This is a genomic window from Mycobacterium paraintracellulare (genome assembly GCF_000276825.1).
GTDB lineage: Bacteria > Actinomycetota > Actinomycetes > Mycobacteriales > Mycobacteriaceae > Mycobacterium > Mycobacterium intracellulare.
Genome location: NC_016948.1, coordinates 619,703 through 733,107, shown reverse-complemented (window position 1 = coordinate 733,107; position 113,405 = coordinate 619,703). Strand labels below are relative to the sequence as shown.

The 113,405-nt window shown below is 66.3% G+C and carries 110 protein-coding genes and 5 tRNA genes (2 of these 115 running past the window's edge); 61 read left to right on the top strand and 54 right to left on the bottom strand.

Going from position 1 to position 113,405, the window contains the following annotated elements; genetic code table 11:
• The 4 genes from OCQ_RS03680 to OCQ_RS03665 form a co-directional block, all read right to left on the bottom strand.
• Window positions 1-337, bottom strand: partial view of a thiamine pyrophosphate-dependent enzyme gene (locus tag OCQ_RS03680; RefSeq protein ID WP_014941291.1) — the start only. 560 nt of this gene lie to the left of the window's left edge; the window shows 337 of its 897 coding nt (coding positions 1-337); it begins with the start codon at window positions 335-337; the stop codon falls past the left edge of the window.
• Between the two features lie 132 nt (window positions 338-469).
• Complete coding sequence (gene meaB / locus OCQ_RS03675; RefSeq protein WP_008253597.1) at window positions 470-1,357, bottom strand: methylmalonyl Co-A mutase-associated GTPase MeaB; 888 nt, start codon at window positions 1,355-1,357, stop codon at window positions 470-472.
• Window positions 1,358-1,364: 7 nt separating this feature from the next.
• Entirely contained in the window at window positions 1,365-2,504 is a 1,140-nt protein-coding gene (locus OCQ_RS03670; RefSeq protein ID WP_008253595.1) for a thiolase family protein, read from the bottom strand.
• Between the two features lie 115 nt (window positions 2,505-2,619).
• Complete coding sequence (locus OCQ_RS03665; protein WP_008253587.1) at window positions 2,620-3,138, bottom strand: phenolic acid decarboxylase; 519 nt, start codon at window positions 3,136-3,138, stop codon at window positions 2,620-2,622.
• A gap of 159 nt (window positions 3,139-3,297) precedes the next feature.
• On the opposite strand from OCQ_RS03665, the gene OCQ_RS03660 reads away from it, so the two are divergent.
• Window positions 3,298-4,164 (top strand): proline iminopeptidase-family hydrolase, encoded by an 867-nt coding sequence (locus tag OCQ_RS03660; RefSeq protein ID WP_009954402.1) that lies wholly within the window; start codon window positions 3,298-3,300, stop codon window positions 4,162-4,164.
• A 21-nt stretch (window positions 4,165-4,185) separates the two neighbouring features.
• On the opposite strand, the gene OCQ_RS03655 is transcribed toward OCQ_RS03660, so the two are convergent.
• From OCQ_RS03655 to OCQ_RS03640, 4 genes are all read right to left on the bottom strand, one after another.
• Window positions 4,186-4,956, bottom strand: coding sequence for an enoyl-CoA hydratase/isomerase family protein (locus tag OCQ_RS03655; RefSeq protein ID WP_008253578.1), 771 nt, complete (start codon window positions 4,954-4,956; stop codon window positions 4,186-4,188).
• Window positions 4,957-5,019: 63 nt separating this feature from the next.
• Complete coding sequence (locus OCQ_RS03650) at window positions 5,020-6,102, bottom strand: acyl-CoA dehydrogenase family protein (protein WP_008253577.1); 1,083 nt, start codon at window positions 6,100-6,102, stop codon at window positions 5,020-5,022.
• Window positions 6,089-6,994 (bottom strand): acyl-CoA dehydrogenase family protein, encoded by a 906-nt coding sequence (locus tag OCQ_RS03645; protein ID WP_008253576.1) that lies wholly within the window; start codon window positions 6,992-6,994, stop codon window positions 6,089-6,091. Before OCQ_RS03645 ends, OCQ_RS03650 begins: the two co-directional genes overlap by 14 nt.
• Window positions 6,972-8,378 carry a class I adenylate-forming enzyme family protein gene (locus OCQ_RS03640; RefSeq protein WP_008253575.1) on the bottom strand — a complete coding sequence of 469 codons (1,407 nt, stop codon included), beginning with the start codon at window positions 8,376-8,378 and terminating at the stop codon, window positions 6,972-6,974. The genes OCQ_RS03645 and OCQ_RS03640 overlap by 23 nt, the downstream gene beginning before the upstream one ends.
• Window positions 8,379-8,503: 125 nt before the next feature.
• On the opposite strand from OCQ_RS03640, the gene OCQ_RS03635 reads away from it, so the two are divergent.
• From OCQ_RS03635 to OCQ_RS03625, 3 genes are read left to right on the top strand one after another with little or no spacing between them, the layout of a single operon-like run.
• Window positions 8,504-8,842: a 2Fe-2S iron-sulfur cluster-binding protein gene (locus tag OCQ_RS03635; protein WP_014379137.1), complete on the top strand. Its 339-nt coding sequence runs from the start codon at window positions 8,504-8,506 to the stop codon at window positions 8,840-8,842.
• A gap of 18 nt (window positions 8,843-8,860) precedes the next feature.
• Entirely contained in the window at window positions 8,861-9,175 is a 315-nt protein-coding gene (locus tag OCQ_RS03630; RefSeq protein ID WP_008253567.1) for a DUF4286 family protein, read from the top strand.
• A gap of 36 nt (window positions 9,176-9,211) precedes the next feature.
• Window positions 9,212-10,474: an amidohydrolase family protein gene (locus tag OCQ_RS03625; protein WP_009954408.1), complete on the top strand. Its 1,263-nt coding sequence runs from the start codon at window positions 9,212-9,214 to the stop codon at window positions 10,472-10,474.
• A 67-nt stretch (window positions 10,475-10,541) separates the two neighbouring features.
• Here OCQ_RS03625 and OCQ_RS03620 read toward each other — a convergent pair whose 3' ends face one another.
• The 6 genes from OCQ_RS03620 to OCQ_RS03595 all read right to left on the bottom strand — a co-directional run bounded on the left by OCQ_RS03620 (window position 10,542) and on the right by OCQ_RS03595 (window position 15,669).
• Window positions 10,542-10,967, bottom strand: a complete 426-nt coding sequence (locus OCQ_RS03620; RefSeq protein ID WP_009954409.1) for a nuclear transport factor 2 family protein — start codon at window positions 10,965-10,967, stop codon at window positions 10,542-10,544.
• A gap of 90 nt (window positions 10,968-11,057) precedes the next feature.
• On the bottom strand, window positions 11,058-11,534 hold the full coding sequence (locus OCQ_RS03615) for a hypothetical protein (protein ID WP_014379135.1): 477 nt from the start codon (window positions 11,532-11,534) through the stop codon (window positions 11,058-11,060).
• Between the two features lie 141 nt (window positions 11,535-11,675).
• The gene (locus OCQ_RS03610) at window positions 11,676-12,719 is read right to left on the bottom strand and encodes a CaiB/BaiF CoA transferase family protein (RefSeq protein ID WP_014383826.1); all 1,044 of its coding nucleotides are present in this window, start codon (window positions 12,717-12,719) and stop codon (window positions 11,676-11,678) included.
• Window positions 12,716-13,672: an LLM class F420-dependent oxidoreductase gene (locus OCQ_RS03605; RefSeq protein WP_020188702.1), complete on the bottom strand. Its 957-nt coding sequence runs from the start codon at window positions 13,670-13,672 to the stop codon at window positions 12,716-12,718. Before OCQ_RS03605 ends, OCQ_RS03610 begins: the two co-directional genes overlap by 4 nt.
• Complete coding sequence (locus OCQ_RS03600) at window positions 13,657-14,091, bottom strand: cobalamin B12-binding domain-containing protein (protein WP_008253559.1); 435 nt, start codon at window positions 14,089-14,091, stop codon at window positions 13,657-13,659. Before OCQ_RS03600 ends, OCQ_RS03605 begins: the two co-directional genes overlap by 16 nt.
• Complete coding sequence (locus OCQ_RS03595; RefSeq protein ID WP_009954414.1) at window positions 14,092-15,669, bottom strand: methylmalonyl-CoA mutase family protein; 1,578 nt, start codon at window positions 15,667-15,669, stop codon at window positions 14,092-14,094.
• A gap of 69 nt (window positions 15,670-15,738) precedes the next feature.
• On the opposite strand from OCQ_RS03595, the gene OCQ_RS03590 reads away from it, so the two are divergent.
• Window positions 15,739-16,563 carry an SDR family oxidoreductase gene (locus tag OCQ_RS03590; RefSeq protein WP_014383825.1) on the top strand — a complete coding sequence of 275 codons (825 nt, stop codon included), beginning with the start codon at window positions 15,739-15,741 and terminating at the stop codon, window positions 16,561-16,563.
• A gap of 4 nt (window positions 16,564-16,567) precedes the next feature.
• Here the strand turns inward: OCQ_RS03590 and OCQ_RS03585 are convergent, their stop codons facing one another.
• From OCQ_RS03585 to OCQ_RS03575, 3 genes are read right to left on the bottom strand one after another with little or no spacing between them, the layout of a single operon-like run.
• Window positions 16,568-17,374, bottom strand: coding sequence for a methyltransferase domain-containing protein (locus tag OCQ_RS03585; RefSeq protein WP_014381807.1), 807 nt, complete (start codon window positions 17,372-17,374; stop codon window positions 16,568-16,570).
• 59 nt (window positions 17,375-17,433) lie between these two features.
• Complete coding sequence (locus OCQ_RS03580) at window positions 17,434-18,141, bottom strand: M15 family metallopeptidase (RefSeq protein ID WP_026071469.1); 708 nt, start codon at window positions 18,139-18,141, stop codon at window positions 17,434-17,436.
• 58 nt (window positions 18,142-18,199) lie between these two features.
• Window positions 18,200-19,087 carry a class I SAM-dependent methyltransferase gene (locus tag OCQ_RS03575; protein ID WP_020188701.1) on the bottom strand — a complete coding sequence of 296 codons (888 nt, stop codon included), beginning with the start codon at window positions 19,085-19,087 and terminating at the stop codon, window positions 18,200-18,202.
• 115 nt (window positions 19,088-19,202) lie between these two features.
• On the opposite strand from OCQ_RS03575, the gene pdxR reads away from it, so the two are divergent.
• Entirely contained in the window at window positions 19,203-20,588 is a 1,386-nt protein-coding gene (pdxR, locus tag OCQ_RS03570; RefSeq protein WP_014383824.1) for a MocR-like pyridoxine biosynthesis transcription factor PdxR, read from the top strand.
• Here the strand turns inward: pdxR and OCQ_RS03565 are convergent.
• Together OCQ_RS03565 and OCQ_RS03560 are read right to left on the bottom strand one after the other, a co-directional pair.
• Complete coding sequence (locus OCQ_RS03565; protein ID WP_008253531.1) at window positions 20,572-21,852, bottom strand: cytochrome P450; 1,281 nt, start codon at window positions 21,850-21,852, stop codon at window positions 20,572-20,574. The genes pdxR and OCQ_RS03565 overlap by 17 nt on opposite strands.
• 40 nt (window positions 21,853-21,892) lie before the next feature.
• Window positions 21,893-22,093: a ferredoxin gene (locus tag OCQ_RS03560; RefSeq protein ID WP_008253529.1), complete on the bottom strand. Its 201-nt coding sequence runs from the start codon at window positions 22,091-22,093 to the stop codon at window positions 21,893-21,895.
• Window positions 22,094-22,279: 186 nt separating this feature from the next.
• Between OCQ_RS03560 and OCQ_RS03555 the strand changes: the two genes are divergently transcribed.
• A complete protein-coding gene (locus OCQ_RS03555; protein WP_085976839.1) occupies window positions 22,280-22,834 on the top strand; it encodes a TetR/AcrR family transcriptional regulator in 555 nt (184 codons plus the stop codon).
• Window positions 22,835-22,993: 159 nt separating this feature from the next.
• Entirely contained in the window at window positions 22,994-23,833 is an 840-nt protein-coding gene (locus OCQ_RS03550; RefSeq protein ID WP_008253525.1) for a mycofactocin-coupled SDR family oxidoreductase, read from the top strand.
• A 135-nt stretch (window positions 23,834-23,968) separates the two neighbouring features.
• Here the strand turns inward: OCQ_RS03550 and OCQ_RS26455 are convergent.
• Window positions 23,969-24,036 (bottom strand) — tRNA-Phe (locus tag OCQ_RS26455).
• A gap of 174 nt (window positions 24,037-24,210) precedes the next feature.
• Here OCQ_RS26455 and OCQ_RS03545 point away from each other — a divergent pair.
• The gene (locus OCQ_RS03545) at window positions 24,211-25,782 is read left to right on the top strand and encodes a rolling circle replication-associated protein (protein WP_014383823.1); all 1,572 of its coding nucleotides are present in this window, start codon (window positions 24,211-24,213) and stop codon (window positions 25,780-25,782) included.
• On the opposite strand, the gene OCQ_RS03540 is transcribed toward OCQ_RS03545, so the two are convergent.
• Window positions 25,730-26,149 (bottom strand): hypothetical protein, encoded by a 420-nt coding sequence (locus OCQ_RS03540; RefSeq protein WP_232065634.1) that lies wholly within the window; start codon window positions 26,147-26,149, stop codon window positions 25,730-25,732. The genes OCQ_RS03545 and OCQ_RS03540 overlap by 53 nt on opposite strands.
• A gap of 193 nt (window positions 26,150-26,342) precedes the next feature.
• Here OCQ_RS03540 and OCQ_RS03535 point away from each other — a divergent pair, with 193 nt between their 5' ends.
• The 3 genes from OCQ_RS03535 (at window position 26,343) to OCQ_RS03525 (ending at window position 31,035) form a co-directional block, all read left to right on the top strand.
• Window positions 26,343-26,846 (top strand): helix-turn-helix domain-containing protein, encoded by a 504-nt coding sequence (locus OCQ_RS03535; protein ID WP_014383822.1) that lies wholly within the window; start codon window positions 26,343-26,345, stop codon window positions 26,844-26,846.
• 30 nt (window positions 26,847-26,876) lie between these two features.
• A complete protein-coding gene (locus tag OCQ_RS03530; protein ID WP_014383821.1) occupies window positions 26,877-27,476 on the top strand; it encodes a PIN domain-containing protein in 600 nt (199 codons plus the stop codon).
• Between the two features lie 148 nt (window positions 27,477-27,624).
• A complete protein-coding gene (locus tag OCQ_RS03525) occupies window positions 27,625-31,035 on the top strand; it encodes a helicase-related protein (RefSeq protein ID WP_014383820.1) in 3,411 nt (1,136 codons plus the stop codon).
• Here the strand turns inward: OCQ_RS03525 and OCQ_RS03520 are convergent.
• On the bottom strand, window positions 31,023-31,982 hold the full coding sequence (locus OCQ_RS03520; protein ID WP_041784795.1) for a hypothetical protein: 960 nt from the start codon (window positions 31,980-31,982) through the stop codon (window positions 31,023-31,025). The two genes, OCQ_RS03525 and OCQ_RS03520, sit on opposite strands and share 13 nt — an antisense overlap.
• A 122-nt stretch (window positions 31,983-32,104) precedes the next feature.
• Here OCQ_RS03520 and OCQ_RS03515 point away from each other — a divergent pair, with 122 nt between their 5' ends.
• The 6 genes from OCQ_RS03515 to OCQ_RS03490 all read left to right on the top strand — a co-directional run bounded on the left by OCQ_RS03515 (window position 32,105) and on the right by OCQ_RS03490 (window position 43,762).
• Window positions 32,105-34,915, top strand: coding sequence for a DUF1156 domain-containing protein (locus OCQ_RS03515; protein ID WP_014383818.1), 2,811 nt, complete (start codon window positions 32,105-32,107; stop codon window positions 34,913-34,915).
• Between the two features lies 1 nt (window position 34,916).
• Window positions 34,917-38,243 (top strand): Swt1 family HEPN domain-containing protein, encoded by a 3,327-nt coding sequence (locus OCQ_RS03510; protein WP_041784793.1) that lies wholly within the window; start codon window positions 34,917-34,919, stop codon window positions 38,241-38,243.
• A complete protein-coding gene (locus OCQ_RS03505; protein WP_041784791.1) occupies window positions 38,240-39,490 on the top strand; it encodes an RNA-binding domain-containing protein in 1,251 nt (416 codons plus the stop codon). The genes OCQ_RS03510 and OCQ_RS03505 overlap by 4 nt, the downstream gene beginning before the upstream one ends.
• A 5-nt stretch (window positions 39,491-39,495) precedes the next feature.
• On the top strand, window positions 39,496-40,170 hold the full coding sequence (locus OCQ_RS26980; protein WP_232065633.1) for a hypothetical protein: 675 nt from the start codon (window positions 39,496-39,498) through the stop codon (window positions 40,168-40,170).
• A 98-nt stretch (window positions 40,171-40,268) separates the two neighbouring features.
• Complete coding sequence (locus OCQ_RS03495) at window positions 40,269-42,770, top strand: hypothetical protein (protein WP_139826524.1); 2,502 nt, start codon at window positions 40,269-40,271, stop codon at window positions 42,768-42,770.
• Window positions 42,771-42,775: 5 nt separating this feature from the next.
• Window positions 42,776-43,762, top strand: coding sequence for a hypothetical protein (locus OCQ_RS03490; protein ID WP_139826523.1), 987 nt, complete (start codon window positions 42,776-42,778; stop codon window positions 43,760-43,762).
• Window positions 43,763-43,805: 43 nt separating this feature from the next.
• On the opposite strand, the gene OCQ_RS03485 is transcribed toward OCQ_RS03490, so the two are convergent.
• Window positions 43,806-44,234 carry an NUDIX hydrolase gene (locus OCQ_RS03485; RefSeq protein ID WP_014383812.1) on the bottom strand — a complete coding sequence of 143 codons (429 nt, stop codon included), beginning with the start codon at window positions 44,232-44,234 and terminating at the stop codon, window positions 43,806-43,808.
• Between the two features lie 87 nt (window positions 44,235-44,321).
• On the opposite strand from OCQ_RS03485, the gene OCQ_RS03480 reads away from it, so the two are divergent.
• From OCQ_RS03480 to OCQ_RS03460, 5 genes are all read left to right on the top strand, one after another.
• Complete coding sequence (locus tag OCQ_RS03480) at window positions 44,322-45,101, top strand: GntR family transcriptional regulator (protein WP_014383811.1); 780 nt, start codon at window positions 44,322-44,324, stop codon at window positions 45,099-45,101.
• 95 nt (window positions 45,102-45,196) lie between these two features.
• Window positions 45,197-45,619 carry a hypothetical protein gene (locus tag OCQ_RS03475; RefSeq protein ID WP_041784788.1) on the top strand — a complete coding sequence of 141 codons (423 nt, stop codon included), beginning with the start codon at window positions 45,197-45,199 and terminating at the stop codon, window positions 45,617-45,619.
• Complete coding sequence (locus tag OCQ_RS03470) at window positions 45,616-46,938, top strand: FtsK/SpoIIIE domain-containing protein (protein ID WP_014383809.1); 1,323 nt, start codon at window positions 45,616-45,618, stop codon at window positions 46,936-46,938. The genes OCQ_RS03475 and OCQ_RS03470 overlap by 4 nt, the downstream gene beginning before the upstream one ends.
• Before the next feature lie 78 nt (window positions 46,939-47,016).
• A complete protein-coding gene (locus OCQ_RS26975) occupies window positions 47,017-47,253 on the top strand; it encodes a helix-turn-helix transcriptional regulator (protein WP_005139256.1) in 237 nt (78 codons plus the stop codon).
• Window positions 47,253-48,407, top strand: a complete 1,155-nt coding sequence (locus OCQ_RS03460) for a tyrosine-type recombinase/integrase (protein WP_014383808.1) — start codon at window positions 47,253-47,255, stop codon at window positions 48,405-48,407. The genes OCQ_RS26975 and OCQ_RS03460 overlap by 1 nt, the downstream gene beginning before the upstream one ends.
• A gap of 38 nt (window positions 48,408-48,445) precedes the next feature.
• Here the strand turns inward: OCQ_RS03460 and OCQ_RS03455 are convergent.
• The 3 genes from OCQ_RS03455 to OCQ_RS03445 form a co-directional block, all read right to left on the bottom strand.
• Window positions 48,446-48,522: transfer RNA gene (locus OCQ_RS03455), tRNA-Phe, on the bottom strand.
• Window positions 48,523-48,549: 27 nt separating this feature from the next.
• Window positions 48,550-48,626 (bottom strand) — tRNA-Asp (locus OCQ_RS03450).
• 29 nt (window positions 48,627-48,655) lie between these two features.
• Window positions 48,656-48,728 (bottom strand) — tRNA-Glu (locus OCQ_RS03445).
• A gap of 124 nt (window positions 48,729-48,852) precedes the next feature.
• Here OCQ_RS03445 and OCQ_RS03440 point away from each other — a divergent pair.
• Window positions 48,853-48,928 (top strand) — tRNA-Lys (locus OCQ_RS03440).
• A gap of 39 nt (window positions 48,929-48,967) precedes the next feature.
• Here the strand turns inward: OCQ_RS03440 and OCQ_RS03435 are convergent.
• A complete protein-coding gene (locus OCQ_RS03435) occupies window positions 48,968-49,867 on the bottom strand; it encodes a class I SAM-dependent methyltransferase (protein ID WP_014379114.1) in 900 nt (299 codons plus the stop codon).
• Between the two features lie 119 nt (window positions 49,868-49,986).
• On the opposite strand from OCQ_RS03435, the gene OCQ_RS03430 reads away from it, so the two are divergent.
• From OCQ_RS03430 to OCQ_RS25770, 3 genes are read left to right on the top strand one after another with little or no spacing between them, the layout of a single operon-like run.
• Complete coding sequence (locus OCQ_RS03430; protein ID WP_014379113.1) at window positions 49,987-50,487, top strand: nucleoside deaminase; 501 nt, start codon at window positions 49,987-49,989, stop codon at window positions 50,485-50,487.
• Between the two features lie 45 nt (window positions 50,488-50,532).
• Window positions 50,533-50,931 (top strand): ArsR/SmtB family transcription factor, encoded by a 399-nt coding sequence (locus OCQ_RS03425; protein WP_014379112.1) that lies wholly within the window; start codon window positions 50,533-50,535, stop codon window positions 50,929-50,931.
• Between the two features lie 44 nt (window positions 50,932-50,975).
• Complete coding sequence (locus OCQ_RS25770) at window positions 50,976-51,179, top strand: hypothetical protein (protein ID WP_014379111.1); 204 nt, start codon at window positions 50,976-50,978, stop codon at window positions 51,177-51,179.
• 79 nt (window positions 51,180-51,258) lie between these two features.
• On the opposite strand, the gene OCQ_RS03415 is transcribed toward OCQ_RS25770, so the two are convergent.
• Entirely contained in the window at window positions 51,259-52,311 is a 1,053-nt protein-coding gene (locus OCQ_RS03415) for an oxygenase MpaB family protein (protein WP_036458188.1), read from the bottom strand.
• 66 nt (window positions 52,312-52,377) lie between these two features.
• Between OCQ_RS03415 and OCQ_RS03410 the strand changes: the two genes are divergently transcribed.
• The 5 genes from OCQ_RS03410 to phoU all read left to right on the top strand — a co-directional run bounded on the left by OCQ_RS03410 (window position 52,378) and on the right by phoU (window position 58,382).
• Window positions 52,378-52,992: a TetR/AcrR family transcriptional regulator gene (locus tag OCQ_RS03410; RefSeq protein ID WP_029384628.1), complete on the top strand. Its 615-nt coding sequence runs from the start codon at window positions 52,378-52,380 to the stop codon at window positions 52,990-52,992.
• Window positions 52,993-53,146: 154 nt separating this feature from the next.
• Window positions 53,147-54,169, top strand: a complete 1,023-nt coding sequence (locus OCQ_RS03405; protein ID WP_009954448.1) for an acyl-ACP desaturase — start codon at window positions 53,147-53,149, stop codon at window positions 54,167-54,169.
• 55 nt (window positions 54,170-54,224) lie between these two features.
• Window positions 54,225-55,310, top strand: a complete 1,086-nt coding sequence (dusB, locus tag OCQ_RS03400) for a tRNA dihydrouridine synthase DusB (protein WP_231119628.1) — start codon at window positions 54,225-54,227, stop codon at window positions 55,308-55,310.
• A gap of 209 nt (window positions 55,311-55,519) precedes the next feature.
• A complete protein-coding gene (locus tag OCQ_RS03395) occupies window positions 55,520-57,655 on the top strand; it encodes an LCP family protein (RefSeq protein ID WP_014379106.1) in 2,136 nt (711 codons plus the stop codon).
• A 58-nt stretch (window positions 57,656-57,713) separates the two neighbouring features.
• Window positions 57,714-58,382 carry a phosphate signaling complex protein PhoU gene (phoU, locus tag OCQ_RS03390; RefSeq protein WP_008263921.1) on the top strand — a complete coding sequence of 223 codons (669 nt, stop codon included), beginning with the start codon at window positions 57,714-57,716 and terminating at the stop codon, window positions 58,380-58,382.
• Here the strand turns inward: phoU and pstB are convergent.
• The 6 genes from pstB to OCQ_RS03360 form a co-directional block, all read right to left on the bottom strand.
• Window positions 58,379-59,155 (bottom strand): phosphate ABC transporter ATP-binding protein PstB, encoded by a 777-nt coding sequence (gene pstB, locus OCQ_RS03385; RefSeq protein ID WP_008263919.1) that lies wholly within the window; start codon window positions 59,153-59,155, stop codon window positions 58,379-58,381. The genes phoU and pstB overlap by 4 nt on opposite strands.
• Window positions 59,156-59,167: 12 nt before the next feature.
• The gene (pstA, locus tag OCQ_RS03380; protein ID WP_014379105.1) at window positions 59,168-60,082 is read right to left on the bottom strand and encodes a phosphate ABC transporter permease PstA; all 915 of its coding nucleotides are present in this window, start codon (window positions 60,080-60,082) and stop codon (window positions 59,168-59,170) included.
• Window positions 60,079-61,122, bottom strand: coding sequence for a phosphate ABC transporter permease subunit PstC (gene pstC, locus OCQ_RS03375; RefSeq protein WP_041784786.1), 1,044 nt, complete (start codon window positions 61,120-61,122; stop codon window positions 60,079-60,081). Before pstC ends, pstA begins: the two co-directional genes overlap by 4 nt.
• Before the next feature lie 15 nt (window positions 61,123-61,137).
• Window positions 61,138-62,262: a phosphate ABC transporter substrate-binding protein PstS gene (gene pstS / locus OCQ_RS03370; RefSeq protein ID WP_014383806.1), complete on the bottom strand. Its 1,125-nt coding sequence runs from the start codon at window positions 62,260-62,262 to the stop codon at window positions 61,138-61,140.
• 164 nt (window positions 62,263-62,426) lie between these two features.
• Window positions 62,427-63,356, bottom strand: coding sequence for a mycothiol synthase (gene mshD, locus OCQ_RS03365; protein WP_009955014.1), 930 nt, complete (start codon window positions 63,354-63,356; stop codon window positions 62,427-62,429).
• Window positions 63,353-64,141: a winged helix-turn-helix transcriptional regulator gene (locus OCQ_RS03360; RefSeq protein ID WP_014379102.1), complete on the bottom strand. Its 789-nt coding sequence runs from the start codon at window positions 64,139-64,141 to the stop codon at window positions 63,353-63,355. Before OCQ_RS03360 ends, mshD begins: the two co-directional genes overlap by 4 nt.
• A gap of 169 nt (window positions 64,142-64,310) precedes the next feature.
• Between OCQ_RS03360 and lmeA the strand changes: the two genes are divergently transcribed.
• The 6 genes from lmeA to OCQ_RS03325 all read left to right on the top strand — a co-directional run bounded on the left by lmeA (window position 64,311) and on the right by OCQ_RS03325 (window position 68,436).
• On the top strand, window positions 64,311-65,123 hold the full coding sequence (lmeA, locus tag OCQ_RS03355) for a mannan chain length control protein LmeA (RefSeq protein WP_009955016.1): 813 nt from the start codon (window positions 64,311-64,313) through the stop codon (window positions 65,121-65,123).
• A gap of 49 nt (window positions 65,124-65,172) precedes the next feature.
• Window positions 65,173-65,607 carry a thioredoxin family protein gene (locus tag OCQ_RS03350; RefSeq protein ID WP_009955017.1) on the top strand — a complete coding sequence of 145 codons (435 nt, stop codon included), beginning with the start codon at window positions 65,173-65,175 and terminating at the stop codon, window positions 65,605-65,607.
• A gap of 224 nt (window positions 65,608-65,831) precedes the next feature.
• Window positions 65,832-66,302 (top strand): DUF4395 domain-containing protein, encoded by a 471-nt coding sequence (locus OCQ_RS03345; protein WP_009955018.1) that lies wholly within the window; start codon window positions 65,832-65,834, stop codon window positions 66,300-66,302.
• 37 nt (window positions 66,303-66,339) lie between these two features.
• Window positions 66,340-67,173 (top strand): sulfurtransferase, encoded by an 834-nt coding sequence (locus tag OCQ_RS03340; protein ID WP_014383805.1) that lies wholly within the window; start codon window positions 66,340-66,342, stop codon window positions 67,171-67,173.
• Window position 67,174: 1 nt separating this feature from the next.
• Window positions 67,175-67,477 carry a DUF1416 domain-containing protein gene (locus OCQ_RS03335; protein WP_008263909.1) on the top strand — a complete coding sequence of 101 codons (303 nt, stop codon included), beginning with the start codon at window positions 67,175-67,177 and terminating at the stop codon, window positions 67,475-67,477.
• A 302-nt stretch (window positions 67,478-67,779) separates the two neighbouring features.
• Window positions 67,780-68,436, top strand: a complete 657-nt coding sequence (locus OCQ_RS03325; protein ID WP_008263908.1) for an FABP family protein — start codon at window positions 67,780-67,782, stop codon at window positions 68,434-68,436.
• 253 nt (window positions 68,437-68,689) lie between these two features.
• On the opposite strand, the gene OCQ_RS03320 is transcribed toward OCQ_RS03325, so the two are convergent.
• Complete coding sequence (locus OCQ_RS03320) at window positions 68,690-69,559, bottom strand: aminodeoxychorismate lyase (RefSeq protein WP_014383803.1); 870 nt, start codon at window positions 69,557-69,559, stop codon at window positions 68,690-68,692.
• 142 nt (window positions 69,560-69,701) lie between these two features.
• On the opposite strand from OCQ_RS03320, the gene ygfZ reads away from it, so the two are divergent.
• Window positions 69,702-70,796 carry a CAF17-like 4Fe-4S cluster assembly/insertion protein YgfZ gene (ygfZ, locus tag OCQ_RS03315; RefSeq protein WP_014381786.1) on the top strand — a complete coding sequence of 365 codons (1,095 nt, stop codon included), beginning with the start codon at window positions 69,702-69,704 and terminating at the stop codon, window positions 70,794-70,796.
• A gap of 146 nt (window positions 70,797-70,942) precedes the next feature.
• Window positions 70,943-71,128 carry a DUF3073 domain-containing protein gene (locus tag OCQ_RS03310; protein ID WP_008263905.1) on the top strand — a complete coding sequence of 62 codons (186 nt, stop codon included), beginning with the start codon at window positions 70,943-70,945 and terminating at the stop codon, window positions 71,126-71,128.
• 67 nt (window positions 71,129-71,195) lie between these two features.
• Here OCQ_RS03310 and purM read toward each other — a convergent pair whose 3' ends face one another.
• From purM to OCQ_RS03295, 3 genes are all read right to left on the bottom strand, one after another.
• Window positions 71,196-72,290, bottom strand: a complete 1,095-nt coding sequence (gene purM / locus OCQ_RS03305) for a phosphoribosylformylglycinamidine cyclo-ligase (protein ID WP_009955025.1) — start codon at window positions 72,288-72,290, stop codon at window positions 71,196-71,198.
• 66 nt (window positions 72,291-72,356) lie between these two features.
• Window positions 72,357-73,883, bottom strand: a complete 1,527-nt coding sequence (gene purF, locus OCQ_RS03300; protein WP_014381785.1) for an amidophosphoribosyltransferase — start codon at window positions 73,881-73,883, stop codon at window positions 72,357-72,359.
• Between the two features lie 137 nt (window positions 73,884-74,020).
• Entirely contained in the window at window positions 74,021-74,410 is a 390-nt protein-coding gene (locus OCQ_RS03295; RefSeq protein WP_009955028.1) for a sterol carrier family protein, read from the bottom strand.
• 19 nt (window positions 74,411-74,429) lie between these two features.
• Here OCQ_RS03295 and OCQ_RS03290 point away from each other — a divergent pair, with 19 nt between their 5' ends.
• A complete protein-coding gene (locus tag OCQ_RS03290; protein ID WP_014381784.1) occupies window positions 74,430-75,644 on the top strand; it encodes an MCE family protein in 1,215 nt (404 codons plus the stop codon).
• Here the strand turns inward: OCQ_RS03290 and OCQ_RS03285 are convergent.
• Both OCQ_RS03285 and purL read right to left on the bottom strand, forming a co-directional pair.
• Entirely contained in the window at window positions 75,634-76,272 is a 639-nt protein-coding gene (locus OCQ_RS03285; RefSeq protein WP_179293391.1) for an Rv0804 family intramembrane glutamic endopeptidase, read from the bottom strand. The two genes, OCQ_RS03290 and OCQ_RS03285, sit on opposite strands and share 11 nt — an antisense overlap.
• Window positions 76,273-76,291: 19 nt before the next feature.
• A complete protein-coding gene (gene purL / locus OCQ_RS03280; RefSeq protein ID WP_085977660.1) occupies window positions 76,292-78,613 on the bottom strand; it encodes a phosphoribosylformylglycinamidine synthase subunit PurL in 2,322 nt (773 codons plus the stop codon).
• 102 nt (window positions 78,614-78,715) lie between these two features.
• On the opposite strand from purL, the gene OCQ_RS03275 reads away from it, so the two are divergent.
• A complete protein-coding gene (locus OCQ_RS03275) occupies window positions 78,716-78,937 on the top strand; it encodes a hypothetical protein (RefSeq protein WP_009951916.1) in 222 nt (73 codons plus the stop codon).
• Here OCQ_RS03275 and OCQ_RS03270 read toward each other — a convergent pair.
• Complete coding sequence (locus tag OCQ_RS03270; protein WP_014383802.1) at window positions 78,934-80,007, bottom strand: phosphotransferase; 1,074 nt, start codon at window positions 80,005-80,007, stop codon at window positions 78,934-78,936. The genes OCQ_RS03275 and OCQ_RS03270 overlap by 4 nt on opposite strands.
• Window positions 80,008-80,157: 150 nt before the next feature.
• On the opposite strand from OCQ_RS03270, the gene OCQ_RS03265 reads away from it, so the two are divergent.
• Complete coding sequence (locus tag OCQ_RS03265) at window positions 80,158-80,772, top strand: TetR/AcrR family transcriptional regulator (RefSeq protein ID WP_014383801.1); 615 nt, start codon at window positions 80,158-80,160, stop codon at window positions 80,770-80,772.
• Window positions 80,773-80,776: 4 nt separating this feature from the next.
• Here OCQ_RS03265 and OCQ_RS03260 read toward each other — a convergent pair whose 3' ends face one another.
• Window positions 80,777-82,087 (bottom strand): M18 family aminopeptidase, encoded by a 1,311-nt coding sequence (locus OCQ_RS03260; RefSeq protein ID WP_029383871.1) that lies wholly within the window; start codon window positions 82,085-82,087, stop codon window positions 80,777-80,779.
• Between the two features lie 165 nt (window positions 82,088-82,252).
• Between OCQ_RS03260 and OCQ_RS03255 the strand changes: the two genes are divergently transcribed.
• Window positions 82,253-83,266, top strand: a complete 1,014-nt coding sequence (locus OCQ_RS03255; protein ID WP_009951920.1) for a Dyp-type peroxidase — start codon at window positions 82,253-82,255, stop codon at window positions 83,264-83,266.
• On the top strand, window positions 83,263-84,060 hold the full coding sequence (locus OCQ_RS03250; protein WP_009951922.1) for a family 1 encapsulin nanocompartment shell protein: 798 nt from the start codon (window positions 83,263-83,265) through the stop codon (window positions 84,058-84,060). Before OCQ_RS03255 ends, OCQ_RS03250 begins: the two co-directional genes overlap by 4 nt.
• A 22-nt stretch (window positions 84,061-84,082) precedes the next feature.
• Here the strand turns inward: OCQ_RS03250 and OCQ_RS03245 are convergent, their stop codons facing one another.
• Window positions 84,083-85,789, bottom strand: coding sequence for an MOSC and FAD-binding oxidoreductase domain-containing protein (locus tag OCQ_RS03245; RefSeq protein WP_009951923.1), 1,707 nt, complete (start codon window positions 85,787-85,789; stop codon window positions 84,083-84,085).
• Between the two features lie 235 nt (window positions 85,790-86,024).
• Here OCQ_RS03245 and OCQ_RS03240 point away from each other — a divergent pair, with 235 nt between their 5' ends.
• From OCQ_RS03240 to OCQ_RS03195, 10 genes are all read left to right on the top strand, one after another.
• On the top strand, window positions 86,025-86,894 hold the full coding sequence (locus OCQ_RS03240) for an alpha/beta fold hydrolase (protein ID WP_009951924.1): 870 nt from the start codon (window positions 86,025-86,027) through the stop codon (window positions 86,892-86,894).
• A gap of 98 nt (window positions 86,895-86,992) precedes the next feature.
• Window positions 86,993-88,378, top strand: a complete 1,386-nt coding sequence (locus OCQ_RS03235) for a TetR/AcrR family transcriptional regulator (RefSeq protein ID WP_014383800.1) — start codon at window positions 86,993-86,995, stop codon at window positions 88,376-88,378.
• A 115-nt stretch (window positions 88,379-88,493) separates the two neighbouring features.
• The gene (locus tag OCQ_RS03230; RefSeq protein ID WP_009951925.1) at window positions 88,494-89,540 is read left to right on the top strand and encodes a zinc-binding dehydrogenase; all 1,047 of its coding nucleotides are present in this window, start codon (window positions 88,494-88,496) and stop codon (window positions 89,538-89,540) included.
• 54 nt (window positions 89,541-89,594) lie between these two features.
• Window positions 89,595-90,476: a DUF427 domain-containing protein gene (locus tag OCQ_RS03225; protein ID WP_014379093.1), complete on the top strand. Its 882-nt coding sequence runs from the start codon at window positions 89,595-89,597 to the stop codon at window positions 90,474-90,476.
• A 2-nt stretch (window positions 90,477-90,478) separates the two neighbouring features.
• Window positions 90,479-90,904, top strand: coding sequence for a VOC family protein (locus OCQ_RS03220; protein ID WP_009951927.1), 426 nt, complete (start codon window positions 90,479-90,481; stop codon window positions 90,902-90,904).
• A gap of 60 nt (window positions 90,905-90,964) precedes the next feature.
• Entirely contained in the window at window positions 90,965-91,507 is a 543-nt protein-coding gene (locus OCQ_RS03215) for a TMEM175 family protein (RefSeq protein ID WP_014383799.1), read from the top strand.
• 1 nt (window position 91,508) lies between these two features.
• Window positions 91,509-92,216: a haloacid dehalogenase type II gene (locus OCQ_RS03210; RefSeq protein ID WP_014383798.1), complete on the top strand. Its 708-nt coding sequence runs from the start codon at window positions 91,509-91,511 to the stop codon at window positions 92,214-92,216.
• Entirely contained in the window at window positions 92,203-93,657 is a 1,455-nt protein-coding gene (locus OCQ_RS03205; protein ID WP_014381777.1) for a dihydrolipoyl dehydrogenase family protein, read from the top strand. Before OCQ_RS03210 ends, OCQ_RS03205 begins: the two co-directional genes overlap by 14 nt.
• 3 nt (window positions 93,658-93,660) lie before the next feature.
• Window positions 93,661-94,128, top strand: a complete 468-nt coding sequence (locus tag OCQ_RS03200) for a cupin domain-containing protein (protein WP_014379090.1) — start codon at window positions 93,661-93,663, stop codon at window positions 94,126-94,128.
• Between the two features lie 98 nt (window positions 94,129-94,226).
• Window positions 94,227-94,694 carry a YbjN domain-containing protein gene (locus OCQ_RS03195; RefSeq protein WP_009951933.1) on the top strand — a complete coding sequence of 156 codons (468 nt, stop codon included), beginning with the start codon at window positions 94,227-94,229 and terminating at the stop codon, window positions 94,692-94,694.
• Between the two features lie 12 nt (window positions 94,695-94,706).
• Here the strand turns inward: OCQ_RS03195 and OCQ_RS03190 are convergent, their stop codons facing one another.
• On the bottom strand, window positions 94,707-95,789 hold the full coding sequence (locus tag OCQ_RS03190; protein ID WP_026071462.1) for an NAD-dependent epimerase/dehydratase family protein: 1,083 nt from the start codon (window positions 95,787-95,789) through the stop codon (window positions 94,707-94,709).
• Between the two features lie 147 nt (window positions 95,790-95,936).
• Here OCQ_RS03190 and OCQ_RS03185 point away from each other — a divergent pair, with 147 nt between their 5' ends.
• On the top strand, window positions 95,937-96,752 hold the full coding sequence (locus tag OCQ_RS03185; RefSeq protein WP_009951935.1) for a lysophospholipid acyltransferase family protein: 816 nt from the start codon (window positions 95,937-95,939) through the stop codon (window positions 96,750-96,752).
• 81 nt (window positions 96,753-96,833) lie between these two features.
• Entirely contained in the window at window positions 96,834-98,249 is a 1,416-nt protein-coding gene (locus tag OCQ_RS03180; RefSeq protein WP_014383797.1) for a wax ester/triacylglycerol synthase family O-acyltransferase, read from the top strand.
• Here the strand turns inward: OCQ_RS03180 and purQ are convergent.
• The 3 genes from purQ to OCQ_RS03165 all read right to left on the bottom strand — a co-directional run bounded on the left by purQ (window position 98,216) and on the right by OCQ_RS03165 (window position 99,922).
• The gene (gene purQ / locus OCQ_RS03175; protein ID WP_009951937.1) at window positions 98,216-98,890 is read right to left on the bottom strand and encodes a phosphoribosylformylglycinamidine synthase subunit PurQ; all 675 of its coding nucleotides are present in this window, start codon (window positions 98,888-98,890) and stop codon (window positions 98,216-98,218) included. The two genes, OCQ_RS03180 and purQ, sit on opposite strands and share 34 nt — an antisense overlap.
• Window positions 98,887-99,126: a phosphoribosylformylglycinamidine synthase subunit PurS gene (purS, locus tag OCQ_RS03170; RefSeq protein WP_008263864.1), complete on the bottom strand. Its 240-nt coding sequence runs from the start codon at window positions 99,124-99,126 to the stop codon at window positions 98,887-98,889. The genes purQ and purS overlap by 4 nt, the downstream gene beginning before the upstream one ends.
• Window positions 99,127-99,187: 61 nt before the next feature.
• Window positions 99,188-99,922: an ATPase gene (locus tag OCQ_RS03165; RefSeq protein ID WP_179960100.1), complete on the bottom strand. Its 735-nt coding sequence runs from the start codon at window positions 99,920-99,922 to the stop codon at window positions 99,188-99,190.
• Here OCQ_RS03165 and OCQ_RS03160 point away from each other — a divergent pair.
• Window positions 99,899-100,537 (top strand): MBL fold metallo-hydrolase, encoded by a 639-nt coding sequence (locus OCQ_RS03160; RefSeq protein ID WP_009951939.1) that lies wholly within the window; start codon window positions 99,899-99,901, stop codon window positions 100,535-100,537. The two genes, OCQ_RS03165 and OCQ_RS03160, sit on opposite strands and share 24 nt — an antisense overlap.
• Window positions 100,538-100,546: 9 nt before the next feature.
• Here the strand turns inward: OCQ_RS03160 and OCQ_RS03155 are convergent, their stop codons facing one another.
• Entirely contained in the window at window positions 100,547-102,214 is a 1,668-nt protein-coding gene (locus OCQ_RS03155) for an FAD-binding dehydrogenase (RefSeq protein WP_014383795.1), read from the bottom strand.
• Window positions 102,215-102,261: 47 nt separating this feature from the next.
• Complete coding sequence (locus tag OCQ_RS03150) at window positions 102,262-102,966, bottom strand: DUF2334 domain-containing protein (protein WP_008263856.1); 705 nt, start codon at window positions 102,964-102,966, stop codon at window positions 102,262-102,264.
• Between the two features lie 159 nt (window positions 102,967-103,125).
• Between OCQ_RS03150 and OCQ_RS03145 the strand changes: the two genes are divergently transcribed.
• Both OCQ_RS03145 and OCQ_RS03140 read left to right on the top strand, forming a co-directional pair.
• Entirely contained in the window at window positions 103,126-104,763 is a 1,638-nt protein-coding gene (locus tag OCQ_RS03145; RefSeq protein ID WP_225330805.1) for a DHA2 family efflux MFS transporter permease subunit, read from the top strand.
• A 126-nt stretch (window positions 104,764-104,889) separates the two neighbouring features.
• Window positions 104,890-106,500, top strand: coding sequence for a DHA2 family efflux MFS transporter permease subunit (locus OCQ_RS03140; RefSeq protein ID WP_009951943.1), 1,611 nt, complete (start codon window positions 104,890-104,892; stop codon window positions 106,498-106,500).
• A 24-nt stretch (window positions 106,501-106,524) separates the two neighbouring features.
• On the opposite strand, the gene OCQ_RS03135 is transcribed toward OCQ_RS03140, so the two are convergent.
• Both OCQ_RS03135 and OCQ_RS03130 read right to left on the bottom strand, forming a co-directional pair.
• Complete coding sequence (locus tag OCQ_RS03135) at window positions 106,525-108,663, bottom strand: S9 family peptidase (RefSeq protein WP_009951944.1); 2,139 nt, start codon at window positions 108,661-108,663, stop codon at window positions 106,525-106,527.
• On the bottom strand, window positions 108,660-109,550 hold the full coding sequence (locus OCQ_RS03130; protein WP_009951945.1) for a phosphoribosylaminoimidazolesuccinocarboxamide synthase: 891 nt from the start codon (window positions 109,548-109,550) through the stop codon (window positions 108,660-108,662). Before OCQ_RS03130 ends, OCQ_RS03135 begins: the two co-directional genes overlap by 4 nt.
• Before the next feature lie 51 nt (window positions 109,551-109,601).
• Here OCQ_RS03130 and OCQ_RS03125 point away from each other — a divergent pair, with 51 nt between their 5' ends.
• The gene (locus OCQ_RS03125; RefSeq protein ID WP_009951947.1) at window positions 109,602-110,222 is read left to right on the top strand and encodes a hypothetical protein; all 621 of its coding nucleotides are present in this window, start codon (window positions 109,602-109,604) and stop codon (window positions 110,220-110,222) included.
• Here the strand turns inward: OCQ_RS03125 and OCQ_RS03120 are convergent.
• The 3 genes in view from OCQ_RS03120 to purB are tightly spaced (each overlapping or abutting the next) and all read right to left on the bottom strand, a layout consistent with a single transcriptional unit that may run on beyond the window.
• The gene (locus OCQ_RS03120) at window positions 110,187-111,209 is read right to left on the bottom strand and encodes a tellurite resistance/C4-dicarboxylate transporter family protein (RefSeq protein WP_014383794.1); all 1,023 of its coding nucleotides are present in this window, start codon (window positions 111,207-111,209) and stop codon (window positions 110,187-110,189) included. The genes OCQ_RS03125 and OCQ_RS03120 overlap by 36 nt on opposite strands.
• On the bottom strand, window positions 111,206-112,453 hold the full coding sequence (locus OCQ_RS03115) for a cytochrome P450 (protein WP_014379082.1): 1,248 nt from the start codon (window positions 112,451-112,453) through the stop codon (window positions 111,206-111,208). Before OCQ_RS03115 ends, OCQ_RS03120 begins: the two co-directional genes overlap by 4 nt.
• Window positions 112,450-113,405, bottom strand: partial view of an adenylosuccinate lyase gene (gene purB / locus OCQ_RS03110; protein ID WP_014383793.1) — the 3' portion only. The gene runs 463 nt beyond the window's last position; 956 of the gene's 1,419 nt are visible here — the last part of the coding sequence; the start codon falls outside the window, past its right edge — the gene reads right to left on this strand; the stop codon is at window positions 112,450-112,452. Before purB ends, OCQ_RS03115 begins: the two co-directional genes overlap by 4 nt.

The following is a 113,405-nucleotide window of genomic DNA, read 5'->3' as shown; positions in this document are numbered from 1 at the left end:
GCTTCCAATCGGCAGGGCCGGGTTTGCGCGACGCGCCGCGGGCTTTGCCGATCGTCTCGGCGATGACCGGACCCAGTGGCAGGGCCAGGCCGACGTGCTGGGCGTGCCGGATATGCGGCGCGGTGGCATTGACGATGTCACCGGGGCGAAGCGCCGCAGCCGTGCCGACGGCCACCGCCTCTTGCCCGAATTCCATCCGCACGGCCTCGTCGACCAGGCCGTCGCCGCGTGCCTCTTCCAGCGCCATGTCGAGCAGCCGCAAGACCCACATCCGGCGATACGGCTCCAGCCGGTCGTCGTGCCCAGACACTGTCGGCAGCGCAGCTGTGTGAGTCATGTGCCGGACCTCCTCCGTCTCAAGCGATCTGCTCGACGCTCAACGTAGGACGGTCGCGCGCGGCATACCTCCGCCGATCGGTCCGCAAAGGTGATGAATGCCCGTTCCCCCGATTGGGGGACAAACGGGTCGTCAGTCCGCCTGAGGTGTGCGCGGCGCGAGCAGCCGGTCGGCCGCCGTGTAGGGGTCCTGATCGCCGTCGACGACGGCCTCGGCGAGCCGGTCGAGGTCAGGTTGGGTCCGCAGCCGGGTCTGGGCCAGCGACAGGATCTGTGCACGGGCGCGGGCCAGCCGGCGGGCGCGGCTGTCGGTGCGGCGGTGGTCCTCGATGACGCCCATGAGCTCGTCGATGCCCTCGCCCTTGGCGGCGATCAACGACACGATCGGGGCGCTGGTCTCGGCCCGAAGGTCTCGGACCGTCTGCTTGGCGCCGTCCCGGTCCGCCTTGTTGACCGCCACGATGTCGGCGACCTCCAGCACCCCGGCCTTGGCGGCCTGGACGGCGTCGCCCGCACCGGGATTGAGAATGACGACGGTCGGGTCGGCGACGGCGGCGATCTCGATCTCGGACTGCCCCACCCCGACGGTCTCGAGCAGGACGACGTCGTAGCCGATCGCCCCCACCAGGCGGATGGCCGCCGGAACCGCGGCCGCCAGCCCGCCGAGATGGCCCCGGGTCGCCACCGAGCGGATGAGGACGTCGGAGTCGTTGATATGCGCGGCCATTCGAATGCGATCCCCCAGGAGCGCGCCGCCGCTGAACGGGGACGACGGGTCCACGGCCAGCACCGCCACCCGGCAACCCCGCGCGCGGTAGGCGCCGACCAGGGCGGCGACCGTCGTCGACTTGCCCGCGCCCGGCGGCCCGGTGATGCCGATGACGGGCCCCACGCGCTCGGGCGCGGGGCCGATCGCCGCCAGGACCTCGTCGCGCTGCTCCCCCTCGACGAGGCTGAGCAGCCGTCCCGCCGCGCGGGGAGATCCGTTGCGCGCGCGGTCGATCAGCTCAGCGATGATCATGTACGCATTATGGAGCCGCGACCTCGATCACCGTCGCCGAGCCCATCCCGCCGCCGGCGCACATCGCCGCGACGCCGATCCCGCCGCCGCGGCGGCGCAATTCGTGCACCAGTGTGACGAGCATCCGGGCTCCGGTCGCCGCGACGGGATGCCCCAGCGAGCAGCCACTGCCGCTGACGTTGACCTTTTCGGGGTCAAGGTCGAGGAGCTTGATGGTGGCCACGCACATCGCCGCGAAGGCCTCGTTGATTTCAAACAGGTTCACGTCTGCGACCGAAAGGCCAGCGCGGCCAAGAGCTTTCGGGATCGCCTCGACCGGCGCCAAACCGGTGATCGCCGGGTCGACGCCGACCGACGCCCAGGACCGGATGGTGGCCAGCGCCGGCAGCCCGAGTCGGTCGCTGGCGATCGTCAACGCCGCGGCTCCGTCGTTGGCGCCGCAGGCGTTGCCCGCGGTGATGGAAAAGCCCTCGATTTCGGGGTGCAGCGGCTTGAGCGCGGCCAGCTTCTCCATGCTGGTGTCGCGTCGCGGGTGTTCGTCGACCGAGAACAACCCGTGTGGGGTGTCGATGGGGACGATCTCCTCTTTGAAGCGGCCTTCGTCGATGGCGGCGATGGCGTTGCGGTGCGAGCGCAGCGCCCAGGCGTCCATCTCCTCGCGGGTCACGCCGGCCTTGACGGCGGCGTTCCAGCCGACGGTGATCGACATGTCCATGTTGGGCGCGTCGGGGCGGTCCGGGTGGGTCGGCGGGAACCAGTCGACCCAGTCGCCGTCCACCTGCATCCGGGACCGCGGCGACGTGGATGCCGAGTTCACGCCGCCGGCGATGACGAGTTGGTCCATTCCCGCGCGCACGCTCGCCGCCGCGCTCTGCACGGCCGCCTGGCCCGCCGCGCAGTGGCGATTGTTGGCCAAGCCGGGCACCTGGGTCAGGCCCGCGGTGAGGGCCGCGTGGCGCGCCAGCACACCGCCGCCGTAGAGGCCTTCGCCCAGGATCACGTCGTCGACCTGCGCCGGGTCGAGATCCGCTGCCGCTTCGGTGACGACGTGGTGCGCCAGATCGAACGCGCTGGTGTCGCGCAGGGTCCCCTTGCGGGCCGTGCCGATGGGGGTGCGCAGGGCGGACACGATGACGGCTTCAGGCACGGGTCTTCTCCAGTTCGGCCGGTGGGTGCGCGGCGGTGAAAGCCACGCGCGCAATCACGAGAATACTATTCTCTCAACACGAGAGTACGCGTTGCAACAAGCGGCCGAAGACCGATCAGTTGGTGCGGTCGGACCATCCCGGCGGGAGGCGGTCGGGGCCGGTGTCGATGACGCTCTCGTCGTCGGTTCCGACGTATTCGAACAGGGTGATGTAGGCGAATTCGGGGACTTCGTAGATCGGGTAGGTCGGGCCTTGATCTCGGTAGGCCCGCATCTCATCAAGGTGTTCATTCTGGTAACAGACAGTGCGCTCGCCGTGCACGCGGATCCACTGGGGGAAGAAGATGACGCCGTGGATGCGCCGCTTGGACGGCAGAACGTTGACCGCCACACAGGTTCCGGTGGGTTCGGTCCAGGAGATCTTGAAACTGTCGTCGTCGAGCTGGACGAGGTTGACCTCCTGGCCCTTGACCCAGCGGCCACCGACATGCCCGGAGTGAATGCGGTAGTCGATTGTGGTGGCGTTCTTGACGTACATCTCGTACTGCCATCCGTTGGCGTAGGTGTAGATAAAGCGGTGCCCGACGATTCCCGAAAAGTCTTGCGGTGGAATCGGGTTTGCGACGCTGGTCATTGCCGTTCCTCCTGTGGGTCTCGGCCGTGCTGGCTGCCACGGTGATGATCCTGCCAGGGACGCCGCGCCGCTCATACAGCACAGCAGGCTTACACCGATGCGCCCGCCGGCGTGAGCGGTGGCCCTGCGGAAAGCGCGCAGGTCTGCGATGGTGGATAAATGGCTGAGGGAAGGATCGCGGTCCCGGGCGGCGAAGTGTGGTTCGAACGGACCGGAGGCGGCACGGGTCTGCCGCTGCTCGTCATACACGGCGGCCCCGGCCTACCGCACGGCTACCTGCGGTCGCTGGGGCGCTTGGCCACGCAGCGCGAAGTCATCTTCTGGGATCAGCTGGGTTGCGGGAAATCCAAATGCCCGCCAAACCACAAGCTTTGGACGATGGATCGCTCGGTGGCCGAGGTGGACGCCGTGGTGCGGGCCCTGGGGCTGGATCGTTTCCATCTTTTCGGCAATTCCTGGGGTGGGATGTTGGCCCAGCAATACATGCTCGACGCGACCCCCTCGGGCGTCGCCAGCCTCACCATCTCGAACAGCATCGCGTCCATTCCGGAGTTCGCGAAGATGGTGGCGCGCTTGAAGTCCGAGCTGGATCCGGCCACCCAGGCGGCCATCGACCGGCATGAAGCCGCCGGCACCACCTATGCGCCCGAATACCAGGCCGCGATACGCACCTGGAACGAAACCTACCTGTGCCGGGTGCGACCCTGGCCACGTGAGCTCGAGGACGCGTTCAGAGGCATGGGTGCGGAAATCTTCGAGACGATGTTCGGCCCCAGCGATTTTCACATCGTCGGGACGATCCGGGATTGGGACGTGTTCGAGCGCCTGCCCGAAATCTCCTCGCCCACAATGCTGCTCGCGGGCCGCTACGACGAATGCGTGCCGGAACACATGTTTGCGATGCACCAGCGCATAGCGGGCTCCCGGTTCGAGCTGTTCGAGTCCAGCGCCCACATGCCGTTCATCGAAGAGCCGGACAAGTTCGACGCGGTGATGCGTGACTTCCTGCACCGCCACGACGCCTGAGGCCACCGCGGGCCGACAGCCTCAGTTTTTCTTGGCCGCGTTGAATTTCGCGACGTTGGCCCGGAAGTCCTCGGTGACAAAGGACTGGCTCTCGGCCGACAGCGCGTAGTCCAGGCTGGCCAGCACGGCGCGCTCCAGGTGGATGTTGAGCACCCGCTTGGTGCTCTCCACCGCCTGCTGGGGCAGTTCCAGAATCTTTTTCGCACAGGCGATCGCCTCCGAGACCGGGTCGGCCACCACGTGGTTGGCCAGTCCGAGTTCGACGGCGCGCGGCGCCTTGATGCGGGTTCCGGTCAGCGCGAACTCCTTGGCCAGCAGCAGGCTGATGTGCAGCGGCCAGGTCAGCGGGCCGCCGTCGGCGGCCACCAGGCCCACCTGCACGTGCGGGTCGGCCAGATAGGCGTCCTCGGCGATGTACACGATGTCGCTGAGCGCGACCAGGCTGCAGCCCAGCCCGACGGCGGGGCCATTGACGGCCGCCACCACGGGAATTCGGCACCGTGCCATGCCCAGCACGATCTCGCGCCCGTCCCGGATGGTTTTCGCGCGCAGCTCGGCGTCGTTCGCCAGCTCTTCCAGGTAGGTGAAATCGCCGCCGGCCGAGAATGCCCTGCCGGCGCCGGTGATGACCGCGGCGCGGGCGGTGGGGTCGTCGGTCAACCGCTGCCACAGCCGCGCGAGCCCGACGTGCAGGTTGTCGTTGACCGAGTTGAGCGACTCCGGCCGGTTGAGGGTGATGATGCGCAGCGCGCCGTCGGCCTGGACATCGATTTCGGTAGGCATGTCGTACACGTCAGACTCCTTCGATGATCGTGACCCGCTTCACCCGGGCTTCGCCCGCGTTCGCGATCACTCCTACAATCCCAAGATTCGTGAGGCGATGATGTTCTTCTGTATTTGTGATGTCCCGCCCATGACGCTCTGCGCCCGGCTGTACAGGTAGGCGCTGAGCAGATCGGGATCACGCGTGCCCGCGACGGCCAGGGCGGCGTGCCCGACGGATTGTTCCACCCAGGTCATCAGCAGCTTGTCCAGCGAGCCTTCCGAGCCGTGCGAAACCCCGTCGAGCTGTTCGGACAACCGCCGCCGCACGTGATGGGTCAGCATGTCCGACTGGACCGCGGCCCACGCCAGCTCCTCGGGCACATCACCGTCGTTCCGCGACAACAACTCTCGGACGAGCTTGCCGTAGCGGGCGGCGTATCCCAGTGTGGAGGGCTCGCGTTCGTGCCCGACGACGGTCATGGCCACCGCCCAGCCGTCCCCGGGAGCACCGACCATCCGGTCCGCCGGGACCGTGGCATCGTCGAAGAACACCTGGCCGAATTCGTTGGTCACGCCGTTGATCATCTGCAGCGGGCGCTGTTGCACGCCAGGCTGTTTCATCTCCAGGACGAACGCCGACAGGCCGCGGTGACGCTTGGCCGCGGGATCGGTGCGCGCGAGCAGCAGGCACCAGTCGGCCACGTCGGAATAGCTGGTCCAGATCTTGTGCCCGTTCACCACGTACTTGTCGCCCTCGAGGCGGGCGGTGGTGGTCAGCGAGGCCAGATCCGAACCGGCGCCCGGCTCGCTGAAGCCCTGGCACCACCGCTCGCTGCCGTTGATGATGCCGGGCAGGAAGCGCTTGCGCACCTCGTCGTTGGCGTGCTCGCCGATGCCGTACACCAGATAGCCGACGCTGGGCCGCGGCGGTGCGCCCGCACGCACCAGCTCCTCGTCGACGATGACGTCGTAGACCGGCGCCAGGTCCTGCCCGCCCCACTCGCGGGGCCAGGACAGGCCGAAAAAGCCGTTGTCGTACAGGGCGCGATGCCAGTCGGCCATGCGCGCCCAATACTCGTCCCCGGTGCCGGAGAACTCCTTGGCGTGCGCGGAAAGCCAGGTGCGCAGCCGCTCTCGGAAGGCGGCCTCGTCGGGTGAGTCACGAAAGTCCAAGATCGATCTCCTTCAACGCGACCGGCCACAGCTCGGTCGAGGTCAGGGCGCGGCGCAGGTAGACGTGCGCCACGCATTCCCAGGTGTTGCCGATGCCGCCGTGCACCTGAATGGCCGTCTCACAGACGGTTCGGGTGGCGCGCGCGCAATAGACCTTGGCGATCTGGGCGGCCCGAATGGCTTCGGCGGGTGCCAACTCGTCGACGGCCCACGCGGCGTGGCGCAACACGCTGACCGAACCTTCAATCAGCGCAAGGCTTTCGGCCAGCAGATGCGCGATGGCTTGGTACGACCCGATCTGCTTGCCGTATTGTTCGCGGATCTTGGCGTAGTCGCAGGCGACGGCGTGCGCGCCGCGCGCGACGCCGACCAGGTCCGCCGTCGTCGTGACCAGAGCCAGTGCCCGCCACTGCTCGGCAACCTCAGGGGACACCTCGCCCAGCGCCACCGGCGAACCCACGATCGTCGCCTCGGCCCGCGTGAGGTCGACGCCATCGGTCAACGCCTGCACATCGACGGCCGAGACCGCGCCGCCCGAGAGCGCTAACGCACGCCGCGCGCCGCGAGCGTCGATCACCCGATCGTCGACCGCGACCGTTGTCCCCGAGGCGTCTTCCCCGATGTGACGGCCGAGATCGTCGGCAAGCACCGGGCCGAGAAACGGCGTGTCAACCAGACGACGCCCCAATTCCTCTGCCACGATGGCCACTTCGACGCCCGAGGCCCCATCGGAGCGCAACGAGCGCCAGCCCGTGGACTCGATCTGCTTGTCCAGGCGCGTGATTCGGTTCTGGTCGTCGAGATCCTGGACCGTTGCCGGTCCCAGATCGTCGGCCAGCTTGGCGGCGGCGTCGCGCAATTGCTGTTGTTCAGTTGTCAGACGTACATCCATGGCGCTCCTTCAGCACTCGGCGCAGCACCTTGCCCGAGGGCAGGCGGGGAATTTCAGGCACAAACACCACTCGGCCCAGATGTTTATAGGACGCCAACTTCTCGTCCACCAGGGCGGTCAGCTGGGACGCGTCGACGGGCGCGGACGTCGCGACCGCGGCGACGATCGCCTCGCCGTTGGTTCCGTCGGGAATCCCGAACACCGCACAGTCTTTCACCGCCGGATGACCGTGCAACACCGCCTCGATCTCGGCGGGGGCGACCTGGAAGCCGCGGACTTTGATCATCTCCTTGAGGCGGTCGGAGATCCGCAGCCAGCCGCCGGTATCCAGCCACCCGACGTCTCCGGTCCGATACCAGCCATCCCGGATCGCCTCGCCGGTCGCTTCGGCCGGCAGGTAGCCGGCCATGAGCGACGCCGACCGGGCCTGAATCTCACCGACCTCACCGGGGCCGACCGGCTCGCCCGTCTCCAGCGAGACGACCCGCAGGTCCACACCGGGTACCGCGCGACCGACGGTGTCGAGTCGCGCGTCCTCGATCGGATTACAGGCGATGACAGGCAATTCCGTGGTCCCGTAGGCCGGAAGCCAGCTCACGCCGGTGCGCCGGGTCACGGTCTGCGCGACGTTGGCGTTGACCGGTGTGGCTCCCCACATGATGTAGCGCAGCGACGACAGGTCATAGGATTCCAGGCCAGGGTGCGAGGCGATGGCGAGCGCGATGGGTGCGACCGCCATTTCCACTGTGATGCGGTCACTTTCGATGTGGTGCAGCACCCGGTCGATGTCGAACCGGCGGTGCAGCCGCACGCAGGCGCCCGTCTCCCACGCGGTCAGCAGGTTCAGCAGCCCGAGGATGTGTGACGGTGGCGTGGCAACTTGGATCCGGTCATGGTGCGTCAGTTGCAGCGCGTGGCGCCAGTGCCGCACGGCCTCGTCCAGCGAGGCGTGGGTGTGGCGGACGGCCTTGGGCAGGCCGGTGGTGCCGGAGCTGAACACCAGCGCCGCGTCGGCCTCAGCCGGCGGCGCAGGACCGGTGGCCAGGTCGGCCGGTGGGACGGGCTCGTCCAGGTGCAGCATCGGCATCAGGCCGGCCAGCACGGGGTGGTCGCCGACGGCGTGCGCGGGACCCGTCAGCGCGAGCGCGTGGTCGACCTCGTCGCGTTTCCAGGCCGGGCTGATGAGGACGGCCGTGGCGGCCAGCCGCCAGATCGCGAGCACCACGGCGAGGAACTCCGGCCGGTTGGACGCCATGACCGCGACCCGCTGACCTGCTGTGACGCCGTCTTTCGCCAGGGCCGCGGCCCATCCGTCGGCCAACGCGTGGAGTTCGGGCGCGCTGAATCGCCGTTCCTCGAACACGAGCGCCGCCGGCTCGGTCACGTCCCGTCCTTCCCTGACAGACCGGGCTGACCCGACATCCATACAAGTCTTGAGAAGATGCTATCGCTTCGTGAGAATAGTATTCTCTATACTGAAGAATGCAAGTACGGAAGGGGGCGGTCTACGTGACGGTCACCCGGATCATCGAGGAGACCCCACGGGTGACAGATCCGGCCACAAACGGCTCCGGCGCCGGAACCGTGACGATTCATCTCGACCGCAAAAAGGTCTCGGTGCCCAGGGTGCCGGGCGAGACGCTCCTGGAGACCGCGCGGCGCGCCGGGCTGGAGCCGCCATTCAGTTGCGAGGCCGGCAACTGCGGGACGTGCATGGCCAAGCTCGAAGAGGGGCACGCCACCATGCGGGTCAACGACGCTCTCGAACCCGACGAGGTCGAAGAGGGCTACATTCTGACGTGCCAGGGCGTTCCGGATACGGACTCGATCACGGTGCGCTACGAGTAGCAGCCAGGAGAGATTGCGATGGCCAAGGGCATCATCCTCGTGGAAAGTCGGCCCAGCTCGCCCGACCGGGAAGACGAGTACAACACCTGGTACGACGAGGTGCACCTGGGTGAGCTGGTGGCGCTGGACGGATTCGTCTCGGCACGTCGACTGCGACCCGTCGACGGCGACGGCCCCTACATGGCCATCTACGAGATCGAAGGCGACGATCTGCAGGCAATCCTGGACAACATGATCGCCAACGGGCCGCAGCTGCACATGTCCGACGCCCTGCAGCTGGACCCGCCGCCGATTCCACGACTGCTCGAAACCACCACCGAGTGCAGCGGCTGACCGAGCTCGCGTCGCGCACACATGAGGAGCCCATTGATGAAGGCCGATGACCTGATCCTGGTGAGCATTGACGACCACGTGGTCGAACCGCCGGACATGTTCCTGCGCCACGTGCCCGCCAAGTACCGGGACGAGGCACCGATCGTCGTGACCGATGACAAGGGCGTCGACCAGTGGATGTACCAGGGCCGGCCACAGGGCGTGAGCGGACTCAACGCCGTGGTGTCGTGGCCTGCCGAGGAGTGGGGCCGCGACCCCGCCGGCTTCGCCGAGATGCGTCCGGGCGTCTACGACGTCCACGAGCGCGTCCGTGACATGAACCGCAACGGCATCCTCGCGTCGATGTGCTTCCCGACGTTCACCGGCTTTTCGGCCCGGCACCTCAACATGACGCGCGAGGACGTCACCTTAGTGATGGTGTCGGCCTACAACGACTGGCACATCGACGAATGGGCCGGCTCCTACCCGGACCGGTTCATCCCCATCGCGATCCTGCCGACCTGGACTCCAGAGGGCATGTGCGCCGAGATCCGTAGGGTCGCCGCGAAGGGCTGCCGAGCGGTCACCATGCCGGAATTGCCGCATCTGGAAGGACTTCCGAGCTACCACGACGAGGACTACTGGGGGCCGGTGTTTCGCACGTTGTCCGAGGAGAACGTGGTGATGTGTCTGCACATCGGCACCGGCTTCGGGGCGATCAGCATGGCGCCCGACGCCCCGATCGACAACATGATCATCCTGGCCACCCAGGTCTCGGCGATGTGCGCCCAGGACCTGCTGTGGGGCCCGGCGATGCGCAACTACCCCGACCTGAAATTCGCCTTCTCCGAAGGCGGTATCGGCTGGATCCCCTTCTACCTCGACCGCAGCGACCGCCACTACACCAACCAGAAGTGGCTACGCCGCGACTTCGGCGACAAGCTGCCCAGCGACGTCTTCCGCGAGCATTCGCTGGCCTGCTATGTCACCGACAAGACGTCGCTGAAGCTGCGCCACGAAATCGGCATCGACATCATCGCCTGGGAGTGCGACTACCCGCACTCGGACTGCTTCTGGCCCGACGCGCCCGAACAGGTGCTGGCCGAACTGAACGCCGCCGGCGCCGACGACTCCGACATCAACAAGATCACCTGGGCCAACGCCTGCCGGTTCTTCGGCTGGGACCCGTTCGCCCGCACGCCCCGAGAGCAGGCGACCGTTAAGGCCCTGCGCGCCAAGGCAACCGACGTGGATGTGTCGATCCGGTCGCGCGCCGAGTGGGCGCGGCGTTATCAGGAAAAGCAGCTGGCCACGTCCTGACGCCGAACGTCGAGTTGTTGGGCGAAATCGGCGATTTTTGCGCCACAACTCGACGCTCGGGGCATCGTCAGCCCGTTGGCGGGTTGACGAACCACACGTTCTCCTCGCGCAGGCTGCGGCTGCGCCAACCGTCGTCGGTGCGCGTCAGCTCGTGGTGGTAGTAGCCGCCGCAGTAACTCAACTCCGCCATGCCCGGCAACTGCATGGGGTTGTAGAACATGGCGCGCACTGTCGCGGAATCGCCGTGCAGCGCCAGGATTTCCACGTTGGTGATGTAGTGCATCGACATCGGGATCGCGCCGAAGCCCTGCTCCAGCCATGCGGCCACCTCGTCGCGAGGGCCCGCCGCCGCGCCCGCCGACGAGTAGTCGATATGCGCGTCGTCGGTGAAGACCGAGCGGTACAGCTGCCAATCCTTGGCATCAACGGCCCGGGCGTATCTGTTGAGTAGCGCGGTGATTTCGAGCTCGTCGGCGACCCGCTGCAGATCCATCGTTGCACCTCATATCCCTTGGCGTCGAACGTCGACGTGTTGCGCGAAATCGGCGATTCTGGCGCCATAACTCGACGTTCGGCGGACGGACTAGCCTTGCGGCAGTTCCACTCCCTCAAAACTTTTGAGCATCTCGGCCGGCGGCGGCGTCATCTGGAGATAAACGTCTATGTGCCGGATCCGGTCATCATCGGTGAACTCATAGACGGTCAGCGAATTGACCACGCTACGGAATTCGCCCACCTCGCTCCGTTCCTCGAGTTCGAGAAACACGCGGCCGCCGGACTCGGTGATGTGCTTGAAAGAACACTCCCACTCCGACGATGTCGCCCAATTGGTGAGGAATTCGACATAGTCCGGCCACTTCATCACCTCTTTGAACGCACCGATTCGCTCGAATTCGCCCACGGCGACCAGCTCGGCCAGCGGTCTCCAACTGTCCGCCGAGAAGCCCGGTTTCTTCGCTTGGTCGACGAGGCGCTTCGTGGTGGCGCCGTATTGCAGCACCACGTGCGATCGGCCGGTGTACGAGTCGATAACATCCTCGACCGTTGGCAAGGCATTCACGCCCACACCCCGGCCTTTCGCAGGTAACGTCGCAGGATCCCGATGCGCCCCATGAGAATTCCCCTTTCACCAGCGAGACGTAGCCAGCGCCTTTGCGTCCAACGTCGACTTGTTGCGCGAAAATCGCCGATCCTGGCGCAACTACTCGACGCTCGGCAGTTCCGGCGGTGGACGGTACTCGGGTTCGTAGCCGGAGACGTGAATCGGGCTGCCCACCAGACGGAAATCACCCGCTGTCACAACCACTTCCGGGGTGGCCTCGAGGGCCTCGGGCAGGGTCCTGACGGCCGCCGCCGGAACCCCGAGCGGGCGCAGCCGGCGTTCCCACCCGGCCGCGCTGTCGGTCGCCAGCATCGCCGTGACGACGGCGAGCACTTCGTCGCGGCGGGCGACCCGCTCGGCCATCGTCTCGAAACCACCGATGCCTGCCTCCGCGGCGAACGACTTCCAGAACCCGTCATGGGTGATGAACAGCGCCAGATAGCCATCCGCGGTCGGAAACAGCTGAGCCGGAACGTAATACGAGTGCGCCCCGTGGGGGCGCCGCTGCGGCTCCACCCCGCTGTTGAGGTAGGCGGAGGCGTGGTAGTTGAGCTGCGACAACATGACGTCGCGCAGCGACACGTCCACCTGCCCGCCGGTGCCGGAGATGATCTTGGCCAACAGCCCCAACGCCGCCGACATTCCGGTGGAGTTGTCGGCCGACGAGTAGCCGGGCAGCGTCGGCGGACCGTCGGGGTCACCGGTCAGCGCCGCGGTGCCGACGCCGGCCTGCACCACGTAGTCGAACGCAGGGTCGTCGCCGCCGTACAGACCGAAGCCGGTGATCGCCACGCAGACGATCCGCTCGTTGTGCCCTCGCAGCTGCTCGTAGGTGAGCCCCAACCGGCGGATGGCCGACGGCTTCAAGTTCACCAGCAGCGCGTGGGATTCGCCGACCAGGTCGCCCAGGCGCTGTTGTCCCGCATCCGAATTCAAATCCAGGCAGATGCTGGACTTGTTCCGATTGAGGCTGGCGAAGTACGTGGCGCCGACGCTGCGGGAGATCTCGCCGCCGGCGGGCTCGATCTTGGTGACCTCGGCCCCGAGGTCGGCGAGCAACATGGTGGCATACGGGCCGGCCAGCATGGTGCCGACCTCAAGGATGCGGATCCCCGCCAGCGGCCCGGTGTTGCTGGGAGTCAACGCAATTCCGCGGCGAGCGAGGCGATCATTTCGCGGGTACGACGCTTGGACGCGACCAGCTCGTCCCGGCTGTCACCGATGGGCAGCAGCCGCACCGAGAGATCGGTCACGCCGGCATCAGCGAATCGGCGCATCCTGGCCAGAATCTGTTCGGAGTCGCCGGCCGCGCACAGGTCGCCGACGTCGCGGGCATCGCCGCGGTCGAGCAGGCGCTGGTAGTTGGGCGACACCTCGGCCTCCCCCAGGATGCGGTTGGCCCGCTCCTTGGCCTCCTCGACTTGCGAAGGCGCACACAGACATACCGGGATGCCCGCGACGATCCGCGGCGGGGGTCGCCCGGCATCGGCGGCGGCCTTGGTGATCTTCGGCGCGATGTGGTCACCGATCGCGCGCTCGTCGGCCATCCACAACACGGTGCCGTCGGCGAGTTCACCGGCGAGCTGCAGCATCACCGGTCCCAGCGCGGCGACCAGCACCGGCATCGGAACATCGGCCCCGATCGCCAGCGGGTTGTGCACGGTGAACGAATCGTTCTCGACGTCGACCGGTCCCGGCCCGGCGACGGCGGCGTTGAGCACCTGCAGGTAATCGCGGGTGTAGGCGGCCGGCTTCTCGTACGGCAGGCCGAGCATGTCCCGGATGATCCAGTGGTGCGACGGCCCGACACCGAGAGCCAGCCGTCCGCCTGCCACCGCGTGCGTCGAAAGCGCTTGGCGGGCAAGCGCGATCGGATGCTGGGCCTGCAGCGGCACCACCGCGGTACCCAGTTCGATGCGCGAGCTGTGCGCGGCCATCAGCGACACCATGGTCAGGCAGTCGAAGTCGTTGGGCACCTGCGGCATCCACGCGGTGTCCAGCCCCGCGGATTCGGCCCATTCGATATCGGAGGCCAGCTTGTGCACCTTGCGGGCCATGTCGCCACGCTCGGCACCGATCATTACTCCGACGCGCACTGTTCCTCTTTTTCTTCCGAAGCGGGCTCGGGGGTCCCGGTCAGCGCGCGGATGTCGCGCACCAGGTTGTCCAGCGGTGTCCCGGTGGGGAATACGGCCGCGGCCCCGGCGGAGAGCAGTTTGGGGACGTCGGCGTGCGGGATGGTCCCGCCGACGACGACCGAGATGTCGGCGGCGTCGGCGGCGCGCAGCGCCTCGACGGTGCGCGCGGTGAGCGCCAGGTGCGCACCGGACAGGATGCTCAGGCCGACCACGGCGACGTCTTCCTGCACCGCGATCGAGGCGATGTCCTCGATACGCTGGCGGATGCCGGTGTAGATGACCTCGAATCCGGCGTCGCGCAGGGTGCGGGCGACGATCTTGGCGCCGCGGTCGTGTCCGTCCAGGCCGGGTTTGGCAACGAGAACGCGAACGGCCACTTAGAACACCACCGGCTGCTGGAACTCGCCCCACACTGCTTTGAGCGCGGAGACCATCTCCCCGACCGTGCAGTAGGCGTTGGCACAGTCGATCAACTTGTGCATCAGGTTGTCGTCTCCTTCGGCGGAACGCGACAGGGCGGCGAGGCTGGATTTCACTGCGGCCGAATCCCTTTCGGATTTTACCTTGGAGAGCCGCTTGAGCTGAAGATCACGCCCTTCAGCGTCGAGCTCATAGGTGACGACATCGTGTTCGGGTTCCTCGGTCACGAAGCGGTTGACGCCGACGACCGGGCGGTCGCCGGACTCGATGTCCTGGTGGATCTTGAATGCCTCGTCGGCGATCAGGCCCTGTAGGTAACCGTCCTCGATGGCATGGACCATTCCTCCGTGCCGCTCGAGGTCGGACATGATCTCGATGATGCGCTCCTCGGTCGCGTCGGTCAGCGCCTCCACGAAGTACGAGCCGCCCAGCGGGTCGGCCACACTGGCCACGCCGGTTTCGTGCGCGAGGATCTGCTGGGTGCGCAACGCCAGCGTGGTGGTCTCCTCGGTGGGCAGCGCGAATGGTTCGTCCCAGGCCGCCGTGAACATCGACTGGACGCCGCCCAATACGGCGGCCATGGCTTCGTAGGCCACCCGGACGATGTTGTTGTGGGCCTGCGGGGCATACAGCGACGCCCCGCCGCAGACGCAGCCGAAGCGGAACATCGCCGCCTTGTCCTTCGTCGCCCCGTAGCGCTCCCGCACGATCGTCGCCCAACGCCGCCGTCCCGCACGGTATTTGGCGATCTCTTCGAAGAAGTCCCCGTGGGTGTAGAAGAAGAACGAGATCTGCGGCGCGAACTGGTCGATCGTCATGCGGCCGCGTTCCACCACAGTGTCGCAGTAGGTGACGCCGTCGGCGAGGGTGAACGCCATCTCCTGCACGGCGTTGGCCCCGGCGTCGCGGAAATGCGCACCGGCGACCGAGATTGCGTTGAACCTGGGCACCTCGGCGGCGCAGAACTCGATGGTGTCCGCGATCAACCGCAAAGACGGCTCCGGCGGCCAGATCCAGGTCCCGCGCGAGGCGTACTCCTTGAGGATGTCGTTCTGGATGGTCCCGGTGAGCTTCGAGCGCGGGATGCCCTTTTTCTCGGCCGCGGCGACGTAGAAGGCCAGCAGGATCGCCGCCGTGCCGTTGATGGTCATGCTGGTGCTGAGCTTGTCCAGCGGGATGCCATCGAAGAGGATCTCGAAGTCGGCCAGGGTATCCACCGCGACGCCGACCCGGCCGACCTCCTCACCGAACTCTGGGTCGTCGGAGTCGTATCCGCACTGCGTCGGCAGGTCGAGCGCCACCGACAACCCGGTCCCGCCCTGATCCAGCAGGTAGCGGTACCGACGATTGGACTCCTCGGCGGTGCCGAACCCCGAATATTGGCGGAAGGTCCACAGCTTGCCGCGGTAGCCCGACGCGAAGTTGCCGCGAGTGAAGGGAAACTCCCCGGGCTGGGGAGGCTCAGCGCCTCTATCCGCCGGCCCATATACGGGCTGCAGCGGGATGCCGGAGGGAGTGTGGGCCGTATTATCCATCGGTGAATAACGTACTTGCAAAAAAAGAGAATGCCAATACCACATGCTTGACCAGGTCAAAGGAGACGAATGGCTGACAACGTGCTCACCGATCGCACGGTGGTGATCTCCGGCGGGAGCCGCGGGATCGGACTCGCGATTGGCATCGCCGCTGCCAGGCACGGCGCCAACGTGGTGCTGCTGGCCAAGACCGACACACCCCATCCGCGCCTGCCCGGGACGGTGCACACCGCGGCGGCCGACGTCGAGTCCGCCGGCGGCAAGGCGCTGGCCGTCGTGGGCGACGTGCGCCGCGAAGAGGACGTGCAGCGCGTGGTCGACGCGGCCGTGCAGCGGTTCGGCGGCATCGACATCTGCGTCAACAACGCCAGCGCCATCGCCACCGACCCGACGGCCGTGCTGTCGGCCAAGAAATACGACCTCATGCAGGAGATCAACCTGCGCGGCACGTTCCTGCTGACCAAGGCGTGCGTGCCCCACCTCCAGAAGTCGGCCAACCCGCACGTGCTGACCATCTCGCCACCGCTCAACATGAACCCCCGCTGGCTGGGCGCCCACCCGGCCTACACGCTGTCCAAGTACGGGATGACGCTGCTGTCGCTGGGCTGGGCGGCCGAGTTCGCGGACGACGGGATCGGCGTGAACTGCCTGTGGCCGGAGACCTACATCGCCACCGCGGCGGTCACCAACATGGCCGATGGCGACCGGCTGGCCGCGTCGTCGCGCAGCCCGGAGATCATGGGCGACGCCGCCGTCGAGATCGTCTCTCGACCCGCCCGGAAAGCCACGGGCCAGTGCCACATCGACGCCGAGGTGCTGCGATCGGCCGGGGTTGCGGCTCTGTCCCGATACGGCGGTGGCGAGCAGCCGATCCCGGACCTATTTCTGGACTGAATACCTAAGCACGGCAGAGGATTTCGCCGTGCGGGATGGCAACCCAACCGTCTTCGGCGGCGGCCCATTCTCGCCAGGCGGCGGAGATCTCCTCGAGCTGCGCCGGGGTGGCCAGCTCGAGGCTCACCAGGTCACTGGCCACGGTCGAATGAAGGATCCGCTCGGCCCACATGCCGCCCCACCATTCGCGCGTCTCGGGTGTGGCGTAGCACCACAGGCTGCCGGTGGGCGTGATGTCGTCGAATCCCGCCTGCTGTGCCCAGGACAGCAGCCGCCGGCCCGCGTCCGGCTCGCCCCGGTTGGCGCGGGCGACGCGTTGGTAGAGCTCGCGCCACAACTCGAGGGCGGGTAGCTGCGGGTACCAGATGAACCCCGCATAGTCGGCGTCGCGGACCGCCACGATGCCGCCCGGCGCGCACACTCGCCGCATCTCACGCAGGGCGCGCACCGGGTCGGCGACGTGCTGTAGCACCTGATGGGCGTGGACGACATCGAATGTGCCGTCGGCAAAGTCGAGGTCGTGCACGTCGGCGGTGCCGAAAGAGACGTTGGACAGGTTGCGTTGTCGGGCTTCGGTGCGGGCCACGCCCAGGACGTCGGCGACTTGGTCGACGGCGGTGACGGGTCCGGGTGCGACGCGCGCGGCGAGGTCAGCGGTGATGGTGCCGGGACCGCAGCCGACGTCCAGCACCGACTGGCCCGGTTTCAGGTGGGGCAGCAGGTAGGCCGCCGAGTCTTCGGCGGTGCGGCGGCGGTGGCTGCGCAGCACCGACTCGTGGTGGCCGTGCGTGTAACTGGCCCGGTCGTTCATCTCGCCAGCCTACGGCGATCAGCCACATGATGAAACAAGTGTCTCGGTATATGAGACCGCTAGTCGACGGGGACGTTGAGAATCGGGAGGTCGAGACCCGCGCCCGGACCGTCGAAATGCCACCATTCGCCCGAATACACCTTCAGGCCGCCATAGTTCATGGCGTTGCGCAGCGCGGCCCGATTCGCCGTCGCGTCGGCGCTGATGCCCTGCGTGTTGAACGCCGTTGCCCGAGAGGTGAAGTCGTCGAAGTCGGTGCCCATGTCGGCCAGGCACAGCCCACCCGCGTGTAGTCCCGACGTGCAGGGCTGTTGCGGCGTCGTGAACGTCACGTCGACCGAGCGTCCCGACTCATGGCTGCGCGCATATTGGCCAGGTCGTGCCACCCAGGCGGGGTTGGGGACCAGGCTGAACATCTTGACCTGGACGTCATGCGGCCGATAGCAGTCCCAGAAGACCAGGAGGTGGCCCTGCGGTCGCAGCGCGCCGGCCGCGGCGGCGAGCCCGGGGGCCATCGATTGGTGCACAAGGCATCTGGCGTCGGACGGATACAGCTGCGTGTGGGTGAAGTTGTTGGTCGTCGCGTAGCGCAGATCGAGCACGGCGTCGGGAACGACGGTGCGGACGTCGACGAAGCCGGCCGCCCGCGCGGCGTCGCTGACCGGCGGCACGTCGGGGCCCGCCGAGGCGCGAGGGGTGCCCCAGGCCTGGCCGCACCCCAGGATGAGTGCGAAAGCGGCCAGCCTGAGCACCCCTGCGCGACGCATTGGGCCATTGTCCCGGTTGATCGGTCCGCGTCGGGTTATCTGGCCCTCGGGGCGCGCCTCATTCGCGTTCTGCCGTCGCGACGGCGAGCCAGTCGTCGTCCGCGAGCCGGCTTGCGCGCGACGGGTCGTAGCGGCGCAACAGCGCGGGCACGGTCGCGTGGTCGCGCAGCTCGAATCCGTGCGCTGCCAATGTGGCGGTCAGGTCGGCCTCGGTGAAGTCGCTGCGATACGGTTCGCCGCGCCGGGCCACCATCCGGGTGATCCGGCCCGCGCTCTTCCACGGGGTGTCGGCGGTGACGACGCCCGCGGCGATGTGGTCCAGGACGAGGCGACTCCCCGGGGTGCAGAGGCCGGCGAGGTCGGCGAGGGTCGCGTCGATGGCGCCGCGGGTCAGGTAGGGAGTGACGCCGAGCCACACCACGAGGGCGGGCTGGTTGGGGTCGAAGCCGGCGGCCAGTAGTGCTTCGCGCAGCGCGTCCCGTTCCAAATCGCAGGCGACCCAATGGATTCGGCAGCTGTGCCGCGGCGCCAACAGCCGCTCGACGACCGGGCGCTTGTGCGCTTGAGTGGTTGGCGCGTCGACCTCGAAGATCGTCACCGGGGTCCCCGCGCGGCGAAGGCTGGTGGTGTCGAAGCCCGCGCCCAGCAGCACGAGTTGGCCGATCCCCGCGGCGATCGCAGCCTCACATGCGTCGTCGACGTAGCGCACCCGAAGCGCGATGTGGGCGTGCAGGCCTCCCCACAGGTGGTCAAATATCCGAAGAGCGGCGTCGGCGGCGCACCGATGAACCAACATGGCGCGCAATGCGGGGTGTTTGACGAAATGTCGGGAGTACGTGTCCTCCACGAGCCGCCGCCCCGGTGGCCGCAGCGTTTCCGCAGCGCGTTGAAACGCATTGACTTCGGCGGTCCAACTCGCCGCGCGATCGAGGCGCCGAGCGCCCACATCAACCATCGTCTCCCCTTTGCACCAAACACCCGGTGTTGACGCTATCCACCCCACCGGCCCATCGGTAAGGTCCAATTCGATGCCGAATTCGTGGACCAGTCGCGATACCGGAGTGGACCTGCACCTCGAACTTCCCCCGGGTCGGGGCCGGCGTGCGGCGCTCGAAGCCGCTCTGCGACAAGCCATCCGGGGTGGACGCCTCGCCGCGGGCGAGGCGCTGCCGTCCTCGCGTGCCCTCGCCACACAGCTCGGGCTTGCCCGCGGCACCGTCGTCGAGGTCTACACGCAACTGGCGGCCGAGGGATACCTCCGGACCCGTCCAGGCGCGGCCACCCAGGTGGCGGGCGGACCGCACGTTCAGGCACCGATCGAATCGATGCGGGTTACCCAGCGCTACGCGGCCGATTTTCGCCTCGGCCGCCCGGACCTCAGCATGTTCCCGCGCGCCGAATGGTTACGCGCGTTGCGCCGAGTCCTCGAGGCCACCCCCCACGCCGAACTGGGGCCGGCGGACCCGCGCGGGTCACCACGCTTGCGCGCGGCGCTGGCCAACTACCTGGGTCGAGTGCGGGGGGTGCTCACCACCGGCGAGCACATCGTCGTCTGCAGCGGGTTCACCCAGGGGCTCCGCCTGGTGTGCGAGGCGCTGGCCAACGGCGGAGCCCGGTCGATCGCGCTCGAGAATCCCTGCCTGCCCGACCATCGCGCGACGGTGGCGGCGAGCGGGCTCACCGTCGAGCCCCTCGACGTCGACCACGGGGGTGCGCGGCCCGAGGGATTCAATACGGCCGTCGCCGCGGCGGTGCTCACCCCGGCACACCAGGCTCCGCTCGGGGCGACGCTCGACGCCAACCGGCGCACCGAGTTCGCGCACATCGCCGCGACCCGGGGCGCGTATCTGATCGAGGACGACTACGACGGGGAATTTCGTTACGACCGGCACCCCGTGGGCGCGCTGCAGGGCCTGGCGCCCGAACACGTCGTCTACGCCGGCAGCGCCAGCAAGAGCCTGGCGCCCGGCCTCCGCCTCGGCTGGCTCGCGTTACCCGCCGCGTTGGTCGACGGGGTGGTCGAAGCCAAGCGCCGCGCCGATCGCGGAACCGACGTGCTCGCGCAGCTGACATTCGCGGAGTTGATCGAATCCGGAGCGCTCGACCGGCACATCCGGCGGATGCGGCGGCGTTACCGCAACCGCCGCGACGCCCTCGTCGTTACCCTCGGCCGCTGCGCCCCCGGGATGCCGGTGTTGGGCATCTCGGCCGGCCTGCACGCCGTTGTCGCGCTGCCCGAGGGCATTTCGGAGGCCGAGGTGTTGAGCGCGGCGCGCGGACGCGACATCGCCCTCACCGGGCTGACCCGGTTCTGGCACGGCACGGGCCGCCGCAGAGACGGAATCATCATCGGGTACGGGTCACCGCCCGAACACGAATACACCACCGCCCTGGCCCGTTTGGGAGAGTTGATGTCCGCCGTCTCGGGCGTCAGTCGGCCGGGATGAAGTCGATGTGCAACTCCGTCAGGCCGCGCAGCAGGAACGTCGGCTCGTAGTGGTACTGACGGCCACTGGGCGATCCGTGCTTGGCCTCGCTGATCCTGAATTTGCGCGTGCGGTCCAGGAGGCGGTTGATGGTGATCTGTCCCTCCACCCGCGCCAGCGGCGCGCCCGCGCACGTGTGAATGCCGCGACCGAATGCGATGTGCTCGCGCACGTTCTTCCGATCGGGCCGGAACTCGTTGGGATTGTCGAACTTTCGCGGATCGCGGTTGGCCGCACCCAGACAGAGCATGAGGACGGTGCCAGCCGGGATGTGCACCCCGCCCAGGGTGGTGGTCTTCCGTGCCAGCCGGAAGTCCACCTTGGTGGGGCTCTGCATGCGCAGTGCCTCCTCGATGAACGTGCCGATCAAGCTTCGATCTGAACGCAGCCGCTCTTGCAGCTCGGGGTCGTCGCCGAGGACCTGCACCGCCGAGCTGAGCAGTTTGGTCACGGTCTCCTGCCCGGCCGCGAACAGGAACGTCGCCGGCCGGACGACCTCCAACAGCGGCGGGACCGAGCCGTCGGGGTACGTGGCGGTGGCCAGGCCGGTCAGCACGTCTTCGCGGGGTTGCCGTCGCCGGTCGGTGATGTAGGCGCTGAACAGGTCGTCGAGGTACTGCAATGGGTTGCTGCCCACCGGTTCGTGATCCAGCGCGCCCACTCGGGCGCCCGGCGCGTTGCCGGCCCCGAGATTGCGGCGGATCTCCGGGCGGTCCTCGTCGGGAACCCCGAGCAGATCGGCGATCGCCAGGGTGGCGAACGGCTTCGCGTACTCGCTGAGGAACTCGCAGTGGCCGTTGGCGATGAACTCGTCGAATTGCCGGTCGGCCAATTGCCAGATGTAGTCCTTGTTTTCCTGCAGACGGCGCGGGGTCAGCAGCCGGCCGAGTAGTGAGCGCGCCTTGTCGTGCTCGGGCGGGTCCATGACGACCATGTGCTCGAAGATCGGGAACTCGTGGCGATGCGCCTCGATCTGCTCACTGATGTCGTCGCCTTCCGGGGTGAACGGCAACGGCGGGAACGGACCACCGATCGCGTTGACCGCGGAAAACGAATCGACGTCTTTGAAGGCCGCCTGCACCTCCTGGTAGCCGGTGACGGCCACGACCCCGTAGTGCGGTTCGCGGAACACCGGTCCCTGGTTGCGCAGGTAATCCCAGTAGTCATAGGGGTCTTGCGCGACGTCGGCGTCGGTGAAGTAGTCGACGTTGGCGAGATCGGTCATGAGTCCAATTCCTTTTCCTGGCACCGGAAAGCGCAGTGCATCACGCTGATGTGTCGCCGGCGACGGCGCTGATGGCCTGGCGCGGACAGGCGGCCACGGCCGCCTCCACGCTGTGGCGCAACGCTTCAGCCGGTTGCTCGTCGCAGGTCGCGACGTCGTCACCCAGCTCGAAAACCTCGGGGGCAATCTCCACGCAGAGGGCATGCGCCTCACACAGGCGCGGATCCACCCGCACATGCATGCGAGCCGTCGTCACCGGCCCTCCAATCCCTTGTTTGCCGCTCCACAAACTGATCGATCGACCAAATTGTTAGGATGCGGTATGCCTACCACGGATCGCGCGGGCCGGTCAAGCAAAGCCGGCGCACCCAACCGCGCGGCGGCGCGCCAACCCAAGCGGAACCCCGACGCCGGCGCGCGCAGCAAGCTGATCGAGGCCACCGCCCGCATCATGCGCGAGGAAGGCTATGCCGCGGCCACCTCCCGGCGGGTCGCCGCCGAGGCCGGCGTCAAGCAGGCACTGGTCTATTACTACTTCCCCACGATGGACGACCTGTTCGTCGAGGTGCTGCGCGCCGGTGCCGAGACCGCGCTGACGCGCATGCGCGCCCTGCTATCCGAGGACGACCCGCTGCGAGCGCTGTGGGCGATGAACAGCGACACGGCGGTGACCGCACTCAACGCCGAGTTCATGGCATTGGCCAACCACCGCAAGGCAATTGGCGCCGAACTCAAGGCCTACGCCGAGCGCGTTCGTGACATCGAGACCGCGGCCGTCACCATGGTGCTACGCGCCAACGGAGTCGATCTCGAGGAATATCCCCCGGTCGCGATCTCGATGCTGATCGCGCAGGTGGCCCGCAGCCTGTGCAACGAGAGCGCCGTCGGCGTCACCCAGGGACACGACGAGCTGCGCGCGTTCGCCGAACGCCAGATGAGCCTGCTGACGGCGCCCGCGGCCGCGTCCACGCCCGGCCGCTAGCACCGGCCGGCGCCACCGCAGCGGCGACAGGACCGTTTCCGCATCCCGGCCACCGAGCGGGCGGTCGGGCACACGTCTGTTGACACTGCGCACGAATGATGCCAACCTTCCTGATCGATCGACAAAGAATTGTCGGCCACGTCTAGGTGAGGTGCAGTCATGGGTGGAAGAGTTGAGGGCAAGGTCGCGTTCATCACCGGGGCGGCTCGCGGCCAGGGCCGCAGCCACGCGGTGCGCCTGGCGCAGGAAGGTGCCGACATCATCGCGGTCGACATCTGCACGCCGATCAGTAGCAGCAGCGAGATCCCGCCGTCGACGCCCGATGACCTGGCCGAGACGGCCGACCTCATCAAGGGCCTGAACCGCCGCATCGTGACCGCCGAGGTCGACGTTCGCGATTACGACGCGCTGAAAGCGGCGGTGGACAGCGGCGTCGAGCAGCTGGGCCGGTTGGACATCATCTGCGCCAACGCCGGAATCGGCAACGGCGGCCAGACTTTGGACAAAACCAGCGAAGATGACTGGCGCGACATGATCGACGTCAACCTTTCCGGCGTCTGGAAAACCGTCAAAGCCGGTGTGCCGCACCTGATTTCCCAGGGCCAGGGCGGCTCAATCATTCTGACCAGCTCGGTCGGCGGCCTCAAGGCCTACCCGCACACCGGTCACTACATCGCCGCCAAGCACGGCGTAGTCGGCCTGATGCGCACCTTCGCCGTCGAACTCGGCGAGCACTTCATTCGGGTGAACTCGGTGCACCCCACCAACGTGAACACGCCCATGTTCATGAACGAGGGGACGATGAAGCTGTTCCGGCCCGACCTGAAGAATCCCGGCCCGGATGACCTCAAGGTGGCCGCGCAGTTCATGCACGTGCTGCCGGTCGGCTGGGTCGAGCCGGTGGACATCAGCAACGCGGTGCTGTTCCTGGCTTCCGACGAATCGCGTTACATCACAGGTCTTCCGGTCACCGTCGATGCCGGGAGCATGCTCAAGTAAGGGCTTCGCCCATCAATGGCGGCCCAGCCCGCCGTGGTCGTCGACCGCCCGCCAGCAGCGCCCACGGGGCCTGCTGGCACTTGGCGACCGTCCATGCAGCCGACGGGTCAAACGATCGATTGGTGATCACCATCGTGGTGGCCAGGGGCGGGATCGAACCGCCGACCTTCCGCTTTTCAGGCGGACGAGATAGCCACTGACCTGCGGTTTATCTGAGTCTATGCGTCTTATGCGTCGCGTTGAGCTGCGCTGACGCATTCAGTCTGTCCGGCGAACGGACATAAACCGGACACGGTGCTTGCACTCCCGACCGGGAGCTTCGGCGTTGCCGCTTGCGTTGCGGGCGGCTTCGGGGGCTCCGGGGAGCAGGCATCCCGATGCCCAGCATCGCATCATCAACTACCGGCTCGACACTATCGGCGGGCGGCTCGACATCGGCACCCGATGGGCCGCCATTAGGGCCTGGTTCTCCGGGCGCCTCGGTTGACGGGAGGTCGCGAGCGACCGAGGCCGCCAGGCCGCAGGGCGCGAGAGCGACAGCGGTCGGCCGGACATCGACCGAGGCACCCGGCCTCAACCCGGCCCCGGCCGGCGGGCTTGTTATATGTGCCGAAAATGTCCGCGAGTCGGTTGGCGACAGCATCGCGACCGGCGAGCTGCGGGCGATCGACGCGTTGGCCCTTCGGTTCCCGACGCCCGAGATGGTCACCGAAGCTGCGGCCCTGTTCGAACCGGCGGCACCGTGGGCGTGTGGCGCGGAGCGTCGCGGAGTCGAACCGGAATCCGGGCGGTTTCGCATCTCCATCGGGCCCGGTGTCGTGCGGCTGGGGTGGACCAATCCGGTCCGGGCCGAAATGACCTCCGAACGGGCAGTTAGCCATCACCAACGGGATGTTGACGACACGAAGTTCCATGTCCGGAATGACCTCTACTGCGAGGCCGGGCACCGTGATCGGGCCGTCGTGTCTTCGACACGACGGAGCCATACGGAAGATGAACAGCGCATTTCCGGGGGTGTCATCACTGAGTGGTCCCGAAAGTCACGGTCGTCGATGTGCCGCACCTTCGCCGAACTTGACTACCGCCCACTGGTGGAATCCGGTCGCGTGCCGTCGATGGTCACACTCACCTATCCCGGCGACTGGGAAGCCGTTGCCCCGGATGGAACCAGCGTGAAGCGGCATATGGTGTTGTGGCGCAAGCGCTTTCAGCGCGAGTATGGCGAGCCGGCCCGATACATCTGGAAGCTAGAGTTTCAGCGACGCGGCGCTCCGCACATCCATCTATGGATGGCGCCACCGATCTCGCCGGGTCGCTCTGGTTGGGGCTTCGCCAAATGGCTGTCCGAGACGTGGGCTCAGGTTGTCGACCATCCCAACGCCGAGCAGAAGGCCCGGCACCGGCTCGCCGGGACCGCGATCGACGTGCGCAATGGCTTGCGGGCGTGCGATCCGAAGCGGCTGGCCATCTACTTCACCAAGCATTCATCACCAAACATGCACGGCGACAAGGAGTATCAGCACATCGTGCCAGAGCTATGGCGGGAGCCCGGCCGCGGGCCGGGCCGGTTCTGGGGTGTTTACGGACTCAAGAAAGCCATTGTCGCCGTCGAGGTGACCCAGGACGCGTACATCGCTGCCCGCCGGATCGTGCGGCGGTGGTCGCGGAACCAGGCGGTGTACGGCCATTCGGGTAGTCACTTCCCCACTGCCGTGGTCCCGCGCACGGCCACGCGCCTGGTCCCGCGCATCATTCGCAACACCGGTGTTGTGACGCACCGTCGGGTTCGACGGCGTCGAACGCTCTGCAATCAAGGCGGGCTGGCCGGCGGCTACGCGCTGGCGAACAACGGGCCGGCGTTCGCCTCCCAGCTCGCGATCGCCTTATTCGGTGCGGCTACGACGACTCACTTGTCGCCTCAGGCCGGACATGCGTGTGATTGCGCATGACCTCGATGGCGTCTTGCGCTGCACCACAGGCATTGCGAAACGCACGCTGAGCGTCGTCGAACGCCTCCAACACTTCTTGCCAGTGATTGAGGTCGATCAGTGATCGGTCCAGCTTCCCGGAGACAGAGTGGACTATCTCGGCGATGCTCAAACCCGTGCCAGCCAGCCGGATGACAAGGTGATTGATCACCACAGGGTCGCTTACGTGGGTTCCGAAGTCATCGATATCACTCGCCAGCGTGCACATCTTGGAGTGCAGGCGTTCGGACAATGCGACAAAGGGCGCCGCGTCGCCCCATCGTGCGAAGTCAGGCACACCCGGTTCAAGGTGTCCGCTCGGAGCTGTGGGCCAAAGTTGTTGATCCATGGTCCAACCGTATGGGTGCAAGTACGCATCTCGCGACGTCCAGCGGTTTCAATTTCCCGAAAAGTGGATCCCCTGGTAACCCGGGCGCTGCTGCACTGCTCGGCATAGTTCAAACCCAATCGCTTTTCGTAACTTTCGTAACTATGCTACGATTGGTTGAGTTCCAGCGATGAGACGAACGGAAGTGAGACCCATGAGCAGCGCCTCCGCGGAGATTGTCAACCCGGCTCCGGCCGATGCCAATGGGCTTGCCGATGTCCTCAGCTTCATCGAGGCGCACGAGGCCCGTCACGGGACCTCTCCTGAGCCCGCCTTCTTCCTATCCGGTGCAGGCGAACACGATCGTGTCGAGCTGACCGAACAGCTATACGACGTTCTCAAGCGTGTCGCCCACGCCCTTAGTCACGGCCAGTCGATCAGCATCCTGACCCGCGATCAGGAAATCTCCACCCAGCAGGCCGCTGAGATCCTCGGTCTCAGCCGCCCCACGGTGGTTCGCCTTATCCAGGACGGCGAGTTAGACGCACACGTGCCCGGCGCGGTCCGACGCAAGTTGCGGCTTGCCGATGTCCTCGCCTACCGCGAGGAGCTTCACGCCCGGCGCAACCGGTTCATCACCAAGAGCTCGGAGGAGTTCGCGGACGCCGACGCCGACGAGGTCGCCGAGTTGCTCGGCGAAGCGAAACGTAAGCGTTGACCGTCCGCGGCGTCTGAAAGACTCGCCCATGTGTATCGCGCTGTCCTCGACACCTGTGCCCTGGTGCCGAGCCTTCAGCGTGACTTCCTGCTGCAGTTGGCCACCGAGGAGGCGTACGCGCCCATCTGGGGATCTGGCATTCTCTTCGAGCTGGACTACGTACTGGCCGGCCTGCACGACAAGCGCGGGATCAGCGATAGCGCCAGCCGCCGACGGCACCTTTTCGATCAGCTGAAGCAGGCGTTTCCGGGCTCGGAGGTCCAAGCCCCCAAAGACCGGGAGTACCGCTACGGGCTCAACGATCCCGATGACGGCCACGTCGCCCACGCCGCGATCATCGGTAAAGCCGACGCTATCGTCACCGACGATCGCCGGGCTGGGTTCAGCACAGCGCACGTGCTCGTGGAGGCTGATATCGAGGTCGTGCTGCCACAAGAGTTCGCGGCCAACACGGTGTCGGCCCACCCGCACGCTGGACTCCGTGCGTTGAGAGAGATGTCGAATCGCCGAAGCAACCCGCCGCAGACCCCGGAACAGATCCTTGAGCTGCTAGTGACACGGCACAGCATGACCGAGGTCGCCGAAATCCTGCTGCCGCTGCTGGCGGAAGAGACCAAGCAACCAGGCTGACCGATTCGGGGCAAGCCCAACAGTGCCGTTCTGGTCGGTGACTGACCAGCCGCGGTTGCCGCCACCGGGGGCAAGCAATCCAACAAGGTCATCGCACTTGTCGGCCACCTCGACTAACGTAGTTTGGCTGTCGAGAGGGGAGGCAAAAGTGCTGCTTGAGGAGCTCAAGCCCGGGCTGCGCGTCGACGGGTTGATCCCCGCCGCGGTGATCACCGTCGTCGCCACCCAATGGCACGGCACCGATGCACTTGAGCTGACGTACAAGACCTCGGCAGGCCATCTCGGACAGCAGGTCTTGTTCCGCAATGACCAGGATGCACTGACGATCGCCCAGTCCGGCACCCGCGCCTTCGACGCCCCGGCAACCGACTTCAAACTCGTCGCGGAGGCCCAGCGCATCCAGCTGGCGGGCCTATTCGACCCGATGCTTGCAGTGGCCACCAGCGACGTGCGTCCGCTGCCCCACCAAATCCGCGCGGTCTACGGCGAGTTGCTCCCCCGCACCCCACTGAGGTTCCTGCTCGCTGATGATCCGGGCGCCGGCAAGACCATCATGGCCGGCCTCTACATCAAGGAGCTGATTCTCCGCGACGACGTCAAGCAGTGCCTCATCGTCGCCCCGGGCGGACTGGTCGAGCAGTGGCAGGACGAGCTGTTCTTCAAATTCGGGCTGCGCTTCGACCTGCTGACCAATCAGCTGATCGACGCCAACGTGAACCTCAACGTCTTCGAGACCAACCCGCTGCTGATCGCCCGCATGGATCAGCTCTCTCGCAACGAGGAGTTACAGCAGCAGCTCAAAGACACCGAGTGGGACCTGGTGATCGTGGACGAGGCGCACCGCATGGGCGCGCACTACTTCGGCGCCAAATTGGAAAAGACGAAACGCTTCCTGCTCGGCGAGCTGCTCGGTTCCATCACCCGCCATCTGCTGTTGATGACGGCCACGCCGCACTCCGGCAAGGAGGAAGATTTCCAACTATTCCTGACCCTGCTCGATCGCGACCGATTCGAGGGCAAGCAGAAGACGACGGCCTACACCAAAGACATCATGCGCCGCATGGTCAAGGAAGACTTGCTCACCTTCGAGGGCAAAAAACTGTTCCCGGAGCGGATCGCCGAGACCGTGCCCTACGAGCTGACCGCGCTGGAGTACGACCTCTACGAGCAGGTAACCGCTTACGTGCGTGAGGGCATGAACCGCGCCGACAAGATCGGCGGCAAACGCAAGAACACCGTCGGGTTCGCCCTGACCGTGCTGCAACGACGCTTGGCGTCGAGCCCAGAAGCCATCTACCGGAGCCTCGTCCGCCGCAGCGAGCGGCTGGAACGCAAGAAGCAAGCGATCCTTAACGGCACCTACGTCGAGAAGGAGCCCAGCATCGACGTCAGCGGACTGGATGCTGACGATTACAACGCCGAGGAAATCGAGACCATAGAGGAAGAGCTGCTCGACGCCGCCACCGCCGCCCAGACCGTCGAAGAACTCAACGCCGAGCTACTCGAACTTGCCGACCTGACCGAGGTCGCCAAGCAAGTCCGCGACGCGGGTACAGACCGCAAATGGACCGAGCTGAGCACGATTCTTCAGGACAACGCGCTGACCACCGACGCGAACGGCGTACCGCGCAAGTTCATCATCTTCACGGAGCACCGCGACACCCTGGACTACCTGGCCACCAGGATTCGATCGCTGCTAGGTAAACCCGCTGCCGTACAGGCCATTCACGGCGGCGTGCGTCGATTGGAACGGCGGGTAATCACTGAGGAGTTCACCAAGAACCGCGACTGCCAAATCCTGCTCGCCACAGATGCTGCCGGCGAGGGCCTGAACCTGCAGGCCGCGCACCTGATGGTGAACTACGACCTGCCATGGAATCCGAATCGCATTGAGCAGCGATTCGGCCGCATCCACCGCATCGGCCAAGAAGAAGTGTGCCGACTGTGGAACCTGGTCGCGAGCAACACCCGCGAAGGTGACGTATTCGTGCGGCTGCTGGTCAAGATCGAAGAACAGCGAAAAGCCTACGGCGGCAAGGTGTTCGACGTACTAGGTGAGGCGTTCGCCGAAACGTCGCTACGGGATCTGCTACTGCAAGCGATCCGCTACGGCGATCAGCCCGAGGTGAAGGCCAAGATGCACGAGGTGATCGACGGCCAGGTGTCGGAAGGGTTAAAAGAACTACTCGAAGAACGTTCCCTGGCTTCAGAGCATCTGGCCGAGGCCGACCTGGAGAAGCTGCGCGCGGCGATGGACGAAGCCCGGGCACGCAGGCTGCAGCCGCACTACATCGAGTTAGCATTCAAGGCGGCGTTTACTCGGCTGGGCGGGCGCATCGCCAAACGTGAGCAGGGTCGCTACGAAATCGCGAACGTCCCTGCACAGATCCGGTCCGGCAAGTTCGGGCCGATCGCCACCAGGTACGAGCGAGTCACCTTCGACCTCGGGCAAGTCCAACCCGATGGTTTGGTCCGTGCTGACCTGCTCTCGCCCGGCCATCCGCTGCACGACGCGGTAATGGATGAGGCGATCCGCCGCCACGGCGCTGTCTTGAACAGCGGCACCGTCTTGGTGTCCTCAACCCTCGAGGAACCGCACATGCTGGTTGGTGTGATCGAGGAGGTCGCCGACGCGACTGGGGCGACAGTGTCGCGACGGTTCGGGTACGCCTATGTCGACAGCATGGGCACTGTGAGTCCCGCCGGCCCAGCGCCCTATCTTGACTGTGTCGCCGCCCCCGAGGTGTCGGTAGTGACGGCCGCGCGACAGCTCCCGTGGCTAGCCGAAGCGGAGGACCGGGCGATCAGTTGGATCATCGCCAACCAGCTCCCGGAATACCTGGCCGAGGTGCAGCCCCGACGTGCCGCCGAATTGGCGAAGACTCGTGAACTAGTTACGAAACGCCTTGAACACGAACGAGATCGACTGCTCCTTGAGGCGACGGTTGCTGCCGAGAGGGAGCAAGCCGGCGAGAAGGCCAAGGAGTCCGCCGAGAGCCTGAACCGCAAAGCTGTCGAGCTGGACGCCCGGCTGCGCAGGCGGCTGGCAACCGTCGATCAGCAGGCGCTGATGTCGACGAAGCCGCCACGCATCCTCACGGCGGCGCTCGTTCTGCCGGTCGGGATGCTCGACGCAGATCTGCCAGCGACAGCGCCCATCCATGCGAAGGAAACTAAAGAAGTCGAGCGCCGCGGAGTAGAACTGGTGCTTGTCCGCGAACGCCAACTCGGCCGCACTCCGGTAGAACAGGCCTTCAACAACAAAGGATTTGACGTCCTATCGTATGCGCCAAACGGCGACACCTACCGTATCGAAGTCAAGGCGCGTATCGACGGCGCAAAACACTTCTTCGTCACCCACAACGAGGTGATGGTCGGCAAGAACTCAGTGCCGCGCTACCGACTCGCCCTCGTGGCGGTCGATCCACGTGGGCAGCAGCACGACGAGGTACGATATCTCGACAATCCCTTCGCGACAACCGAACTCGGCGACTTTGACTCGACCGGTATCCGCGGCGATTGGGCGAAAATGTGGGCGAAGGGGACTCAACCATTCTGAGGCAGCCGCACAACGACGACCCCTGCCACATCGTCGGGCATGTTCGACGCCAATTCATTGGCGTCGAGTTCCCGCGACTCGATTTCGAGCACGTAGTCGGGTGGGACGTGGCGCAGAGGATCGAGTACGTGCTTGAAGTAGGGAACACCCCAGTGGCCGGTGTCGGAGGGCACGTCGGGGAAGACCGGTCCGAGCTGGTCATGGCCGCCTTCGTCCATCATGCTCGAAGCGGAAGACGAAACTGCGCTGAACTGTCCCGCACGTACTCTGAGGACTCGGTCGATCACCGACTTTGCCACTGCCCGAGCACCTTTCTGTGGGCTCAGGAGAAAACTGACGAGGTCCGGGTCCATCTGCTCCAGCAGCGTCGGTATGGGCAACGCCCGCCCCGGACTTGGGGTCCACAAATCTTCAAGCGCAACCGAGCGTTCGTAAGTGATCGCGGAATCGTGGACGATCGCCGGGTCAGCCAACAGCGCCGGCATCAGGGATATGGACCGTTTCACACACGATGGACATCGCCTGCCCCGATGATCGTCAGGACACGGCTCCCAATTCCGGTACTCGCCAGTGCCCAGGTAGAGCGCGTAGACGGGTATCAAGTCAAGGCTCGCCGCCGTCGACCTCAGATTCGCCCTCTGACGGCCCGCCCCGCCGGGGTATCCGAAATCAAAGCGCCACCGGCCATGGTGCATGGTCAGGCGCTTCGCTTGCACCAGCATCCCGTAGGCCGACGTGGAATCCACCCACCACCAAACCCAGTCAGCGCCACTGACGGCCTCGGCGTTCTGGGTAAACGGCACAACGCTTACCGCTGCCGCGGCTCGAGACATCACGATCTCGCTGACGGCCGTTTCGCCCCACCGCAGCTGTGCTCGCTCGCACGCCGCCATGTGTTGCACGGAATGCGCACGAGCCCTCTTGAACGCACCCGCGACGCTCGCCACAACCAAATACTCGCATGCTCAACGGGGCGAACCTCGGCGATAAGCCAGGTTTCGTTGAGCGGCGCCGATAAGTTTGCTCAGCAGGAAGTGGCGCTGCGGCGCCGCATGGTCATGCCCGCGACATGGGCAGAGGGGTCGATGTGGTTCAAAAGCGCAAGTTGATTGAAGTGGCCCTACCGTTGGAGGCGATCAACCGGGAGTCTGCCCGCGAGAAGTCGATACGTCATGGTCACCCGTCCACATTGCACCTGTGGTGGGCAAGACGGCCCCTCGCTGCCGCTCGCGCAGTTCTTTTCGCGCAACTCGTCGACGATCCGTCGTCACATCCTGACGAGTTCCCCACCGAGGAACTTCAGCGGAAAGAACGCGAGCGCCTGCACAAGCTCATCGAACGCCTCGTCGTCTGGGAAAACATTCAGGACGAGAAGCTGCTCGCCGAGGCACACGCCGAGATCCTCAACTCCACCGACCGCAATCCCCCACCGATCCTCGACCCATTCGCCGGCGGCGGCACCATCCCGCTTGAAGCCCAGCGCCTTGGACTCGAAGCACACGCATCAGACCTGAATCCTGTTGCTGTGCTTATCAATAAGGCACTTATCGAGATCCCTCCGAAGTTCTCCGACCGACCCCCCGTGTCTCCAGAGGTCGCAAGGGATCAGCTCGCCCATCCGTGGCCGCGCGCTACCGGACTGGCCGAAGATGTCCGCCGCTACGGCCTGTGGATGCGCGACGAAGCAGAGAAGCGCATTGGGCACCTCTACCCAAAGGCCACCCTGCCCGACGGGTCGCGGGCTACCGTCATTGCTTGGATCTGGGCGCGCACCGTGACCTGCCCCAACCCCGCGTGCGGCATCTCGATGCCGCTGGTGCGCTCATGGTGGCTCGGTAGAAAGAAGGGGAAAGAGGCCTACGTTGTCCCATCCGTGGTAGACGGCAAGGTGCGATTCAGCATTGGCCACAACCCCGCGCGCACTCCCGCCATGGACGCCGACGGGACCATGAGCCGGGCCGGGGCTACTTGCATCGGCTGCGGAACCACCGCCGACCTGAAATACATCCGATCTGAGGGGCAAGGCAGACGAATCGGCGCACAGCTCATGGCCACTGTCGCCGAAGGTAACCGCACCCGCGTCTACGTACCCCCTACACCCGAACACGAAGCCGCGGCGCATGTGTTACGCCCCGCAGATGTACCCGATCAGGAGATCCCGACACCAAACCACGACGTCGACAGGCTTCCCATGTACGGGATGCCACGCTGGTGCGATGCATTCACTGCAAGGCAACTCACGGCACTGACCACTTTCAGTGACCTCGTCACCGAAGCCCGAGAGCAGGTAGTGGCCGACGCCCTCGCAGCGGGCATGCGGGAGGACGGACGCCTCGAAGCAGGCGGAATCGGCGCCGACGCCTACGCCGACGCGGTAGCTACCTACCTCGGAATGGGCGTAAGCCGTACTACCGATCTCGGCAACTCCCTTGTGACGTGGTCGAACAGCAGAGACCAGGCGCGCAATCTTTTCGCGCGGCAAGCAATCCCCATGGCTTGGGATTTCGTTGAGGTATCGCCATTCGCGGGCGCAGCCGGTGACATCGTTATAGCCACGAGATCAATGGGCGAGGCACTGGATCGCCTGTGTCCAGGACTTCAAGGCGAAGCGTTGCAGGCCAGCGCAAGCGACCGTCCACTCGGTGGCATGTTGATCTCGACAGACCCGCCCTACTACGACAACATCGGCTACTCCGATCTCTCGGACTTCTTTTACGTGTGGCTGCGCCGCTCACTGCGAACGATCCATCCGAAACTGCTGAGCACCATGTTGGTGCCCAAAGCAGAGGAGCTTGTAGCGAACCCATACCGGCACGGCGGCAAGGACGGTGCCCAAGCATTCTTCGAGAAAGGGTTTCAGGAAGTTTTCCGCCGGGCACGCGAATCTGTTCTAACAGACTTCCCCATCACGGTGTACTACGCGTTCAAGCAATCCGAAACCACTGATGCCGGTGAGGCTTCGACCGGCTGGGAAACGTTGCTAGAGGGCATGATCCGCTCGGGATGGGAAGTCACTGCAACCTGGCCTCTACGAAGTGAGCGTGGGGGAAGGATGATCAGCGTAGGCACCAACGCTCTGGCGTCATCAATCGTATTGGCACTGCGTCCCCGACCTGAAGACGCACCGCAAACTGACCGACGCCAGTTCGTCGCGACCCTTAAGGCAGAGCTTCCCGCAGCACTTAAGGACCTGCAGCAGGGGGCGATTGCACCGGTTGACCTGCCGCAGGCCGCGATTGGTCCGGGTATGGCGGTGTTTTCGCGGTACTCAGGTGTGCTGGAACCGGACGGATCGAAGATGTCGGTTCGATCCGCCTTGGCGCGGATCAACGAGGTCCTTGACCAAGTACTCAACGAACAGGAAGGCGACTTCGACGCCACGAGCCGGTTCGCGATTGCCTGGTATCGCCAACATGGATTTGGCACTGGAGCTTTTGGCGATGCCAATAATCTTGCCAATGCGCGCAACACTACGGTCGACGCGATGGATCGCGGCGGGATCCTCTCCAGCCGAGCCGGCAAGGTTCACTTGATCAAGCCGTCGGATCTGGAAGCGGATTATGACGTCCTCGCCGATCCTCACACCAGCAACTGGGAAGCACTTCACCACCTCATCAAGCTTCTTGAAGGTGACGGCATCACTCCGGCCGGCGACTTCTTGCGTACCGCGCTCTCCCGCCCAGACGGTGCGATCGATCCCGACCTGGTCAAGGAACTCGCACACTTGCTGTTCCGAGTCGCCGAGGCCAACGGCTGGACCAAGGATGCACTGAGCTTCAACAGCCTCGTCACCAGCTGGCCGGAAATCGTTGACGCCGCGCAGTCGGAAACGACGACAACTTCCCAGGGCTCATTCAAATTCGAGGAAGACGCAGACTGACATGGCACTGAGCAACCGTGACCGCATCAACAAAATGTTCGAGATCATTGCCCCTCCTCTGGATGACTTTATCTCCTTGGTTATTGGTCAGGGCGACCCTGCGACTGGTGCGGCCTGGCCGAAGCTCGTGCAGGCCAAAGACGGTGCATCCAGCACGAAGACTTATAGCGCTCACGACCCACAGGTGCAGTTCCGCATGTTGACAGAGTCGAACATCACCGCGGGTTTCAAAAAGGGCTGGTACCCCTTCAGCAAGACGCTGGGCAAGGCGGGTGAATCGTTCGCTATTGAACTGCGTGAAGTCCGAAACAATTGGGCGCACAACGGAACCTTCACCGACGACGATGCTTACCGAGCCCTCGACACCGGCGAGCGACTACTCAAACTGATCAACGCCACCGACGAGGCCGCCGAGTTGCAGACCATCCGGCTCAACCTACGCCGGGTCACCGCCGATAAGGACGACAAGAAGGTCCTTAAAGCGGCTGTCGACAATCCCGAATCCACTGGCCTCAAACCATGGCGCGACGTCCTGCCGCCGCACGACGACGTCGCCACCGGGAACTTCGCTGCATCCGAATTCGCTGCCGACCTCTACAAGGTGGCCTTCGGTGGCGAGCAGGATGTCGACTATGCCGATGCTGTCGAGTTTTTTCGCCGCACCTACCTAACAGAGGGATTGACCGATCTGGTCGGACGGGCAGTACGCCGCCTCTCCGGCGACGATAATGCTCCCCCAGTCATCAACTTGCAAACCAATTTTGGTGGAGGCAAGACGCACTCGATGCTCGCGCTGTGGCACGTCGCAGCTGGGCTGCCGGTCGGAGAGTTCCCACAGGAAACCCAGGAACTACTTACCAAGAACGGCTACACCGGCAGCAAGGTCAATCGCGTCGCCATCGTCGGCAACCACTTCAGCCCTGCCGGGGTGACCAAGGACGACGGCACCCAGATCAACACCATCTGGGGCGAACTAGCCTGGCAGCTCGGCGGTCCCGAAGCATTCGCGCTCGTGGCCAAGGCCGACGCCGACCGCACCACACCGGGTGAGGCATTGCACGATCTGCTCGCGAAGTACGCGCCGGCCGTCATCCTCGTTGACGAATGGGTGGCGTATGCCCGGTCGTTGCTCGGCCGTGACGACCTGGCCGGAGGCACATTCGACGATCAGTTCACCTTCGCTCAGTCGCTGACCGAGGCCACAAAAGGCACGTCTGGGGTCTTGTTGGTGATCTCCATTCCGGCATCCGAGTCAGGCGAAGATTCCGACGTCGCGGCAGGCAACGCCGAAGAGGTCGGTGGCACCAACGGTTTGGAAGCGCTGAAACGGCTACAGAATGTGGTGCGCCGTGTTGCCGAGCAGTGGCGCCCCGCCTCGTCTGCGGAGGCGTATCAGATTGTGCGACAACGATTATTCAAACAACCCGATGCGGCAGCACTTGCCTCCATCGGCGCCACCGCGCGGGCGTACGTCGACATGTACCGTAAGTACGCCGATGATTTCCCCCGGGACTCGCGAGACACTGCATATGAGGACCGGATAAAACTCACCTACCCGATTCACCCTGAATTGTTCGACCGGCTTTACGAGGAATGGTCGTCGCTAGAGCGGTTCCAGCGCACTCGTGGCGTCCTGCGGCTGATGAGCACAGTCATCCACGCACTGTGGACCGGCGAAGATGCCTCGCCGTTGATCATGCCGGGATCAATTCCCCTGGCAACAGCCAATGTGAACGCAGAACTTACGCAGTATCTACAAGATTCGTGGAAGGCAATCATCGACGCCGACGTCGACGGACCAAGCTCCGAACCGGCGCGCATCGACAAGGATAAGCCACTGTTCGGCCAGCGGTCGCTGACCAAACGCCTGGCCCGCACAGTGTTCTTTGGCGCCGCACCCACAATCGGCTCAGCCCACAAAGGCCTGGAGACACAGCGGGTCTTTCTTGGCACCGCGGTGCCCGGCGATGTGCCAGGCAATTTCCACTCAGCTCTCACGCAGCTCGGCGACCGTGCAACATACTTCTACTCCGGTTCCGGCAAGTACTGGTATGACCTTCACGCCAACATCACCCGCACTGCCAAAGACCAGGCCGAGCGACTCCACAAAGAGGACGTGTGGGCAGAGATCGTACGGCGCTTGCAAAGCCAGGCCAAGGCCCGAGGCGATTTCGCCGGGGTGCATGTATGCCCGGAATCCAACGCCGATATCCCCGACACTGACGAGGCGCGCCTGGTCATCCTGCATCCCAAGGTCGCACACAAGCGAGGATCTGATTCGCCCGCTAAAGAATTCGCGAAGCAAGCTACCGAGCATCGCGGAACGTCCCATCGCGCCGACCGCAACATGCTCGTCTATCTCGCCGCCGACGAGGCGCGCCTCGATGAGCTCGACTCCGCCGTGCGCGAATACCTGGGGTGGGCACATGTACTCGATAACGAAGTCGATCTTGACCTGACCCAGAATCAGAGGAACCAGGCGACCCAGCGGCAGGCCCAGGCCGATGGCACGGTGAATTCCCGCTTACTACAGACATTTACGTGGGCATTGGTGCCATCTCAACCCGACGCCGGGGCTCCGTTCATCGTGCGTGAGACCAAGGTCGAAGGGCAGTCGGGGTCGTTGGCAGAGCGGGTATCGCGTCGGCTCGGCAACGACGGAGACCTATCAATTCGCCAGGCTGCGGCCACCATCCGACTGGCGATTGGCGAGGTCCCCCAGATCTGGAAGGACGGCCACGTCTCCCTGGGAGCGTTGTGGCAGCTGTACAGTCAGTACCCATACATGCCGCGGTTACGCGACCGACGAGTGCTGGATGAAGGCATAGTAGACATGCCAATGATCTGGCAGACAGATGCGTTCGCGCTGGCCACGGGCTTCGATGAGGCAGCTAAGCGCTACATCGGGCTATGGACACCCGACGACAGTGGCGCAGCCCCTGCGGCAACAGACTCATTGCTTCTTGTCCGCCCCGACGTCGCGGTCAAACAACGTGACACCGAAGTGAAGCCGCCGTCAGATCCGGACGAGGAGGTGACACCGTCTGATGTTGACAAGACAGCGAAGCCACCAGTCGACATTGCTTTTCCTCCCCCGAAAACTCGCTTTTACGGAGTCAAGACCCTCAGCGCCGACAAGATCGCCCTCGACTTCAAGAACGTCGCCGAAGAAGTCCTTGCCCATCTTCGTGACTCCGGGGCGACGCTAGTCGTGAAGGTCGAGATCGAAGCCATTGACGCGGACGGTTTCGACGAGGGCAAGATTCGGACAGTGTCAGAGAATGCGCAGACGCTGAAGTTCGATCAGTCGGGGTTTGAAGAGACATGAGCTTCACGGAACTCCACCGTGCTCTCGGAGTCGCACCCGGTCCGCTTACTGACGAGTTACTAAGCGAGGCAGTCGCTGCTGGGGTAGCGGAAACCCATGGGTTGGACTGGAAGTCCGAGTTGCCCCCCGCAAAGGGGATTCCGCAGACTGAGTTCCCAAAGGACGTAGCGGCGATGGCCAACGGCGGCGGCGGTGTGATCGTCTACGGCGTTCGCGAGGAGCAGAAAGCGGCAATCGAGAGGGTGGATGTCGGCGAGTTCGATGAGGCCCATGAACGTTCGCTTCGTAACGCCGTAATCACCGCCATCTCACCGCCCGTGTTCGGCCTGAACGTACACCGTGTGGGGGCCGTAGGAAGTCGGGCCGTCATCGTCGAGGTTCCCGCAAGCCTCGACGGGCCCCACCTGATTTACAAGAACGACTACTTCGCCGCGCCTGTCCGCAACGACTCCGACACCGTGTGGATGAAAGAACGTCAGATCGAAGCCATGTATCGGACACGCTTCGAGGAACGGCGTCACGCCGCCGAGGTGCTGAATACTCTGTTCAGTGAAGCGGCCGCGGGAAGAGACACCGACACCCGTTCATGGATGATCGCAGTGGCCCATCCACGTATTTCACGCTTCCGTGATCGGCTAACCCGTGAGGCGGCTCGCGATGCGTTCTCCACGGCCGAAGGTCTGGCGTTGGTGTACGCGGGACGGGGCGGCATTCACCCGCTCCAGAGCGTCGAGCGTCTCAACCCTCGCCCCGGTCTGCGCCGCTGGGTTGCCGTAAACACGGCAACGAGCGAACGCGCAAGATGGAAAGAGGCCTGGGCGAGCATCCACGACGATGGCTCTGTCACTTTGGCAGCCGCCGTAGGCGCGCACCGGATCCAGGATGACTATTTCGAGGGCTGGCAAGTCGAATCATCAGCCATCGAATGCGCGATCGCCGACTTCATGGCGCTCATCAGGACGGCCGCGGAAGTGACCGGAAATGAAGCGTACGACGTGCGAGTGGGGATCGTTTGGACTGGCGTGAGCCCACTCACGATCCTGACGAAGGACACTCATGGTTATACCTACGATGGTGTCTCTACTGCGCTGCACCACTACACCCCCGTCGAAGTGACCATCGATGCAAGCGAATCCGACCTGGACTACTTCTGGCATGTCCACGATCTCGCCCAGGACTGTGTAAATCAGGGCGGGATCTCGAACGTACTGATGATCTGCCCACCAGATCGGGACGACAAGGGATAACTCGTATGGCGAACCTGAAAAACCCTGTGAAGCAGAAACTTGAACACCTGCTTAACATGCGGTCTGGTTACGTACTCGAGTTCATCAACGCCACTTTTCAGGGCTTCTTCTTTACCAGCGTTGCCATCGATGTCGATGGGAAGTACCCAGACGGTTCGAAAGCCGCTCGCCTCAGGTCATTTTGGAAGTCTGAGGCAGATTCAATCGTTGCAACGCTCATGCTCGAAAAGCTTGAGCGTTGGCGGACGAATCAACTCATGAACGGTGGCACTTCACCCGCCGGCCAGGAGATCTACGACGACGCCTTAGCAGAGCTGCACGCACTCGTTCTTGACGATTCGACACCAACCGCAGATGAAATAGGCGCCCTGGAAATAGATCTCGGTACCATCGACCAAGCCCACGGCGAAATCGGGCAGCAGCGGGGCGTTATTAAAGAGCTAACGAGTCGGAACCGTGACATCGATGAAAGCAACCATCGAGCCGAGGTATTCCAGCGAATTCATTCCGAGAGCACTACGCTCGAACAGCGCTGGATAAAGCTGGACGCTGACAAGCGTGCATTAGCCCAGAAACTTACGGCAGCCCGTGAGAGCGCACGGTTCCTCGACCGCCAACTCGGCGACCTGGAAGTGCATCGCGTCGACCGGACCCTGTGCGACCCCGCGGAAGCGCCGTGATTCGGCTGTTCTGGCCGGCTGTGGCGGCTCGCTTCCGGCTTCGCTTGCTCGCTGCGCCGCGATGGTGGCGCTGGCGCGAGCGGTGGCACCGGTGGGACGTGCAGCGGTCCCGCTGGTTGCAGGCGCGGTCGAGCCAGGCTGACGGGCAACGCAAGAATCTCGCTGTTGCGGTGGAGCTTGCCACCAAATCAGCGGGGATTGCAATTGCTGCCGCCGTGTTGTTGTTGGCCAACGAGGCTCTCGGCACGGTGCTGTCCCATATCGGTTGGGGTCCAGCTCAGCACCTCGCTGCGACCCGGGAGTCGACACAGTACGAATCGCTGGCCCAGGGTCTCATCGGTGCCGAAGCGACCCTGCTCGCGTTGTACTACGCCACTGTCGGCGTCGTCGCGTCGACGGCCTACGTTTCGGTTCCCGGTGACATCCGGAAACTGTTCGTGCAACAGCGGATCAGCACCGTTTACACCCGCGGTATCGTCCGAGCTCTGGTGTTCACCACAGTCCTGTTCGGGCTCGGTTCGTTGGGTTACCACGTGCGGGTACTCAGCGTCATCGTCGCTGTTCTTTTGGCTCTGCTAGCGGTTCTGCGGCTGGCAGTCGTCGGTATCGCCCCATTCGGCTTCTTCGACCCAGCTTCGCTGACCCGAGATCTACCCCAGCAGTTCGGACGTGCACTGTCTCGCGCCACCACGCTGCCCACCGCTCTCGATGAAGGCAGTCAACAGCATGCGCACACCGACGGCCGGGAAACCCTTGAGCACTACCGGCAGATCACCGATCTCGTTGCCAGCCGCCCAGTTCGAAACTCCACAGCTCCACTCACCGTTGCCCGCCAACTGCTTGTCCTAATTGCCATATACGCATCCCAAAAGAACCGCATCCCCTCAGATAGTGCCTGGTGGACGTCAATTGCCCGATACCCCAACTGGTTTACCCTCAGCGCCGACCAGACCAACCTGGCATTGGCGATATCCACGGGGGTGCACACCCCAACGGGGCCAGATTTATTGTGGGTAGAGCGGCAGTGCGTGGCCGACATCGCCAAGCTCATCGTCATCGTCGGCCGTGGCCAGCTGGACTCCTTCACCAGTTTCCTGGACCGGACTGCAGCGCATATCCGAGCGCTGAGTGGTCGGCTGCTTTTCGACGAGGCACTGCTGCTTGACGATCACATCGTTGCTGCCATCTGGGAAGCCGTGGAACCCGTCGCCGACGAGCCCGCTCCGACGGCACACCTGGCTGACGAGCGCGAACGCGATCGGGTGATTGCGGCCCAGCGCTCAGTCGTATTGCTGATGAATGCGTGGCTGGGTCTGGTAGACGCTGCTGAGCAGCTCACGAATTGGCGACTCAGTGCCGATGTCGATCGTGTCATTGCCGACCGGAACGCTCTCTACGAAGTGGGTTTCCCGCGCTCGGCGGTTGAGATGCTCGAACAGCTTTGCGAGCGAATCACATTCGAGAAAAAGGTCGAAGGCCGACAAGTGACTCCGACGTGGTTCGTTCACCATCATGTCGCCCGGGTCCTAGCTCAACGCTTGGATGCGGCTCAGCATGCAATAACACAGCGATTCGCCAAGCGCACCATCGGCGAAGTGAGGTCGGCAATAGCTGCTCGGGACTGGAAACTGGCTGCCATGGTCGCCTTTTCAGCACTGGAAATGATCGACAAGATCGACACCCACCAGGAGCTCATCGCGGGTGCCCACCAAGCCCTGCACCGATGGAAGAGCGCGGCACTGGACGATCCCAACTGGCCCACCCATCCTCAGCCGTCACCGCTCGACGGTGGCCTGCGTCGGCAGGTGCTCGGCTACATCGCCGACTGCTTACCAAATCTGCCCGCCGGCCCACACGATCGGCGACAACCAGATCTCTACGGACAAGCCTATGTCTTCGTCTTCAACGCAACATTCGACGCAATCCTCGACGGGGATCACGAACGGGCCGCCGCCTGGTTCACGACCCTGTTCGAACAGGGCCAGGCCGCGGGCCGACGAATGGTCGCGGATGTAGCGGGACAGTTGCCCCTCCTCCAATTCATTTACACCGTAGAGCCACTGGTCGCGCTAATGGAACTAAGCGGCTACGCCATCCTGCTCCAGGAACTCGACGGCGAAGGGATCTGGGAAGCTATCCGGCCGATGTGGGATTCTCGGCGTGACCAGCTCGGCGAGGGCTTCCTACCAAACCTGCTCGACATCATGGCGAATGTCGACTCTGCGTTCTCCCTCAACGACCTCTACGTCCTGCGCAGTACCCGCGAACAGAAGCTGGTCCGGTTCCTTGAGGAGCGTGGCATCACCGATCCTTTCGACTCCCTCGACTTTGACAAACCCCATGTCCGGCCGGCTACCCCGCTTTCGCCGATCGTTGCCGCCTTCGCTCCTGGATCTTTCGGAATCACCTGGAAGCCAACCGACTTGTTCCTCGTTCACTACGTCCTGCCCCAACTCGGCGACGACACCAAAGTTCCTCCTAACCTCAGCGCGCTGATCCAAACTCTCGCGCAATTCGAGGAGGACCGAGCGGCTGCTGCTGAACGAGCAGCACGACCGGACACGACCGTCCCCTCGGCCGACGATGCCGATAGCGACTGATGCAAATGCGTGATCCCCATCAAGGTCTCCGCAGCCACCGCCGCACGCAGTTCTACATCCGTGAGGCGGCCGGAAACGACGCCGACCTCGTCGACCGTCTCAATCGTCTCCAGCGTGATCAGCTCCAATGGGGCAACTTCTACGGCCACATGTTCACTGAAGACGCCGAGCAGATCCTGCCCTGGGGGGACCACCCTGATAGCGGCTTCTCCGTTTCCATAGAGCCCTACAACAGCGACGTCGAGGAGCTGATCACAGATGGACTGATTTCACCCACCGGTCCATCGTCAAGGCTTGAGACCGCGGTTCGTTACCACCTCAGCTGGATCGCGGACATGATGTTGCGTGGTCAAGCAGTCTACGAAATCGACCTACTCTCCGATGCCGACCGCAAAAAAGTAGCCTTCCGGACTGGCTGGATCCCCCAAGGCACCATCGACAAACGCAACAGACGATATATCCAATACGTGCCCGAGGAGCTTGGGGAAGGGCGAAAGCACAAGGGCTGCTACTACGTTGAGCTAGACGAAGATATGCTCATCTGGACGCAGCTGCCGCGCTCGATGCGCAGTACATTGCGCCGAGCGGCTTCAACGCTCGCGGAGGCAAGCGTCCAACAATCCACACCCTCCGCCATGCTTCACGCAAGAGTGCAAGAGTTCAATCTGAAGCAGTTCAAGGACAAACAAGCGCGTGAAGTTCTATCCGCCACAAGAGATTTAGGGTGGCACGCACGTTGGCTTTTCGACGAGCAAATGACCTCGCCCTACATCGTGTGGCGGCACCTCGAATTCCAGCGTTTTAAGCTTTCGATTCGAGATGCGGGCATTGCCAGCCTAAACCGAGCCCTTGCCCTCGCCGGTGGGGAAATCGGATTCAAAGCGCGGCTGGTGCTCCACGGCGCGATCACCGCGCACGACGTTGATCGAGCGCAGAACGAACTGCGGGCGGGAAGTCGACCACTTACAGAGTTGCTCAGCATGCACGCGTAGGCCTAAACAACGCTCGCCACGAACGTCGTCCCGGTGATGGCGGTTAATCGAGCACGAGGTTGACGCCGTCATGCGTCCGCGACTGAGGCGCACCCTCGAAAGCATCCAACACACGCACACTGAACGCCGGTACCATCGCAGACTGCACTTCTTCCTTTGTCATCCAACGGATCTCACGCGCCTCCTCGGTGGCGTTCGGCTCGCCCCCCGCTGGCCGACAGCGGTACACCAATGCAACGATTCCGTGGGTCAGGTTCTTGTAGACGCCGGTCAGCCTCTCGACAGTAACCTCAAGGCCGGTCTCTTCCAGCACCTCGCGCCGAACGCCGGCCTCGAAGGATTCATCGAGTTCCAGGACTCCCCCGGGCGCCTCCCAGTGCCCGTTGTCATCGCGCTTGATCATCAAGACCCGGCCATCATCGCGGACCACGATGCCGGCGACGCTGACCGAATGTTTCGGTGTCGCTGTCATACGAGACTCCGATCTCCGGCTGGTGAGTGACATCAGCGTGATGGTTTCTTAGGCTAGTCGTCTAGACGTGTAACGGAAGGTACCTCAGTGTTGCAACTGGGCCACATCGACCGGGCGGACGACAAGCCGCCGTACCGGCAGATATCCGGCATGCTGCGCGAAGCCATTGACTCGGGCCAATTGGGCGCTGGGGAGCGTTTGCCGTCTGAGGCAGCTTTGATCGAACATTTCGGCGTCGCGCGCATGACCGTCCGCCAGGCCGTGCAAGAGCTGCGGTCAGAGGGGTTAGTGATATCCGAGCACGGCCGCGGGGTATTCGTGCGCCCCACACCTCCGATTCGGCGACTCGCATCCGACCGGTTCGCCCAGAGACATCGCGCTCAAGGCAAAGCGGCGTTCACCGTCGAGGCCGAGCAAGCTGGTTACACACCTCAAGTCGATAACATCACAGTGACCCGCGAGAGAGTGAATTCTGCTGTCGCCAAGCGTCTTGGGCTGGCACCAAAAGACTACGTTATTGTACGATCGCGCCGCTACCTCGCCGATGGGCGGCCAGTTGAGATCGCAACTTCCTACATTCCCGCCGCATTCGCGAAGGGCACGAAGATCGAACAACCCCACAGCGGACCAGGGGGCATCTACGCCCGCCTTGAAGAGGCCGGCCACACGCTCGCCCGGTTCGCCGAAGAAGTCGCCGCGCGGATGCCCACCCCAGAGGAACGCCGCACTCTCCTGCTTCCAGCAGGCACTCCGGTCCTGACCGTAGTTCGCACGGCATATGACAAGGAAGACGTGGCCGTCGAGGTGTGCGACACCGTAAAGGTGGCGTCTGCCTACCTGCTCGAATACGACTTTCCCGCCCGCTGAAGTCTCCCCAAAGAAGTTTGCGTGGCCGTTGCCGACTACTCCTCTAGACGACTAGGTTACTTACATATCCAGTCCATCCCGTGAAAGGTTTCGCAATGTCCATCCCGAAATGGCTCCAAGTCGGCCACGACCAGGTGTTCTCGTGCGGCGCATTCCTCGTTTCAGAGGTGACTCCGATGATCGACTTCGACAAGTCCTCCGGCGAGAACCGCGTGCAGGCGAGAGACCGTGATACCGGCTTGCCGATGTGGCAGGTCGAAGTGCTCGACGGTGATCCGGCCGCACCGAAGCGCAGCCGAACGGTGACGGTCAAGTTCGCCTCACCGACGCAGCCGTCCGCACCCGCCAATTCCAGCGGGACACCCTTTACCCCAGTGGTTTTCGACGGGCTCATGGCGCTGCCGTACGTCGAGAAGTCGGGCGACTTTTCGCGGATCGCCTGGTCGTTTCGAGCCTCCGACATGAGGGCACCGGGCAAGCCATCCGCGAGCGCAACAACAAGCCGGGAATCAGCATGAATCCCGATCCGTACGCACCGCTCGATCCCGACACCCTGTTCCGATTCGATCACGTCCTGAATTTCCTCACCACTTTCGTCCTGTGCGTGGCGATCATCGTGGGAGTCATCGGCGTCGCCCTCTTCTCCTGGCGACTGCGCTCTCCCGAGACATACGAGGAACGGTTCGCAACACCGGTCCGACTTCTACGCTGGCGACTCTGGGCCCACCTCTCCTGGCCCAAGCTCTGCGAGCGCTGCGGATTGTCCGTCTCCGAGCAGGCCACTCGCCGCAACAAAGAAGGCCAGCAGGTCACCTCCATCCGCTGGTTTCATCCAAAGCTGTTGGGAACAGACGTGTCTCACACCTCCCTACGTCTGACGGTGCGAGCACGGATGGGACAGACCGTGGAAGACCTGGAGCGGGCCGTTCCTGCCATCCGTGACGCTGCTGGTGCACATTCGGCGCGGGCGGTCGTCATCTCACCCGGGACGGTGCGTATCGAGCTGGTCATGCGGGAGCGGTTGTCGGCGGTAGGTCACGCCGCACCACCAACCGCGGTCGCAACAACACGAGTTGCGCTCGGACGCCGCGAGGACGGTTCCGCTTGGACCGTCCCATTGAGCGGACGACACACCCTCACCGTGGGCTGCTCGGGCGCAGGCAAAGGTTCCGTCTTCTGGGGCATCGCCTGCGGACTCGGCCCTGCTGTGGCCGCCGGGTTTGTTCATCTGATCGGAATTGACCTGAAGTACGGCATCGAGTTGTCAGTCGGCGCAGGGTTATTCACCAAGATCGCCACCACAGAGGCCGACGCCGTGGAAACCCTTGCTGGGCTGGAGGAGCTGATGAACAAGCGCGGCCACGAGATGGCGGGCCGCACGCGCCAGCACCGCCCGACCAGGGCCTCACCCCTCGTCGTGCTGCTGATCGACGAGCTGGCCGGAGTGACCGCGTACATGAGCGACCCAACCCTGCGTAAGGAAGCCGCCGCCTCGCTGTCGCGGATCCTCACTAAAGGTCGAGCGCTGGGCATCGTGGTGGCCGCGTTCCTACAGGACCCTCGCAAGGAAGTCCTGCCGATGCGAGGACTGTTTACCCAGACGATCGCGCTTCGACTGCGGTCTCGCGACGAAGTCACGATGGTTCTCGGCGACGGCATGGCCGACAGGGCGTCAGCGCACCGAATCAACCCCGACAGACCGGGCACTGGCTACGTCATCGCCGAGGACGGTCATGCGACCAAGGTCCGAGCCGACTTCTGGTCCGACGATCAAATCCGCTCCACTGCAAAGCAATACGGAAGGTCGAGGACCGCAGGAGGGCAGAGCAGTGAATGACTGGCCCGTCGCCGAATTGTCTGAAGGGTTGCCGCGTCGAGGGCCGGTTCGATTCGATCCAAGCAGTGAGGTGAAGCCATGGTGATTCACGGCCTCCGGGAAGCGCTTGTGTCCACCGGCAGCTTTCCTGAGCTGCTTACCGCGGATCAGGTGTCAGCGCTCCTCGGCGTCTCAGCTGCGACGCTCAATCGCTGGGCTGCACTCCGCGAAACGACGGGAGAGCAGATCGGGCCGCCCTGCTACACGTTGTCAGAGCGAGTGCGTCGCTGGGATGCGGCGGAGGTCCGGTCCTGGCTCAAGCAGGTGCGTCGTTAATGGCCGGCAACACGCCACGGGGCATCCGTAAACGGCTCAACGCCGCCGGGGAGCCCCGCTACCAAGTCCGCTACCTGATCCGGGACCCCGACGCCCCATCAGGTTGGGTCGAAACATCGGGCACGTTCCCAACTCTGCGCGAAGCCAAGGCGTTCAAATCCGAACGCGACAACGAGGCCGCGCTCGGTGCACGTCGGTTCGATCCACGCCTCGGACGCACACCGCTGCAGCGGATCTGGATGCAGTTCTCCGAATCCAAGAAGCCGGCGGTGTCGCCGAAGACCTGGAGCGGCTACACCCAGCACTGGGAACTGCGCATCAAACCGCGGTTCGGCCACGTGCCCGTCGACGAAATCACCCGCGCCGAAGTTCAAGCGTTCGTCGATGGCCTGACGGTCGGGCCGTGGGCGAAGGTGTCGACGCTACGGCTCCTCCGGTCGATTCTCGACGTCGCACACCAGGACGGCCGGATCCACCGGAACCCTGCTTCCGGCGTCTCGGCAGGCCGAATCCCCGAGCGAGAACGTCACCGCTACCTCACCGCTCAGGAAGTCCAAACACTCGCCATCGCGTGCGGCGATCAAGGCGACGTGGTGACGGTCCTCGCCTACACCGGCCTGCGCTGGTCCGAACTCGTCGGCCTGCGCGTCAAAGACATCGACCTCGTGGCTCGTCGGCTCTATGTCCGACGCGCCGCACCAGAGGTGGAGGGGCGCATCGTTATCGGGCCGCCAAAGACCCGCGCCGGAATCCGTACCGTCCCGCTCCCCCAAGTTGTCGTCGACATCCTCAAAACGAGAATCGGCGGGCAGGCACCTGATGAGCCCGCCATCACGTCGCCGAACGGCGCGATGCTGCGATCCAACAACTGGCGCCGCCACACGCATTGGAACAAAGCCCTGACGAAAACCAACCTGGCTCCGTTGACCATCCACGATCTGCGCCATACCTATGCCAGCTTGGCCCGCAAATCTGGCGCTGACCTTCGCTATGTACAGAAGACGATGGGCCACTCAACGCCGACCGTGACCGCGAACATCTACAGCGACCTCTACTCCGACGAGCTGGACCAGGTTGCAACCAACCTCGATCAGCTCCACGCGAACGAGATTCACACTCCGAAGACCGGACAAGAACCGGACAGAGAAAACTGACAACCGAGTGCAAGACCCGTGTCGATGCAGGTAAAGAATGGTGGCCAGGGCCGGGATCGAACCGGCGACCTTCCGCTTTTCAGGCGGACGCTCGTACCGACTGAGCTACCTGGCCGGAAGGCAGCGAGTGCCTCGCCGCGCTTGGCGACCCTGACGGGACTCGAACCCGCGACCTCCGCCGTGACAGGGCGGCGCGCTAACCAACTGCGCCACAGGGCCTTGCTGCTGCTCCGCGTCACCGCGTCGCGTACCCCCAACGGGATTCGAACCCGTGCTACCGCCGTGAAAGGGCGGCGTCCTAGGCCACTAGACGATGGGGGCCAGAACCGAATCACTCCGGGGTACTCGCAACGTGGTTTCGTTGGGAGCCACGTCAGCTTAGGTCACGGTGTGCCCAATCCTCAAACGAGCCGGGTTTTCGGTCCAAGTATCCTGAATCTTCGCGGCCCCTATAGCTCAGTTGGTAGAGCTACGGACTTTTAATCCGCAGGTCCTAGGTTCGAGTCCTAGTGGGGGCACCACATCGCGCATCGCGTGGGCCGTGCGCGACCGATGACCGCTCATCGCCCGAGCACAGCGCTGCAGTACGTCACGTCGGCGAAGGCCGCGGCGACGTCGTCGTCGGCGTAGACGAAACCGTTCGCCGCGTGCAGATCCGCGACCGTCGTCGACGACGTCTGCCAGCCGCGCTGGTTCAGGTGGTCGACGATGTGGCTGCGCTGGCCGTGATACACGAGGTCGTTGAAGTCGATCTCGAAGCCGAGTTCGCTCATCCGGTCGTGGTGAGCACGCCACCGCGGGTCGGCGAAAACCGCGGTGTCGGGCACGAATTCGAAAGCGAGACGACTGCCGGGGGCGCTCAGCGAGGTGACGTTGTCGAACAGCGCATCCTGAGCGTCGTCCGGCAGATAGACCACCAGGCCTTCGGCGCTCCACGCGGAGGGGGCCTGGGGATCGAATCCCGCGGCCCGCAGGGCCGAGGCCCAGTCGTCGCGCAGATCGATCGCGACGGTGCGCCGCTGCGCGGTCGGCTCGGCGCCCAGATCGCCCAGGGTCAGGGTCTTGAACTCGATGACCTCCGGCATGTCGACCTCATAGACGACGGTGCCGGCCGGCCAGGGCAGCCGGTAGGCGCGGGAATCCAGGCCCGACGCGAGGATCACCACCTGGCCGATGCCGCCGCGGGTGGCATCCAGAAAGAATTGGTCATAGAACCGGGTTCGGCAGGCCATTCCCTGCGCCATTCGCCGGGGATCGAACTCCGTGTTCCCGCCGGCCTCGATTTCGCCGTTCACCAGGCGGACGTAGACGTCGATGCCGACCGCCCGCACCAGCGGCGCGGCATAGGGGTCGTCGATCAACTTCGCCTCGGAGGACAGCGCCCGCTGGGCGGCCACCATGGTCGCCGTCGCCCCCACGCTTGTCGCCAGGTCCCAACGATCACGATCGGTGCGCGCCATGATGCCCCTTCAGTCGGCTCGGAAAAAGATAGATAATCTAGTTAACATCACGGACTCGGTGTGGCGGCCGACGGGGCTACTCTCCGACCTATCTGCTGCCGTCCCACTCCGGAGGACCCGTGACCGATTTCGCTCAACGAACGATCGAACTGGCTCGCCGCAACGTGGCCGAAGGCGGTCGGCCGTTCGCCACGGTGATCGTCCGGGGCGGCGAGGTGCTCGCCGAGAGCGCCAACCGGGTGGCCCAGACGAACGACCCCACCGCCCACGCCGAGATCCTCGCCATCCGCGAGGCCTGCGTGAAGCTGGGCACCGAGCACCTCGTCGATACCACTATCTACGTGCTGGCCCACCCGTGCCCGATGTGCCTGGGCTCGCTGTATTACTGCTCGCCCCGGCAGGTCGTGTTCCTGACCACGCGCGAAAGCTACGAGCAGTACTACGCCGATGACCGCAAGTACTTCGAGTTGTCCACGTTCTATGACGAATTCGCCAAGGACTGGGACCGGCGGCGCCTGCCGATGCGCTACGAGCCGCACGAGGGGGCGATAGAGGTCTACCGGCTGTGGAACGAGCACAACGGCGGCCGACGCCAGACGACGGTCGTCCCGCCGTCCTGAGCCGCCCCCTTGGCAAGTCCCGCCGACCTTCGCTAGTATTTGCGTATGCATGCAGGTAATAGCAAAGGGCGTCTTCCCGACGACCAGGCCGGCCTGGTGGTCGAGGTCTTCCGGATGCTGGCCGATGCCACCCGCGTGCAGGTGCTCTGGTCGTTGACCGACCAAGAGATGTCGGTCAACGAACTCGCCGAGCACGTGGGCAAGCCGGCGCCGTCGGTTTCCCAGCACCTCGCGAAGTTGCGGATGGCACGTCTGGTCCGCACCCGCCGGGAGGGCACGACGATCTTCTACAGCCTGGAGAACGACCACGTCCGCCAGCTCGTCATCGACGCCGTTTTCAACGCCGAGCACGCCGGACCCGGGGTCCCCGGCCACCACCGCGGCGACGACGGGCTAAAGGCGGTAGCCGAATCGTCGAACCGACACCGCAGCAGCGGCCGCTGAGTCGGCCGGAAGCACAAGGCATTTCACGCAAGGAGGCATCACCGATGAGCGAAGAGCACACCCACGACGCACCGCACGACCACGAGCATCGGCACGGCGACGTGACGCACGCACATGCACACACGTCCCACGAGCACGACCACGTGGAGCACGAACACTCCCACGCGCACGACGACGGGACCGAACACACCCATCGGCACGTGCACCAGGCCGGGCTGGAGGACGTTCACAGCCACGCCCACGCCTAGCGCGGACGACGACCGTACGGCTAGACCGAATTGCCGCACTCCTCCTCACCCCGCTTCGCGGGCTGCATCGTCGTACGGCTCAAGACACCATCGGACAGTAGTGCTTGGGGTCCCCGCGTTCGTCGATCGGCGGCAGATTGCGCGCCGGCGTTTGCACCAGCGGGGTATCGAGCGGAATTCGCCCGCTGGCGCGGTCCAACCCGGCACGCGCCCGCGGGTGCTTGCGGAATCTGCTTGGCACCAGGGCGAATACGAAACGAACCAGGTCGCCAAAACGCCGGTGCAACCACTCGTCGCGGCGCGACCACCGGTAGCCCATCAGCTCCCGCACCGGGGGGTCGTAGAGGCCGACGGTCAGCCAGACGAAGAACGGTGCCAGCAGTTTGCGCTGCAAGGCCCACAAGGGTTCCGGAATCCATTGCGCGAAAGGCGGTTTGGGCAACTCGCTGAGATCGAGCACGGCCCGTGCCGCCTCGTTGCTTTCCAGCACGTTGCGGCACATGTGGTCCCAGTAGGCCTGGAACTCCTCCCACGACTTCGGCACGGGACGCATGCTCATGCCGTACATGCGGTACCACTCGACATGTTCGTCGAACAGTTGACGCTTTTGCGCCTCGGTGATCCCACCGCAAAACCGTTCGGCCACGTGAATGGTGCCCATAAAGAAGGTGGAATGCGCCCAGTAGAAGACGTCGGGGTTCAGGGCGTGGTAGCGGCGGCCCTGGTCGTCGACGCCCTTGATGTCGGTGTGGTAGTCGCGGACTTCGGCGCCGGTCACCGGGGCGCGCTCACCGTCGAAGACGACCCCGCCGATGGGGTACAGCGAACGCAGCAGACGCGGCCACCGCTCGCGGAAGAAGGTGGAGTGGTCGAGCACCGCCGCGCCCAGTTGGGGGTGCATGTTCTGCATCGATCCGGCCCATGGGCCCTGCAGCATGCCCCGCCAGTCCCCGAAATAACGCCAGGTCAGGGAATCGGGTCCCAGCGGTGTTGGCGGCGCGTCGTAGCCCAGTGGCGATACGGGACAGCCGCCCGCGACACCGTTGGAGCCGTCGGCCGGCCCGCCAGACTGATCAGGGGCGCCGGTCGCGTCGCTGGTCAGGGGGTGCGATGCGGACGTATCTTGAGTCACTATTGGATTCCTGTAGGTATCTGAATTTTTGACTACAGCCGTTGTCATTTTCAGCTTAGGAGCGATGTGCAGACGGGTCAACGACGGGGCCGCTGGACCGGCGTCCCCTTGGAGAGTCGCCTCGCGCTTCGCCGTGACAATCTGATCAGCGCCGGGGTGCAGCTGCTCGGCGGTTCCGGGGGGCCGGCGCTGACCGTGCGCGCGGTGTGCCGCAAGGCCGCGCTGACCGAACGCTACTTCTACGAAAGCTTCGCCGACCGTGACGAATTCGTGCGCGCGGTCTATGACGACGTCTGCACGCGGGCAATGAACACCCTGACGTCGGCGACGACCCCGCGAGAGGCCGTCGAGCGGTTCGTCGAGCTGATGGTGGACGACCCGGTCCGCGGGCGCGTGCTGTTGCTGGCGCCGGCGGTGGAGCCGGTGCTGGTGCGGTCGGGCGCGGAGTGGATGCCCAATTTCATCGACCTGCTGCAGCGCAAGCTGTCCCGGATCGGCGATGCCGTGCTGCAGAAAATGATCGCCACCAGCCTGGTCGGTGGCCTGTCGAGCCTGTTCACCGCCTACCTGCACGGGCAACTCGGGGCGACCCGCAGGCAGTTCATCGACTACTGCATCAACATGCTCTACATCACCGCGGCGCCGTACGTCCCCGCCGGAGAGCTCGGCAAGTCGCAGTAGCGGGTTTTCATTCGGGCCGGATCGGCAAGCCGTAAAACTGGGGGTTGATCGCGATGTCAAACCGTTATCGACCACGCCCGACGAGGAACTTGCTGCTACCGAAGTACACAGATATATTGACTGCTACCCATCGACACAGATAACTGGAGGCACTATGTCAGCCGAGCTGACAAACCTACAGCTGCTGCACGAACTCCAGCCGGTCGTCGAGAAGTACCTGAACCGGCACGAGAGCATGCACAAGAACTGGAACCCGCACGACTACATCCCGTGGTCGGACGGAAAGAACTTCTATGCGCTCGGTGGGCAGGACTGGGAGCCGGGACAATCCAAGCTCTCGGACGTCGCCCAGGTGGCGATGGTGCAGAACCTAATGACCGAGGACAACCTGCCGTCCTATCACCGCGAGATCGCGATGAACTTCAGCATGGACGGCCCCTGGGGCCAATGGGTCAACCGGTGGACCGCGGAGGAGAACCGGCACGGGATCGCGCTGCGCGACTACTTGGTGGTCACGCGCGCGGTCGACCCGTACGAATTGGAGAAGCTGCGCATCGAGGTGGTCAACCGCGGCTTCAGCCCCGGCCAGAACCACCAGGTTCGCGAAGACCTGTTCGCCGAGAGCCTGTTCGATTCGGTCACCTACGTGACCTTCCAGGAGTTGGCGACGCGGATCTCGCACCGCAACACCGGTAAGGCGTGCAACGACACGATCGCCGATCAGTTGTTGGCCAAGATCTCAGCCGACGAGAACCTGCACATGATCTTCTACCGCGACGTCACCGAGGCCGGGTTCGAGATCGCGCCCAATCAGGCGATGAAGTCGCTGCACAAGGTGTTGCGCAACTTCCAGATGCCCGGCTACCAGGTGCCCGAGTTCCGGCGCAAGGCCGTGATGATCGCCGTGGGCGGCGTGTACGACCCGCGCATCCACCTCGACGAGGTCGTCATGCCGGTGTTGAGGAAATGGCGCATCTTCGAGCGTGAGGACTTCTCGGGTGAGGCCGCCGCCTTGCGCGACGACCTGGGGGTGCTGATCAAGGAGCTGGAGCAGACCTGCGACAAGTTCGAGGTCTCCAAGCAGCGCCAGCTCGACCGGGAAGCCCGCACCGGCAAGAGGACCACAGCCGTCGAGCTGCATCGGACGGCGGGCACGCTGACCATGAGCCGGCGGTAACCAAGCGGTGCGCATCGGTTCCATCGCGCTCGCGAGCCCGGTGGTTCTGGCACCGATGGCTGGCGTCACCAACGTCGCCTTCCGGACGCTGTGCCGTGAGTTGGAGCGATCCAAGGTCGGCACCGTCAGCGGCCTCTACGTCTGCGAGATGGTGACGGCCCGCGCGCTCGTCGAGCGTCACCCGGTCACCATGCACATGACCACGTTCGCCCCCGACGAGTCGCCCCGGTCGCTGCAGCTCTACACCGTCGACCCCGCGACCACCTACGCGGCCGCCAAGATGATCGCCGACGAAGGCCTGGCCGATCACATCGACATGAATTTCGGCTGCCCGGTGCCCAAGGTGACCAAGCGCGGCGGCGGGTCGGCGCTGCCCTACAAGCGGCGGCTGTTCGGCCAGATCGTCGCCGCGGCCGTGCGCGCCACCGAGGGCACCCAGATACCGGTGACCGTCAAGTTCCGCATCGGCATAGACGACGAGCACCACACGCACCTCGACGCCGGACGTATCGCCGAAGCCGAGGGCGCCGCCGCGGTCGCGCTGCACGCCCGCACGGCGGCGCAACGCTACTCCGGCACCGCCGATTGGGACGAGATCGCCCGGCTGAAGCAGCATGTGCGCACGATCCCGGTGCTCGGCAACGGCGACATCTACGACGCCAGCGACGCCCTGACGATGATGGCCGCCACCGGATGCGACGGCGTGGTCATCGGCCGCGGCTGCCTGGGCCGCCCGTGGCTCTTCGCCGAGCTGTCGGCGGCTTTCACCGGCAGCCCTCCGCCCACACCACCGACGCTGGGCGAGGTCGCCGACATCGTCCGCCGGCACGGCCAGCTGCTGGCCGCGCACTTCGGCGAGGACAAGGGCATGCGCGACATCCGCAAGCACATCGCGTGGTACCTGCACGGCTTTCCCGCCGGCTCCGAGCTGCGCCGAGCGCTGGCAATGGTCAAGACGCTCGACGAGCTGGACCGCCTTCTCGACCGATTGGACGCCAACGTGCCCTTCCCGGACGAGGCGAGCGGGCCCCGGGGCCGGCAGGGTTCACCCGCCCGGGTCGTGCTCCCGGAAGGCTGGCTGGACGACCCCGACGACTGCACGGTGCCGGCCGGCGCCGACGTCATGCACTCCGGCGGCTGAGTCCACCGGCTCGAAATCGCTTCCGGACCGATAACTCAGTACGATGTGGGCTTTGTTGCATGCGCTTGGACGGCGGATGATTTTGTGCCGCCGCACGGGCGCGACGAAAACGGATGGCACGAGCCGTCGCGCCGACACGAGCGGCGCCGCGCTGCCACCACGCACGGACACGCTGACGTCTGCATCAGAGCTTCGGAGGCCGGTAGGACATGAGTGACGGCGAGCGCGACGCCACTCGTAACGGTCGGCATGCACCGGGCGAGGTTCACGCCCAACCGATCCCGACGGGCCCGTCGCCGAGCCTGGGCGCCGCTCCCTGGGAGCGATTCTTCGAACCGCCGCCCGACGACAACATCCATCGCTGGCAGCCCGAAACGGCCGTCGAGCCCGCCGCGCCGCAGGAAGTCGACGACACCGAGCACACCGGAAGCCACGCCGGGGGCGGGGTCAGCGTCGCCGATCTGATCGCCAAAATCGGTGCCCCCGACCGGCCCATCCACAGACGCGCGGCCCCGGAGGTCGAGCCTTCCGAGCCCGAATTCCCCGAGCCCGAATTCCCCGAACCCGAATTCTTCGAGCCCCGCCCCCAAGCCTTCCGGCCCGAGCCCGAACCGCCGCTCGAGCTGCAGAAAACACAGGTCATCGACGACCTCGCCTACTCGTTCGACGCGGTCTCCGAGCTTCGCGAGCTCATGGACGCCGACTACCCGAACGAGGACGAGCCCGACGAGCCGGCATCCGGCGCCGTCGACACCGCCGCCGAGGAGCCCAAACGCCGGCGCCCGATGCTGCTGGCCGGCCGCTCGGTGGCGGCGCTGGCCGCCGTGCTGGCGCTGGTGATGACCGGCGGGGCCTGGCAGTGGAGCACGTCGAAGAACGCCCGGCTCAACACGATCAACGCACTCGACCCGCACTCGGACGACATCCGCGACGCGAACGGGCAATACGGCGACGAAGACTTCTTGATCGTCGGCCTCGACTCGCGCGCCGGGGACAACGCCAACATGGGCGCCGGCGACACCGACGACGCCGACGGCGCCCGCTCGGACACCGTCATGCTGGTGAACATCCCGGCCAATCGCAAACGCGTGGTGGCGGTGTCGTTCCCGCGCGACCTGGCGATCACCCCGATGCAGTGCGAGGCCTGGGACCCCACCACCGGCAAGTACGGCCCGCTCTACGACGCGAAGACGCAGACGTGGGGACCGAAGATGGTCTACACCGAGACCAAACTGAACTCCGCGTTCGCCTTCGGCGGCCCGAAGTGTCTGGTGAAGGAAATCCAGAAGCTGTCCGGATTGAGCATCAACCGCTTCATCGCCGTCGACTTCTCCGGCTTCGCGAAAATGGTGGATGCCCTCGGCGGCGTCGAGGTGTGCTCGAGCACCCCGCTGCACGACTACGAGCTGGGCACCGTGCTCGAACACGGCGGGCGCCAGGTTCTCGACGGTTCCACCGCGCTGAATTACGTGCGGGCCCGCCAGGTCACCACGGAGATCAACGGGGACTACGGCCGCATCAAGCGCCAGCAGCTGTTCTTGTCGTCGCTGCTGAGGTCGTTGATCTCGGCGGACACGCTGCTTGACCTCAACAAGCTCAACAACGTCGTCAACATGTTCATCAGCGACACCGTCGTCGACAACGTGAAGTCCAAGGACCTGGTGCAGCTAGGTCAGTCGTTGCAGGGGATGGCGGCCGGCCACGTCACGTTCGTGACGGTGCCCACCGGCGTCACCGACCAGAACGGCGACGAGCCGCCGCGGATGTCCGACATGCGGGCGCTGTTCGACGCCATCATCAATGACGATCCGCTGCCGGAGGAAAACGACCAGAACGCAAAGAATTTGAGCGCCTCGTCCGGCTCGGGCACGACGGGCGCGTCGAAGGCCCCGACCACCAGGAAACCGTCCCCGACGCCGGAGGCCCAACACGAGCAGGTCACCACGACCTCGCCGAGCGGTGTGACCGTGCGGGTTTCCAACGCCACCACGCAGACCGGGCTGGCGGCGACCGCGACCACCCAGCTCAAGCGGGACGGCTTCAACGTGATGGCCCCCGACGATTATCCGAGTTCGGTGACCGCGACGACGGTGCTGTTCTCGCCCGGCAACGAAGAGGCCGCGGCCACCGTGGCGTCCTCGTTCGCCAACGCCAAGGTCCAGCGGGTGTCCGGCTACGGGCAGGTCGTGCAGGTGGTTCTCGGCCCGGACTTCAAGTCGGTCACCGCCCCCTCGCCGAGCGGCTCGCCGATGAGTTTGCAGATCGAACGCGGCTCGAGCAACGCGCCGGCCAAGCTCCCCGAGGACCTGACCGTCACCAACGCGGCCGACACCACCTGCGAATAAGCCGTTTTGACGGCGCTCCGCGACCTGTCTGGGACGCGGGGAACGTATCCTTGACGACATGCGAACCGCCTACCACGAGCAACTCTCGGAGTTATCCGAGCGGCTCGGCGAGATGTGCGGCTTGGCAGGAATCGCCATGGAGCGGGCCACCCAAGCCCTGCTGCAGGCCGACTTGGTGCTGGCCGAACAAGTGATCTCCGACCACGAAGCGATCGCCGCGATGAGCGCGCGCGCCGAGGAAAGCGCGTTTGTGCTGCTGGCATTGCAGGCGCCGGTGGCCGGTGATCTGCGGTCGATCGTGAGCGCCATTCAGATGGTGGCGGACATCGACCGCATGGGTGCGCTGGCGTTGCACGTCGCCAAGATCGCCCGACGGCGGCATCCCCAGCACGCCCTGCCCGAAGAGGTCAACGGCTACTTCGCCGAAATGGGCAGCATCGCAGTCGAATTGGGTAACAGCGCCCAAGAGGTGGTGTTGTCGCGCGACCCGGAGAAGGCGGCCCGGATCCGCGAAGAAGACGACGCGATGGACGATCTGCACCGGCACCTGTTCTCGGTGCTGATGGACCGGGAATGGAAGCACGGCGTGGCGGCGGCCGTCGACGTGACGTTGCTGGGCCGCTTCTACGAGCGTTTCGCCGACCACGCCGTCGAGGTGGCCAGGCGCGTCATTTTCCAGGCGACCGGCAGACTGCCCGAGGAAGAGGCGAAACCGCCGTCCAGCTAGCCGAAGCGGCCCGAGATGTAGTCCTCGGTCGCCTTTTGATTCGGGTTGGAAAAGATCTTCTCGGTGTCGTCGACCTCGATCAGCCGCCCCGGTTTCCCGACGGCTTCCAGGTTGAAAAACGCGGTGTAGTCGCTGACCCGGGCCGCCTGCTGCATGTTGTGGGTGACGATGACGATCGTGTAGTCCTGCTTCAGCTCGCTGATCAGCTCCTCGATGGCCATCGTCGAGATCGGGTCCAGCGCCGAGCACGGCTCGTCCATGAGCAGCACGTCGGGCTGCACGGCGATGGCCCTGGCGATGCACAGCCGCTGCTGCTGCCCGCCGGACAGACCACCACCGGGCCGGTCCAACCGATCCTTGACCTCGTCCCACAGGTTCGCGCCGCGCAGTGAGTATTCGGCCGTCTCATCGAGCACCTTGCGATTGCGCACCCCTTGCAGCTTCAGGCCGGCCACCACGTTGTCGCGAATTGACATGGCGGGGAACGGGTTCGGACGCTGGAACACCATCCCGATGGCCCGGCGCACACCGACCGGGTCGACACCGGCGCCGTAGATGTCCTCGTCGTCGAGCAGCACGCTGCCCTCGACGCGCCCGCCGGGCACCACCTCATGCATGCGGTTGAGGGTGCGCAGCACCGTCGTCTTGCCGCACCCCGACGGGCCGATGAACGCGGTGACACTGCGCGGCAACACCGTCAGCGTCACCTCCGCGACGGCGTGAAACGACCCGTAGTAGATGTTGACGCCCTTGAGGTCCAACCGTTTGGCCACTACTGCTCCTGCCTATGACTTTCTGGCGCCAAGGAATTTCGCTATCACTCGAGCCACGATATTGATCGCGGCGATCACCAGGATGAGGGTTAACGCGGCACCCCACAACCGATCCGTGGGGATGGGGTTGAGGCCCGCGCCGACCGACGTCTGGTTGTACATCATGCCTGGCAGCGTCCCCATGAAGTCGCTGAAGATGTTGAAGTTCATCGATTGCGCATAGCCGACGAGGATCAACAGCGGCGCCGTCTCCCCCATCACCCGTGCCATCGCCAGCAAGATCCCGGTGACGATGCCGGACAGCCCGGTGGGAATGACCACCCGGACGATGGTCTTCCACTTGGTGATGCCCAGGGCGTAGCTGGCCTCGCGCAGATCCACCGGAACCACCCGCAGCATTTCCTCGGTCGCCCGCACGATCACCGGCAGCATCAGCAACACCAGCGCCAGCGATACCGCGAACTCCGAGCGGGGCAGGCCCAGCGTGGCCACACACAACGCGTAGACGAACAACGCCGCCACGATCGAGGGCACCCCGCTCAGGATGTCCACCATGAACGAGGCCAACCGGCCCAGCGCAGTGCCGCCGCCGTATTCGACCAGATAGATCGCGACCATCAGACCGATCGGAATGGAGATGGCGGCGCACACCAATCCCTGCAGCACGGTGCCGACCAGCGCATGGTAGGCGCCGCCGCCGGTCACGAAGGCCGTCATCCCGGCTTGCGAGTGCGACCACCAGACGGTGGAGGTGATCGCCCTGACTCCCTTGACGGTCACCGACCACAGCACCATCACCAGCGGCGCCACGGCCACCAGCAATGCCAGCGAAACCAGTACGGTCGCAACACGATTCGCGGTACGGCGGCGCCGGGACAGCGGTGAGAACGTCCGCGACTTGAGCGGGCGGTCCAGCATCGACGTCATCGCGCGGCCTTTCGGCCGGCCCCGGCGACGGCGCCCCGGGCCAGGGCGTCGACGAGGAAGGTGAGCGCGAAGAGTGTCAGGCCCGCGGCGATGTAGGCGCCCGACTTGAACCGGTCGTCGAACTCGGCCGCGGCGCCCGCGATCTTGGTGGCGAAGGTGGAGCCGCCGTCGAACAGCGACCAGCCGAACGCCGACTGGGTGCCCCGCAAGATGATCAGCAGCGCGACCGTTTCGCCCAGCGCGCGACCCAGCCCCAGCATCCCGCCGCTGATGTAGCCGGACCGCCCGAACGGCAGGGTGACGGTCTTGACCACTTCCCATCGGGTGGCGCCCAGCGCCAGCGCGGCTTCGATCTGGTCCTGCGGTGTCTGGACGAAGACCTCGCGGGTGACGGCGGTGACGATCGGCAGGATCATCACCGCCAAGACGATGCCGCCGGTGAAGATGGTGCCGCCGCCGGCGGCCGACGCGTTGCCGTCGGCGAACAGAAAGCACCAGCCCATGGAACGGTTGAGCCAGGTGGCGATGGGCCGCAGTTGCGGCGCCAACACATAAAGGCCCCAGGCGCCGTAGATGATCGAGGGAACCGCGGCCAGCAGATCGACCGCGTAGGCCAGCGGCGTCGCCACGCGCCGCGGCGCGTACTGGGTGATGAAGAGGGCGACGCCCAGCGCGACGGGCATGGCCAAGGTCAACGCGAACAGCGACACGAACACGGTCACCGGCAACAGGCTGGCGATCCCGAAGTGCATCGCCGACGTGTCGGTGGTGACCCAGTTACCGCCGTAGCTGAAGAAGTTCTCGCGGTCGCGCTGCAACGCCGGTGCCGCGCGCCCGAGCAGGAAGACGGCGATCGCGGCGATCACGACGATGATCAGCACGCCCGAGGTCTGCGCGAGCCGCCGGAATATCCGGTCTCCCACATGTGGTCGGGCCTCGCCCCACGGGCTGGTGGGTGTCGTCGGCGACTCGGGAATGGACGTGGCGAGGACCGCGCCCGCGCCCGAGTCGATTGGGTTTGGCCCCGAAAACTCCGTCACTGCGATCTCACCTGGTCACTGCAGCGCATCGATGGCGGCGACCAGTCGTTCCTTGACCTTATCGGGCAGCGGAATGTAACCGGCCGAGGAAAGTTCGGCCTGCCCGCTGGTGGCGGCGATGGAGAGGAACGATTTGATTGCCCCGGCGGTCTCGGCGTCGTAGCCCTTGGAGCAGACGATCTCGTAGGTCACGAGCACCAGCGGATAGACGCCCGGCTCCTGCGAGCCGTACATGGCGTTGAGGTCGAGCAACAGGTCGTTTCCCTCGCCGAGGAATTTGGCCGCCTTGATGGCGTTTCCGGCCGTGTCGTTGGTAAGCGGGACCACCCCGCCGCGGGTGGCGATTTTGGCGTAGGACATGCGCGCCTGGTCGGCGAAGCCCTTCTGGACGTATCCGATGGCGCCCGGAATGGCCTGGACCGCCTGGATGACCCCGGACGACTTCGCCGCGCCCTCGCCGACGCCGCCCTGGAATTCCGTACCGACCCCTTTGGCCCAGCTCTGCGGGGCGGCGGCGGTCAGATACTTCTGCACGTTGTCGGTGGTTCCCGACGAGTCGGACCGGTAGATCGGCGTGATCCTGGTGTCGGGCAGGGCCACTCCCGGGTTGAGCCCGACCAGGATGGGGTCGTTCCACGTGGTGATCTTGCCGGTGAAAATTTTGGCCACCGCGTCACTGCTGACCACCAGGGCCGGATTCCCCGGCAGGTTGTAGGCGAGCGCGATCGGGCCGAACACCAGGGGCAGGTCCCACGCCGGGTTCCCGCCGCACCGGCTAGCGGCCGGACCGATCTGTTCGGCGACCAACGGAGAGTCGGCCCCCGCAAAGTCCACGTGCCCGGCGATGAACTGCTCGCGACCGGCGCCCGACCCGGTCGGGTTATAGGCCAGACCCTTGCCCGGGCAGTACTGGCCCCACACCTGGTTGAAGACGGTGATGGCGTTCGCTTGCGCGGTCGAGCCTTCCGCCGTCAGGTTGTTCTTGCCGCCACACCCCGCGGTGCCCGCGGGGGCGGTGACGCTGGGCGCCGCGGCTCCGGGACGGTTCTCGTCGCTGCCGCAGGCGGCCAGCGCCGCGACGCCGAGTGCCGTCGCCAGCGCCACCGCGGCCGCCGCCCTGCCCTGCCTGTCGAGCTTCACCGATCTCGCTTTCATGACACCGTTCAAGACGCATGTGGGCGCCGCTGGTAATCCCCTGCCAGGTTGCCCGTCGCGGCGAAAGTATGCGCCGCCCCGGCGCGCAGCAACGCCTCGGTAGCAAGGACCAGGTTAACGATCCGGCTCGATGCCCCGCGTACCCGCGGTCAGTTGGCCGCGGGTGTGACCGCGTATGCGGTGTCGACGCTGTAGGTGGTGAACCCCAAGCGCTGGTAGGTGCGCACGGCGGCGACGTTGTCCGACTCGACGTAGAGCATCACGGTGGGATCGGCGGTGTCGGCCAGGCGGCGGGCCAACCATTCGATGCCGACGGCGGTCAACGCCTGGCCCAGTCCGCGGCCCTGGGCCGACGGATCGACGCCCACGACGTACACCTCCCCCAAACCGGGCCGATCGAGGTGCACCTTCGTCCAGTGAAAACCCAGCAGCCTGCCGCCCTGATCGCCGGCGGAGTCATCGAACGCCAGAAACAAGCCGGCCGGGTCGAACCACGGTTCGTCGCGCCGCTCCGCCAGTTCGACCTCGGTCCAGCCGCCCTGCTCGGGGTGGTAGGCAAACGCGGCGTTGTTGACGCGCAGTAGCTCGGCGTCGTCGGCCGTGCCCGAATAGGTGCGGATCTGCACCCCCGGCACCGACGGCGCGGTGTCGGGGAGATCGCGCAGTGAGCGTCGCATCTGCATCAGTTCCCGCACGGGCGCCAGGCCCAACGCGGACGCGGTCGCGCGGGCGGGCTCGAGCGTGCCGTGCGCCCAAAACCGGTTGCTCGCACCCGTTTTGGCCAACGCCGCGCGAATCAGCGCGGCCCCGATACCGCGCCGACGCGCCCGTGGGTGCACGACGAGTTCGGCCATGGCCGTCTCACCCTCGCGGGCCGGGCTGAGATTGAGATAACCGATGATTGCGCCGGCGTCGTCCGAGGTGATCCGCAGGTGCTCGGTGCGGTCATGTCCGAGTTCGCGCAGTACCTGCTCGCCGACGGGCGCCACCCCATCGAATTCCGTTGCAGCACCGACAAGTTCGCGCACGCCCCGCTGTTCGTCGTCGGTCAGCGTCCGGCGCCAGTCGGGCGGGATCACTGAGTGTGCAAGGGATCGACCAACGGATCTTTGACGTCCTCGGAGTCGGATTCCGCACCGGATTCGCCGCCATCCGTGCCGTCGGGGTCGGACGAGTCGGTCGCCGGAGCGCGGCCGCGGGCCGGGCGGACCGCCTTGTAACCCACGTTGCGGACCGTGCCGATCAACGCCTCGTGCTCGGAACCGAGTTTGGCCCGCAGCCGACGCACGTGCACATCGACGGTGCGGGTGCCGCCGAAGAAGTCGTACCCCCACACCTCATGCAGCAGCTGCGCCCGCGTGAATACCCGCCCGGCGTGCTGAGCCAGGTACTTGAGCAACTCGAATTCCTTGTAGGTGAGATCGAGCGGGCGGCCACGCAGCCGGGCGGTGTAGGTGCCTTCGTCGATCACCAACTCGCCCAGGCTCACCTTGCCGGCGCTTTCCTGGTCCGCGAGCCCGCCGCGGCGGCCGACCACCAGCCGCAGCCTCGCGTCGATCTCGGCCGGCCCGGTGGTGGGCAGCAGGATCTCGTCGAGACCCCAGTCCGCGCTGATGGCCACCAGCCCGCCTTCGCTCACCACCGCCAACACGGGAACCGACCGGCCGGCGGTGCTCAGCAGGCGGCACAGCCCACGCGCGGACGACAAATCGGTGCGCGCATCCACGATCACGGCGTCCGCCGTCCCGGCCTCGAGCAGCGAAGCTGGTTCCGGCGGCGCCGTCCGCACGGGATGCGGAAGCAGCGACAACGAGGGCAGGACCGGATCGGGATGCAGCTCCGAGGTCAGCAGTAAAAGCTCCAACTAGTCCCTCCAGCTCGGGGGAACGGCATCTCCCAAATTCACAACGCCATCACGCGTTAGTTACCAGGTCATCTAACGATAACGTGTTACCTGGTTTTTTCGCGTGGCGGACGAGCCACTGTGAGCCCCGCCACGGGCGATCCGGCCCCGCCGGGGGTTACGCCACAATATGCGGGTGCGCAAGGTGCTGATTGCCGTGACCGCGACCGCGATCCTGCTGGCCGTGGTCGCCCTCGGCGCGATCGGAGTCGACTACGGCACCAGCATCTATGCCGAATACCGGCTGTCGGCCAGCGTGCGCAAGGCGGCCAACCTGGGCAGCGACCCGTTCGTGGCCATCGTGGCGTTTCCCTTCATTCCGCAGGCCATGCGCGGCAACTACGACCAGGTGGAGATCAAGGCCAACGCCGTCGAACACGCGATGACCGGCAAAGCCACCCTCGAGGCCACGATGTACTCGGTGGATCTCGCGCGTGCGTCGTGGCTGATCACGCGCGACGCGAAGCTCGCGGTGCACAAGCTGGAAAGCCGCATCATCATCGACTCGACCCACCTGGGCCGCTACCTGGGCATCAGCGACCTGATGGTCGAGGCCCCGCCCAAGGAAACCAACACCTCGACCGGCGGCGTCACCGCGTCGGGCATCTCCGACAGCCACGGGCTGGTGTTCACCGGCACGCCCAAATCCTCCGGCTTCGATCACCGCGTCAGCGTCTCGGTCGACCTGTCCATCGCCCCCGACGACCCGGCGACGTTGGTCTTCACCCCCACCGGCGTGCTGACCGGGCCGGACACCGCCGACCAGACCGTCCCGGCCGACAAGCACTACGCGGTGCTGCACGCCTTCGCGGGCAGGCTTCCCGATCAGCGGCTTCCCTTCGGCGTCGCGCCCACCACCGAGGGCGCGCGCGGCTCCGACGTCATCATCGAGGGCATCACCTATGGAGTAACGGTGTCCCTCGATGGGTTTAAACGGTCATGACGCACGCTGACGATGCCGCCGAACGCGGCGATGGCCAGGGGTGGCGCGCATGATGACGGTGATCGTGGTGACCGTCGCCGCGCTCGCCGTCGCGACGCTGCTCGGCTGGCTGTTGACCCGCCGCTCCGGCAGCATCCGGGAAATCGATCCCGGGCCGGATCGCGACCCCGCCGCCGACGTCGCAGCCCTGGGACTTTCCCGCGGCGGCCCGACCGTCGTGCATTTCAGCGCCCCGTGGTGCGGGCCGTGCGACCGGGTGCGCCGGGTCGTCACCCAGGTCTGCGACGACCTGGGCGACCCGGGATCTCCGATAGCCCACGTCGAGGTCGACCTGGACGCCAATCCCGAGACCGCGCGCCGTTATTCGGTGCTGTCCCTGCCCACCACGTTGATCTTCGACATCGACGGGCGGCAGCGCTACCGGACCTCGGGAGTGCCCAGCGCCGCCGACCTGCGGTCCGCCCTGAAACCGCTGTTGGCTTGACCACGGTGTCATTGGGTAAGCTGACCGACGTGTTAGCCCGCCTCGAGCCCATGCTCACCAAGCGCCGCGCAGTTGCGCTGTGCCGCACCGCGGGCTGTTGTTGTTGCTGTTGCTGCTGAGTAGCCGCGCCTTCGCGTAGCACTCGGAGCGGGCCCGGATCCCGACCGTGGCACCTCTCCCATCGTCATTTCCGTCAGCAACAGGGGTATTCGAGGAGTAACACCTTGCCGAGCAGCAACACCGCCACGCAGCCCGACCTCGTCGACGTGCGTGGACCACGATTTGCCGCGTGGGTGACCACCGGGGTCTTGATCCTGACGCTGGTCGTGTCGGCGGTCAGCCCGGCCGCCGCGGCGGCGATCCTTGCCATCCAGGCCGTCATCTTCGCCATCGGCGCCGTCGCCGGGCCCCGCCAGCACCCCTACGGCCGGATATTCGCCGCCGTCGTCGCGCCCCGGCTGGACCCGGTGCAGGACCGCGAACCCGCCGCGCCGCTGAAGTTCGCCCAACTGGTCGGCCTGATCTTCGCCGTACTGGGTACGGCCGGTTTCGCCGCCGGTGCCGTCCTGGTCGGCGTCATCGCCACCGCGGCCGCCCTGGCGGCCGCGTTCCTCAACGCGGCCTTCGGAATCTGCCTGGGCTGCCAGCTCTACCCACTGGTGGCCCGCTTGCGAGGCGGCGCGCGCCCCACCTGACCTGCTGTAACCAAAAGTGATCGAAAGGACCCACTCCATGGCACGCTCCGACGTCCTGGTCTCGACCGACTGGGCTGAGAGCAATCTCGACGCGTCCGGCGTCGTCTTTGTCGAAGTCGACGAGGACACCAGCGCTTACGACGCCGGCCACATCCCCGGCGCGATCAAGCTGGACTGGCGCTCCGATTTGCAGGACACGGTCAAGCGCGACTTCGTCGACGCCCAGCAGTTCTCGAAACTGCTCAGCGAGCGCGGCATCTCCAATGACGACACCGTGATCCTCTACGGCGGCAACAACAACTGGTTCGCCGCCTACGCGTACTGGTACTTCAAGCTGTACGGCCACGAGAAGGTCAAGCTGCTCGACGGCGGCCGCAAGAAGTGGGAGCTCGACGGCCGCGCACTGTCCAGCGATGCCGTCAGCAGGCCCGCGACGTCGTACACGGCGGCCGCACCGGACAACAGCATCCGGGCGTTCCGCGACGACGTCATCGCGGCCATCAACGTCAAGAACCTTGTCGACGTGCGCTCCCCCGACGAGTTTTCCGGCAAGATCCTGGCGCCCGCGCATTTGCCGCAGGAACAAAGCCAGCGGCCCGGCCACATCCCGGGCGCCATCAACGTGCCCTGGAGCAAGGCCGCCAACGAGGACGGCACCTTCAAGTCCGACGAGGAGCTGGCCGAGCTGTACGCCGCGGCCGGCCTGGACGGCGACAAAGAAACGATCGCCTACTGCCGCATCGGCGAGCGGTCGTCGCACACCTGGTTCGTTCTCTACGAATTGCTCGGGCACAGGAATGTCAAGAACTACGACGGCAGTTGGACGGAATACGGCTCCCTGGTGGGGGCCCCGATCGAGTTGGGAAGCTGATATGTGCTCTGCACCGAAGCAAGGACTGACGTTGCCCGCCAGCGTCGACCTGGAAAAGGAAACGGTGATCACCGGCCGCGTCGTGGACGGCGATGGCCAGGCAGTGGGTGGCGCGTTCGTCCGATTGCTGGACTCGTCGGACGAGTTCACCGCCGAGGTGGTGGCCTCGGCCACCGGTGACTTCCGGTTCTTCGCCGCTCCCGGATCCTGGACGCTGCGCGCGCTGTCGGCGGCCGGCAACGGGAACGCCGTCGTGACGCCGTCGGGCGCCGGCATCCACGAGGTCGACGTCAAGATCGCCTGATCGGCCAGCTGCCCGCGACTGTGCCGCGACGGGACGAATAGACTTGTCCCCGTGGTGCTGTTCTTCGAGATCATGCTGGTTGTGGCGGTCGTGGTGATTTCATGGTTCGCCCTCTACACCCTCTACCGGCTCATCACTGACGAGTCGTGACGCGCGCCGGCGACGATCCAGAGCGCAGCGATGGGGAGGAGCGGCGCACATGACCCCCGTCGGCGACGATCCAGAGCGCAGCGATGGGGAGGAGCGGCGCACATGACCCCCGCCGGCGACGATCCAGAGCGCAGCGATGGGGAGGAGCGACCATGACCTCCGACGAACCGTTGAGTGCGGCTAGTTCCGGCGACCGGGCGGTGGCCGCCGCCGCTGAGCGCGCCAAGGTGACCGCCGGCCGCAACATCCCGTCCTTCGATGACCTGCCCCTGCCCGCCGACACCGCCAACCTGCGCGAGGGCGCGAATCTCAATGACGCGCTGCTGGCGTTGCTGCCGCTGGTCGGCGTGTGGCGCGGCGAAGGCGAGGGCCGCGGCCACGACGGCGACTACCGGTTCGGCCAGCAGATCGTGGTCTCTCACGACGGCGGCGACTATCTCAACTGGGAATCGCGCTCCTGGCGGCTGAGCGCGACGGGCGATTACCAGGAGCGCGATCTGCGTGAGACCGGTTTCTGGCGCTTCGTCAACGATCCCGACGACCCCAGCGAATCCCAGGCGATCGAGCTGCTGTTGGCCCATTCGGCGGGCTATGTCGAATTGTTCTACGGGCGCCCGCGCACCCAGTCGTCGTGGGAGCTGGTGACCGATGCGCTGGCCCGCAGCAGATCCGGCGTGCTGGTCGGCGGCGCCAAACGGCTCTACGGCATCGTCGAGGGCGGCGATCTGGCCTATGTCGAGGAGCGGGTCGACGCCGACGGCGGCCTGGTGCCGCATCTTTCGGCGCGGTTGTCCCGGTTCGCCGGCTAGCAGCTCAGTAGCGGCCGCCGACATGGAGCAGCCCCCGAGCCGTATTCCAGGTCGGACAAAACCGGAAGCTCGGGGGCCGGGTGACTGCGGGGAATTCGCCAGCGCATCTGTATCGCCAGCTCTTCCGAGCCGATGCAGCTAGCGCGCAGCCACCTCACATGTCCATGAAGCTATCAATTTCTCGGACCACCTCCTTCCTTGTGTACGGCCGACCGTACCCGCGAATCCCAGAGGCGACAACAGGATTCAGCGCTCAGCGATCGCTGACGATGGCGGCGTCGACCAATTCGGCGAAGTCCGCCGCCATCGGCGACCGCGGCAGCGGCAATCCGTTGAGGGTATGCACCCGGGCGGCCAACGTCATGCTCGAGATCAGCCAAACACCTTGCGCAGCAACCAGATCCGCGACGCGCAGCGCCCGGTAGTCGCAGTCGTACCCCTTTGCCCGGGCCACCTCGAACAGGGCCTGCTGGGTGGTACCGCGCAGAATCGGATACCACGGCGGGGGCGTCAGCAGGCACGGCGTGCCCTCGGGTGCATCGGAGTCGGTGGCGATCACGACGGTCGAGCGTGGGCCCTCCAGGATGTAGCCGTCCGTGCTGACGAAGATGACGTCACCGGCATCCTGGCGGGCGGCGTGGCGCAGGGCGGCCATGTTCACCGCGTAGGACAGCGTCTTGGCGCCGGCCAGCAGCCACGGCATCGCGTCGACGCCCGTGGCGGGCAGGCCGCGATCGAGGGTGATGGCCGCCAGTCCGTCGCGTCGGACCGCGGTGACGCGTTCGGGAACGCCGTTGACCATGACGTAGGCCGTCGGCGTCGAACCGCCCTCCCGGCCACGGCTGTAGATCAGCCGCATCGCGCCTTCGTCCGCGGTGCCCGCGCACCACCGCCGGGTGGCCGCCTCGATCGCACTACGCCAGCGCGGCAGATCCGGGGCGGGCAGATCGGTCAGCACGGCCGACTGGGTCAGCCGCTGCAGATGCGATTCGATCAGACAGGCCCGGCCGTCGCGCACCAACAGCGTCTCGAAGACGCCGTCGCCGCGCACCGCCGCCAGGTCGTCGGCGTGCAACAGCGGCGCGTCCGGCGAATGGATTTCGCCGTCCAGCGTGACGATCACACCGTTACGGCCAGCCATGGTGGAGAAGCCTATCGGCTCACCGCTCCCAGGCCGAATGTGAAGCCGGCCGCACAGTCGTCAACGAACGTGCGGCGAGCTGCACACTCGTTGGGCGCACACTCGACGGCCGTAGAGTTGACGTGTGAGCCACCCCGTCCCCGCACCCGATTCCGGACCCGACGCCGGCGCCGTCTGGCATTACGGTGACCCGCTGGGCGAGCAACGCGCGGCCGAAACCGACGCGATCGTGGTCGACCGCTCCCACCGCGGTGTGCTCACCTTGACCGGTAACGATCGCCAGACGTGGTTGCACAGCATTTCGACGCAGCACGTCAGCAACCTGCCCGAGGGCGCCAGCACGCAGAATCTGAGCCTGGACGGTCAGGGCCGCGTCGAGGACCACTGGATCCAGACCGAGCTCGGGGGCACCACCTACCTCGACACCGAACCGTGGCGCGCCGAGCCGCTTTTGGAATACCTGCGCAAGATGGTGTTCTGGTCCGAGGTCACCCCGAGCGACGCCGATCTGGCCGTGCTCTCGTTGCTGGGCCCGCGGTTGGCCGACCAAACGATCCTCGACGCGCTCGGAGTGGATGCGCTGCCCGCCGAGCTGTCCGCGGTTCCCCTCGACGGCGGGTTCGTGCGACGGATGCCCGGCACGCCTGCCGGGTCGGTCGAACTGGACCTGGTGGTTCCGCGCGGCGACGCCGGTGACTGGCGAAACCGGTTGTCGCAGGCCGGGGTGCGGCCCGGCGGCGTGTGGGCCTACGAAGCCCACCGGGTCGCGGCAGTGCGGCCACGGCTCGGCGTCGACACCGATGAACGCACGATCCCGCACGAGGTTGGTTGGATCGGCGGCCCCGGCGAGGGCGCCGTTCATCTGGACAAAGGCTGTTACCGCGGGCAAGAGACCGTCGCGCGGGTGCACAACCTGGGCAGGCCACCCCGGATGCTGGTGTTGCTGCACCTGGACGGCTCGGTGGAACGGCCGTCAACGGGCGACCCGGTGCTGGCCGGTGGACGTGCCGTCGGCCGCCTCGGCACCGTGGTCGATCACGTCGACCTCGGACCGATCGCGCTGGCGCTGCTCAAGCGCGGATTGCCCGCCGAGACGGAATTGGCGACCGGTCCGGAGGCCGCGGTCGCCGCCGTGATCGACGTCGATTCCCTGCCTCCCACCGAACAGATCGGCGCCGGGCGACTGGCCGTTGAACGGTTGCGGGGCGGTGCGGGATAATGAACGGTAACGTCCGCCACAGCGAGCAGGGGGCACCGACGCCCACTGGCGGGGCACGGTAAACTGTTGGCAGGACAATACGACACCAGGAGATCGGAGCCGCCTACTCGTTAGGCCGCTCCGTTATTGCGCGAGGGGGTTCCCCCATGGGCCGCGGCCGGGCTAAGGCAAAGCAGACCAAGGTTGCTCGAGAACTCAAATACAGTTCTCCGCAGACCGACTTCCAGCGGCTTCAGCAAGAGCTGTCCGGGACTGGCTCCGACGAGCCCACGGAACTGGACACCGACGGCGCCGACGGATCCTGGGACGACCAGGACAGCTGGCGGCGCTAGAACCAACGCCTCGGCGCCGATGCCTCGAGCACCGGCGCCGCATCAGTTCAGCTGAAGTCCGGGGCCCTCAGAATCTCGGGTGCTGACCGACGAGCTTGGCCCGCGGGCCCGCCTTTCCACCTTTGCCGACCGTGCCCAACACCCAGCAATCCAGGTGCCGTGCGGTCAGGATGGCCAACGCGCGGTCGGTGTCTTCCGGGGCCACGACGGCGATCATGCCGACGCCCATGTTGAACGTCTTCTCCATCTCTTCGCGTGTCACCCGGCCGCGCTGAGCGATCATGGCGAACACCGGCGCGGGTGTCCAGGTGCCGCGGTCCATTTCGGCGACCAGCCCGTGCGGGATGACGCGCGCCAGGTTTCCGGCCAGTCCACCGCCGGTGACGTGGCAGAAGGTGCGGACGTGGGTTTCGGCACACAGCGCGAGACAGTCCTTGGCGTAGATGCGCGTGGGCTCGAGCAGCTCTTCCCCCAGGGTGCGGCCGAACTCTTCGACGTAGCCTTCCAGGTTCATCCGGTCGATCTCGAGGAGCACCGTGCGGGCCAGCGAATACCCGTTGGAGTGCAGGCCCGACGATCCCATCGCGATGATGACGTCGCCGGGTTTGACCCGATCGGGCCCCAGCACGTCGTCGGCCTCGACGACCCCGATGCCGGTGGCCGAGATGTCGTAGTGGTCCGGTTCCATCAGGCCGGGGTGTTCGGCCGTCTCACCGCCGAGCAACGCGCAGCCGGCCCGCACGCACCCTTCGGCGATGCCACTGACGATGGCGCTCAACCGTTCCGGCACGGTGCGGCCGACGGCGATGTAGTCCTGCAGGAACAGCGGCTCCGCGCCGCACACCACGAGGTCGTCGACCACCATCGCCACCAGGTCCAGCCCGACGGTGTCGTGCTTGTCCATCGCCTGCGCGACCGCCAGCTTGGTTCCGACGCCATCGGTGGAGGCCGCGAGCAACGGCTCGCGGTAGTCGCCGCGTAACGCGAACAAGCCGGCGAATCCGCCCAAGCCGCCCCGCACCTCGGGTCGCGTGGCCTTCGTCGCCAGCGGCTTGAACAGTTCGACGGCGCGATCGCCGGCTTCGATATCCACCCCGGCCGACGCGTAGGTGATGCCCTGACTGCCTGCGTGGCGCGCGGGGCTCTTTCCGGGATCCGTCATCGCGATAAAGGCTACCGGGCGGCGCTGACCGCCGGTATCAAACGTCGGCGAAGGAGCGCAACCGAGTCAGTGCACCACCGGCACTTCGTCGGCCGCGAGATCGTCGAGCCCGGCACCGCGCGCGGCGTTGGCGAGCATGTGCTCGATGACGTTCTTGCCCAGCGCGGTCTCCTCGGGCAGCTCGATCGGATACTGGCCGTCGAAGCAGGCGGTGCACAACCGCGAGGCCGGCTGTTCGGAGGCCGCGACCAGGCCGCGCAGCGAGATATAGCCCAGCGAGTCGGCACCGATGGCGTGTCGCACCGCCTCGAGCATCTCCTTTTTGTCTTCGACCGCGTTCGCGATCAATTCGGCCGGCGACGGGAAGTCGATGCCGTAGAAGCAGGGCCACTTGACCGGGGGCGACGCGATGCGCACGTGCACCTCGACGGCGCCGGCCTCGCGCAGCATCCGCAACAGCGCGCGCTGGGTGTTGCCGCGCACAATGGAGTCGTCGACGACGATGAGCCGCTTGCCGCGGATCACCTCGCGAAGCGGGTTGAGCTTCAGCCGGATACCGAGTTGGCGGATGGTCTGGGACGGCTGGATGAAGGTGCGCCCGACGTAGGCGTTCTTCATCAGGCCCTGGCCGTAGGGGATGCCCGACTCCTGCGCGTAGCCGACGGCCGCCGGGGTGCCGGACTCGGGCACGCCGATCACCAGGTCGGCCTCCACGGGGCGTTCACGGGCCAACCGGCGGCCGATTTCCACCCGGGTCGCGTGCACGGACCGGCCGGCGATCGTGCTGTCGGGCCGGGCCAGGTACACGTACTCGAAGACGCAGCCCTTGGGGGTGGGGTTGGCGAAACGCGTGGAGCGGACGCCGTCGGCGTCGATCGCCAGCAATTCACCCGGCTCGATGTCGCGCACGAACGAGGCGCCGACGATGTCGAGCGCGGCCGTTTCGGAGGCCACCACCCAGCCGCGGTCCAGCCGTCCGAGCGAAAGGGGCCGCACCCCATGCGGATCGCGGCACGCGTACAGGGTGTTCTCGTCCATGAAGGTCAAACAGAACGCGCCGCGCACGGTCGGCAGCAGGTCCAGCGCCGCCTGCTCCAACGTGGAGTCGGCGGCGCCGTGGGCCAGCAGCGCGCCCAGGATGTCGGAGTCCGTCGTCGCCGGGGCCGGGGCGCGTTTGGCGATCAGGCCCTCATCGCGGGCGCGGGCGGCGAGTTCGGCGGTGTTGACCAGATTCCCGTTGTGCCCCAACGCAACCCCGGTGCCGGCCGCGGTGTTGCGGAACACCGGCTGCGCGTTCTCCCAGGTGGTGTCGCCGGTGGTGGAGTACCGGCAGTGCCCGATGGCGACGTGGCCCGGCATGGCGCCCAGCGTCTGCTCGTCGAACACCTGGCTGACCAAACCCAAGTCCTTGAAGACCAGCACCTGCGACCCGTCGGCGACGGCGATACCGGCGGCTTCCTGCCCGCGATGCTGCAGCGCGTACAAGCCGTAATAGGTGAGTTTGGCGACGTCCTCGCCCGGGGCCCAGACCCCGAATACGCCGCATTCCTCACGGGGTGCGTTGAAGTCCTCGTCGGGCTCTTGGGCGGTCACGATTCGGCGGCTCCCCGGGGAACGGTTGGTGACGCTAGGGAGTCTACGGGCACCGGGGCCGAGCCGCCGAATCCACCAGGCGTGTTGAGCGACGAAATACCCGCACCAAACCCTAAAGATGCAGTTCAGGGTTGCATTCAGCCCACATCGAACAACGGCAGGCAGTGGTCAATCTCACCGGCTCGGGAGCCGGAAAGACGCAGCGTACCGGTGCCCTTCGCCTCGGCGAACGACAACTTGCCGGTGGCCAGCAGCAGCCAGGTCCGCGGATCGGTCTCCACCACATTCGGCGGAGTGCCGCGGGTGTGCGTGGGGCCGGCGACGCATTGCACCGCCGCGAACGGCGGGATCCGCAGCTCCACGCTTCGTCCCGGCGCCACCGCGGCCAGGGTGCGGGCGGTGAGCCGCACGGCCGCCGCCAATTCGTCACGGCTCGGTGCCGGAGTGGTTTCGTCAGCCAACCATTGCGCCACGGCCAACACGGCCTGCCGGGTCTTGGCCGGATCGGCCTTGTCGCGCGGCGCCATACCCTAGGGTCTCAAAACCATGGAGCCCCGTCGCTTGCGGGAGCGGCCACCGTACAAGACCGTCGGCCTGGTGACGATCGTGGTCATGGCGCTGATCGTGTTGCTGCTGTATGGGCAGTTCCGGGGCGACCTCACGCCCATTACGCAATTGACGATGGTGGCCCCGCGGGCGGGGCTGGTGATGGACCCCGGGTCCAAGGTCACCTACAACGGGGTCCAGATCGGCCGCGTGTCGAGCCTTTCGGAGGTCACCCATCGCGGCAAGCCGGCCGCGAAAGTGGTGCTGGACATCACCCCGAAGTACGTCAAGCGGATTCCGGCCAACGTCGCCGCCGACATCAAAGCGACCACGGTGTTCGGCAACAAGTACGTTGCGCTCAGCGCGCCGAATCACCCTGCGGCGCATTCGATCACGCCATCCATCGTGATCGACGCGACTTCGGTGACAACCGAGTTCAACACCTTGTTCGAAACGGTCACCTCGATCGCCGAGAAGGTCGATCCGGTCAAAGTGAACCTGACGCTCAGCGCGGCCGCGCAGGCGTTGACCGGACTGGGTGAAAAGCTCGGCCGGTCGCTGATCGACGGCAACGCCATCCTCGACGACGTGAACCCCCGGATGCCGGCGCTGCGCACCGACATAGCGCAGCTGGCGGCCCTCGGCGACACTTATGCGCACGCCTCCCCCGACCTATGGGACGCGCTGGACCACGCGGTGACCGCAGCGCGCACGCTCAACCGCCAGCAACGCGATCTGGATCAAGCGCTGCTGGCGGCCGCGGGATTGGGCAACGCCGGCGCGGATGTTCTCGGTCACGCGGGGCCGTACTTCGCGCGCGGTGCCGCGGATTTGGTGGGAAGCAGCCAGCTGCTCGACGAGTACAGCCCCGAAATCTATTGCACCATCCACAATTTCGACGAAGTCGCGCCCAGGGTCCACAACGCGCTCGGCGACAACGGGTACTCGCTGGGCGCCCACGCCTCGGGCGCTATCGCCGGCGCACCCAATCCGTACATCTGGCCGGAGAACCTGCCCCGAACCAACGCCCGCGGCGGACCGGGTGGGACACCGGGGTGCTGGCAGAAGATCACGCGAGAACTGTGGCCCGCCCCGTTCCTGGTCATGGACACCGGCGCGAGCATGGCTCCCTACAACCACTTCGAGGTCGGTTCACCGCTCGCGGTCGACTTCGTGTGGGGCCGCCAACTGGGTGACTACACCATCAACCCCTGACGGCGCCCCGAGACCTCGCGGCCAACACCGCGAGGGCGCCGGCCTCGTTGATGGCAAGGTGGGCCAGCATCGGTGCGGCGAGGCTGCCGGTGCGATCGGCCAGCCAACCGAACAGCCAACCGCCGATGCCGGTGACCAGCACGGTGGCCGCCACGGGCTCACCGGTCGCGCGGGCATCGGGGATGTGCGAGAGGCCGAAAGCGATGGCTTGCAGCACCCTTCCGCCGCGTCTGCCGAACGCCGCGGAGCCGGCGGTGGCCAGCGCCGCGCGGAAGGCGGACTCCTCGGACCACACCGTGCCCACGGGTATCCGCACCAGCAGCCAGTCCGGCGCGGAGGCGGGCGTTTCCCGGACGGCCATCGATTGGCGCACCGGTGGCAGGCGGGTGGTCGCGGCCACCGTGCTCGCCGCCGAGAACGCGACCGCCGACCCCAGCCGCAGCCCGGCCCACAACCGTGGCGGCCCCAGGCCCAGCGGGGCCCGCGTCACCAGCACCAGCGCGCCCCCCAGGCCGGCCTGCAGCGCCACCCGCCACCGGGCCGGCAGCCGCGGGCCGGCGAAGCTCCAACCGACCAGGGCGGCGGCCAAAGACAGGGCGTAAGCTTGACGAGAACGCCTGGCAGGCATCAGGATTCGATGCTGGCGCTCATCCGAAGAGCCGCGGCAGCACCGACTCGGAGGTCTCGCGCAGTTCGGCGAGGGAAACCGTGAACAGTCCCTGGACCTCCACCTCGTCGGAGGCCTGGTCGACGACGCCGATGCGCACCGCCGGCAGACCGCGCGCCTCGCACATCGAACGGAACCGGCTCTCCTCGGTGCGCGGCACCGCCACCAGCACGCGGCCGGCCGACTCGGAGAACAACTGCACGAACGGATCGGCACCCTCGGGAAGCACGATGCGACAACCGGTTTCACCGGCCAGGGCGGCCTCGACGACGGCTTGGGCGAGGCCGCCTTCGGACAGGTCGTGCGCCGCGGACACCAGGCCGTCGCGCGACGCCGAGCGCAACACCTCGGCCAGCAGCCTTTCGCGGTCCAGGTCGACCTTGGGCGGTAACCCGCCCAGGTGATCGGCGGTCACCTGCGCCCACACCGATCCGTCGAACTCGTCGCGCGTATCGCCCAGCAGCATCAGCGTTTCGCCCGGCTCGGTGCCCAGGCCGGTGGGGATGCGGCGACCGACGTCGTCGATGACGCCGAGGACCCCGACCACCGGGGTGGGCAGGATCGCCGTCGACCCGGTCTGGTTGTAGAAGCTGACGTTGCCGCCGGTGACCGGAATCCCCAGGGCCGCACAGCCTTCGGCCAGGCCCCGCACCGCCTGGGAGAACTGCCACATCACGCCGGGGTCTTCGGGCGACCCGAAGTTGAGGCAGTTGGTCACCGCGACCGGGGTGGCGCCGGTGACGGAGACGTTGCGGTAGGCCTCGGCCAGGGCGAGTTGGGCGCCGGCGTAGGGATCCAGCTTGGTGTAGCGGCCGGACGCGTCGGTCGACAGCGCGATACCGCGGCCGGTGACCTCGTCGACGCGGAGCATGCCGCCATCGGCGTGCTCGGCCAGCACGGTGTTGCCCCGCACGTACCGGTCGTACTGCTCGGTGATGAACGCGCGGCTGCACAGATGCGGGCTGCCCAGCAGGGCAAGCAAAGTCGCGCGCAGCTCGTCGCCGGTGGCGGGCCGCGGCAGCCGCGTCGAGGCGTCGGCGTTCAGGGCGTCCTGGGTGTCGGGGCGAGCGACCGGACGCTGGTAGACGGGGCCCTCGTGGGCGACCGTGCGCGGCGGCACGTCGACCACGGTCTGACCGTGCCAGGTGATCCGCAGCCGGTCGCCGTCGGTCACCTCGCCGATCACGGTGGCCAGCACGTCCCACTTGCGGCATACCGCCAGGAAGGCGTCGACGTTCTCCGGGGTGACCACCGCACACATCCGCTCCTGGGACTCGCTGCACAGGATCTCCGCGGGCGTCATGCCGGTGGTGCGCAGCGGCACGTTCTCGAGCTGGATCGCCATGCCACCGTCGCCAGCCGACGCTAATTCCGAAGTGGCACAGGATAATCCGGCACCACCCAGGTCCTGTATGCCGACCACCAGGTGCCCGGCGTACAGCTCGAGGCAGCACTCGATGAGCACCTTCTCCATGAACGGGTCGCCCACTTGGACCGACGGCAGTTTCTTGCGCGAGTTCTCGGCGTCGAAGGTGTCCGACGCCAGCACCGACACGCCGCCGATGCCGTCCAGCCCCGTGCGCGCCCCGAACAGGATGATCTTGTTGCCGGCGCCCGAGGCGAACGCCAGATGCAGGTCCTCCTGGCGCAACACCCCGACGCACATGGCGTTCACCAACGGGTTGCCGGCGTAGCACGCGTCGAAGACGGTCTCACCGCCGATGTTGGGCAGACCCAACGAGTTGCCGTAGCCGCCGATGCCGCGGACCACGCCGTCGACCACGCGGCGGGTGTCCGGCGCGTCGGCCGCGCCGAACCGAAGCTGGTCCATCACCGCGACCGGCCGCGCGCCCATCGCCATGATGTCGCGGACGATGCCGCCGACACCGGTGGCCGCGCCCTGGTACGGCTCGACGTAGGAGGGATGGTTGTGCGATTCCACCTTGAAGGTGACTGCCCAGCCGTCGCCGATGTCGACGACGCCCGCGTTCTCGCCGATTCCGGCCAGCATGCCGGCGCGCATCTCGTCGGTGGTGGTCTCGCCGAAGTAGCGCAGGTGCACCTTGGACGACTTGTACGAGCAGTGCTCGCTCCACATCACCGAGTACATCGCCAGTTCGGTGTCGGTGGGGCGACGCCCCAGGATCTCGCGAATGCGCTGGTATTCGTCGTCTTTGAGGCCCAGCTCACCGAACGGCTGCGGCTCGTCGGGGGTGGAGGCGGCGTGCTCGACGGTGTCGATCGCGTGGGTGCGCGCACTCGTCCCGGAGACAGTCACGGGACACAGTCTAGGGCTGGACATCGGCAAGGCGCTCTCGCCGCCCTACCGGGCGCGACGAACGTTTGCACCTGTAGTCGGCGGGTAGCCGCACAGTGTCCGAAGATCAATCAACCGGAGTACGAAATGACAGTTGAAACCGGACACATCACCGGCACCAAAGACAAGAACTACAACCTGATTTGGTACACCGAGAAGTGCCTCGACAACGCGTTGCGGTTAGAGACCTACATCCAGGACGCCGAGCGCGCCAGGGACAAGGACGTGGCCGAGTTGTTCCGCAAGGCGCAATCAGACAGCCGCAAGGGCGCCGAGATGGCGGAACAGCTGCTGGCCAAGCGCCTCTAGCCGGCGATCTCGGCCAGCGCCGCGGCCGTATCCAGGTCGGCGTAGGCGAACGAATACCGTTGGGCCAGCGCGAGCGCGATGTCGGGGCGCTGCCAGAGCTCCCCGGCGCTGGCGGTGCACAGCCACAGGGTCAGCCCGTGCGCCACCGAGGCCCGGTACCGCAGCCAGACCTCATCGGGGCTCGGCATCTCCGCTTTCGGCAGGCCGAGCGCACCGCGGTACTCCTCGAGGAGATCGCGCTCGCTGCGGCGGCGATCCTCGACGGTCAGGGCGCCCTGCAGGAAGTAGCCCAGGTCGAGTGACCAGTTGCCGCGCCGGGCCACCTGCCAGTCGAGGAACCCCACCTCGTCGCTGGGCAGCAGATAGGTGTTGCCGATGTGCGGATCGCCGTGCAGCAGGGTCTGCGGCGACGCGGTCAGCGTTCTGATGTAGGGCTTCCAGATCGATTCGATCAGCGCGTCGATGGTCAGCGAGGTCACCTGCTCGGGGGCGTCCGGGCCGAGGCGTTCCAGCGCGGCCGGCAGCGGCGCCATTTCCATGCCGTCCCAGGGCAGGAACGGCTCGAGCCAATCGAGCGCCGGCTCGGTCAGAACCCGTTGGCCCCAGTACCGTCCGTGCATGCGGGCCAGGCCGCGCACGCCGGTGGCGACCTGCTCGACGGTCATCGGCCTGGTGGCGTCGCGGGGACCGGCGCCGCGCGCGGTGAGGTCTTCCATGACCATCACGAAGTCGTAGGCGTCCTCGTCGATCAACGCGGTGTAGACGCGGGGGTGCTCGAGGGGCAGATCGACCCCGCAGGTGAACAGCCGCGGCTCGTGAAACATGCCGCTGGTCATGCGGATCAGTTCCTTGTGGTCGGGGTCGGCGGCCTTGACGAACACCGACGCCGGTCCGCTGCCGTTGCGGTAGGTCACCCCCAGGCGGGCGCGCCGGTTGGTGCCGTCGTCGCGAACCTCCACGGTGACCGTGTCCACCTCGACGCCGGGATGCGCGGCGGCCAGCGCCGCAGACATCCACTGCGGCGAGATGTCATCCCAGGTCGTGGGCACCGACAACGCGGGGGCATTCATGGGTGGACTCCTTCGTCACGGATCACCGGCATAGAAACGACACGTATCGTTTCCTACACTTGTCCCGGTGAAGGTAACCCGAGCGCACGCCCGCCCGCCAGTCCCGAATCGGTTCGCCGCCGCAACCGGCCGCACCTAGGCTCGGCCCACATGTCAGACGAGCGGGCCGGCCGGCCCCGCGACACCCGGCTGCATCACGCGATCCTCGATGCCACCCGCGAACTCCTGACCACCGGCGGCTACGCCGAGTTGTCGATGGAAAGCATCGCGGCGCGCGCCGGCGTGGGGAAGAAGACCCTCTACCGGCGCTGGCCATCGAAAGCCCCGCTCGTCGCCGAGGCCGTCCTGGAGACGTACGGCGGAACCGGATCATTTCCCGTCGCCGAGACCGGGGACCTGCGCGCCGACCTACAGGCGTGGCTGCGCGAGCACGCCGACTTCCTGGCGCGGCCGTCGAACGCCGCGTTGGTGCGGGCGCTCATCGCCGCGGCGGCCGCCCGCCCGGCCGATGGCGACGATCTCTACCAGCAGCTCAGCGCGCCCCAGCTGGACGGGTTGACGACGCGACTTCGCCGGGCCGTCCGGGACGAGGAACTGAGCGCCGCCGCCGACCTCGACGCGATCGCCGAGGCGCTGATCGGCACCATGCTGTTTCGCGCGTTAACCCACGGGGGCGCAACCGATTTCGCTGCGGAGGGACCGCGAACTTTCGATGGGCTGCTCGACGCGATCCTGCACGGCGCGGCCACGACCAAGCCCGATTAGGCCGTCAGGCCGGCGACAAGAACGCGTGCATCGCCGCCGAATAGGCGGCCACGTCGTGCGCGCCCATCAGCTCGCGGGCGGAGTGCATCGCCAACTGCGCGGCGCCGACGTCGACGGTCGGGATGCCGGTGCGCGCAGAGGTCAACGGCCCGATCGTCGATCCGCACGGCAGGTCGGCCCGGTGCTCGTAGCGCTGCAACGGCACCCCGGCCTGCCGACAGGCCAGCGCGAAGGCCGCGGCGGTGCGGCCGTCGGTGGCGTAGCGCAGGTTCGGGTGCACCTTGAGCACCGGCCCCGCGTTGACGGCGATCGGGTGGCCGGGCTCGTGCCGCTCCGGGTAATTGGGGTGGGTGGCATGCGCCATGTCCGCGGAGGCCAGCAGCGACGCGGGCAGCCGGCGCAGGTAGTCCTCCCGGGTGCCGCCCGCCGCCAGCACAATTCGTTCCAGGACGGTGCCCAACAAGTCCGATTGCGCGCCGTGGTCCGAGGACGAGCCGACCTCCTCGTGATCAAAGAGCACCAACACCGGCAGGTAGCCCGCGCCCTGCTCCCATGCCAGCAGCGCTTCCAGTCCCGCGTAGCAGCTGGCCTGGTTGTCCAGCCGGGGCGCGCTCAGCAGGTCCGCGATCCCGTTGTCCGAGGCGCCGATCACCGTCGAGGGAGTCAGGTCGTGCGTCATCAGGTCTGCGGCCAGCACGTCGGTGGGCGCCACTTCGGCGCGCTCGGCGACATAATCGACGAAGGACCGCGCCGTCTCGCCGACGCCCCACACCGCGTTGAGGTGTCGCTGTGGGTCCAGCGTCAGCGACTTGCGATCCTCGGCCAGGTGGATGGCCAGCTGCGGCACGCGAAGGATCGGCTCGTCGATCCGGATCAGGCGGTGCGCGATCCCGGTGCTTTGATCCTTCGCCCGCACCGACAGGCGCCCGCTGATTCCCAGATCGCGGTCCAGCCAGGAGTTGAGCCACGCGCCCCCGTACGGCTCGAGCGCCACCACCCGCCAGCCGGCGACCACCCGATCGGGGTGCTGCTTGACCCTGAGGTTGGGGCTGTCGGTGTGCGCTCCGACGATCCGGAACGGCCCATCGGCTCCCGCCGAATTCCAGGCGACCAGCGAACCCGCCCGCACCGTGAAGTAGCGCCCGGGCACCGACGGCCAGCGTTGAGCCTCGCTCAGTTCGGTGTACCCGGCGGCGTTCAGCCGGGCGGCCACCGTGGCGCAGACGTGAAACGGCGACGGCGACGCGTCGATGAACTCGCAGAGTCCTTGTGCGCTCGCCGAGGACTTCGTCTGGTTTCGAGGCCCGCCGGACATGTTGACATCATGGCTGTCCGAGCCCGCGGCGTTCACGCTAGGGTCGATTGCGCGCTCCTTGCTCGCGCCGCTTCCGGCGCTCACCGTCGCCACGCTAGGGTCGATTGCGCGCTCCTTGCTCGCGCCGCTTCCGGCGCTCACCGTCGCCACGCTAGGGTCACCAGAGTGCCCCCCGTCCAGCCGCAACCCGTCCTCGCGCCGCTGACGCCCGCGGCGATCTTCCTCGTGGTGACCATCGACGACGGTGGAGAGGCAACCGTCCACGACGCGCTGCAGGACGTATCCGGACTGGTGCGCGCGATCGGTTTCCGCGAGCCGCAGAAGCGGTTGTCGGCGATCGCCTCGATCGGCTCGGACGCCTGGGACCGCTTGTTTTCCGGGCCGCGTCCCGCCGAACTGCACCGGTTCATCGAACTGAACGGCCCGCGTCACAACGCTCCCGCCACGCCCGGGGACCTGTTGTTCCACATCCGGGCCGAGAGTCTGGACGTCTGTTTCGAACTGGCCGACCGGATCTTGAAATCGATGGCCGGCGGGGTCACCGTCGTCGACGAGGTGCACGGCTTCCGGTATTTCGACAACCGCGACTTGCTCGGGTTCGTCGACGGCACCGAGAACCCGGACGGCCCACTTGCCGTCAGCGCCACCGCGATCGGCGACGAGGACCCCGACTTCGCCGGCTCCTGCTATGTGCACGTCCAGAAATACGTGCACGACATGTCCGCGTGGAACGCGATCTCGGTCACCGAACAGGAGCGAGTGATCGGCCGCACCAAGCTCGAGGACATCGAACTCGACGACGACGTCAAGCCGGATGACTCCCACATCGCCCTCAACGTCATCACCGACGACGACGGCACCGAACTGAAAATCGTCCGGCACAACATGCCATTCGGCGAGCTCGGCAAGGGCGAGTACGGCACGTACTTCATCGGCTATTCGCGCACACCGCGAGTCACCGAACAGATGCTGCGCAACATGTTCCTCGGCGACCCGCCCGGCAACACCGACCGCATCCTCGACTTCTCCACCGCCATCACCGGCGGGTTGTTCTTCTCCCCCACCGTCGACTTTCTCGATGATCCCCCGCCCCTGCCCGCAACGCCGGCGGCGGCGGAAACGTCTGTTGCACAGGACGGCTCACTTTCGATCGGAAGCCTGAAAGGAACCACTTCATGAACAACCTCTACCGCGACCTGGCACCGGTCACCGAAGCCGCCTGGAAAGAAATCGAATTGGAGGCGACCCGGACATTCAAGCGCCACATCGCCGGGCGCCGGGTCGTCGACGTCAGCGAGCCCGGCGGTCCCGTCGCCGCCGCCGTCAGCACCGGACGGCTGGCCAACGTGGCGTCACCCACCGAGGGCGTGGAGGCGCACCTGCGTGAGAGCAAACCGCTTGTGCGGCTTCGCGTTCCGTTCACCCTGTCGCGCTACGAGATCGACAACGTCGAGCGCGGCGCCAACGACTCCGACTGGGACCCGGTCAAGGCGGCGGCGAAGAAGCTCGCGTTCGTGGAAGACCGGGCGATCTTCGAGGGCTACGCCGCGGCGTCGATCGAAGGCATCCGTTCCGCCAGCTCCAACAAGACGCTGACGCTGCCGGCGGACCCCAGCGAGATTCCCGACGTCATCACCCAGGCGATTTCCGAGCTCCGCCTGGCCGGCGTCGACGGCCCGTACTCGGTGCTGCTGTCCGCCGACGTCTACACGAAGGTCAGCGAGACGACCCAACATGGATATCCGATCCTCGAACACATCGACCGGCTGGTTCCCGGAGACATCATCTGGGCCCCGGCCATCGACGGCGCCTTCGTGCTGACCACCCGCGGCGGCGATTTCGACCTGCAGCTCGGGACCGACGTCACGATCGGCTACACCAGCCACGACGCGGACACCGTGCAGCTGTATCTGCAGGAGACGCTCACCTTCCTGTGCTACACGGCGGAGGCATCCGTCCCGCTGACCGCATAGCAACACACCCCTCGCTCTGTCGCTAAAGGTCCAGCACCACATCGGTTTCGGGAGCCGCCGAGCAGATCAACACCGACCCGTCGGCCGGTGGCTCCAGCGGCCGCTGGACGTAGGTGGTCGTCCCGGCGACGACCCCGGTGACGCACACATGACAGACGCCGCTCCGACAGGAGAAGCGGGTGGGCACATCGCAGGCTTCGGCGAGCCCGAGGATGCTGCGGTAGTCCGGCGACCAGTGGGCCGTCAACCCGCTGCGCGCGAACGTGATCGACGGCCCCGTGCCCGGCGGCCCGGCGGGCTGATGGGGCGGCCTGTGCGGTCCCGTTTCGACGACGCCGGGGTTGATCGCGGGCAGCGCACCAAATAGTTCGCTGTGGATCAACGCGGGGTCGAATCCGATGCCGACCAGGTATTCGCGGATGTCCGCCATGAATTGCGTTGGCCCGCAGAGGTAAACGACGCCATCGGTCGGCAATCCCAATCCCTCGATGGCATCACGGTTCAGCCGTCCCTGCGTTTCGGAGTAAAAAACATGCTGACGGGCGTGGGGCAACGACTCGATCAGCGTTGCGACTTCCGCGGCAAAGGGCTGGGTTTGGCGATTGCGAGCGGCGTGCACCCACCAGATGTCTCGCTCGCTGCCCGCCCCCGCGAGTGCATGCAACATCGCCAGCACCGGCGTCGCCCCGATTCCGGCGGAAAAGAGCACGACGGGGCGCCGGTCCTCGGTGAGGCAGAAGTCGCCGCGCGGGGCGGCCGCCGTTATCACCATCCCCGGCCGGATGTGGGTGTGCAGCCAGCCGCTGACCAATCCGTGATCTTCCCGCTTGACGCTGATGCGGTAGTACCCGGCCGACGGATCGCCCGACAGGGAATAGCTGCGCAACGGCGCCGGCTCACCGGCCCCGGGAATCTTCACCGTGAGGTACTGACCCGGTAGCGCGGGCGGCAGCGGGTCGGAGTCGTCGGCCTGCAGCCGAATCGAGAGCACTTGCGGGCTCTCCCGACGCGTCTCGACAACCCGTAGGTTACGGAATCCCTTCCATCCGGGTTCGACCGGGATGGGCGAGGCCGCGGCCGCACCATCGGGTGCGGCCAGCATGTCGCGAAAAGACTGCTGCCATCCCGGGCTCAGCCCCGGAACATCGACGGCCTCGCGCAGCCGCTCGACGTTGCGGTCCGGTAGGTAGAGCAACGCGTCGACCTCGGCAACGCTGAGCCGGTGGCGGCCGCGGCGGGTCCGCACGATGTCGTCCCCGGCCCGCACCCGGCCTTCGGTGATGACCCGGAAGTAGAAGCCCGGACGGTGCTGGGAGACAAGTAGATTGGGCATGTCGGGCTCGTCGAGGCGAAGACCGACCCGAAAGCACGTGACTCGCGGTTGAGTGACCTCGAATTCGGCGTCGCCGATGCGATAACGGTCACCGATGCACACCTCGTTGTCGGCGAGCCCGGTGACGGTGAAGTTTTCGCCGAAATGCCCGGGCCGCAGGTCGGTGCGGCCCAGGTACGTCTTCCAGAAGTCGTAGGACTCGCTCTGGTACACCATCACGGCCCGTTGTTCCCCGCCATGGCCGGCGAGGTCACCCTGCCCGTCGCCGTCGACGTTGAGTCGACGCACCATGACCGGCCCGTGCACCGGGGTCTTCCAGATGCCGGTGTAGACCGTTTTGTCTCGCCATCGGACGTTCTTGGGCATACCCACGTTCACCGAAACAAGCTTGCCCACCGTGTCACCTCGAACCAGCTCGCCATGGCACCAGTCACCCAACTGGGATGGTTGGCCCAGAATATGGCAGCGCGATCCGCACGGCAACACTTCGGCCGCACGGGGCTGTTGCCCGGGTCCGGTTTGGTGCATACTGGGTCATACAACCCAAAAATGCGACGAGCTGGTCTGTCGATGTCTACCGAACGCGGTCGCGGCGCTCGCGTGCGAAAAGCGTTGGCTGAGGAGGAATGTCATGCCGGCTGTTCATCATCGATACGCCACGGTCGACGGCCACCGACTCTTCTACCGGGAAGCCGGCGACCCGAGGGCTCCCGCGGCGCTGTTGCTGCACGGGTTTCCCACCAGCTCCTACATGTTTCGCGGTCTGATACCGGCCCTGGCGGACCGCTACCACGTCATCGCGCCGGACCATCTCGGATTCGGGCTGTCCGACGCGCCGCCCGTCGAGGAGTTCGATTACACCTTCGACGCGCTGACCGACCTCACGGCGGGCCTGTTGCGAACCCTCGGCGTCGACAGGTACGCCATGTACGTCCAGGACTACGGCGCGCCGATCGGCTGGCGGCTGGCGCTGCGCGACCCGTCGGCGATCACCGCGATCATCACCCAGAACGGCAACGGGTATGACGCGGGATTCGTCGAGAGCTTCTGGAAGGTCGTACACGCCTACCAGCGTGAGCCCACCGCGGACACCGAGGCCGCGGTGCGCCAGTTCCTCACGCTGGACGCCACCCGGTGGCAGTACGTGACCGGCGTGGCCGACGAGACCCTGGTCGATCCCGAGTCGTGGCATCACGACTACGCGCTGCTCTCCCGGCCCGGCAATGACTTGATGCAGCTCAAGCTGTTTCGCGACTATGCCACCAACGCGCCCCTGTATCCGCGCTTACACGAGTACTTCCGGGCCAGCGGGGTGCCGTTGCTGGCGGTCTGGGGTCGCGGCGACGAAATTTTCGGACCGGCCGGGGCCGAGGCCTTCGCCGACGACCTGCCCGACGCCGAGATCCACCTGCTCGACGGCGGGCATTTTCTGTTGGAGTCCGCGCTCGATGACGTCATTCCCCTGATCCGGAACTTCCTCGCCAAGCAGCTCGGGGCGTGATGCCCGGCCGCCGGGCGCGCCGCAACCGACCCGTGACGATCCGGCCGTCTGGGTTGGAGATCCCATAAACGGGGGCACCCACGGGTTAGCCTGACGCGATGGCCCATCCCGACGTTCGTGACGAACAACGGTTGACCGCCAAGGGGCGTGCCACCCGCGACCGAATCGTGCAAGCGGCGGCGCAGTTGATCGTCACCGACGGCCTGTCCGCGGCCAACATGGAGAACGTGCGGCGCGCCGCCTCGGTCAGCGGCTCGCAGCTCGCCCACTACTTCGCCGACAAGGGCGCGCTGATTCGCGCGGTGATCCGACGCCAAATCGGCGTCGTCTTGGACTTTCACCGCCAACCCACGCTTCGAGGCCTGAGTACGTTCGACGACTTCGAAAAATGGATCGAGATGAACATGCGCTACCTGCGGCGCATCGGATACGTCGGCACCCCCACCTATCACGCGCTGGCCGGCCAGCTCGCCAAGTCGGACGATGCCACGCGCGACGCGTTGGCGGCCGGCTACAGCCGGTGGATCGATTTGGTGGAGAAGGCAATCCAGCGGATGAAAGACGACGGGCTGCTGGTTGCGGATGCCGACCCGCGGCAGCTGGCGTTGGTGATCATCACCGCGCATCAAGGAGGCGGAATCTTGGCCTTCACCTACCAAGAGGAATGGCCGCACGCCGATGCGATTCGTTTCGCGGTGAACTACTTGCGGATGTTCGCCACCGACAGTGCCGAACGGATTCCGCGGCGGCCCCCGCGCCGGGCGCGGAGCCGCCGCCCGCGCAAAGCCGGCGGATCCGTGCGCGCCCAAGGCCACCAGGTGACTGAACATCCCTCGCCGCGGTACACCCACAAGGGTCTGGCGACCCGTGCGCGCATCATCGAGGCCGCGGCCCGGCTGATGTTCGAGCGCGGCGTCGCCAACACCAGCATCGACCAGGTGCGGCGCGCCGCCGAAGTCGGCGGATCCCAGATCTCCCACTACTTCCACGACAAGCGCGACCTGACCCGGCACGTCGTCGACGTACGCCGAAACAATGTGCGGGACTTCCACACTCAAGCGAAGTTCGCCGCGCTCGACAGCCTCGATGCGCTGCAGGCGTGGGCCGATGCCTGCGTCTCCGACATCGATCCGGTGTACCGGGTCGGAGGCTGCGTATATGGGTCCTTGGCGGGCGAGCTGATCGAGGCCGACGACGAAATCCACGACGACCTGGCCGCCGGATACGACCAATGGATCGAACTGTTCCGCACGGGCCTGCAGGCGATGTGTGACCGTGGCGACCTGCGCCCCGACGCCGATCCGCGCCACCTGGCGGTGCCACTGGTTGCCGCGCACCAGGGTGGCGCACTGCTCACGCACGCCACCGGCGATCCGCAGCCGCTGCGGGCCGCCGTCACCGCCGCCGTCGACTATGTGCGTTCGTTCGCGGTTTCGCCGCGCAAGGGCGGACCCCGCGCGCCTCGCGGTCAGCGCAACTCCTGACCGCCCGCCCTGGACATGGCGGAAACGTTCGAACATAATACTGGGTCAGTTGGCCCATTATTGTGCGGCAGGCACCGGCGTATCGCGCTGCCAACGATGTCGAAAGAGGCAGTCCATGTCCGTCACGGATTCACCAGAGCTGCCCACCGCACCGGCCGTCGTGCGCGAGCGCCCCGGCGGGGAAACCATGCGGGCGATCATCCTGAAGGGATTCGGCGGGCTGGACAACCTGGTTTACGACGACCTCCCCAAGCCGCTGCCGAAAGACGGCGAAGTCGTCATCGCGGTGAAGGGCTTCGGGATCAACCACGCCGAGATGCACATGCGTCGGGGCGAGTGGGCCGAGGCCGCGGAGGTGAGCGGCATCGAATGCGTCGGCATCGTGGACTCGTGCCCGGGCGGTGAGTTCCCGGTCGGCGCCAAGGTGGCCGCGCTGATGGGTGGCCTCGGCCGAACCATCAACGGCAGCTATGCGCAATACACGCGCGTGCGCGCGGCCAACGTCGCCCTCATCGACTCCGAGCTGTCGTGGGCGGCGTTGGCGGCATTGCCCGAAACGTTCGCGGTGGCCTGGACATGCCTCTTCCGCAATCTGGATCTGAAGGCCGGGCAGACACTGGTATTACGCGGGGCCACGTCGTCCCTGGGGCAGGCCGCACTCAAGATGGCGGTGGCCGCCGGCGCACGAGTCATCGCGACCGCGCGCAGCAGGGGACGCTTCGCGATGCTCGAGCAATTGGGCGCGTCGCGAATCGAGCTGGAGCGGCGCGACCTGGCAGGCCACCTTCCCGAGAGCGGCCGGATCGACGCCGTCCTCGATCTCGTCGGCAACAGCACCATCCTCGACTCCCTGGACATGCTGCGCCGCGGCGGCACGGCCTGCCTGGCCGGTTGGCTGGGCGGGCTGGAGCCCATCGGGGATTTCAACCCGCTGTTGCGCATGGCATCCGGTGTGAACTGGAACTTCTTCGGCAGCTTCGTCTTTGGCACGCCTGGCTTCCCGCTGTCCGACGTCCCGCTGGGGGACATCGCCGGACAGGTCGCCGACGGCACGCTGGAGGCGAAACCGTCTCGGGTCTTCTCCTTCGACCAGATTCATGAGGCGCACCGGCTGATGGAGGCCGGAGAGGCCGGCGGCAAGATGGTCGTCGTGCTGGAGTGACGTGTTGTCGAAACACCGTGGCACGCGGGGGATTCAGGAAAGGTAGGTGTCCACATGGGACTGGCATGGCAGCAGGGCCCGCTGGCAACCGGGTCGATCGGGCACTTCCTCACCGAGCAGCCGATGCCGTCGCGGCTGCTCTTTGCCGAGCCGTTGCGCCGTCGGATGCGGGTGCGCTTCGCGGAACGGTGGATCGCCGACAGCGAGGACGTGCTCCTGTTACACGAGCCCGGCCGTTACCCGGTGGCCTACTTTCCGTCAGGGGATATCGAAGTGGGGACGTTGACCGCCGAGGATCGGGTGACGCAGCACCGCGACCTCGGCGACACGCAGTGGTTCACCGTCAAGGCACCGGGGCGGGAGGCCGCCCACAGCGCCTGGGAACATACCGGTCTGCCCGCGCATGCGACGGTCCTGCAGGGCCGGGTGGCTTTTGCCTGGCGCGCCATGGATGCCTTCTATGAAGAAGAGGAACGGATCGTCGGGCACGCCGCGGACGCTTACCACCGCATCGACATCCGTTCCACGGCACGGCATCTCGTCGTCCGCGATGGAGAGCGCGTGATCGCCGAGACTCACCGACCCGTGGCCCTGTATGAATCCGGCTTCGCGCCCAGATGGTACGTCGAGCGCGACGATATCGACGAGTCCGCCCTCAAACCCGTTGCTATCCAGACCTTTTGCCCATACAAAGGAATCTGCTCGTACTATGACATCGGCGGCCACCAGCACGCAGCGTGGTCTTACGTCGATGCGTGGACCGAAGTGTCGCGCGTCCGCAACCTGGTGTCCTTCGAACCGGACAAAATCAATGTGTACCTCGACGGCAAGCAACTTCGGCTGGAACCAGGCCAAACCGTCATCCCGCACGGTGTCGACCGCGGGTTGGACACCGACGAGGTCTTAGGAAGGAATCCGGTAAGGGGCACGTCATGAGGATGTCCATCGAAGTCGTCATCCTGCCCGTCGCCGATCCCGACCGGTCACTACGGTTTTACCGCGACCAGGTCGGCTTCGCCCTCGATGTCGATTACGCGCCCGCGCCCGGGTTCCGGGTCATCCAATTGACGCCCGAGGGATCGCACGCCTCAATCCAATTCGGCGTGGGATTGACCGACGCGCCGGCCGGCTCGGTGCGGGGCCTATACCTCGTGGTCCCGGACATCGAAGCCTGCCGCGCCGAGTTGATCGGTCGCGGCGTAACCGTCGGCGAGATCCGCCACAAGGACACCGACGGCGGCTGGAGAGGCGGGTTCCTCCCGGGTACCGACCCCGATCGCGGTGACTACGCGAGCTTCGCCGACTTTCGCGATCCCGACGGGAACGCCTGGGTCTTGCAGGAACGAAACCACCAGCGGGGTTGAGGAGGCGTCGTGGCCGCGCGGAAAACGAGTCCAGACCGGGTGGGCGCATTCTCAGACGGAGTGTTTGCGGTCCTCATCACGATCCTCGTCCTCGAGCTCAAGCCGCCGAAGTCCTACACCTTCAACGCGTTATTACCGGAATGGCCCACCGGACTGAGCTATGTGGTCAGCTACGTGTTCATCGCCATCGTCTGGGTGAATCACCACCACCTGTTCGGCTACGCGCAAGTGGCGACGCCACGATTGGTGTGGTCGAACTTTGCGCACTTGTTCTCGGTGTCGCTGATTCCGATCACCACCGAGTGGATCGCCGACAGCAGGCTGGCCGCCGCACCGGTGGTTCTGTATGCCTCGGTGTTCGTGCTCGTCAACATCACCTACTTGGCGCTGTGCCAGGAAGTGGTCGATCGGCCCGCCCACGAGGACCTCACCCAGCGAGTGCGCCGACTGCTATGCATGCGGTCGTTCATCACGATCGGCGTCTTCGCGGCGGCGCCAGTCGTCGCATTGTGGTGGCCGGCCGTCGGAATGGTATTGATTTGCATGTGTCTGGCGGGGTATCTGCGGCCGGATGTGCCCAACGTTAAAAAGGTCGAGCCCTAGCATGATGACACCCTCCGTCCTCGTTTTCGATGTCAACGAGACGCTGATCGACATCGAGTCCCTCGCACCGCTTTTCGCGGACTTGTTCGGCGACGAACGCGTGCTGCGCGAGTGCTTCGGTCAGCTCATTCAGTACTCGATGACCATCACACTGGCCGGCAAGTACGTGCCGTTCCCCGTTCTCGCTCAGGCGGTGCTGCGCATGCTGGGTGACGTCCACCGGGTGGACGTCACCGATGACCACCTCGATCGCCTGACGACCGGGTTGCTCACCATGCCGGCACACCCCGATGCCGCCGAGGGCCTCGCCACATTGCGCGACAACGGTTTTCGGTTGGTAACCCTGACGAACTCCCCACCCAACCCGGACGGCCCGACGGCGCTACAGAATTCGGGGCTGGCCGGCTTTTTCGAGCGCCAACTGAGCGTCGATGCCCGCCGCGCCTTCAAACCGTCGCCCGCCGTCTATCGGTACGTGTGCGACGAGCTCCGTGTGACACCCGGTGATTGCATGATGGTGGCCGCACACGTGTGGGACACCCTCGGCGCGCAGAGCGTCGGGTTCAGTGGGGCTCTGATCACCCGGCGCGGCAACGCGCCGTTACCGGTCCGCAGCCTGCCGCAGCCGAACATCGTCGCCGGCAACCTTCGCGAGCTGGCCGAGCGCCTAACCCAAACCGAAGGGATCGCCAAGAGTGGCAATAGCTAGCGAACGAGACTTCGACGTCATCGTGCTCGGCGCCGGACCGATCGGGCAGAACGCCGCCGAACGCGCCCGCGCCGCGGGCCTGCGCGTCGCCATTATCGAACGCGAACTCGTCGGGGGCGAGTGCTCCTACTGGGCGTGCGTGCCCAGTAAAGCGTTGCTGCGTCCCGTCATTGCCCTCGCCGACGCGCGACGCGTCGACGGTGCTCGGGAAGCGATCACCGGATCCATCAGCGCCGACGGTGTCTTCGGCCGCCGCAACCGGTATGTGACCGACTGGGATGACAGCGGCCAGGCCGATTGGGTGAGCGGAATCGGCGCGACGTTGGTACGCGGTCATGGAAGGTTGGACGGCCCCCGGCGAGTCGTCGTCACCACCGGCGACGAGCGTGTCGGGCTCACCGCGCGGCATGCGGTGGTCGTGTGCACCGGAAGCCGTCCCGCCCTGCCCGATTTGCCCGGAATGGCAGAGGCCAAGCCGTGGACCAACCGGCGCGCCACCGACAGCAGCGCGGTCCCGGAGCGGCTGGCCGTCGTGGGCGCCGGCGGCGTGGGTGTCGAAATGGCTACGGCCTGGCAGGGATTGGGCTCCCAAGTGACGCTCCTGTCGCGGGGGTCGAGGTTGTTACCCCGCATGGAACCGTTCGTGGGCGAGCTGATCGCCCGCGGGCTCAGCGACGCCGGCGTCGATGTGCGGGTAGGTGTCACGGTGCGCGCGCTGCGGCGCCAGGACGACACGAGCGTTGTCCTCGAATTGGACGATGGCAGCGAGCTGACCGTGACTGAGGTGCTGTTCGCCACCGGTCGGGCACCGCTGACCGACGATATCGGCTTGGAGACAGTGGGATTGGAGCCGGGCAGCTGGCTCGAGGTGGACGACACCTGCCTCGTGCGCGGCGCGGTCGAGGACGGCTGGCTCTACGCCGCCGGCGACGTCAACCACCGCGCCCTGCTCACGCATCAAGGCAAGTATCAGGGCCGCATCGCCGGCGCGGCCATCGGAGCACGCGCAACCGGAAGACCGTTGGACACCAGCCCGTGGGGTGCACACGCGACCACCGCCGACCACTACGCGGTGCCACAAGCCTTCTTCACCGATCCCGAATCGGCCGCGGTCGGACTGACAAGCCAACAAGCCCGGGACGCCGGCTACCGGGTCCGAGCCGTCGATATCGAGATCGGGGACGTGGTGATGGGGGCGAAACTCTACGCCGACGGTTATACCGGCCGCGCACGAATGGTGGTCGACCAGGAGAGCGGGCGGCTGCTGGGCGTCACCATGGTCGGCCCCGGCGTGACCGAGCTGTTGCACTCGGCGACCATCGCCGTCGCCGGCCACGTGACCGTCGACCGCTTGTGGCACGCCGTGCCGTGCTTCCCGACGATCAGCGAGCTGTGGCTGAGATTGCTCGAAGCGTATCGGGATGGCCGGGACGATAATTGACCCATGGCCACCTCCGACGGATTCCATCCCGACTTCGACGACACGGCCGCACCGGTCGCCCGCAACCGAGTGCGCCACATCAAGGCGTCCGAGATCAGCTCGGACACGACACAGTCGGAGGGGCTGCGGCGCTTCGCCGCCCTATCGGGCGCGTCGGTCGGAGCGGAAAAGCTCTGGATGGGTGAGACGCACGCGTCGCCGAAATCCGCCTCGGACAACCATCACCACGGTGACTCGGAGACCGCGATCTATGTGCGAAGCGGCCACCCGGAGTTCGTGTTTCACGACGGCACCCAAGAGGTACGTATTGCCACCGAACCCGGTGACTACGTCTTCATTCCGCCGTATCTTCCGCACCGGGAAGAAAACCCCGATCCCGACACCGCGGCCGAGGTCGTGATCGCCCGCAGCACCCAGGAAGCGATCGTGATCAATCTTCCCGCCCTGTATCCGCTCGACGGGCCTCGATAAACGGGCAGCGGGCCACTCAGCGAATTCTCAACAGATTCTTCGGCGCCACATCGCTTGGCTCCCAGCGTCCGCAAAGTCGCCGGCGACACCATACGTCTATGACGAACGAGCAGATGTGCGCGAACCTTGTCGAACGCTATTTGCGCACCCGCGGACGGCAATACTTTCGCGGGCACCGCGACGGCGAACACTTCTTCGTCACCGGCGCTCCGCGACGGCTGCACGTTCATTTCGAGATCTCGCCCGCGCACGACGACGTGTTGATCATCCGGGTCACTCCGGGGTGCTACTTTCCGGCCGCCGACCGCCCCTGGCTGACGCACTTCGCCGACACGTGGAACCGCCAGGACCGCCACGTCACCGCGATCGTGCACGGCTCGTGCGATCCGCAGCGCATCGGCGTGGTGGCCCGCAAGTCGCAATGGATCCGAAGCAAAGTCTCCTTCGCCGAATTCGCGTCCCTCGTCGACCTGACGATCGCGGACGCCACCGAGCTCTTCGAGGAGCTGGACCCCGCCGCCGGCCTGCCGCCCGCCGAGCGGTCCTTGCTGCGTCACGCCGGCTGACGCCCGCCCGGTCTAGGCGCCGCTCGCGGCACCCGGGGCATCGGGGCGCGGCTCACCCAGCTTCGCCCGGATGGCGCCCCACGGATCGGCGTAGCGCCCGGGCGTATCCCGGTAGGCCGCACGGCTTTTGAGAAACCGCCGCGCCAGCGGCGAGATCAACCGCATCGGGTAGCGCCGCCACCCCGCCGTCGCGCGCATCTCGTCGAGCATGTCCGGCCACGAGTGGTGCTGGAATTGCAGGACTTGTTGGGAGCGAGCGGTATCCATCCAGTCGGTGACGAACCAGTCGTCGTCGCTGTCGGGATCACCCGGACGTCCCCCGGGCAGGACGTCGACGAGACCCCGGGCGGCGGCCAGCGCCTTGCCGACCTCGCCCTGCCGAATCCGGTGCGACTCGTCGCCTGCGATCAGCAGGGTCTCACCGACGACGTCGGCCGTGGTCGCCGCGGCGAACGCACGGGCGACGTCGCGCACATCGACGGTGTGGATGCGCCCGTCCGTCGGCAGGGCGCTTTCGAAGAACAGTGCGTCAACGCTGAACGGCATGGCCTCCGGGTCGACGCTTATCACCCCGCCCAGGCGCAAGATCACCCATTCGAGGTTCGAGGACCGGATGTGCTGTTCCGCTTCGGCTTTGTGCGCGCCGTAGAGATCAGCCGGGTTCATCGGGGAATCGGCGCGCAACAGCTCGGCGTTGCGGTGCGGGTTACGCGCCCCGTACACGGCGTTGCTCGACGCCTGGATGAACCGCACCGGGTGCGGCCGGGCCTGCGCGGCGCGCAGCAGCGTGAGGGTCGCGTCGACGTTGACGCGGCGCCCGAGGGCGGGACTGCGGTAGATCCCGGGCGGGATCACCGCGGCCAGGTGGACGATGGCGGTGGGTGAGGTCGCGGCGAGCAGGCGGTCGACATGGCCCGGGTCGGTCAGATCGGCCCAGTGCGCCTCGACGCCGTCGGGCAGCGTCCTCGCCGCCTTGCGCTGGGTGGGGGTGCCCAGATCCGTCGCGACCACGCGGTGGCCGTCGGCGACCAGCCGACGCACCGTTTGTGAGCCGACGAGCCCGAAACCCCCGGTGACAAGAACCTTCTCGGACATGATCCCCCAGCGCCGGGTCGCCCCCAGCAAACGAATATGACATTCTCCAAATTCGAAAGTATCATATGTCATCCATGGCCTGAGGTTTGAGACCGGCGTCACACCGGCAACCAATAGCAAATGGCACGATCACGACAGCGGGGAGCCATGAAGGGCAGCGGTGCGGGCGCGGCGGACAATCACGAGACCGCCAAATGGGATCCGGCCTTCACCGAACGGGTCGCCAACGCGCTCGGGCCGGCCATCAAACGGTATTACCGGGCCGAGGTGCGAAACATCGACAACGTCCCGCCGTCCGGTGGGGCGCTGGTGGTCTCCAACCACTCCGGCGGCATGCTGACACCGGACGTGTTGATCTTTTCCCCGGCCTTCTACGAAAGGTTCGGCTACGACCGCCCCGTCTACACGCTCGGCCACTACGGGATCTTCATGGGGCCCTTGGACGGCTGGCTGCGCCGCCTCGGGGTGATCGAGGCCAGCCGCGAAAACGCCGCCGCCGCCCTGCATTCGGGCGCGGTGGTGCTGGTGTTTCCCGGCGGCGACTACGACTCGTACCGCCCGACGTTCAGCGCCAACACCATCGACTTCAACGGGCGCACCGGCTACGTGCGAACGGCGATCGAAGCCGGCGTGCCGATCGTGCCGACAGTGTCGATCGGCGCCCAGGAGACCCAGCTGTTTTTGACCCGGGGCAACTGGCTGGCCCGCAAGCTGGGGCTAACGAAGGCCCGCATGGACATCCTGCCGGTCAGCGTCGGGTTCCCGTTCGGGCTCAGCGTGATCTTCCCGCCCAACCTGCCGCTGCCGGCAAAGGTCGTCACCGAGGTGCTCGAGCCGATCGACGTCACCGCGCGCTTCGGTGAGGACCCCGACATCGACGAGGTCGACGCCCATGTCCGCGCCGTCATGGAGGACGCGCTGAAGCGGTTGGCCGAGCAGCGCCGGTTTCCGATCCTCGGCTGAGGATGCCGCCAATCCGCGCCGGCGGCCGGCGCCCTGCGGCATAGTTGTTGGCCTGGTCGCGTCGGCAGGGCGAGGTGACGTGTGAAAAGACTCAACGGCATGGACGCCATGCTGCTCTACAGCGAGACGCCCAACCTGCACACGCACACGCTGAAGGTGGCGATCATCGACCCGGCCGACTGCGACGGCGAGTTCGGGTTCGACGCGTTCCGCCGCCACGTGCGCCGGCGGCTTCACCTGCTGGAACCGTTGCGCTACAAGCTCGTTGACATCCCGTGGCACCTGCATCACCCGATGTGGCAGGAAAACTGTGAGGTCGACCTGGACTATCACCTCCGTCGCGTCCGGGTGCCCGCGCCGGGCGGGCGGCGAGAGCTCGATCGGGTCATCGGCGAGGTGGCGTCGACCCCCTTGGACCGCACCCGGCCGCTGTGGGAATTTCACTTCGCCGAGGGACTGGCCGACGGCCGGTTCGCCTTGATCGGCAAGGTGCACCACGCGTTGGCCGACGGTGTCGCGTCGGTCAACCTCCTGGCGCGCGCGATGGATCTGCGGGACGGGCTCACCGACGAGCGCGACAACGACGAAGCCGGTGTCACGGTTTCCGATGCCGACCTGCTGCGCGCCGCCGCGCGCGACCACGTCCGGCAACTCGCGCAACTGCCACGGCTGCTCAAAGACGCGGCCGTGGGGCTGATGCGGGTGCGGCGTCGCTCCCGCGAGCGCGGAGACCACCCCGATCTCGCCGATGCTTTTGACGCGCCCCCGACGTTTCTCAACCATGTGGTCTCACCCCGGCGCTGGTTCGCCAGCACGTCGTTACCGCTGCCGCAGGCCAAGGCGACGGCAAAAGCGTTGGGCATCACCATGACCGATCTGGTGCTGGCGACGGCGGCCGGCGGGTTGCGAACGCTCTTGCTGGCCTACGACGGCGCGGCCGACCGCCCGATCATCGCGTCGGTGCCGACCGCCACCGACAAGTCGGACCGGATCACCGGCAACGAGATCAGCGGGCTGATGATTTCGCTGCCGGTGCATGTCGACGACCCGATCGAACGGGCCCGGCTGATCTCGGTGGCCACCCGGATCGCCAAGGAAGACCACGAGATCCTCGGCCCGCAGCTGTACGGGAAGATGATGGCCTACCTGCCGACCGCCTTCGCCCCGGCGGCATTTCGCTGGCTGGGTCTGCGCGACATGCCCAACAAGCTGATGAACGTCGCCGTATCCAGCGTGGTCGGACCGCGCGAACGCGGCCACTTCGGCGGCGCGGCCGTCAGCGAGATCTATTCCACGGGTGTGCTCTCGCCCGGCGCCCCGGTCAACATCACCGTGTGGAGCTACGTCGACCGGCTCGGCGTCGCGGTGCTGACCGACGATCAGACGTTCGACGACCCGCATGAGGCGACGGACGCCATCAGCGCGGCCTTCGACGAATTATGCTGTGCCGCAGGCATTTCCGATCAGCCGGCGAGGACCCCGTCCAGCACCGAGTAGAACAGGCCCAAGCCGTCGTCGGAGGGCCCGGTCAGCGCCTCGATGGCATGCTCGGGATGCGGCATCAGGCCCACCACGCGGCCGTCGGCGGAGCTGACGCCGGCGATGTCATGTTGCGAACCGTTGGCGTTCTCGTGGTACCGGAACACCACCCGCCCGTCGCCCTCGAGCTCCTCGAGCACCTCGGCGGGCGCCACGTAGCGGCCCTCGCCGGACTTCAGCGGCACCAGCAGATCGGCGTCCGGTTCGAAACGCGACGTCCACGCCGTCGACGTCGACGCCACCCGCAGCCACACGTCACGGCAGATGAAATGCAAACCCACGTTGCGGGTCAGGGCACCGGGCAGCAGGCCGGCCTCGCAGAGCACTTGAAAACCGTTGCAGATACCCAAGACCGGCATCCCGCGCCGCGCGGCGTCCACCACTTCGGTCATAACCGGGGCAAACCTGGCGATCGCCCCCGCCCGCAGGTAGTCACCGTAGGAGAAGCCGCCCGGAACCACCACGGCGTCGACGCTTTTCAAATCGGCGTCGGCGTGCCACAGGTTGACCGGCTCCGCGCCGACGCGGCGGGCCGCCCGGGCGGCGTCCACGTCGTCGAGCGTGCCGGGAAACGTGATGATCCCGATGCGTGCGGTCACGTCGTCTCCCGGCTGATCGTCCAGTCCTCGATCACGGTGTTCGCCAACAGCGATTCGGCGATCTCGGCGAGCGCCGAGTCGTCCACGCTGTCGTCCACTTCGAGCTCAAACCTCTTGCCCTGCCGGACATCTGATATCCCCGGGTGACCGAGGCGGCCCAGCGCGCCGACGATCGCCTGACCCTGCGGGTCCAGAATCTCCGCTTTGGGCATCACGCTCACGATCACCCGGGCCACCGGCGCTCCTCCTCAGTTGGCGTTTCGCCGCCAACTCTACCGGCGAAACCGCAGCTCGCCCTCACGGGCACGAGGCAATGTAGGCCTCACACAGCGGCGCGCCCATGGCGCCCAGCACCGGGTCGTCGGCCATCGCCGGCCAGGGCGCCTGCGGCGGGGACGTCGACCAGAGCGTGACCTCGCTGACCGTGCTGCTGGCCGGGTGGGCGAAAAGGTAGGTGTGCATCACCACCGGGCCGCTGATCACGGCGGCCATGCGGTTGGTGTCGTCGCTGGTCAACGACGGCGATTGCTGCGGCGCACGCTGCTGGCAACTCCGCAACGCGGCGACGGCGCGACGGAACGCCTCGGCCGCGATCTCGCCACCGCGGGCCGTATCACCGCGCCAATGCAGGATTTGGGCCTGCAACTGCCACTGACCGTCCGGATGCTGCACCGTCGAACGGGCGGAGACCGCCGAGTCGCGGGGGTCCCGAGCGGTGGCCGGCGTGGCGCACAGCTCCTCGAACCGAAACCGGGGGCCGGGCGCCGAGCCCGTCGTCTGGACCGCCTGACCGGCGAGCGCGGGCCAGTGGTACACCGCGTCCAGCGGCACGGCGCGCTGATCGATCCACGCGGTGTTGGGGATCCGGTCGCACATGGCGGGGCAGGTCTCGGGCTCGCCGTGCGCAGGGATGACGACGACCAGCGCGACCGCGAGGCCGCCGGCGACCAGCATCGTGGCCAGGATCACGCGCAGCGGCAGCTTGTCCATCAAGGCACAATCGTAGATATGCAACTGACGCATTTCGGTCATTCGTGCCTACTCGCCGAGTTCGACCAGACACGCGTGCTGTTTGATCCCGGTACCTTCGCCCACGGTTTCGAGGGAATCACCGGCTTAACCGCCATCTTGATCACTCATCAGCACCCCGACCACGTCGACGGGAAACGGTTGCCGGCACTGCTCGAGGGTAACCCGGATGTCGCGCTGTATGCCGACCCACAGACCGCCGCGCAACTCGGCGCGCCCTGCCGCGAGGTACACGTCGGCGACGAACTGCAGATCGGTGAGCTGACCGTGCGGGCCTTGGGGGGAAAGCACGCCGTCATCCACCCGGAAATCCCTGTGATCGAGAACATTTCGTTTCTCATCGGCGACGGCGAGCATCCCGCCCGGTTGATGCATCCCGGCGACGCTCTGTTCGTGCCCGACGAGCCGGTGGACGTTTTGGCCACCCCGGCGGCGGCCCCGTGGATGAAGGTTTCGGAAGCGGTCGATTACCTTCGCGCGGTGGCACCAGCGCGCGCCGTCCCCATCCACCAGGGGATCATCGCCCCCGATGCGCGTGGCATCTACTACGGCCGGCTCACCGAGATGACCAGCACCGACTTCCAGGTGCTGCCCGAAGAGGACGCCGTCACCTTCTAGCGCGAGCAGCTAGGTGATGTCGTCGGCGGCGCCGCGGCCGGCGGCGCGGCCCGAGAAGATGCATCCACCCAGGAATGTGCCCTCCAGCGCGCGGTAGCCGTGCACGCCCCCGCCGCCGAAGCCGGCCGCCTCGCCGGCGGCATATAGCCCGCTCAGCGGAGTGCCGTCGGAGGTCAACACCCGTGCGGCAAGATCGGTTTCGATGCCGCCCAGCGTCTTTCGCGTCAAGATGTGCAGCTTGACCGCGATCATCGGCCCGGCCTTCGGATCGGTCAACCGGTGCGGCGCCACGACCCGGCCCAGCCGGTCGCCCAGATAGCCGCGGGCCGCACGGATCGCGGTGATCTGGCCGTCCTTGCTGAACCTGTTGGCGACCTCCCGGTCCCGCGCGGTGACCTCGGCCTCCACCGTGGCGTAGTCCAGCGGTTGCACGTCGGGCAGCTTGTTCATCGCGGACACCAGGTCCCGCAACGAATCCGCGCTGACGAAGTCCACGCCACGATCGACGAACGCCTGCACGGGCCCCGGCGGTCCGGAGCGTGCCCGGTTCCGCAGCAGCTCGCGCACGCTCTGCCCGGTCAGATCGGGATTCTGTTCCTGCCCGGAAAGCGCGAATTCCTTCTCAATGATCTTGGCGTTCAACACAAACCACGTGTAGTCGAACCCGGATCGGGTGATGTACTCGAGCGTGCCAAGTGTGTCGAAACCGGGATACAGGGGAACCGGCAACCGCTTGCCGTTCGCATCCAGCCACAGCGACGACGGGCCCGGGATGATGCGAATTCCGTGCAGCGGCCAGATCGGGTCGTAGTTGGTGATGCCCTCGGTGTAGTGCCACATCCGGTCCGGGTTGATCACCCGCGCGCCGGCCTTCTGCGTGATGCCGATCATCCGGCCGTCGACGTGTGCCGGCACGCCGCTGAGCAATTGCTCGGGCACGCGGCCCATCCGCTTCGGCCAATTCTTGCGCACCAGCTCGTGGTTCCCCCCGATGCCACCACTCGTCACGATCACCGCAGCGGCTCGGAACTCGAACTCCCCGATGGCCTTTCGTGAGGAGGCGACGCCGCGCGGCGCGGTTGAGGACTCCAGCACCGTCCCCCGGACGCCCGTCACCGCGTCATTCTCGACGATCAACTCGTCGACCTGATGGCGGTGCGCGAAGCGCACCGTGGAGCGGTCGCGCAGTTGACGGGCGAAGATCTCGACCAGCGCGGGCCCGGTGCCCCAGGTGATGTGGAAGCGCGGAACCGAATTGCCGTGCCCCTGCGCGTCATACCCGCCGCGCTCGGCCCACCCCACCAAAGGGAAAAGCTTGAGCCCGCGGGTGCGCAGCCAGCTGCGCTTCTCCCCCGCGGCGAAATCGACGTAGGCATGGGCCCATTGGCGCGGCCAGTAGTCCTCGGGCCGGTCGAACGCCGCCGTACCCAGCCAGTCCTGCAGCGCGAGCTCGTGGCTGTCGCGGATGCCCAACCGGCGCTGCTCGGGGCTGTCGACGAAGAACAGACCGCCGAAGGACCAGAACGCCTGCCCGCCCAGGTTGGCGCTGTTCTCCTGGTCGAGGATCAGCACCCGCAGGCCGCGATCCACCAGTTCGCAGGCGGCGACCAGGCCGGACAGCCCCGCCCCGACGACGATGGCATCAGCGCCGAACCCGGCAACCGAAGAAACGCTCATGTCGGTCCAGGGTAGTGCCCCGGACAGCAGGTCAGGCAGTCGATTCGTCAGGCGGCGTCGAGCAAGGCCTTGTCACGACGCCAGCGATACACCGTCGGTGTGCAGTCGTGCATCAACGCCAGGTCGACCGCGTCCAGCATCGCCTGCAGCGGTCCGGGTTTGCGGAGATGCCGCGCGGCGACCGCCACCCGCACGATGCCGCCGCGCCGGGCGATCCGCTCGGCGGACAGCACGACCGTGCGACACCACCACGGCTCGGCGAGAACACCCTCGCCGATGCCGAGAACCCGCGCCCGCACGGTGGTGTGCCGCACCAGGTCGGTGATCCCATGCAAATCGGCCAGCATCCGAAAACCGTTGCCCGGCAATGCTTTGACGACACCGGGCGAAACCACGCAGCCGGGAGCCGCGAACAGCCGCGTGCGTAAACCGAGGTGCTCGAGGACCCGGTCGGCGGCCATCAAGCGCAGATTGGCCTCATGCGCCCGCAAAATCGCGAACTCACCGCGGCGCTTCCTGGTGAGGGCATCGTCGTAGCCGTGCAACACGATCGCGTCGCCACCGGCGCGGCGGGCGGTCAGCCAGTCAACGGTTTTCGGGTCGCTGTCGAGTCGGTAGCCGCCGGACAGGCGGGGAGCCACCAGCAGCGAAACCGGTACCTCACGGGCATCCATTTGCGCGCAGAACGCCTCGACGTCGGGCAGGGTGCGTTCCCCGATCCCCGAGACCGAAACGATCAATTTTCCAGACACACCAGCAGTTTGCCGACCGCAAGTGTCGGAACGGTGAAGGACACGCAGACAGCAGGCGTATATGCGCTCACCCAAAAGCGATAACTGGGTTCGGCGACCGGAATTTCAGGGGCGGTCCAGCAAACGGCCACCGGCGCCGGCGGACACGATCTGTTCGATATGCTAAGCAACGCCATGGACGAGGCCTCCTACGCAGCGGCCGGAGCGCCGCTGCCCCATGCCCCCGCGGGGCAGCCGGGCGCCGACACACGGGAGTATCCCGACAAGTTGGACGCCGAGCTGTTGCGGATCTCCGGCGTGTGCATCTTGGCCACGGTCATGGCGATCCTGGATGTCACGGTGGTCAGCGTCGCGCAACGCACCTTCATCGACCAGTTCGCGTCCTCGCAGGCGGTCGTGGCCTGGACGATGACGGGCTACACGCTCGCCCTGGCGACAGTGATCCCGATAACCGGGTGGGCCGCCGACCGGTTCGGCACCAAGCGGCTGTTCATAGGCTCCGTGCTGGCATTCATGCTCGGATCACTGCTGTGCGCGATTGCCGCAAACATCTTGCAGCTCATCATCTTTCGGGTGGTTCAGGGTGTCGGCGGCGGCATGCTGCTGCCGTTGGGGTTCATGATCTTGACCCGTGAGGCCGGCCCCGCCCGGCTCGGGCGCCTGATGTCGATCCTGAGCATCCCGATGCTGCTCGCCCCGATCGGCGGCCCGATCCTGGGCGGCTGGCTGATCGACACCTCGAGCTGGCGATGGATCTTCCTGATCAACGTGCCGATCGGACTGCTCACCATTGTTCTCGCGGCGATCGTGTTCCCCCGCGACCATCCGGTCCGGTCGGAAACGTTCGACGCCGTCGGCGTGCTGCTGCTCTCCCCCGGCCTGGCCATGTTCCTGTTCGCGGTGTCGTCCGTCCCGGGCCGCGGCACCGTGGCCGACCGCCATGTGGTGATCCCGGCGACGATCGGACTGGCATTGATCGCGGGGTTCGTCGCGCACGCCTGGCACCGGGCGGATCATCCGTTGATCGATCTGCGGCTCTTCCGCAATCCGGTGCTGACCCACGCCAATGTGACGATGCTGGTATTCGCGACCGCCTTTTTCGGCGCCGGCCTGCTGCTTCCGAGCTACTTCCAGCAGGTGCTGCACCAAACGCCGATGCAGGCGGGCGTGCACCTGATCCCGCAGGGGCTCGGCGCCATGCTGACCATGCGGCTGACCGGGCCGCTGGTGGACAGGCAAGGGCCGGGCAAAATCGTGCTGGTCGGGATTGTGCTGATCACGGCCGGGCTGGGGGCCTTCGCGTTCGGGGTGGCCAAGCAGGCGCACTATCTACCTGTGCTGCTGGTGGCGCTGGCGGTCACGGGCCTGGGCATGGGCTGCACGATGATGCCGTTGTCGGTCGCGGCCGTGCAGGCGCTGGCACCGCATCAAATCGCCCGGGGAACCACCTTGATGAGCGTCAACCACCAGGTGGGCGGCTCGATGGGGACCGCGCTGATGTCGATGATCCTGACCAATCAGTTCAATCGGAGCCAAAATATCGTCGCGGCAAACAAGGTTGCTGCCCTGCATCAGCGTGCGACCGTCGACGGGGTGCCGGTGGACCAATCCGCAATCCCCCGGCAGGCCCTTGTCCCGGGCTTTTGGGGGAATGTGGTGCATGATCTTTCCCACGCGTATACCGCGGTATTCGTGATTGCCGTCGTGCTGGTGGTTTGCACGATCATTCCGGCGTCCTTTTTGCCGAAAAAGCCGGCAAGCGAAACTGCCGGCGAACAACGCATTCGCGTCCTGTAGCCCGCGAAAAGCCGATTTTTTCGCTTTAAACTGCCGTCCGCGCCGCCTCTGCGCGGCAGGAATTACACGCGTGGTAATAGCGGCGAATACGAGTAAAAACGCCTCAGCACGGCTAGCCGGGTGGATATGCTCAGCGGCGCCATGGAGAACACCCGTTCCGCATCTTTCACCGTTCCGTTGCCCATCGAGCCGGGTCCGTCGCGGCACCCAGACGAGTACCCGGACAAGCTCGACGCAGCGCTGTTCCGGATCGCCGGAGTCTGTGGCCTGGCCTGCATCATGGCCGTCCTGGACAGCACCGTCGTCGCCGTCGCGCAACGCACCTTCATCGATCAGTTCGGGTCCACTCAGGCGGTCGTCTCGTGGACCATCGCCGGCTACATGCTCGCGTTTGCGACCGTGATCCCGATCACCGGATGGGCGGCGGATCGGTTCGGCACCAAGCGACTTTTCATGGGTTCGGTCCTGATCTTCACGCTGGGGTCGCTGCTGTGCGCGGTGGCACCGAACATCTTGCTGCTGATTTTGTTCCGGGTGGTGCAAGGGGTGGGCGGCGGCATGCTGCTGCCGCTCAGCTTCGTCATCTTGACGCGTGAGGCCGGGCCCAAACGGGTCGGCCGCCTCATGGCGGTGGGGGGAATCCCGATCCTCCTCGGCCCCATCGGGGGGCCCATCCTGGGGGGTTGGCTGATCGGTGCGTATGGCTGGAAGTGGATCTTCCTGATCAACCTGCCGATCGGGCTGACCGCGTTCGCGCTGGCCGCGATCATGTTCGCGAAGGATCGCTCGGCCCCCTCGGAGGCCCTCGACATCACCGGTGCGCTGTTGCTCTCCCCCGGGGTGGCGATCTTCCTGTGCGGGGTGTGCTCCATTCCGGGTCGGCACACGATCACCGACCCTTACGTGCTGGGGCCGGCGCTGCTCGGCCTGGCATTGATCGGCGCGTTCATCGTGCATGCGTGGCATCGCACCGATCACCCCCTGATCGACCTGCGGCTGTTCCGCAACCCCGTGGTCACGGAGGTCAACGTGACGATGCTGGTGTTCGGGGCCGCCTCAGTCGGCGTAGGGCTGCTGATCCCGAGCTACTTCCAGATCGTCAGCCACGAGACGCCGATGCAGTCCGGGCTGCACATGCTGCCGATCGGAATCGGGGCCGTATTGACGATGCCGATCGGCGGGGCCTTCATGGACAAGCACGGTCCCGGCAACATCGTGCTGATCGGCCTGCCCCTGATGGCAGCGGGTCTGGGCGTGTTCACCTACGGCGTCGCCACGCAGGCCGAATACTCGCCGGTCTTGGTGTCCGGGCTCGCGATCATGGGCCTGGGTGCCGGCTTGACCACCACGCCGCTTTCCGCGGCGCTCATGCAGGCGCTTACCCCGCGTCAGGTGGCCCGCGGGACGACGTTGATCAGCGTGAATCAGCAAGTGGGCGGGTCGATCGGGGCCGCGCTCATGGCGGTGATCCTGACCAATCAGTTCAATCGCAACGAAGCCCTGATGGCGGCGAACGAGATGGCCGGGGTGCGCCCGCCCGCCGGCAAGCGAAGCATTGACCCGTCGGCCCTTCCCGGGCAGACGATGACGCCCGATCTGGCCAGCCACGTGTCGCACCACCTGGCGCACGCCTATACGACGGTGTTCGTGCTGGCGGTCGTGCTGGTGGCGTTCACCGTCGTCCCGGCATCCTTCCTGCCCAGGAGGCTGGCGACCCCGCCCGTCGGCGACGACTAGCGCCCGGCTCGGCTGATCCTCGAGCTAGCCGTCCCGGCCGCCGCCATAACGGTCGCCGTCGGCGGTGGCCAGCAGCCACGCATACTGGAACGCGGTTTCCTCCCAACCCTTGTAGCGACCGCTGACGCCGCCATGCCCGGCATTCATCTGGGTCTTCAGCAGGACCGGGCTGCCGTTCGCGTTGAGGTGTCGCAGGGCCGCGACCCATTTTGCGGGTTCCACGTAGTAGACCCGCGTGTCGTTGAGCGAGGTCATCGCCAGGATCGCCGGATACGGCTTTGCCTCGACGTTCTCATACGGGGAATAGGACTTCATGTAGGAGTAGACGTCCTTGTCCGCCAACGGGTTTCCCCATTCGTCCCACTCGGTGACGGTCAGCGGCAAGGAGGGATCCAAAATGGTGGTCAGCGGGTCGACGAACGGTACCTGCGCGAGGATTCCGGCAAAGAGTTCCGGCGCCAGGTTGGCCACCGCCCCCATCAACAGTCCGCCGGCACTGCCCCCCAACGCCACCAGCCGGCGCGGGCGGGTTACTCCGGAATCCACCAAATGCCTTGCCACCGCGACGAAGTCGGTGAAGGTGTTCTTCTTCTCCAAGAGCTTGCCGTGCTCATACCACAGCCGGCCCATCTCGCCGCCGCCGCGGACGTGGGCGATCGCGAACACCATTCCCCGATCCAACAGCGACAACCGGGCGATGGAGAAACTCGGATCGGTGCAGATCTCGTAGGCTCCGTAGCCGTAAACCAGCGCGGGCGCTGGGAATTCGATTCCTGAGCGGTGCACGACCGAGACCGGGATCCGGGCGCCGTCCTCGGCGACCGCCCAGTCGCGCCGTTCGACGTAATCGTCCGGGCGATAATCGCCGAGTACGGGTTGCTCGCGCAGCAGGGTGCGTTCGCCGGTGACGAAGTCGATGTCGTAGACCCGTGCCGGAATGACCAGAGACCCCGCCCGGATCCGCAGCTTGGGCGCGCCCCAATTCGGGTTGCCGGCCAGGCCGGCCGACATCAGTTCGGAATCGAACGAAACCTCTTCGGGCTCCGCGTATGTGCCGTCGGAGTTGACGCGCCACAGCGCGAGCCGCGGCAGCGCCTCACGCCGGTAGCTGACCACGAGATGGCCGGCGAAGGCGTCCACCCCGTCGAGTCGGACATCGTCGCGGTGCGGGATCAGCGTGCGCTGCTGGGTGGGATCGCTGACCGGCGCCTCGGTCAGCGTGAAGTTGACCGCGTCGTCGTTATGCAGGATCAAGAACCGGTCCTGCCCGCCCACCACCGCATGTTCGACCGAATACTCGACGCCTTCGCGGCGCGGCAGCACGACGGTGAACTGCGCCTGCGGATCGGTGGCGTCGGCGTAGCGGAATTCGGAGGTGATCGAGGAACCGGAGGCGATGAAGACGTAGGCCTCACTTCTGGTGAGTCCCACGCCGAGCCAAAACTTCTCGTCGGCTTCGTGGTACACCAGCTCCGATTCCGCACCGGAGCCCACCCGATACCGCCACACCTTGTCGGGGCGATGGGCCGCGTCCAGGGTGAGGTAGTACACGGTGCGGTTGTCCGCGGCCCAGGTCGCACCCGCGCCGATGTCGGCGATCTCGTCCGGATACAGCTCGCCGGTGCGTAAATCCTTGAACCGCAACGTATAGCGTTCATCGCCGAGGGTGTCGACGGAGTACGCCAGCAGGTTTCCGTCGAGGCTGACGGTTGCGGCGCCCAGGGAGAAAAATTCGTGACCCTCGGCTTCGACGTTCGAATCGAGCAAGATTTGTTCGCCGGGAATGTCGGTGTTCTCGTCCAGGGTCGGCGGGTTCCAGTCGTCGGGATCACTTACCGGGCAACGGCACTGGACGCGATACTGCTTGCCTTCGAACGTGCGGGCGTAGTACCACCACTGGCCCTGCCGCGTCGGTACCGACAGGTCGGTTTCCTTGGTACGCGCCTTGATCTCGTCGAAGATCTGTTGCCGCAACGGTTCGAGGTGGGCGGTCATCTGGTCGACGTAGCTGTTTTCCGCCTCGAGGTAGGCGATCACGTCGGGGTTCGTCTTCTCGCGCAGCCACTCATAGGGGTCGATGAAGACGTCACCGTGGTGCTCGCGCCGGCTGTCCACCCGCTTGGCGACGGGTGGCACGGGACCGGCAAGGTGCGACTCGCTCATGCGGCGGGGCCGATCCAGTCGCCGAAGCTCAGGCCGGAAATGCGTTCGTAGGCCTCGATATAGCGGCCGCGGGTCGCCTCGATGATGTCGTCCGGGAGCGGCGGCGGGGGTAGCGTGCCGTGGCGGTCCCACCCGGAGTCGGGGCTGGTGAGCCAGTTGCGGACGAACTGTTTGTCGAAACTGTTCTGGACCACGCCGACCTGGTACTCGTCGGCCGGCCAGTACCGTGACGAATCCGGGGTGAAGATCTCGTCGGCCAGTAGCAGGTTGCCGTCGCGGTCGGTGCCGAACTCGAACTTGGTGTCCGCGATGATGATTCCTTTCCTCAGCGCATGGTCGGCGGCCTGAACGTAGATCTGCAACGTGCGGTCGCGCAGTTGGTTGGCGCGCACCCCGCCCACCATCTCGATCACGCGGGCGAACGAGACGTTCTCGTCGTGGTCCCCCAACGCGGCCTTGGTCGCCGGGGTGAACAGCGGTTCGGCGAACCGGCTGGCTTCGACCAGTCCCGGGGGCAAGGTGATGCCGCAGACCTTGCCGGTCGCCTGGTAGTCCAGGAGCCCCGAGCCGGTCAGGTAACCGCGTGCCACGCATTCGACCGGAAGCATGTCCAGCCGCCGCACCACCAGGGCCCGGCCCAGCACCTCGTCGGGGATGCGCGGGTCATCCGGCGGCCCGGCCAAATGATTGGGGGCGTCCACGAGACCGAAGAAGAAGACGCTCATCGCCGTCAGGATGCGGCCCTTGTCCGGGATAGTGCTGTCCAGGACGAAGTCGTACGCCGAGATGCGGTCGGTGGCGACCAATAGGAGGTGTTCGTCGTCGACGCGATACAGCTCACGGACCTTGCCGCTGGCCAGATGCTGGTAGTCGGACAGTGCGGGCATCCGGTCAGCCTATCGGGCACCTGACGACGCGGCTTGTGCTGGGATCGGGCTATGACACCGCGGTTTCTGCCCTACTCCACCAGGCCCGGCCGGCTGGCCGCCCAGCTGTTCAGCGACTTCGCCGTCGTCGTGTGGACGGCGCTGTGGCTCCTCGTCGCCCTGGCGGTTTACGACGCCATCGCGACCATCGCCGACGCGGGCCGCCAGGTCGAGAGCGGCGCGGACGGCATCGCCGGCAACCTCGCGTCCGCCGGCCACGGCGCCCAGCACATCCCGGTGGTGGGCGACACGGTCAGCAAGCCGCTCAACTCCGCCAGCCAGGCCGCGCTGGACATCGCGGGTGCGGGCCACGACCTGGACACCGCGGCGAGCTGGCTCGCGGTGCTGCTGGCGATGGCGGTCGTCGCGCTCCCGATCCTCGTCGCGGTGATCCCGTGGTTATTTCTGCGGGTTCGCTTCTTTCGGCGCAAGCTGACGGTGACCGCGTTGGCCGCAACCCCGGCCGGTGCGCAGTTGCTCGCGCTGCGCGCGTTGACCAACCGCCCACCACGCAAGTTGATCGCCGTCAGCGCGGACCCGGTCGGCGGTTGGCGCCGTGAGGACCCGGTCACCATCGGGGCCCTGGCCGCGCTTGAATTACGGTCGGCGGGTATCGCGATCCGCGGGGCTTAGCAGCAGCGCCCGCGACAACAGGAGCAGCCCCGCGGCGACCACAATCAACCAGGCCGCCAACGCGTCCCAGAAGAACACCAGCGAGACGGTGAGCAGCGATCGCTGACCGATCTCGATCGCCATGGCGAAGCTGGCCGCCGAATACATGCCCAGCGGGAACACGAACGCCCACCACACGCCGGCAAACCGCAGCATGTTCGGATACCGCCGAATGCGGTGCAGCGCGAAGTAGATCAGCGGCGGTATCCACAGGGTGGCCGTCACCCAGGTCACGATGGTGACCACGCGCACCGGGCCGGCCAGCCAGGCGGGGGCCACGGCGTGGATGTTGTCGCCGGCCAGCGTCGCAATCGCCATGCCGCCCATCAGGATCCAGGTGTCCGGTTCGAAGCCGTCGCGGTCCTGTCGTTCGTTGACCACGCGCCATAGGGTCAGCCAGGTCATCAGGCCGTAGATGCACAGCGCCGCCACCCACGCGGCCACGGCCACCGCGAGCCACCAGTGATGACCGGTGTGACGGGCCGCCCGGGCGATCACGATCGCCAAACCCGATGTTCCCACGCTGCCCAGCTGCCAGGCGCCGTGGGCGCGGTCGCGCAGCGCGGACCAGCGGTGCGCCAACATGTTTCGCGCGCTGAGCAGGATCAGCACCAGCCACGACGCCAGCCCGACGGCACCGAGCACCCGCGCCACCCACACATTCGACGACAGGCGCGTGTCGATCACCGCGCAGGCGGCGACGAAGGTGATCATCCGCAGCGTGACGTCGGGATCGGTCAGATCCCAGCGCAGCTTGTGTCCGGTGGCGCAACCTTTCGCGACGACGAGGGCAACCAGGAGGACCAGACCCAGGGTGGCGATGACACCCATCGTGTCGCTGATCAACCGGTACCCGTGATTTTTCGCACCGATCGACAAGATGCCGGTCGCCATCACCGCAGCGAACACATCGGGTGAGGGCTCGATATCGGCGAACCGGATCGTCACTGGTCTTCGCGTAGCTCCACGACGAGGTGCCGGATGCCGGTATGCCGGTTGCTGCGGGCCCATTCGACCGGCCGGACCACCTGCACGGCACCGAACCGGGAGAGCAACTCCTCGAACAGCACCCGCAGTTCCAGCCGGGCCAGGTTGGCGCCCAGGCAGTAGTGCACACCCTGACCGAATCCCAGGTGCGGGTTGGGTTTCCGGGCGATATCGAATGTGTCGGCGTGGTCGAACACGCTGGCGTCACGATTCGCCGAACCCTCCCAGATCTGTATTTTCTGTCCGGCCTCGATCGGCCGGCCGCCCAGCGTGACGTCGCGGGTGGCGGTGCGCCGCTTCGACGGCGAGGGTGAGGTCCACCGCACCATCTCCTCCACGGCGGTGGGCAGCGCACCGAGATCCTCACGCAGGGAACGTAATTGCGACGGATGGTTGGCCAGCGCCAGCAGCCCGCCCGCGACCGCGTTGCGGGTGGTCTCCGCGCCGGCGCTGAACAGCAGGCTGAAGAACAGGTACAGCTCGAGGTCGGAAAGGGCCGACGCATCCGAATCGTCGAGCATCGCGTTCGCCACGACCGACAACATGTCATCGGTCGGGTTCTCACGCTTGGACGCGATCAATTGCCGGCCGTAGTCGTACATGCGCGACCCGGCCTCTTCCACCGACAGCTGCGAGAGCGACGCTTTGCGCGAACCGCCGAAATCGAACTGCGGCTCGATCGCGTCGAACAGCCAATGCCGTTCGGATTCAGGGACTCCCAGCAGGATGCAGATCATCTGCATCGGTAGCTCGGCGGCGATGTCGACCAGGAAGTCGAACGGCTCGCCCGGCACCACGGCGTCGAGCAGCCGGCGCGCCCTGGTCCGCAGATCGTCTTCCACTAAACGGATCATCCGCGGCGTCAGCCCGGAACTGACCAGTCGCCGGATTTGCGAATGCCGGGGGTCGTCCATCATGTTGAGCACCTGCCCGGCGATCGCCAGGTCCTGTAACAGCGTGCCGCCGTAGGGCCGTTCGCCCCCGGTGACCGACGAGTACGTCACCGGATCCTTGAGAACCTCAAGCGTTTCCGCGTAGGTGGCGACCGACCAGAAGCCCTCGTTGTCCGGGGTGTTGTCGGTCGGTGGGTGCCAGTACACCGGCGCCTCGCGGCGATGGATGGCGAACAGGTCGTGCGGGAACCCGTCGGCGAAGTTGTCGAGATCGGTGAAATCGATCTCCGCGAGTGCGCCGGCCAGGGTCACAGGATCGCACCCGGGGCGTACTTGGCGGCGTCCGGGTAGCGGTTCACCAGCGCGTCCACCAGGGCCGCCAACTCGTCCACCTGGTCACCGGCCGCGCCCGTGAACGCCTTCTTGTCCGCCAGCGCGGCGTCCAGGGCCGCCCGGTCCAACGGCAGCCGGTCGTCGGCGGCCAGCCGATCCAGCAGATCGGGCTCGGCCCCGCGTTCCCGCATGGCCAGCGCCGTCGCGACCGCGTGTTCGCGGATCACGTGATGCGCGGCCTCGCGGCCCATGCCGGCACGCACCGCGGCGATCAACACCTTGGTGGTGGCCAGGAAGGGCAGGTAGCGGTCCAGCTCGCGAGCGATCACCGCCGGATAGGCGCCGAACTCGTCGAGCACCGTCAGGAAGGTCTCGATCTGCCCGTCGATGGCAAAAAAGCTGTCCGGCAATGCCACTCGGCGCACCACGGAGCAGAAGACGTCGCCCTCGTTCCACTGCGCACCCGCTAGCTCGGCGGCCATCGACGCGTACCCGCGCAACACCACCTGCAGGCCGTTGACCCGTTCGCAGCTGCGGGTGTTCATCTTGTGCGGCATCGCCGACGAGCCGACCTGGCCCGGCGCGAACCCCTCGGTGACCAGCTCGTGGCCGGCCATCAGCCGAATGGTGTGCGCCATCGACGACGCTCCCGCGCCCAGCTGCACCAGCGCCGAAATCACGTCATGGTCCAGCGACCTCGGATACACCTGCCCGACGCTGGTCAAAACCGTTGCGAAACCCAAGAATTGGGCGATGCGCCGCTCGAGTTCGGCGAGCTTGGCCGCGTCGCCGTCCAGCAGGTCGAGCATGTCCTGCGACGTGCCCATCGGTCCCTTGATGCCACGCAGCGGATAACGGTCGATCAACTCGCGCAGCCTGGTCAACGCGATCAGCGTCTCCTGGGCCGCCGACGCGAATCGCTTGCCGAGCG

What these genes read in the sequence shown, in the direction of transcription:
- meaB (WP_008253597.1), bottom strand. Translation starts at nt 1,357, where the DNA reads ATGATCATCGCTGAGCTGATCGACCGCGCGCGCAACGGATCTCCCCGC.
- OCQ_RS03665 (WP_008253587.1), bottom strand. Translation starts at nt 3,138, where the DNA reads ATGACCAGCGTCGCAAACCCGATTCCACCGCAAGACTTTTCGGGAATC.
- OCQ_RS03660 (WP_009954402.1), top strand. Translation starts at nt 3,298, where the DNA reads ATGGCTGAGGGAAGGATCGCGGTCCCGGGCGGCGAAGTGTGGTTCGAA.
- OCQ_RS03645 (WP_008253576.1), bottom strand. Translation starts at nt 6,994, where the DNA reads ATGGATGTACGTCTGACAACTGAACAACAGCAATTGCGCGACGCCGCC.
- OCQ_RS03630 (WP_008253567.1), top strand. Translation starts at nt 8,861, where the DNA reads ATGGCCAAGGGCATCATCCTCGTGGAAAGTCGGCCCAGCTCGCCCGAC.
- OCQ_RS03625 (WP_009954408.1), top strand. Translation starts at nt 9,212, where the DNA reads ATGAAGGCCGATGACCTGATCCTGGTGAGCATTGACGACCACGTGGTC.
- OCQ_RS03620 (WP_009954409.1), bottom strand. Translation starts at nt 10,967, where the DNA reads ATGGATCTGCAGCGGGTCGCCGACGAGCTCGAAATCACCGCGCTACTC.
- OCQ_RS03595 (WP_009954414.1), bottom strand. Translation starts at nt 15,669, where the DNA reads ATGGATAATACGGCCCACACTCCCTCCGGCATCCCGCTGCAGCCCGTA.
- OCQ_RS03590 (WP_014383825.1), top strand. Translation starts at nt 15,739, where the DNA reads ATGGCTGACAACGTGCTCACCGATCGCACGGTGGTGATCTCCGGCGGG.
- OCQ_RS03585 (WP_014381807.1), bottom strand. Translation starts at nt 17,374, where the DNA reads ATGAACGACCGGGCCAGTTACACGCACGGCCACCACGAGTCGGTGCTG.
- OCQ_RS03580 (WP_026071469.1), bottom strand. Translation starts at nt 18,141, where the DNA reads ATGCGTCGCGCAGGGGTGCTCAGGCTGGCCGCTTTCGCACTCATCCTG.
- OCQ_RS03565 (WP_008253531.1), bottom strand. Translation starts at nt 21,852, where the DNA reads ATGACCGATCTCGCCAACGTCGACTACTTCACCGACGCCGACGTCGCG.
- OCQ_RS03560 (WP_008253529.1), bottom strand. Translation starts at nt 22,093, where the DNA reads ATGCATGTGCGGGTGGATCCGCGCCTGTGTGAGGCGCATGCCCTCTGC.
- OCQ_RS03550 (WP_008253525.1), top strand. Translation starts at nt 22,994, where the DNA reads ATGGGTGGAAGAGTTGAGGGCAAGGTCGCGTTCATCACCGGGGCGGCT.
- OCQ_RS03545 (WP_014383823.1), top strand. Translation starts at nt 24,211, where the DNA reads ATGCCCAGCATCGCATCATCAACTACCGGCTCGACACTATCGGCGGGC.
- OCQ_RS03540 (WP_232065634.1), bottom strand. Translation starts at nt 26,149, where the DNA reads ATGGATCAACAACTTTGGCCCACAGCTCCGAGCGGACACCTTGAACCG.
- OCQ_RS03535 (WP_014383822.1), top strand. Translation starts at nt 26,343, where the DNA reads ATGAGCAGCGCCTCCGCGGAGATTGTCAACCCGGCTCCGGCCGATGCC.
- OCQ_RS03515 (WP_014383818.1), top strand. Translation starts at nt 32,105, where the DNA reads ATGGGCAGAGGGGTCGATGTGGTTCAAAAGCGCAAGTTGATTGAAGTG.
- OCQ_RS03510 (WP_041784793.1), top strand. Translation starts at nt 34,917, where the DNA reads ATGGCACTGAGCAACCGTGACCGCATCAACAAAATGTTCGAGATCATT.
- OCQ_RS03505 (WP_041784791.1), top strand. Translation starts at nt 38,240, where the DNA reads ATGAGCTTCACGGAACTCCACCGTGCTCTCGGAGTCGCACCCGGTCCG.
- OCQ_RS26980 (WP_232065633.1), top strand. Translation starts at nt 39,496, where the DNA reads ATGGCGAACCTGAAAAACCCTGTGAAGCAGAAACTTGAACACCTGCTT.
- OCQ_RS03490 (WP_139826523.1), top strand. Translation starts at nt 42,776, where the DNA reads ATGCGTGATCCCCATCAAGGTCTCCGCAGCCACCGCCGCACGCAGTTC.
- OCQ_RS03485 (WP_014383812.1), bottom strand. Translation starts at nt 44,234, where the DNA reads ATGACAGCGACACCGAAACATTCGGTCAGCGTCGCCGGCATCGTGGTC.
- OCQ_RS03475 (WP_041784788.1), top strand. Translation starts at nt 45,197, where the DNA reads ATGTCCATCCCGAAATGGCTCCAAGTCGGCCACGACCAGGTGTTCTCG.
- OCQ_RS03470 (WP_014383809.1), top strand. Translation starts at nt 45,616, where the DNA reads ATGAATCCCGATCCGTACGCACCGCTCGATCCCGACACCCTGTTCCGA.
- OCQ_RS26975 (WP_005139256.1), top strand. Translation starts at nt 47,017, where the DNA reads ATGGTGATTCACGGCCTCCGGGAAGCGCTTGTGTCCACCGGCAGCTTT.
- OCQ_RS03460 (WP_014383808.1), top strand. Translation starts at nt 47,253, where the DNA reads ATGGCCGGCAACACGCCACGGGGCATCCGTAAACGGCTCAACGCCGCC.
- OCQ_RS03435 (WP_014379114.1), bottom strand. Translation starts at nt 49,867, where the DNA reads ATGGCGCGCACCGATCGTGATCGTTGGGACCTGGCGACAAGCGTGGGG.
- OCQ_RS03425 (WP_014379112.1), top strand. Translation starts at nt 50,533, where the DNA reads ATGCATGCAGGTAATAGCAAAGGGCGTCTTCCCGACGACCAGGCCGGC.
- OCQ_RS25770 (WP_014379111.1), top strand. Translation starts at nt 50,976, where the DNA reads ATGAGCGAAGAGCACACCCACGACGCACCGCACGACCACGAGCATCGG.
- OCQ_RS03405 (WP_009954448.1), top strand. Translation starts at nt 53,147, where the DNA reads ATGTCAGCCGAGCTGACAAACCTACAGCTGCTGCACGAACTCCAGCCG.
- dusB (WP_231119628.1), top strand. Translation starts at nt 54,225, where the DNA reads ATGGCTGGCGTCACCAACGTCGCCTTCCGGACGCTGTGCCGTGAGTTG.
- OCQ_RS03395 (WP_014379106.1), top strand. Translation starts at nt 55,520, where the DNA reads ATGAGTGACGGCGAGCGCGACGCCACTCGTAACGGTCGGCATGCACCG.
- phoU (WP_008263921.1), top strand. Translation starts at nt 57,714, where the DNA reads ATGCGAACCGCCTACCACGAGCAACTCTCGGAGTTATCCGAGCGGCTC.
- pstA (WP_014379105.1), bottom strand. Translation starts at nt 60,082, where the DNA reads ATGACGTCGATGCTGGACCGCCCGCTCAAGTCGCGGACGTTCTCACCG.
- lmeA (WP_009955016.1), top strand. Translation starts at nt 64,311, where the DNA reads ATGCGGGTGCGCAAGGTGCTGATTGCCGTGACCGCGACCGCGATCCTG.
- OCQ_RS03350 (WP_009955017.1), top strand. Translation starts at nt 65,173, where the DNA reads ATGATGACGGTGATCGTGGTGACCGTCGCCGCGCTCGCCGTCGCGACG.
- OCQ_RS03340 (WP_014383805.1), top strand. Translation starts at nt 66,340, where the DNA reads ATGGCACGCTCCGACGTCCTGGTCTCGACCGACTGGGCTGAGAGCAAT.
- OCQ_RS03335 (WP_008263909.1), top strand. Translation starts at nt 67,175, where the DNA reads ATGTGCTCTGCACCGAAGCAAGGACTGACGTTGCCCGCCAGCGTCGAC.
- OCQ_RS03325 (WP_008263908.1), top strand. Translation starts at nt 67,780, where the DNA reads ATGACCTCCGACGAACCGTTGAGTGCGGCTAGTTCCGGCGACCGGGCG.
- OCQ_RS03310 (WP_008263905.1), top strand. Translation starts at nt 70,943, where the DNA reads ATGGGCCGCGGCCGGGCTAAGGCAAAGCAGACCAAGGTTGCTCGAGAA.
- purM (WP_009955025.1), bottom strand. Translation starts at nt 72,290, where the DNA reads ATGACGGATCCCGGAAAGAGCCCCGCGCGCCACGCAGGCAGTCAGGGC.
- OCQ_RS03295 (WP_009955028.1), bottom strand. Translation starts at nt 74,410, where the DNA reads ATGGCGCCGCGCGACAAGGCCGATCCGGCCAAGACCCGGCAGGCCGTG.
- OCQ_RS03290 (WP_014381784.1), top strand. Translation starts at nt 74,430, where the DNA reads ATGGAGCCCCGTCGCTTGCGGGAGCGGCCACCGTACAAGACCGTCGGC.
- OCQ_RS03285 (WP_179293391.1), bottom strand. Translation starts at nt 76,272, where the DNA reads ATGCCTGCCAGGCGTTCTCGTCAAGCTTACGCCCTGTCTTTGGCCGCC.
- purL (WP_085977660.1), bottom strand. Translation starts at nt 78,613, where the DNA reads ATGTCCAGCCCTAGACTGTGTCCCGTGACTGTCTCCGGGACGAGTGCG.
- OCQ_RS03275 (WP_009951916.1), top strand. Translation starts at nt 78,716, where the DNA reads ATGACAGTTGAAACCGGACACATCACCGGCACCAAAGACAAGAACTAC.
- OCQ_RS03270 (WP_014383802.1), bottom strand. Translation starts at nt 80,007, where the DNA reads ATGAATGCCCCCGCGTTGTCGGTGCCCACGACCTGGGATGACATCTCG.
- OCQ_RS03265 (WP_014383801.1), top strand. Translation starts at nt 80,158, where the DNA reads ATGTCAGACGAGCGGGCCGGCCGGCCCCGCGACACCCGGCTGCATCAC.
- OCQ_RS03260 (WP_029383871.1), bottom strand. Translation starts at nt 82,087, where the DNA reads ATGTCCGGCGGGCCTCGAAACCAGACGAAGTCCTCGGCGAGCGCACAA.
- OCQ_RS03250 (WP_009951922.1), top strand. Translation starts at nt 83,263, where the DNA reads ATGAACAACCTCTACCGCGACCTGGCACCGGTCACCGAAGCCGCCTGG.
- OCQ_RS03240 (WP_009951924.1), top strand. Translation starts at nt 86,025, where the DNA reads ATGCCGGCTGTTCATCATCGATACGCCACGGTCGACGGCCACCGACTC.
- OCQ_RS03235 (WP_014383800.1), top strand. Translation starts at nt 86,993, where the DNA reads ATGGCCCATCCCGACGTTCGTGACGAACAACGGTTGACCGCCAAGGGG.
- OCQ_RS03230 (WP_009951925.1), top strand. Translation starts at nt 88,494, where the DNA reads ATGTCCGTCACGGATTCACCAGAGCTGCCCACCGCACCGGCCGTCGTG.
- OCQ_RS03225 (WP_014379093.1), top strand. Translation starts at nt 89,595, where the DNA reads ATGGGACTGGCATGGCAGCAGGGCCCGCTGGCAACCGGGTCGATCGGG.
- OCQ_RS03220 (WP_009951927.1), top strand. Translation starts at nt 90,479, where the DNA reads ATGTCCATCGAAGTCGTCATCCTGCCCGTCGCCGATCCCGACCGGTCA.
- OCQ_RS03210 (WP_014383798.1), top strand. Translation starts at nt 91,509, where the DNA reads ATGATGACACCCTCCGTCCTCGTTTTCGATGTCAACGAGACGCTGATC.
- OCQ_RS03200 (WP_014379090.1), top strand. Translation starts at nt 93,661, where the DNA reads ATGGCCACCTCCGACGGATTCCATCCCGACTTCGACGACACGGCCGCA.
- OCQ_RS03195 (WP_009951933.1), top strand. Translation starts at nt 94,227, where the DNA reads ATGACGAACGAGCAGATGTGCGCGAACCTTGTCGAACGCTATTTGCGC.
- OCQ_RS03190 (WP_026071462.1), bottom strand. Translation starts at nt 95,789, where the DNA reads ATGTCCGAGAAGGTTCTTGTCACCGGGGGTTTCGGGCTCGTCGGCTCA.
- OCQ_RS03185 (WP_009951935.1), top strand. Translation starts at nt 95,937, where the DNA reads ATGAAGGGCAGCGGTGCGGGCGCGGCGGACAATCACGAGACCGCCAAA.
- OCQ_RS03160 (WP_009951939.1), top strand. Translation starts at nt 99,899, where the DNA reads ATGCAACTGACGCATTTCGGTCATTCGTGCCTACTCGCCGAGTTCGAC.
- OCQ_RS03165 (WP_179960100.1), bottom strand. Translation starts at nt 99,922, where the DNA reads ATGACCGAAATGCGTCAGTTGCATATCTACGATTGTGCCTTGATGGAC.
- OCQ_RS03155 (WP_014383795.1), bottom strand. Translation starts at nt 102,214, where the DNA reads ATGAGCGTTTCTTCGGTTGCCGGGTTCGGCGCTGATGCCATCGTCGTC.
- OCQ_RS03145 (WP_225330805.1), top strand. Translation starts at nt 103,126, where the DNA reads ATGCTAAGCAACGCCATGGACGAGGCCTCCTACGCAGCGGCCGGAGCG.
- OCQ_RS03140 (WP_009951943.1), top strand. Translation starts at nt 104,890, where the DNA reads ATGCTCAGCGGCGCCATGGAGAACACCCGTTCCGCATCTTTCACCGTT.
- OCQ_RS03135 (WP_009951944.1), bottom strand. Translation starts at nt 108,663, where the DNA reads ATGAGCGAGTCGCACCTTGCCGGTCCCGTGCCACCCGTCGCCAAGCGG.
- OCQ_RS03130 (WP_009951945.1), bottom strand. Translation starts at nt 109,550, where the DNA reads ATGCCCGCACTGTCCGACTACCAGCATCTGGCCAGCGGCAAGGTCCGT.
- OCQ_RS03125 (WP_009951947.1), top strand. Translation starts at nt 109,602, where the DNA reads ATGACACCGCGGTTTCTGCCCTACTCCACCAGGCCCGGCCGGCTGGCC.